This window comes from Nonomuraea glycinis, assembly GCF_014646515.1.
In the GTDB taxonomy this organism is placed as follows: Bacteria; Actinomycetota; Actinomycetes; order Streptosporangiales; family Streptosporangiaceae; genus Nonomuraea; species Nonomuraea glycinis.
The window spans coordinates 1-113,451 of record NZ_BMNK01000020.1 but is presented as its reverse complement, the minus strand read 5'-3'; the positions used below and the strand labels follow the sequence as shown (position 1 = coordinate 113,451).

Below are 113,451 nucleotides of genomic sequence, written 5' to 3'. Positions count from 1 at the left end.
GCTCCGACCCGCCGCGCCGATGCACGGTGACGCCGTACGACTCACCGTCCGACACGCCGACGATCTCGACCACGCCGGTGATCCCGCTCCCCCACTGCAGGGCCAGCACCCCGGTGTCCTCCGACCTGAGGGTGTCGTAGTGCCGGGTGGCCCGGGCCGCCCCGACCAGCCGCACCTCCGGCCCGAGCAGCGCCACCAGCAACTCCACCCCGTGCACGCCCATGGTCACCATGGTCCCGCCGCCCTCGGCGGGGGTGTCCTGCCAGGCGTTGTAGCCGGTCGCCCAGAGCCCCACGTCATGCCGTACGGTCGCGCGCACGGACAGCACGTCGCCCGGATCGACCCGCACCCCGGCGAAGGCCGGCGCGAACCTCAGCACCGAGGACGACATCACCCGCTCGTGGATCGGCAGCCGGTCGAGCCGCGCCAACTGCTCGCGCGTTGCGGCGGCGGGCTTGTTCACGAAACACGCCACCCCCGTCTTCAGCACCTCGCCCAGCGCCTCGGGCACCTGCGGATTGGGCACCGTCAGCACCACCCCGTCCGGCCCGCTGTCCAGCGCCCGCGCCAGACTGTCCACCACCCGCGCCTGCGGGAACTCCTCGGCGAACCGCCGCAACCGCTCCGGATCCCGCTCCCACACCACCAACTCGGCGTGCCGGGCCAGCGTCCGGGCGTCGGCGTAAGGATGGCTGGTGGCCAGACCGGCGAAAACGATGCGCACGGTGTCCTCCATTTCAGGTCAGCTGAGCAATCGCAGCCCATCATGGCAGCCCCGCCGAACCACCGTTCAGGTGACACTGAGTGCTCGGCCGGGTACGCTGAAGACGCCGCCTCCTATGGGGGGATTGGAAGTGAGCCCGGGTGGACCGCCGGACGACGGAAGCCCGGGCTTCGCGATGTCATCGCGCATCGATGCGCCGGACGAGCAGGTCTGCGTTGACCTGGCTCCAAAATCTGCAGTCTCCACGCTCCGCTCGGGACAAGGCGCCCGCGATGATGTCCGGAAGCCAGAGCAGAGGTTCCGTCAAGGGGTCGCGCCACGACAGGCGCAACTTCGGTGGCATCGAGTGGCGCCCTTGAAGGACGGCGACCAGTTCATGGTCTCGTAGGTCAAGCTCGCTGTGCCGGCGCTCGAAGATCACGTCGTGGACATGGTGGCCACCCATCTCCCAGAGCAAGTGTTCCATGCACTTACGACGCGCTCGTTCCTGACGTTTGGGGTCCAAGCCCGCGCCCACGACGACGATGCCCGTCGGGCGCAGTGCGGCCACTGCCTCGATGAGTTGTGCGCGACGCTTGTCGTTCTCGTCACGCCAATGCAGCCGCTTCTGCCGTCGCAGTAGCAGGGCCCGAAGGTCGTGACGGCACGCGTCAGCGTGGATCGGGCCTACGAATACCGCAGCCATGAGGTAGAGGCCCTGGGTGAGCAGCATCGATTCGTCGACGTAGGCGGAGAACGGGGGGTTCACGAGGAATCATGCTAGCCCCGCCGTTCACGTACAGTGATCGCCTCTTCACATTTCGTCCACCTCGGCGGAAGTGCGGCCGCCGGAGAGTCTGGCGTAGCCGGGGCCCCGGTCGAAGAAGCGGTCGGTGGTGGGGCGGAGATTGGCGCGGAGTTCGGCGGTGCCCTGTTCGTCGATGCGGTCGCCGTCCAGGACCACGCCGTAGTCGCCGAGGGCGCCCGCGATCGAGACCTTGCCGTCGCGGACGTCGGCCGCCACGGCGCGTGGGTCGCGGTCGTAGGGGGAGCCCCAGCCGCCGCCGCCCGTGGTGCGGATGCGGATCGTGTCGCCCGCCTGCACCGGGTGGTCGTCCACCAGCCCTTCCATCTCCTTGCCCGCGATCTCCACCCGGAACGGCCGGCCGGCGAGACCGCCGTTGACGCCCCAGCAGGACAGGATCGAGCGGTCGGCGATGGACATGTACGACGCGTCCCGCAGCATGCGGATGTGCTTGTCGTAGCCGAGGCCGCCCCTGAACATGCCGGGGCCGCCCGAGTCGCAGGCCAGCGCGAGCCGCTCCACCCGGAACGGCCAGCGGGCCTCGGCGAACTCGACCGGGATGTTGCGGGAGTCCGGCACCACGTGGATGGTGTCCTCGCCGTCGGCGTACCAGCGCCCGCCGGAGCCGCCGCCGAGAACCTCTCTCATCAGGTACGGCTGCCCGTCGGCGTCGACGCCGTGCACGCCGGTGTAGCGGATGGTCTCCTGGTCGGCGGGCATCCGGCCGCCCGTGGCCTTGGCCAGCACGCCGGCCAGGACGCCCAGCAGGCGCAGGATGACGAAGGTGCGGGCGTTGGTGGGGGCGGGGAAGATCGGGGTGAGCAGAGTCCCCTTTTCCGGAAATATCATCTTGATGAGCGGCACGACGCCCTCGTTGACGTCGAGCTCGGCCATGCGCTCCGGGGTGTCGGCCAGGTTGCGCAGGATCGGCGCGAGCCACTTCTTCAGGAAGACGCCGTCGGCGTAGTCGCCCGCGTGGTTGATCGGCCCCTTGGCCTGCGGTGACGTGCCGGTGAAGTCGATCGTCAGCGGCGCGTGCTCCTGGCCGGCGTCTTCGTCGCCCTCCCGTCGCGAGCTCCTGCGCTCCGGGGCCGAGTGGTCGACGGTGAGCGTGATGCGCTGGGCGTGCAGGCGGGGCTCGTCGACGCCGTCATGCTCGGCGTAGTCCTCCCAGGTGTAGACGCCCTCGGGGATCTTGGCCAGCAGTTCCCTGCGGAACGTCTCGGTGGTCTTGTCGATGATCGCGTCGAAGCACTCCTCGACGGCGGCCCTGCCGTATCTGCCGAAGAGCTCGCTCAGGCGGCGGGCGCCCATCAGGCAGGCCGAGCACTCGGCGTCGAGGTCCCCGGCGAGCGAGTCCGGCATCCGGGAGTTGCGCGTCATGATGCGCAGCGCCGTCTCGTTCGGCACCCCCTGGTCCCACAGCTTGATCGGCGGGACCATCAGCCCCTCCTCGTACACCGACCGGGCGTGCGAGGGCATCGAGCCCGGCACCGACCCGCCGATGTCGTCGTGGTGGCCGAACGCCTGCACGAACGCCACCACCTCGCCCTGGTGGAAGACCGGGACGGTGACGCACAGGTCGGGCAGGTGGCCGATGCCGCCCTCGGACAGGTAGACGTCGTTGTGGAAGTAGACGTCACCCGGCTTCATCGTCTCGACGGGGAAGTCACGGACGATCGGCTGGACGAGCGCGCTGTAGGAGCGGCCGGTCAGCTTGCGCAGCCGTACGTCGTGGATGCCCGCGCGGAAGTCGTGCGCGTCGCGGATCATCGGCGAGCGGGCGGTGCGCGCGATGGCGGTCTCGACCTCCTTCTCCACCGAGGCGAGCGTCCCTTCGACGATCTCCACCAGAATCGGGTCCGCCGCACTCACCCCGCGCCCGTTCACGCTCTCCGCGCTCACGTCCGTGACCGCATACGGGTCTACATGACGGTCCTCGTCCAGGTCTACGTGCTGGTCCATGTCCTGGGCCGCATGCTGGTCCACGGCTGGGGCCGTGTGCTGGTCCATGTCCTGGGCCGCATGCTGGTCCACGGCTGGGGCCGCGTGCTGGTCCACGCCTGGGGCCGCGTGCTGGTCCATGTCCGCCTCAAAGGCCGCCGGCGGCTCGGGAGGTGCCGCTGAGCCGTTCACCGGAGTCTCACTGTTCACGCCGCACCTCCACATTGCCGTACTCGTCCACTGTCGCGGTGAAACCGGGGTGGATGGGGATGGTGGAGCCGTACTCCTCGATGATCGCGGGGCCCTCGACGACCGTGCCTGCCGCCAGCGCGGCGCGCTGGTGGATCGGCGTGTCGTGCCGCTCCTCGAAGTACACCTTCCTGCTCGCCGCCACCGGCTCGACCTTCTGGTACGGGTCGCGCCGGATGGCCGGCCGGGTGATCGGCCCGATGCCGGAGACCCGGAAGTTGACCCATTCGACGCCGTGTCGCTCGTCGTCGCGGTAGGCGTAGCCGTACAGCTTCTCGTGGGCGTCGTGGAAGCGGCTCGACACCTCCTCCCGCCAGCCCTCGTCGATCGGGCCGGCCGGGGCGGGGACGCGGACCTCGTACGCCTGCCCGTAGTAGCGCAGATCGGCGCTGCGGGCGTAGACCGGCTGGTCGAAGCCCTCGCGGTCGAGCGCCTCGGCCGCCTCCGCCTCCAAGTCGGCGAAGAGCCGCGCCGTCGTGGCCGGCTCCAGGTCGCGGGTGACGTGCGTACGGACGTAGTCGTTCTTGACGTCCACGGTGAGCAGCCCGAACGCCGACACGTTCCCCGGCTCGGGCGGGACGATCACCGCGGGCAGGCCGAGGATGTCGATGAGGCGGCAGGCCAGCAGCGGCCCCGAGCCGCCGAACGTCACCAGCGGGAAGTCCCGTACGTCCAGGCCGCGCTTGACGGTGAGCCGGCGGATCGCGTTGCTCTGGTTGAACGCGCTGATCTCCAGGATCCCCGTCGCGGTGCGCTCGGGGGTGAGCCCGAGCTTGTCCGCGAGCGCCTCGACGCCCATCCTGGCGGCGTCGAAGTCGAGCGGGATCTCACCGCCGAGCAGGTGCGGCGGGATGCGCCCGAGGTAGACGTGCGCGTCGGTGACGGTCACCTCGGTGCCACCCCTGCGGTAGCAGAGGGGGCCGGGCTCGGCGCCCGCCGAGCGGGGGCCGACCTTGAGCGTGCCCTCCGGCGAGATCCACGCGATCGAGCCGCCGCCCGCTCCCACGGTGACGATGTCGATCATCGGAATCTTGCACGGGTAGCGGCCGACCGCGCCCTCGGTGGTGATGGACGGCTCGCCGTCCATCACCACCGCCACGTCCGTGGAGGTGCCGCCGCCGTCCAGGGTGATCACCGACGGATGGCCGGCCGTGCCGGCGATCAGCGCCGCGCCGAGCGCGCCCGCCGCCGGCCCCGACAGCACGGTGGTGATGGGCTGGTTGACGACCTCACGGGCCGACAGCACGCCGCCATTGGACTTCATCACCGAGAACGGCCTGCCCAGGCGGCTCGACAGGTTGGCGATGTAGCGCCGCATGCCGGGCTTGACCGCCGCGTCGACCAGGGTGGTGACGGCGCGCTCGTACTCGCGGTATTCGCGCAGCACGTCGCTGGAGATCGAGACGACCGCCTCCGGGTGCTCGCGCGCCAGCACCTCCCGCATCCGCCGCTCGTGCTCCGGGTTGGCGTAGGCGTGCAGGAAGCAGACGCCGATCGTGTTGACGCCCCGGGTGCGGAACCAGCGGGCCACCTCGACCGCCTGCTCCTCGGCGAACGGCCGCACCTCGGCGCCCAGGTGGTCGAGCCTGCCGCCGACGGTCTTCACCAGGTGCACCGGGACGATGCGCGGCGGCTTGACCCAGAAGTAGGAGTTGCCGTAACCGTCGGGGACGCTCTGCCTGCCGATCTCCAGGATGTACTCGAAGCCCTCGGTGGTGATCAGGCCGAGGCCGGCGACGCGCTCTTCGAGCAGTTGGTTCGTGGCCACGGTGGTGCCGTGCACGATCGAGGACACCTCGTGCTCGCCCAGCTTGCCCAGGCCGGTGACGAACCCGTCGGCCGGGTTGGCGGGCGTGGACGGGGTCTTGGTCGTGACGATCTCACCGGTCTGCTCGTCCACGGCCACCACATCGGTGAACGTGCCGCCGGTGTCGACTCCAATACGGACGCTTCCCATGGCTCCTCAGCTTCGGCGACGGCCGAGCACTTCGTGGATGACCTTCGGTGCGTTCTCGGTGCCGACGTAGGCCGCGAGCCGCACCACCATCTCCTGAGATTTGGCCAGCTCGGCCTCCACTCTGGCCTTACCCGACTGGCCGGCCTGCACGCCGAAGTAGGCGCCGATGATGGTGCCGACCACCCCGGCCACTCCGGCGAACAGCGCGGCGAACTCCCCGGTGGCGAACACGGCGGCGCCGAACGCGACAAGCACGGCGATGATGCCCGTCACCACCACGAGGAAGCCGTAACGCCATCTGGCCGCATCGGCCTGCGCGGCCGTGATGTCATCCGGCGTCATCATGGCGTCGAGTGTGGGCGGTTTGTCGGTGACCACAGATTCCTCCTGTTGTTTCAGAGGAGAAATCTCCCATGAGGTCATAGAACTAGCCAAGCGATAAGGTGGCACCCCGTGACCGATCTGTCTGCCTTGTCTCCTGTGCCGTCCGGGTCTCGCGCCGCCGTGCTGAAGTTCTACTTCGGCCCCATGGACTGCGGGAAGTCCACGCTGGCGCTGCAGATGAACTACAACCACAGCCGCCAGGGCAGGCGCGGCCTGGTGCTGACCAAACATGACAGATCGGGCGGCCCGAGGGTCACCAGCAGGATAGGGCTCGGCCGGGAGGCCGTCGAGGTGATCGACGATCTGAATCTGGTGGAGCTGGTACGCGAGCACGACCGGATCGACTACCTCATCTGTGACGAGGCGTGCTTCTACACCGTGGCGCAGATCGAGCAGCTCGCCGACCTGGTGGACCTGCACGGCGTCGACGTCTACGCCTTCGGGCTCGCCTCGGACTTCCGGTCGGTGATGTTCCCGGCGGCGCAGCGGCTGTTCGAGCTCGCCGACGAGGTGTGCCGGCTGCAGGTCGAGGTGCTGTGCTGGTGCGGGCGGCCGGGGCTGCTGAACGGCCGGATCGTCGGCGGGCGACTGGTGCGGACCGGTGAGCAGGTGGTCATCGGCGACACCGACGCCTCCCCTGTCCGCTACCAGGTGCTCTGCCGCCGCCACCACCGCTCGGGGCTGCTCGGCGAGGGCATGCCCGCTCAGACCGCGCAGTAGCCGTCGTCGCACCCGTCGGCGGGGGCGGCGAGCTGGGTGATCGGCTTCTGGCCGGTGCGCTCGGCGACCTCGTCGATCGCGGCCTCGAACGTCTCCACCGGCTGCGCGCCCGACACCGCGAACTGGCCCTCGAACAGGAACAGCGGCACCCCGGTGATGCCCAGCGAGCGCGCCCTGGCGATCTGCTCGGCCACCTGCTCGGCGCCCTCGCCCGTGTCGCGTACGCCCACCTCGGTGGCGAGCCCGGCCAGCACCTCGGGGTCGCCGACGTCCAGCCCGTCGGTGAAGTGCGCGCGGAACAGCCGCTCGGCCATCTCCGTGCCGAGCCCTTGCCCGACGGCCACCTCGACCAGCCGGTGCGCCCGCAGCGTGTTGACGCTCAGCGCCCGGTCGTAGCGCAGCTCCAGGCCCTCCTCGGCGCCCAGGCCGATGACCCTGTCGGCCATCTGCCCGGCGTCGCCGCCGAACTTGCGCTTCAGCATCGTGAGCACCGGCTCGGCCTCGGCGGGGGCGCTGGGATCGAGCTGGAAGGGGCGCATCGTCACATCGATCGTGCCGCCCTTGGCGCGGAACGCCTCCGCCGCCTTGGCGAAGCGGACATGGCCGATATAGCACCAGGGGCAGACAACGTCGGAGAAGATCTCAACTTTCACGCTCGATGACAACCCGCGCCGCGTCTCCGGCATTCCTCTCACATGGGTACGGTCGGGCCGGTCAGCCGGCGGCGAGTTCCTCCAGGCGGTAGGGGAGGTAGGCCGAGCCGTCCACCAGGGCCGACACCCCGCGCCACCAGCCGAACCACTCGGCGCTGCGCCACATCCAGTCCACCCGCTCGATCGCGGCCACCACGTCGCCGACGTCCGCCCATCGCTCGCCCAGTTGCCCGGCGGTCGCGCCGTGGCGCAGCGCCCAGTCCCGCAGGATCCGGGCCGCCGCCGCCTCCACCGGCTCGGTGTACGGGTCGGGCTCGTCACCCGGCAGGCGGTGCGGGCCCAGCCCGGCGGCCACGCCCCAGCTCCACTGCGCCTCGGCCGGGCGGGAGTAGCGCAACGAATGGAAGTCCAGGTTGGAGCCGAGGTCGTCGTCGGCCCGCTGGGTGACCACCGCGTCGAGCCGCCCGCCGGCGTCGAAGTGCACGACCAGCCGCTGGCCCGGCAGCACGCCCTGAGGCAGGTGGAAGCGGTCCTCCGCCTGCCAGGAGTTGAGGTCCACCTGGGCGACCGGCCGGCCCCACAGCTCGTCGGCGGCGTCGTCGGACACCCAGGCGGCCAGCATCTCCAACGCGGTCAGGTCCGTCCACGGCTCGATCGCGACCGCCGTGCGCAGCACCTCGTCGGGCGCGGACAGCTTGCCGCCCCTGGGCCGCGTCCACCACTCGGCGCCCAGGTCCCGGGTGCCGACGAGCAGCGCGGCGATGGCGGCGAGCTCGGCCGACCGCCGGGTGAGGGAGGCGCCCAGCGCCAGGCCGACGCAGCGGTCGGCACGCTCGTCGCCGACGACCGGACGCGCGTCGGCGATCAGCACGCCGGCGGTCGGGCGCTCCTCTCCGAGCAGGTCCCGGACGACTCGCCTGGCCTCGGTTCGGGCGTCTTCAGCATGTGCCTGCCGCATATGGTCACGCTACGCCGGGAGATCCTTTTCCGCGAGAGCCCGCCTCCACCGAGCGGCCCCGACGAGAGCGCGCCCGCTCTAGCGTCGGCCGCGGCCCAGCAGCCAGCCCACGGCGGCGCCGGTGAGCGCCACGCCCGCGCCCATGCCGAACGCGGCCAGCAGCACCCACGGCGGCGTCTCGGTGCGCTGCTTCGCCGGCCGCTCGTAGACGGCCGGGCGGGCAAGCGCCGCCTCCTCCTGCCCGTGGGAGGCCACTTGCCCGGCCCACTGCTCGCGGGGCGCCGCTTGCCCTGCCCACTGCTCGTGGGAGGCCGTTTCGCGGACCCGTGGGTGAGGGCCGGCCGCTGCGGGGGCCGGCAGGTGAGGGCCGTCTTCGGTGAGTGCCCCGGCGGGGGCGCGGAGGTGGTCCTCGACGGCCGCGAAGAACTCGCCGGCCGTCTTCCTGGCCACCGAGCCGAGCATGCGCTGCCCCACTCCGCCGATCATGCCGCCGATCACCGCGTCGGCGGCGTAGTCGACCCGGGTCCCGCTGTCGGTCTCGCTCAGCCGTACCAGCACGGTGGCGTCCACCGTGCCCGGCGCGCCCTGTCCCCGGGCCTTGAGCACGAAGCTCTCCGGGGCGGACGGCTCGGCCAGCGCCACCTCGCCCTGGTAGACGCCCTTCAGGGAGGCGATCCCGGCGTTGACCGTCATCCGGTAGGTGTCCGGTCCGCACTCCTCCAGGCGCTCACAGCCGGGGATGGTGCGCACCAGCACCGCCGGATCCTGGAGCGCGGCCCATACGCGGTCTCTTTCGATGCCGATCACGGCACTGCCTGCGACTTTCACACTGACACTCTAGAAAGCGATCTCCCGCCGGGATAAGGGCAACACCTGCCCAACCGATTATCGATCCGGCACGAGGACTGGCAGGATGGGGCGGCATTGTGCCGGGGTGACGACGGGGGCGGCAGAGGTGCGCGAGGCGAGAACGGCCGCGGGAGCGGCCGTGGTGACGGTGTTCCTGCTGGCAGGGGCCTGTTCTCCGGGGTCGACGTCGCGGGTCACCGCCGCCGAGTCCGCTCCGGCGCCCACCCCGGCCACCACCTCCCCCACACCCCAGCACCCACCGGGCGCGGTGCCGCGTGAGGGCGAGATGAGCGACGTACGCACCCCGGGCGCGGTGCCGCGGGAGGGGGAGGTGGGCAGGGTGCGGGCCTTGGGCGGGTTGCCGCCGGTGGTCAGCTCGATCCCCACCGAACGCAAGGTGGTCTTCCTGACCATCGACGACGGCTGGGAGCAGGATCCCGGCTTCGTCCTGCAGATCCGTGACCAGCGCATCCCGATCACCGCGTTCGCGATGCGGGACGCGGTGGAGGCCAGGGGCGTCCCCGATCCGGCCGGCGGGCAAGGCCGCTACACAGGTGCCGGTAAGTGGGGATATTTCCGGTCGCTCCAGGACGTGGGCGTGCCCATCGAGAACCACACCTTGACCCACCCCGACCTCCTCCGGCTCAGCAGGGCCGCCCAGCGGCAGGAGATCTGCGGCGCCTCCAAGCTGATCGCCGAGCGGACCGGCGCCAGGCCCACCCTGTTCAGGCCGCCGTTCGGCAGCTACAACACCGACACGCTGCGGGCGGCCAAGAGCTGCGGCCTGACCTCGGTGCTGCTCTGGACCGCCTCCGTCCAGCCGGGCGGCAAGATCGCCTATCAGACACCGGACAAGAAGCTGCACCCCGGTGACATCCTCCTCCTGCACTTCCGACCCAATCTGGACCGGGACTTCCGCATCCTGATCAGGAAGATCAAGCGCCGGGGCTTCGAGCTGGGCAACCTCCAGGCGTACCTGGAAGCCGCCACCTCCCCGCGCAAGTAGCCACCGTCCGCCTCGCGGCGTAGGTGGCGGTCAGCCGCGCGGGTGACGCGCCGGACACCTGGTGAGGGGCATCGTTGAGCCTCGTGTGACCAAGGTCGCATGGCATTGCTCTACAGCTTGTAGTACTACTGCAAGTAGATGTACTACAGCCTGTAGAGCTCACGGTCCGGTGAGGGGAACATGGACGCGCTTGATCTTGCACGGTGGCAGTTCGGGGTGACCACCGTTTATCACTTCCTGTTTGTGCCGTTGACGATTGGTCTGGGCGTCTTCGTGGCAGGACTGCAGACCGCTTGGCACCGTACGGGGAAGGAGCACTACCTCCGGCTGACGAAGTTCTTCGGCAAGCTCTTCCTGATCAACTTCGCGATGGGGGTGGTCACCGGCATCGTGCAGGAGTTCCAGTTCGGCATGAACTGGTCGGAGTACTCCACGTTCGTGGGTGACGTGTTCGGCGCGCCGCTGGCCATGGAGGCGCTGCTGGCGTTCTTCATGGAGTCCACCTTCCTCGGACTGTGGATCTTCGGCTGGGGCCGGCTGCCGAAGAGGGTGCACCTGGCGTGCATCTGGGCCGCCGCGATCGGCTCGAACCTGTCCGCCTACTTCATCCTGGCTGCCAACGCGTGGATGAAGCACCCGGTCGGCTACGAGGTCGTCGACGGCAAGGCGCGGATGACCGACCTGTGGGCGGTGCTGACCAACTCGACCGCCCTGGCCCAGGTGCCGCACGTGATCGGCTCGGCGTTCGTGGTGGCGGGCGGGTTCATCCTGGCGGTGTGCGGCTACTGGCTGCTGCGCACGCACGCCGAGATGTGGCGCGGCGCCGCGCGGGCGGCGCTGGTGATGACCGCCATCGCGGGCGTGGTCGTCGCCGGGACCGGCGACATGTCCGCCAAACTCCTGTACGAGCAGCAGCCGATGAAGCTGGCCTCCGCCGAGGGACTCGAACGCGACACGGCGGGCGCGGCGCTGACGGTGGCGCCCGGCATCGAGATCCCCAAGGTGCTCAGCTTCCTGTCCACCAACGACCCCGACGCCACCGTGCAGGGCACCGAGGACCTGCAGGCGCGCTTCGAGGAGCGGTTCGGCCCCGGCGACTACCGGCCGAACCAGGCGATCACGTTCTGGTCGTTCCGCGTCATGATCGTGTTCGGCCTGGCCACGGTGGGCCTGTCGGTGCTCGGCCTGTGGCTGACCCGGCGCCGCCGGCCGATGCCCCGCTGGCTGTCCCGGCTGCTGGTGCTGGCCCTGCCCGCGCCGCTGATCGCGGTGACCGCCGGCTGGCTGCTGAGCGAGATGGGCCGCCAGCCCTGGGTGGTGGCGGGCGAACTGCTCACCGCGGCCGGCGTCTCCCCCGGGGTGAGCCTGACCGAGGTGGCCATCTCATTGACGATCTTCACCCTGCTGTACGGCTCGCTCGCGGTGGCGGAGGCCGTACTGCTGACCAGGCATGTACGCAAGGGCCTCGACGAGCCCGAGCCCGTCCGCGCGGCCGAGAAACTCGAACCGTCGCTCATGTATTGAGGTGCAGACAGTCATGAGGTGCAGACAATGATCGACCTGTGGTTCGTCATCATCGCCTTCCTGTGGACCGGTTACTTCGTCCTTGAGGGCTTCGACTTCGGCGTGGGGCTGCTGGCGCCGTTCGTCAGCGCGGACGGCGAGGAGCAGCGGCAGAGCCTGGAGACGATCGGCCCGGTCTGGGACGGCAACGAGGTCTGGCTGATCACCGCCGTGGGCGCCATGTTCGCCGCCTTCCCGGCCTGGTACGCGGGCATGTTCAGCGGCTTCTACCTGCCCGTCGTGCTGGTCCTGGTCGGGTTGATCGTGCGCGGCGTCGGCCTGGAGTGGCGCGGCAAGGTGGCCAACCCCGCCTGGTGCGACCTGGGGATCGTGATCGGCAGCGCGCTGCCCGCGTTCGTCTGGGGCACGATCTTCGCTGACCTGCTGTTCGGCAGCGCCGAGGCGGCACTGCTCGGTGGCGCGTTCACGCTCGCGGTGTGCCTGCTGCACGGCGCGGTGTTCCTGGCACTGCGCACCGAGGGTCCGGTACGGCGGCGCGCCAGGACGGCCGCGCTGGCCGCGAGCGTCGTGGTGCTCCCGGTGGCCGTGGTGGCGCTGTCGAGCATGGGCTCACTGCCGGCGCTGGCCGCCATGGGCGTGCTGGCGGCGGCCACCGTACTGGTCTTTCTGCGCAAGGAGGGCTGGGCTTTCACCGCCATGACCGTGGCCATTGTGCTGGTCTCGGTGGCGGTCTTCAGTCAGCTCAGGGGCGCGCCCCTGCCCGGCCTGACGCTGGCCGAGGCGGCCTCCGGCCCCTACACGCTGACCATGCTGACCTGGATCGGGCTGATCGCGCTGCCGTTCGTGCTCGGCTATCAGGGGTGGACGTACTGGGTGTTCAGGAAGCGGGTTCAGGTGGCGGTCCGTTCGTGACGGCATGATCTTCGTGGCGCCCTGGCCGCCGCGGCCACGCTGCTCCGGGCCGCGGCGGCCGGCGGACACCGGCGGTTGACGTTCACCGGTGCTCCCATTTGCACCGAATGACCGTGAACCGCCCGCGGTCAGCCGGCGGCGGCCGGGGTGGGGGTGACGCGGTGGTCCTTCAGGTGCAGGTCGCCCTTGAGCGGCCCCTGCAACTGCTTGAGCACCTTGAGGTCGCCCAGCACCGTCCACAGCGGGCCGACCAGGTGCGGCTTGTACTCGGGCGCCTGGTCCATCCAGGCGTTCTTCCCTTCCTCGCTGGTGAAGGTGTTCACGAAGAACTCCCCCGCGTCGGTCTTGCAGTAGCCGGTACGCAGGTCGCTCGCGTCGACCTGCATCCGGGGTTCGCAGCCCACCTGGGAGGAGAGATCCTCCACGGTGAGAGGCACCGCGGGAGCCTGGTTGCTCCCTGCGGCGACATTCTCGTCGCCACCCGGCGCACAAGCAGCGACGAGCCCGACCAGCAGCGCGAAAGCGGTCAGACGTGAATAAGTCGTCATGTGCGGAGGTACGCAGGCTTCGCCGCCACGGTTCAGCGCAAAATGACACAACCGTGTTCGGCCAGCCGGCGCAGCACCGGAGGGTCGCCGTCGAGCTTGTTCCAGCGCAGGTCGAGCCGGTCCAGCGCGGGCAGCTCGGCCGGCAACTCACGCAGGCGGTTGTTGCGCAGGTCCAGGTGGCTGAGCCGGGGCAGCCGCGCCAGCCAGCCCGGCAGTGAGCTCAGCAGGTTGTCGCGCAGATCCAGCACTCGCAGCTCGCCCAGGGCCGCCATCGAGCCGGGCAGCTCCGTCAGCCGGTTGCCCCGCAGGTGCAGCTCGCGCAGGCGGCCCAGCGCGCCGATGGAGTCGGGCAGCGCCGTCAGCCGGTTGTTGTAGAGCCGCAGCTCCATCAGAGACGCCATCCGGCCCAGGCTCGCGGGCAGCCGGGTGAGGCGGTTGTCGGTCAGGTTGAGATAGGCGAGCCGGTCCAGCCTGCCGAGCGCCTCGGGGACCTCGGTGAGGCCGTTGTCACTGGCGTACAGATAGTCGGTGAGGGGCAGGTCCGCCAGCTCGGGCGGGAGCGCGGTGAGCCGGTTGTGGCCCAGGTCGAGCATGCGCAGCGCGCCGAGCCCGCCGATGGCGGCGGGCACCTCGGTCAGGGCGTTCTCGGCGAGGTTGAGCGATCGTAGACCGGTCAGCTTCCACAACCCGCCGGGCACCTCGGTCAGCCCGTTGCGGCCGGCCGACAGGTGCCGCAGCGAGTGCGGGAGCCCGTCGGGCAGCGCCCGGACGGCGTTGCCGTACAGGAAGAGCGTTTCCAGGTGCGGCGGGCAGGACGGGAAGGCCGTCAGGTCGTTGCCGTCCAGGTGCAGCGCCCGCAGCGCGTCGAGGCCGGAGAGGTCGGGCAGCGCGCGCAGGCGGTTGCCGTCGAGCCTGAGCTCCTCCAGCGACGGCAGCCGCGCCACCCAGCCGGGCAGCTCGGTGAGCTCGTTCCAGGCCAGGTCGATCAGGCGGGTCCGGGCCAGCTCGCTCGCCGTGCCCGGCATCGAGGTCAGGCCCGCGCCCGGCGCCCGTAGTTCGGTGTCCATGGACCGAGATCATCCACCACGGAGGTCGAACAGCTCCGACGGGGAGATCGGCATCCGGTCGATCTCGATGCCCTCGGCGTCCTCCAGGGCCGAGGCGATCACCGCCGAGACGGGGATCACCCCGGCCTCGCCCGCACCCTTGATGCCCAGCGGGTTCAGCGGGGACGGCGTCTCCAGGTGGCCGGTCTCGATGCGCGGGACCTCGGTGGCGTACGGCATGAGGAAGTCCATGAAGGAGGCGTTCTGCAACTGCCCGTCCGCGTCGTACGCCATCCGCTCGTACAGGGCGCCGCCGATGCCCTGCGCCACTCCCCCGTGAATCTGCCCCTCCACGATCATCGGGTTGATCAGCTTGCCGCAGTCGTGCACGACGACGTAACGCACCACCTTGATCTCGGCGGTCAGCGGGTCGGTCTCCACGATGGCCGCGTGCATGCCGGCGGCGAAGGTGGACCTGATCGGCGAGTAGTAGCCGCGCCCTTCCAGCCCCGGCTCCTCCCCCTCGGCGACCGGCGGCCGGTCCGGCGAGGCCGTCCCGGCGAACTGGGTGGCCTTGGCCGTCTCCTCGTCGAAGGCGTAGCGCAGCGGGTTGGCCAGCACCGCGACCGTGGACAGCGGGATCGAGGCGGACGGCGAGCCCGCCACGTGCACCAGCCCTTCGCTGATGGTCAGGTCAGCCGGGTCGGCCTCGAGCGCGTCCCCGGCGATGCGCAGCGCCTTCTCCCGCACCTTGGCGCAGGCCAGCGCGATCGCGTTGCCGCTCATCACGGCCGCGCGGGAGGCGAAGGTGCCCACCGCGTAGCCGAAGCGGCGGGTGTCGCCGGTGACGACCGAGACCCTTTCGATCGGCACGCCGAGCCGGTCGGCGGCGATCTGCGCGAACACGGTCTCGTGTCCCTGCCCCTGCGAGGTGAGCCCGGTCGAGACGTGCACCCGCCCGTCGGAGGTGATCTGCACATGCCCGCCCTCGTACGGCCCGACACCGGTCCCCTCGACGTAGCAGCCGATGCCGATGCCCCGGCCGGGCGCGGGCCGGAAGTCGTCCCAGCCGATGAGCTCCTTCACCATGCGCAGCATCCGCGGGTAGTCGCCGCTGTCGTAGATGAGCGGCCGCCCGTCCTGGAAGATCATCCCCTGGTCGTACGGGAACTCGTCCGGCTGGATGAAGTTGACCTCCCGCACCTGGGTGCGGTCCTTGCCCAGATAGCGCGCGATCTTGTCCATGGTCCGCTCCATGCAGAACACGCCCTGCGGCCGTCCCGCGCCCCGGTAGGGCGTGACCTGCACGGTGTTGGTGTAGACGGCGCTGAACTCCACCCGGTACGCCCCGATCCGGTAGGGACCGAGCAGCTGGGTGGCGGTGATGATCGGCACGATGATCCCGTACGGCGTGTAGGCGCCGTGGTCGTGCAGGATCGTCACGTCCAGCCCGAGCACCCGCCCGTCGTCGTCGAAGCCCACCCGCACGTGCTGCACCTGGCCGCGCTCGTGCGCGGCGGCGATGAAGTGCTCGCGCCGGTCCTCGGTCCACTTCAGCTCCCGGCCGAGCAGCATGGCCGCCCACGGCACCAGGATCTCCTCCGGCCACGGGTGCACGATCTTCACGCCGAACCCGCCGCCCACGTCGGGGGCGATCACCTCGACGTGCGGCAGCGGCAGGCCGAGCGCGGCGGCGATGGCCATGCGGACGCTGGTGGAGGTCTGGGTGCTGGAGTAGACGCGCAGGTCGGTGCCGTCCCAGCGGGCGTAGACGCCACGGCCTTCGAGCGGCGTGCTGGCGCTGCGCTCGATGTCCAGCCGGAAGGCCAGCGTGTGCGGGGCGGCCTCGATGGCCTCCGCCGCGCCGCGCCCGGCCGCCGACAGGACCTCCTGGACCAGGTGCGCCCCCACGTTCCCGGGCACGTCGTCGTGCACCAGCGCGGCCCCGTGCGCCGCCTCCTCCAGCCCGACGACCGCCTTGAGCGGCTCGTAGTCCACCTCGATCAGCGCGCAGACGTCCTCGGCGAGATAGCGGTCGGTGGCCACCACCATGACGACGGGCTCGCCCACATGCCTGACCACGTCCCTGGCCAGCGGATAGGCGGTGCGCCCGTGGGTGAGGGCCGGATGCGGGATCAGCAGCGGCAGCGGGCGGCCGACCCGCTCCGGCAGGTCCTCCCAGGTGTAGATGGCCACCAGCCCGTCCACGTCCAGCGCCGGTGCCACGTCGATGTCCCGGATGCGGGCGTGCGCGTGCGGCGAGCGTACGAACGCGACCGCGAGCGCGCCGGAGCCCAGGTCGTCCAGGTAGCGGCCGTGCCCGGCGAGCAGCCGGGGGTCCTCGCGGCGTTGTACCGGCTCCCCGAACAGCTTGGTGGTCACGGGCCTCGCCTCCTGGTGGTCACGCCTCTTCGGCGAGCAGCTCGGCCGCCCGATGGACGGCCTTCGCGATGTTCTGGTAGCCGGTGCAGCGGCACAGGTTGCCGGAGATGCCCTCCAGCACCTCCTCGTCCGTGGGCGCCGGGTTCTCCCGCAGCAGCGCGGTCACCGTGCACAGGAAGCCCGGGGTGCAGAAGCCGCACTGCAGCGCGTGGCACTCGGCGAAGGCCCGCTGCACGGGCGAGAGCCCCTCCGGCCCGGCCAGCCCCTCCACGGTGGTGATCTCGCGCCCGTCCACGGTCACCGCGAACGTCAGGCACGAGCGCACCGGCTGCCCGTCGAGCAGCACCGTGCAGCAGCCGCACACGCCGTGCTCGCAGCCCACGTGGGTGCCGGTCAGGCCTACGTCGTGGCGCAGGCAGTCGGACAGCAGCCTGCGGCCCGGCACGGTGACCCGGCGGGCGGTGCCGTTCACCGTCAGGGTGATCTCGTGCTCGGCCGTCATGCCGCCGCCTCTCTCGCCGCTTCCCGCAACGCCTGCTCGGCCAGCACACCCACCAGGTGCAGGCGGTAGACGGGCGAGGCGTGCACGTCGCCCTCCGGGTCGGTCCGCTCGCGCACCGCCGCGGCCACCGCCGGCCAGTCGACGCTCACGGCCGGCCGCCGCTCGCACACGCCGCTCACGTCCACCACGACCGGCACCGGCCCGACGCCGATGCACGCCACCCGGGCGGCGTCGATGTGCAGGTCCTCATCCAGCCGCACCACGGCGCAGACGCCGGCCAGCGCGTAGTCGCCGTGCCGCCGGGCCACCTCACGGAACGCCGTCCCGGTCCGCGCGCCCAGCGCCGGGAAGTGTGCGGACACGGCCAGCTCGCCGGGCCGCGCCGCCGACTCCATCGGCCCGGTGAAGAACTCGCGGGCCGGCACGTCCCGCACCGCCGTCCCCGCCGGCAACGCCACCACCCCGCCGCCGCCGTCCCTCGGCACGCCGTCTCTTTGCACGCCGTCCCTTCGTACGCCGCCCCTCGGCACGCCGTCCTTTTGCACGCCGTCCCTTCGTACGCTGTCCGTCGGCACGCCGTCCCCGCCCACGCTCGCCAGCCGTACCGAACCATCCAGTACGGCGAGCACCGCCGGCAGCTCGGCGGCCGGGTCGGCGTGCACGAGACTGCCCACGACCGTGCCCCGGTTGCGGATCACCGGGTGGGCGACCAGCCGCAGCGCCTGGGCGAGCAGCGGATGCGCGCCACACCGCGCCACCTCCGAGTGCCGGGCCAGCGCGCCCACGGTGACACCCGCCGGCGTCTCCCGCACCACGGCGAGAGCCGCCAGCCGGTTGATGTCGACCAGGTGCGCGGGCGCCGCCAGCCGCATGTTGAGCATCGGGATCAGGCTCTGCCCACCGGCGAGCACCTTGCCGTGCGCCCCGACGGCGGCCAGTGTCTCCAGGGCCTCCCCGAGGTCGCGGGGGCCGTGGTACTCGAACGGCGGCGGCTTCACCCGGCGTCACTCCTGATCGCCTCGGGGGTCCGCCTCGCGATCACGCGCAGCAGGTGCCACCCGCCGACCACCACGATGGTGCCCAGCGCGATGCCCTCCAGCCTGAAGTCGTCACTGATCAAGTGCTTCACCGGTCCGATCGCCAGGATGATGCCCGCACCGATCGGGACCATGTTGACCGGATCGGCGAAATCCACCCGGTTCTCGATCCAGATCTTCGCACCGAGCAGCCCGATCATGCCGTACAGGATGACCGTGACGCCGCCCAGCACGCCGGACGGCGTGGCCGACACCAGCGCGCCGAACTTGGGGATCAGCCCGAACCCGATCGCGATGACGCCCGCGATGTAGTAGGCGGCCGTGGAGTAGACCTTGGTGGCGGCCATGACGCCGATGTTCTCGGCGTAGGTGGTGGTGGGCGAGCCGCCGACCGCGCTGGTCACCACGGTGGCGATGCCGTCGGCGGCGACGGCGCGGCCTACGTAGGGGTCGACGTCGGTCCCGGTCATCTCGCCGACGGCCTTGACGTGGCCGATGTTCTCGGCGACCAGCGCGATGACGGCGGGCAGCACGAGCAGCACCGCCGAGAACTCGAAGTCCGGCCAGTGCGTGTCGGGCCAGCCGAACCACGGGGCGGACTCGACCTTGCTGAGGTCCACCCGGAAGTGCGCCGCGACCTGGACGGCCCCGTCGTCGTAGGCGGGCACCATGCCGAAGAGCCGGTCGGCGCCCCAGGAGAGCACGAACCCGACCGCCAGCCCGATGAGGATGCCGATCCGGCCGACGAACCCCTTGAACGCCACCACGAGCACGAACGTCACCAGCATCGTGACCAGCGCCATCCACTGGTCCTGCGGCCAGTAGACGTCCGCCACCACGTACGCCAGGCCGAACCCGATGAGCATGACCACCGCGCCGGTCACCACCGGCGGGAAGATCCGGTTGATCACGTCCGCGCCCAGGAAGTGCACCGCCAGGCCGACCAGCGCCAGCACGAACCCGACGACCAGGATCGCCCCGGTCACGATCGCGTCCGCGCCGGCCGTGTCGCCGCCGAACAGCGCCCTGATGGCCAGCACACCGCCCACGAAGGACGCGCTGGTGCCCAGGTAGCTGGGCACCTTCCCCTTGACGATCAGCAGGAACAGGATCGTCGCGACCCCCGACATCATGATCGCGACATTGGGGTCGAGCCCCATCACCAGCGGGAAGACGAACGTCGCCCCGAACATCGCCACCACATGCTGAGCCCCGAACCCCACCATCCGGGGCCAGCTCAACCGCTCATCAGGCCGTACGACCTCGCCGGGGGCCAGGTGTTTGCCGTCGCCGTGTTTGGTCCATCCAAAGGCCATTGTGAGCCCCTCTTCGCCCGGACCGGGTGCTTGCGTTGCGGGCAGATTAGGCCCACTGGCGAGCGTGTACACGGGCATGATCTGCCAAATCTGGCCCGCTGACCAGAGCTCTTCTCGCGCACACCTTCCCCGAAGGCTCGGTGATCACCCGAGGGGGCGGTTCCGGTGCGGCGGGGCGGCAGGGACAGCGCCGTCCCTGCCGCCCGATCCGACAAACTACATATTTCAGGCAGGTAATGTAGACAAGATATTCTGTGCCTTCGCGACAAGGGAGCACGTTCATGTCCGCAAGGGGTGAGGCCACTCCGCCCCCATCGCCCATGCCGTCGTACACGGCCGCACCTCCGTCGGCTGCCACGGCAAGCCCGGCCATCCCCGCCCCGACACCCAACGAGGCGCCTGCGGCGTCACCGGCTCCTTCTGCTTCCACCTCCCCGTCGCCGACCTCGCCCGGTCTCACACCCCCGGGCATGCCGAACATCGACGTCCTGAGGAGTGATTTCACCAAGGCGGCCGACGGATTCGCCGACGAGCACGACGGCCTGGCGAAAGATGCCCGTTGGATTCTCGACGCCATCGCCGCGCTGGGCGACTTCGCCGGCACAGATGAGACGGCGAACACGTTCAGGCAGGGCTATTCCACCGCATTGAAGTCAACCACCACCTATGTCGGCGCGCTACGCGACAGATATCCGGAAATCGCCGAACGGCTGGCCGGGATGAAGACCGGCTTCGACGTCGCGAACTGGGCCAACATCCAATCCCTGCCGAAAGTGTCCGACCTGCCCGATTTCTCGGCGCCGGACAAAAAGCCCAACCCCTGACGTTCTTTGGAGACCTGATGACCACACCGGACGGCGGCGCTCCCTTCCTCGACGAGGAGATGAACCGCTTTCTCGGCCAGTTCCAAGCCACTACCCGGCCGCTGGAAGAGCTGCGGGAAGGCCTCGGCGCCGTGCGCGGCCGGGGCACGGCGGCCCATGGCCAGGTGGAGGCGGAGGTGCTGGCGAGCGGCGCGCTCGGCAGCCTGCGGATCGACCCGCGGGCCATGCGCCTCGGCGCGGACGCTCTGGCGGAGGCGGTGCTCGCCGCCGCGAGCAACGCCGGCGCGGACCTGGCCACCCAGCTGACCGGGATGCTGACGAACGGCCTGAACCCGTTCGCCGACGAGGTCAGGCGTGCCGGCCAGGAGTGGTGACCTACCTCGCGCCCATGGTCCAGGCGTCAGTACCCGCGCAAGCGCCTGAACTGGTCCTGGCCTGCGGCGACACCCAGCTTGGCGAGCATCTGCTCCCACGTGGGCAACAGGCTGGCCGGATCGTCGATCACGTCGCCGGGCCTGTTGAGCGCGTTCCCCGTCATGGTGAAGATGGAGGATCCGACGAGAAACATGGTGGCGTTCTGCGCCGCCTTGTTCTTCGGCAGCAGGTTCGCGGCCTTGCCGAAGTTGGCCGGGTCCACATGGTAGAAGACCATGGCCGCCGCGAAATTCTTCACCATGTACGCGCCGCGGTCGCCCCACGATCCCAGGTCCTCGCCCCTCGCCACCTTGACCCCGTCAACGATCACCTGGTCGAGGGCCGTATAAGTGAGACTGCCTCCCACGGCGCCGAGCAGCCGCTTCCCGACGGCATGGTCGTACATCTTGAGCAGCAGTCGCGCCTGCGACCTGCGTACCGCCCAGTTGATCAACACCTGGACCTTCTTGTCGACCGCCGGCCAGCAGAAGAACATGAGCAGCTCGAGCCATTGGGTCAAGGCCATCGTCCGGAGCGTGTGCTGCGTCTCCTCCAGCATCTCGGCGTAGTCGTCGACCGCGTCGGCCAGCCCGCGGACGTAGGCGGAGACGAGCGGCGGAAACGGCGCGACCTCGTCCTTGAAGTACGTCTTGAAGGCATCGATGCCCGCGCCGGAGCTGGGCGGCCGCCACAGCCTGCCCGCGATCTCCGCCACGTCCTCCAGGCTGATGTCCACCCGCCGGGCCAGCTGCCGCAGCAGCTGCGCGGCCTCGCGCGCCTTGGCCGGGTCGCCGTCGGGGTAGGCGACCTGCAGCATCTGCAGGACCACGGCGCCGACACCGGCGGCGGACAGCAAGATCCCTCCCGCCGGGAGGGCCTTCGGGAGGAATTTGGGGGACGGACTCACGTTGCAGACCCTTTCTCCACCACCGGATGATTTCCGCGCGTCGAATTGCCCGATCATCCCACGATTTGCCACGTGAGGCGGTTCATTTGCAACGTGAGACGGTTCAGGCGACGTGAATGGTGAAGCCGTCCCCGCTGACCACCTGACCGGTGCGGATCTTGGCCCGCTTTCTGAGCTCCACCTCGCCGTCCACCAGCACCATGCCCTCGGCGATCAGATGCTTGGCCAGGCCCCCCGTCTCGGTGACCCCGCAGTATTTCAGCAGGTCGCACAGCGGGATGTAGTCGGAGCGCAGCTCGAAGTCCAGGTCCACGGGGACCAAGCCTAGATGCCGCGCATCCTCAGCACGTGCAGGGCCAGAGTCAGGTTCAGGCGCAGGTGCGGGTCGTCGGTGAAGTTGCCGAGGAGCCGTTCCAGCTTGCCGATCCGGTAGCGCAGCGTGTTGTAGTGGAAGTGCAGCCGCCTGGCCGTTTCCGCGACATTCAGGTTGGTCTCCAGCAGCACTTGGAGAGTGCGCCGCAGGTCGGCGTTCTCGGCGTCGGCGTCGGCGGCCAGCGGGCCCAGGGTCTCGCGGACGAAGGCGTGCAGCTCCTCGGTGTCGTTCACCAGCGACAGCAGCCGGTAGACGCCGAGCTGGTCGAAGTGCGCGACCGCCCCCCTGCCGTGCAGCTGGCGGCCGACCCGGGCCGCCTTGAGCGCCTGGGAGTAGGCCTCCGGCAGCGTCTCCGCGCCCTGGCAGGGGCGGGAGGTGCCCGTCGAGAACGTGGCGGGCGGCACGTCGGCGAAGGCGGCGGCGGCGTCCTTGGCCACCCGGTCGGCGTCCACGGCGGCGTCCAGCACCGCCACCACCTCGTGCGAGAAGCCCGCGACCGCGCCGCGCTGATCGTGCCGGCGCATCGTGGCGGTCCAGCAGGTGACCAGGCGATCCTGGGCGGTGCGCTCGTCGCCCTCCGGGTCGAGCTCGGCCACCAGCACGGTGACCGGCCGCTCCAGGTCCCAGCCGAACGCCCTGGCCCTGGCCGTGACCCGCTCCGCCGACCCGGCCCGGCCGGTGAGCACGTCACGCAGGAAGTCCGCCCGGTATTTGCTCTCCACCGCGTTGACCGCCTCCTGCCGGGTGACGGCGAGCGCGGCGACGGTGGCGGCACGCTCCAGGATGCTCAGGTCGCTGTCCTGGATCACGCCGGCCGGGCTGTAGGCGACGATCCGCCCGTGATGGTGCCCGCCCGCGATCACCGGCACCGAGGCCATCGTCCCGCCGCGCGCCCGCGCGCCCGGACCGGCGGAGGTGGACGTCGGCGGCAGCCGGACGGCCGAACCGGTCGCCCCGGCGGGCGGCAGCGGCGGACCCTCCCGGACGATCGACTCGCGTAACGACGCGACCTGGTCGGGCGGCCCGGCGACGGCCAGGATCCGCCCGCCGCCGTCCACCGCCGCGACCGACACGTCGAGCAGCAGGGCGACCTCGGCGGTGACCTCGTCCAGCCCGCCTCCGGCCAGCACCACCTGGACCAGCGCCCGGTGCGCCTCCTCCGCGCGGACCAGCGCGGCCGCCTGCCGGTTGAGGATGTCGGTCAGCACCTGGTTGAGAATGTCGTCGAAGCCGACGTCGTTCGGCAGCAGGATGAGCGGGAAGCCGAGCCGATCGGCCTGCTCGATCATCTCCTCCGGCAGCTCGTCCACGTAGCGGCCGAGCTTGATGCCCAGCGCGGCCAGCCCGCGCTCGTCCAGGTCCGCCACCAGGCGGCCGAGCGACTGCGGGGTGTTGCGCAGCGGGTAACCGGTGGTGAGCAGCAACTCGTGCGGCTTCACCCAGGCCAGGATGTCGGGCACCTCCATGACGTTGAGGCGCTGCACGATGCGGCCCAGGCCGCTCTCCCCCGCGAGCAGCCGCGCCCCGGCGAGCGTCGACACGCCCAGCACCTCCCCCACGGACACGCCATGGATGATCGTTCCGGTGCTGGCGAGGCGGACTGGGGGCTCCATGGGGCGATTGTTCCCTGGGATCGGTCTGTCAGGAAGAGCCAACCTTCCCGCCGACTGTTGGCAAATTTCTCCGTACGGGGGGTTGCCGGGACCGTTCTACGGTCAGGTCAGGGTCCGTAGGGAGGTCGGGTGACGGTCGGTACACACGCTCGGCGGGTTCGCGTCCATGTCACGGGCGCCGCCAGCACGGCGGTACGTCCCGTCCTGGAGTCGCCCCGGCGTCCCGCCCGGGTGCTCGCCGCGTTCTCCGCCGGGATATACCTCGAGGTCAGGACCGAGCTGGAGCCGTCGGTGATCGCCGTCATCAGCGGCGAGGGCATCCGGCTGCCCAACTCGCTGCTGCTCGCCGCCGAGCTGCCGCGCGTCACGGTGGGTGACGAGGCGTTCGCCGGGGACGGGTCGGTGGAGGTGGGGCGGCTGAGCCTGCGGGTGCGCCGCTGGTGGGATCCCGCGCCCGCGCTGGGCGAGGTCGATCCGCGCACGCTCGCGTCGCTGTGCCTGACCGGCGAGGCCCAGGGCGCGCCTGGACTGGCGGGGCACGACGCGGTCGAGCTGCTGGCCGCCAGTTGCGCCTCAGGCTGGCTGCTGGGCGCGGTGACGGCGGCGGAGCGGCTGGTGGGCCTCGGTCCCGGCCTCACCCCGAGCGGGGACGACGTGCTGGCCGGACTGCTGGTGACGCTCCGGCACCTGGGCACCGCGACCGGGGTCGAGCGGGCGGTACGGCTCGGCGGCTGGCTGGCGGCGGCCGTCACCTTCGACGCCCGCACCCGTACGACGCCGCTCTCGGCGACGCTGCTGCACTGCGCCGCCCGGGGGGAGGCGTGCCCCGAGGTGATCGCCGTACTGCGCGGCCTCGCCGGGCGCCAGCCCCTCGAACCCGCGCTACGACGCCTGCACAGCCTCGGCCACACCTCCGGCGCCGACCTCGCCCAGGGCATCGCCATCGGCCTCGACGCGGTCCTCGCCCTGGGAGACCCCCGATGAACGACCCGAACGCGACGCCCGACGCCGTGTTCGTTCGGCGGGGGGCCTACTACGACTCGGTGACGCTCATGCGGGTGAGCGGCGCTCTGGCGGACTTGCCCGGCACGCAGGTGGCCATCGTGGCCATGGCCACGGAGCTCAACCTCGATCTCGCCCGCGACCTGGGCTTCGAGGTGCCCGAGGCCGGGCCGGGCGATCTGCTGGTGGCGCTGCGCGGCGCGGACGTCGACGCGGCGGTGGCCGAGCTGGACAGCCGGCTGCGGGCGCAGGCGGTGCAGGGGGGCCAGGCGGCCGAGCAGCCGCCGCTCACCACCCGCTCGGCGGCGGCCCGGTCGGCCGCGGATCTGGTGCTGGTGTCGGTGCCGGGCGAGCACGCCTTCGGTGAGGCGCTGGACGCCATCGAGGCCGGACTGCCTGTGATGATCTTCAGTGACGGGGTGCCCGTCGAGCAGGAGCGCCTGCTGAAGGAGCGGGCCGACGAGCGCGGCCTGCTGGTCATGGGCCCCGACTGCGGCACGGCCGTCATCGGCGGCGTCGGCCTCGGCTTCGCCAACGTGCTGAGGCCCGGCCCGGTCGGCGTGGTCGCCGCCTCCGGCACCGGCGCGCAGCAGGTCACCTGCCTGCTCGACCTGGCCGGGGTGGGCGTCAGCCAGGTGCTCGGCGTCGGGGGAAGGGACCTGTCCGCGCCGATCGGCGGCCGCTCCACGCTGCGGGCGCTGCGGATGCTCGACGACGATCCGGCCACCGAGCTCATCATCCTCATCTCCAAGCCGCCCGCCCCGGGCGTGGCGGACGCCGTACAGAAAGTCATCGCGACGCTGCGCACGCCGGTCGTGACGGCGCTGCTCGGGCAGGGCGGGGACCTGACCGCGGCGACGGAGACGGCCCTACACGCCCTCGACCTACCGGTCCCCCGCTGGCCGCGCTACCCCGCCGACACGTCAGCCGGACCGGGTGGGCCGGGTAGGTCGGTGGGGGGTGGGCTTGTGGGGGTTTATTCGGGGGGGACGTTGTGTGCCGAGGCGGCGTTGGTCGCCGGGCGGGGTGAGTTCACCGACTACGGCGACGATGCCTACACCCGGGGCCGCGCGCACCCGATGATCGATCCGACGCTCCGGCTGGAGGCGCTGCGCCGGGTGCGGCCGGGCGACGTGGTGCTCATGGACGTGGTGCTCGGCCACGGCGCGGACCCCGATCCGGCCGCCGGGCTGGCCCCCGTCATCGCGAGCGTCCCGGCGCCCGTCGTGGTCGCGCTCATCGGCACCGAGGCCGATCCGCAGGGCCTGCGGGAGCAGCGCGCCGCGCTCTGCCGGGCGGGCGCCACCGTCTTCGCCTCCAACGCCCAGGCCGCCCGCCACGCCGCGAGCCTGCTCGGTCATCCCGGAGGTCACGTACAAGGAGAGGATCGATGACGCTGCTCGACGGCCCGCCCCGGGTGATCACAGCCGGCGCGAGCCTTCTGGCGGAGTCGCTGCGCGAGCAGGCGGCCGACGTCACCGCCGTGGCCTGGCGGCCGCCCCTGGCGGGCACGGCCGGCGCCCTGGCCAGGATCCTCGCCGACCCGCGCAGGCACGCGGCCAACGAGCTCGCCGTCCACCGGCTCACCACCGCCCGCCCGTACCTCGTGGGAGTGCGCCGGGCCTCGGAGGTGCTGCGGCTGCCGGCGGGGATGTTCCTGCACGCCGGCCCGCCCATCACCTGGCAGCGGGCCTCGGGCCCGATGCGGGGGGCGCTGATCGGCGCGATGCTGCTGGAGGGGTACGCCCGCGACGAGCGCGAGGCCACCGCCGCCCTGTCCGCCGGCCAGGTCAGGCTGGAGCCCTGCCATCAGCACGCGACCGTGGGGCCGATGGCGGGCGTGGTGAGTCCGTCGATGTGGATGTTCGAGGTACGCGACGCCGAACACGGCGGGACCGCCTACTGCTCGCTCAACGAGGGCCTGGGCAAGGTGCTGCGCTATGGCGCGTTCGGCCCCGAGGTGCTGGACCGGCTGCGCTGGATGGACGACGTGCTGGGACCGGTGCTGTCGGCGGCGGTCGAGCTGGCCGGGCCGATCGACCTGCGGTCGCTGATCGCGCAGGCGCTGCAGATGGGCGACGAACTGCACAATCGCAATCGGGCGGCGACCTCGCTGCTGCTGCGCGAGCTCGCCCCCGCCGTGGCCGACGCCGCGCCGGCCACCGCCTCCGAGGTGCTGCGCTTCATCGCCGGCAACGACCACTTCTTCCTGAACGCGGGCATGGCGGCGGCCAAGGTGAGCACCGACGCGGCCCGCGACATCCCGGGGTCGTCGCTGGTCGTCGCGATGGCGCGCAACGGCACCGACTTCGGCGTGCAGGTCTCGGGGCTCGGCTCGCGGTGGTTCACCGGCCCGGCGGGCGTGCCGGACGGGCTCTATCTGGGCGCGTACGGTCCGGCGGACGCCAATCCGGACATCGGCGACTCCACCATCACCGAGACGTCGGGGCTGGGCGGGTTCGCGATGGCGGCGGCCCCGGCCATCGTGCGGTTCGTGGGCGGCGAGGTGGCGGACGCGGTGGCGGCGACCCGGTCGATGTACGAGATCACGGTGGCCGAGCACCCCGCCTACCAGATTCCCGGGCTGGGCTTCCGTGGCACGCCGGTGGGGATCGACGTGACGCTGGTCGCCAGGACCGGCGTGCTGCCGGTGGTCAACACCGGGATCGCCGGACGGGTGGCGGGCACCGGGCAGGTCGGCGCCGGTCTGGTGAGCCCGCCCGCCGAGGCGTTCACCAGCGCCCTCGCGGCCCTGGCCGACGCAGCAGCGGATCCCTTCGCGGACGGACCCACGTCGGCTCTTCGGTAAAGAGCCTTCAGCTTTCCCTCCGAGTGTTGCGCCTATATCGTGGCGAACCTCGTAATCTGGAGCCGCCACGCAGGGGCGAAGAGACTGAAGGTGGGGGCGGACATGGCAGCGGACCGCGGCGTCGAAGGCGGCGCTCCGCAGAGCCAGGGCCGCCTGATCGGCAGGCGCTACCGCCTGATGTCGCCGGTCGGCAGGGGCGGCATGGGCATGGTCTGGCACGCCCACGACGTCCTGCTGGCCCGCGACGTGGCGGTCAAGGAGCTCATCCTGCCGTTCGGGCTCGACCAGGCGGGCAAGCAGGTGGCTTACCGGCGGATGCTGCGTGAGGCCAGGTCCGCCGCGCGGCTGACCCATCCGGGCATCGTCACCGTGCACGACGTGGTCGAGGAGGACGGCCGGCCCTGGATCGTCATGGAGCTGGTCCGGGCCTGGTCCCTGGAGCAGGCGGTGCGGCAGAGCGGCCCGCTGCCGGTGATCCAGGCCGCGGAGATCGGCATCCGGGTGCTGGACGCGGTCCGGCACGCGCACGCCGCCGGCATCCTGCACCGCGACATCAAGCCGGGCAACGTGCTGCTCACCTCCGACCGGGTGGTGCTGACGGACTTCGGCATCGCCGCGATCGAGGGCGATGTGACGATCACGCAGACCGGGCTGCTCATGGGCTCGCCGGCCTACGTCCCGCCGGAGCGGCTGTCCGGGCAGCAGCTCACCCAGGCGGCCGACCTGTGGTCGTTCGGGGCGACGCTGTACGCCGCGGTCGAGGGACGCCCGCCGTACGAGGGGCCGGACGCGATCGCGGTGCTCGGCGCGGTGCTCACCCAGGCGCCGAACCCGATCCAGCACGCGGGCGCGCTGGGGCCCGTCATCGAGGGCCTGCTCCGCAAGAACCCGGCGGAGCGGCTCACCGCCGAGCAGGTCGGGGAGATGCTGGAGCGGGTGCTGAGCGCGCACGGCGCGGTGCGGCCGCGCACCCAGCAGCCGCCGCAGCAGCCTCTGCCGCCGCAGCCCGACCTCACCCCGGCCCGGGGCATGGACTCCTCGTCCGGTCCGCTGCCTTCGCGGATCGTGGAGACACCCTCAGGCCCGGTACGCGTGCCGTACGACCCGAACAGCCCGTCCGGCGGCTACTCCAGGCCGTTCGACGGGGGGTCGAGCCCCTCGGGCAGCCACCGCACCGAGCAGTTGCCGCCGTCGCCACGTCCGGACAGGTTCGACGCGTTCACCAGCGCCTCGGGCGCGCAGCGGATGCCACAGGACATCTCCGGCCCGCACAGCACCTCGGGGGCGCACCCCCTCCCGGAGGAGCCGTTCGTGTCGCGCGGCCTGCTGGACAGCTCGTCGAACCCGCAGCCGCCGCTCAGCGCGCCGCCGGACCCCTACGCCGGCCCGCACGGCCCCTTAGCCGCTCCGGACGAGCGCTCGGCGCCGCCGATCCTCCCGCTGACCAGTGACAGCCGGACCGCGGGCCGCCCCACGCCCTGGCCGCTCGCCTCGGCCGACGACCTGCGCGACCAGTCTCGCGGCCTGGCGCGGGAGTCCGCGCACCGCAGCCTGGCGACCATGCCGGGCGTGGCGCACCGCAACACCACGAGCAGGCGCAGGCCCGAGGACACGGGCAACGCGTGGGTGCGGGACGGGCGGCCGACGCCGCTGCTGATCGTCATCGCCGTCGCGTCCGTGCTCACCGTGGTGGCCGTGCTGATGTTCATCGCCTCCGGCAGCGGCGACTCGCAGGCCCCGCTGGAGGTCACCTCCGCGCCCTCGGCCAGTGCGCTCGTCACCGAGCCCGAGGCCTCGCCGGTGCCCGACGGCTATCGGGAGCAGACACCCGCCGGGTTCAAGGTCGGCGTGCCTCCGGACTGGAAGCTGGCCTCGTCGGAAGGCGAGGCCACCTTCTCAGGCCCGAAGGACTCCAGCGCGCGCATCGTGGTCGAGGACGTGACGTCGCAGGCCGACGGCGGCCTGGCGGAGCTGAGCCGCGCGGAGGCCGACGGCGGCGTGGACGGCTACATCCAGGTGCAGCTCCAGGCGGTGCGCTACCGGGACTGGAAGGCGGCCGACTGGGAGTACACCTACACGACCAAGAACGGCGTCCCCATGCACGCGCTGTCCAGGTACGTCACGATCGACGACAGCACCGCCTACAAGATCACCTTTGAGATGCCGGAGCTCACCTGGGACGACCAGGCCAAGACCCGCAAGGTGTTCCTAGACACCTTCCGTCAGACCGCCTGACGCGCCCGCAGGCGTCAGGGCCGTCCCGCCGAGCGCGCGGTCGAGGAAGTCGCGGACCGTCTCGGCCAGCTCGACTCTGTGGTCGGACAGGGCATGGTCGGTCGCCCATTCGTGATGCTCCAGCCGGGCCGCGGCGTAGGCGCCCACCAGCGGCCGGTGATGCACCTCGGCGGGCGTGACAGGGTCCAGCCCGCCGCCGATGAGCAGCACGGGCCGGTCGGCGAACGACGGCGCCAAGGCCGCCAGGCTCCACCGTTCCCCCGCCGCCTCCATCTCGCCGACCAGCTCCTCGCCGCTGGTCCCGCGCAGCGGGAGCAACTCGCCGTCGAAGATCTCGACGTACGCGCGCCGCCCGGCGGGGCCGAGCCCGCGGGTGACCGTACCGAAGTCGAAGCCGGAAACCGAGACGGTGGCGGCGATGCCCGGATCGCCGGCGGCGGTCATCAGGGCCGCGAAGCCGCCGAAGCTGTGCCCGACGACCGCCAGCCGTCCGGGGTCGAGCCGGTGGGCGGCCGCGAACGCCTCCTCCCGCACCGCGCGCACCACGCGGCCGGCGTCCTCAAGCGCGTTCGCCCACGACCAATGGCCGCCGACGCCCCAGGAGCCGCGATAGTGGAAGACCAAGGCGGCATATCCGGCCCGGCGCAGCGACTGCGCGAGGTCGAAGTTGCGCTCGTTGCCCGGAAAGCCGTGCAACAGAACGGCCACGGGGTGCGGGCCCTCCCCTTCAGGCAGGTGCAGAACGCCGAGCAGCGCGACCTCGTCGCTGTCGAACGTCACCGCGGGTGTGGCGGCTCTCATGTCGATCTCCCTTCAGTCAAGCGGGAACGTTAACACCTCGCCGCACCGGTGGACCGCGACGGACCCCGGCTCGCGGCGATCTTCGGCGGACCGGCCGCGTCGTTTCCGGCGGGCCGCGCGCACGCTCCTTCAGACCGTCTTTCCGCCGGTCGCCGGGGTGCTGTACGTTTTTCCGCATGGAGTTGGGGAGCATCTACTTCTATCCGGTGAAGTCGACGAGCGGGCACGAGGTCGGCGAGGCCGAGGTACAACCCTGGGGCCTGGCCGGCGACCGGCGTTACCTCGTCGTCGACGAGCGCGGCCGGCCGATGAGCGCTCGTGAGCACCCGATCATGCTGGCCTGCGTGGCCGAGCCCGACGGTGACACCATCACGCTCACCGGCCCGCACGCCGCCGCGCTGCGCGTCACCCCCACCTCCCGCCGGTTCACGGCCGATGTCTGGGGCACGCCCGTGGAGGTCACCGACTGCGGTGACGACGCCGCCGCCTGGATGTCCGCGCTGATCGGGCGGACCGGCAGGCTGGCCTGGCTGGACGATCCGACCCGCCGGCCGGTCAACCCCGCCTATGGCCTGCCGCAGGACCGGGTCAGCCTGGCCGACGGCTACCCACTGCTGCTGACCTCGACGGCGTCGCTGGCCCAGCTCGACACGTGGGTGGCGCGGACGGCCGACGAGCTCGGCGAGCCGCCGCCCGCGCCGCTGTCGATGCGCAGGTTCCGGCCGAGCGTCGTGGTGGACGGCGCGGACGCCCCGTTCTCCGAGGACGCGTGGCAGCGGCTGCGGATCGGCGAGGTGGACTTCCGGGTGGCCAAGCTGTGCGACCGGTGCGTGCTGACCACCGTGGATCCGGAGACGACGGCCAAGGGCAAGGAGCCGATCCGGACGCTCGCCAGGCACCGCAGGTGGGACGGCAAGACCTGGTTCGGCGTCAACCTCATCCCCGACGGCACGGGCCGGATCGCCAAGGGTGACCTGGTGACCGTACTCTGACCGGATAAGGATATCTGTCCCCTTTGGGGGGTCTTGAGGATTATGCGAGACTTCACGGGTGTCCAGCACCCCCACGAAGTCCGCCGTCTCCTCCCCTGACCGCATCCGTGGCATTCAGCGGCGTACGTTGGGCGTTCTGTCGGGCGCGCAGATCGTCGGCGGAGTGGGAGTCGCCGTCGGGCTGGCCCTCAGCTCGGTGGTCGTGGACGAGCTGTCGGGCTCGACGGTGATCAGCGGGTTCGCCGGAACCGCCACCGTGCTCGGCGCCGCGCTGCTGGCGCTGCCCATCGCCAAGGTCGCGGGGCGGGGCGGGCGCCGGGTGGGCCTGGCCCTGGCCTACCTGGCGGCGCTGCTGGGCTGCCTGATCTCGGTCACGGCCATCGGCCTGGCGAACTGGCCGCTGCTGCTGGCCGGGCTGGTCCTGGTGGGCGGCGGCAGCGCCGGCAACCTGGCCGCCCGCTACTCCGCCACCGACCTGTCCCCGCCCGGCCACGCCGCCAGGCACCTGTCCCTGGTCGTCTGGGCCGCCACGATCGGCTCGGTCGCCGGCCCCATGCTGGCCGAGCCCGCCGACCGGATCGGCCTGGACGCCGGACTCGCGGGCAAGGCGGGACCGTTCGCGTTCTCCGCGCTCGCCTTCGCCGGAGCGCTGGTGATCATCCTGTCCGGCCTGCGCCCCGACCCGCTCAAGCTGGCCCGCGAACTGGACGGCACGCCGCCCGCCGCCAAGGGCGGGAACCGGACGATCAGAACCGGCTGGCTGAGCCTGCGGGCCGCCCCGATGGCGCGCACGGCTCTGGTGATGATCGCGGTCAGCCACACCGCGATGGTGTCGATCATGTCGATGACCCCGGTGCAGCTCCACCACGACGGCTCCTCCCTGCAGGTCATCGGCCTCGTGATCAGCCTGCACATCAGCGGCATGTACGTGCTGTCGCCGGTGGTGGGCTGGCTGGCGGACAAGGCGGGCCGGGTGCCGGTGCTGCTGGCCGGCATGGGCCTGCTGCTGGCCTCCGCCGCGCTGGCGGGCACGGCCGGGCACCGCCTCTGGCAGGTGAGCGTGGCGCTGTTCCTGCTCGGCCTGGGCTGGTCGTGCGGTCTGGTGGCCGGCTCGGCGCTGGTCAGCGAGTCGGTGCCGCTCGAAGGGCGGACGGCGGTGCAGGGGCTGTCGGACCTGCTGATGAACGTCTGCGGCGCCACCGGCACGATCATCGCCGGCGCGATCGTGGGCGGCCTGTCCTACGGCGTGCTCGGCCTGGTGGTCGGCGTGATGGTGACAGCGGCGGGACTCTGGCTCGCCATCACCTGGCGCCGACGCAGCACCTGACTCACTTGACGTCGGCGTAGCAGCTGACTCACTTGACGTCGGCGTAGCAGCTGACTCACTTGACGTCGGCGTAGCAGCTGACTCACTTGACGTCGGCGTAGCAGCTGACTCACTTGGCGTCGGCGTAGCAGCTGACCGCGACCGCTTCCATCGGGAACCGGACCGGGGTCCGGCTCCCGAACAGCAGCCTGCTGGCCTCGGCGGCCGCCGCCGAGACCCCGGCCATCACCTCTTCGGCCTGGTCCAGCGGGCAGTGCACCATGACCTCGTCATGCTGGAAGAACACCAGCCTGGCGGGGTCGGGCAGCCGGCCGCGCAGCACCGCCATGAGGGACAGCGCCCATTCGGCGGCCGTGGCCTGCACCACGAAGTTGCGGGTGAACCGCCCCCGGTCGCGGGCCGCCTTGGCGCCCTCCGGACCGGACACGAGCTCCTTCCACCGCCCGGACGGCGGCGGGCTGGTGCGGCCGAGCCAGGAGCGGACCAGCCGCCCCTCCTCGCCCTCCTTGGCCGCGTCCTCGACGAACCGGTAAGCCTGCGGGAAGCGCTGGCGCAGCATCGCGAGCAGCTTGGCGGCGTCGCCGCTGGTGCCGCCGTACATGGCGGACAGCATCGCGATCTTGGCGTTGTCGCGCTCGCCGCCGAACGACCTGGCCAGCGCCGAGTAGAGGTCGATCTCGCCGGCCGCGGCGGCCAGCCCCGCGTCACCGGCCATCGCGGCCAGCACCCGCGGCTCCAGCTGGGCGGCGTCGGCGACGATCAACGTCCACCCGTCGTCGGCCACCACCACGCGCCGCATCACCTTGGGGATCTGCAGCGCCCCGCCGCCGCTGGTGGCCCAGCGCCCGGACACCACGCCGCCCACCACGTACTCGGCGCGGAAGCGGCCGTCGCGCACCCACTGATCCGCCCAGGTCCAGCCGTGGAAGCTGTACAGCCGGGCCAGCTCCTTGTACGCGAGCAGCGGCCCGACCGCCGGGTGGTCGAGCTTCTTGAGCTCCCAGGACCGGGTGGTCTTCAACGCCACCCCGGCGCTCTTGAACGCCTTGACGAGCTGCTGCACCGAGTCGGGGTTGACCGGATGGCCGAACGCGGCCGACACCTCGTCGGCCAGCGCCTGCAGCTTGGCCGGCCGCATGCCGTGCACCGGGCGCGGGCCGAGCAGGTCGGTGAGCAGGGCGTCGTGCAGGTCCGCGCGCCACGGCATGCCGTCGTGGCCCATCTCGGCGGCGATCAGCGCGCCCGCCGACTCGGCCGCCACGAGCAGCCGGAACCGCCCCGGATCGGGCAGCGCCTCGATCCGCCGGAGTTGGTCGGCCAGCACCTCGGCGACCGCCTCGGCGCCCAGCGGCTCGGGCGCGAACAGCGTGCCGGGCTCGTCGGGCCGCTCGTCCGGCACGGGCAGGCCGTGCAGCCGGGCGTGGGCGGCCCTGGCCGAGCGGGGCTCGCCGTACCGGCCCTGGTGGGCGAGCAACAGGCCCTCGGTGAGGGCGAGGTCGTGGCAGCGTCCCACCCGCAGGCCGGCGCGCAGCAGGCCCGGGTAGCTCTCGCGGGTGTCGCCCCACACCCACCGCGGCCGCGCGGCCTCGTGGCCGCGCATCGCCGCCGCCAGGTCGCCGGGCTGCTCGGCCGTCCCCCCGACCGGGAGGATCGTCTGTCCTGCCAGGACCGTGTACACGTCTCCCAGACTGTCAGGTGACTACGACAAATCCGTCAAATCGATCACCACCTCGTCCTCGACGGGCGGCTCCAGCTCCTGCTGCAGGCAGCCGGTGGCGGCCAGGCAGCGCACGGTGAGCCGGTCGGGAGTGACCGACAGGTGCAGGAACTGCTTGAAGAACGGCGGGGTGTCCCAGTCCGACAGCTCGGACAGGTAGTGCTGGAACACCGTACCCACCGGCAGCCGGAACGGCCACGGCCAGGAGCCGAGCAGCCGCGCCGCCCACCTCATCCGCGCCGTCACCTTCACCGGCCGGTCAATGGGCCGGACCGGGGTGTTCTTGATCTGCTCGGCCATGATGCAGGCCGCCTCGTCGGGCGTGAGGCCGATCCACTTCATCCGCAGCCGCTTGGCGTACAGGTGACTGTAGAACGACAGCGAGTCCCCGCGCAGCGGATAGCTCCGGTAGTCGTCCTCGTGCACGCCACCCACGTCCACGCGGCGGATGGTGTGGGTGGCGTGCATGAAGGCGCCGCCGCCGCCCGAGACGATGTAGTGGATCACCCGGTCGCCGACCTTGACGGGGTAGCGCTGGTAGTTGTGCACGTCTCCGCCGATGGCCGCGACGTAGCGGTGCCGGGGATCGCGGACGATGTCGTCGATGGTGCCGCCCTCCTCCAGCTTGGACGGCTTGTACTCGTTGCGGGTGTAGATCGGCTTGCCGGTGACCAGGATCTTCGGGCGGGGGTCGAGCGACACCCGGCGCAGCCACGCGGTCTGCTCGCGGTCGATCGCCCCCTTGATGCCGGTGTCGACGCCCACGACGAGCAGGCTCGGGCTCTCGATCACCCAGTAAGGTCCCGGCTGCGCGGCCTGCCCGGCCGCCTGCTGCGACGGCCTGCTCCTGAGCTCGCGGGCCTCGGCGAGCACCCGCTCGTCGATGGTCTCCGGCCGCCGCCACAGTAACCCGCGCGGTCCCCGGTCCGGTCGGGGCTTGAGCGGCGGCGCGTCACAGAACACCCGCATGAACCCGCCCAGCCCGTCGTACCAGTCGTGGTTGCCGGGGATGGCGTAGATCGGCGCGTCGTAGTCCTGGTACGGCCGGAAGAACTTGTCGCCGTACTCGTTGCCCGATCCCGCCGGATAGAGCACGTCGCTGGCGATCACCGCGAAGGCCGTGCCCTGGCCCGCCTTCAGCATCCCCGGCACGACGGCGTACTGCGAGGCGTCTCCCTCGCCGGTGTCGCCCAGCAGCAGGAAGTCGAAGCTCTCCCCGACGTCCGGCCTGATCCGGAACTCGGCGTCGGCCTCGCGCTCCCGTTGCGAGGCGACCCACCGCGCGCGTACCTCCCCCGACGGGTCGCCGAACAGTCCGGCGAGCACCTCGTTCCTGGAGCGCCACAGTGTGCGCACGTTCAGCCAGCTGAATCCCTGCTTGTCCGGCCGGAGCCGGGTGAACGTGCCGATCTGCGCGCAAGTCCATCCGGCGCCCTCTTCGGACACCCGGGATGATGCCCGCTTCCCCCGCTCTGCCGCGATTTCCTCCATGACCACATCTTTGCCATCTCGCACCAGAAGCGCACCCTGAAACGGAGAGTGCCGTCATCAGCACGGATGGTGTAGCCTCGACGGCCCGAGCAAGCGGTTGTGGTCCGCCAGGGAGGCTTCCATGCCCCGCAACGGTTCCGATGACGCGCTGCGGCGAAGCTCCACGGCGGTGACGGCCGTCGAGGGCCTGCTCGCCTACGCGCAGACCCAGCGTCGCTGGGGACGGGGCGCGATCAGGAGCGTCGACCGGGCGATCGCCATGAGCCGCGCCCTTGTCGCCGAGGCCCCCGAGCACACGCCGCTGCTGGCCCGCGCGCTGCGCACCGCGGCCCGCCTGCACCTGCGGCGCGGACGCCCCGGCGAGGCCCTCCCCCTGGCCGAGGAGGCGGCCGGCCTCGCCCGGCGGTCGGGCGGCGCCGCGCTGGTGCCGTACCTGCGCTGCCTGGCGGAGGTCTATCAGTCCCTGCACCGGTACGGCGACGCCGTCGCCCTGATGTCCGAGGCCGACGACCTCCCTCCCCCGCCGTGACCCCGCGCCCGGAGCGCTCCCGGCTTCGGGACACCCGCGGGAGATCAGGACCCCGGCCGGTCGCCCTCAGGAGATCAGGACGCCGGGGTTCAGGATGCCGGAGGGGTCCACCTCGTGTTTGACCGCGCGCAGGATCGCCGTGCCCAGCGGGCCGATCTCAGTGGCGTAGGCGTCGCGGTGGTCGCGGCCGACGCCGTGGTGGTGCGAGATGGTGCCGCCGGCCTCGATGATCGCCTGGCTGGCCGCCGCCTTCGCGCGCTCCCACTGGGCCAGCGGGTCGGCGTCCTGCGCGGTCACCACGGTGAAGTACAGCGACGCGCCGGTCTCGTACACGTGCGAGATGTGACACATGACCAGCGGCGAGCCGAGCGAACCGAGCATCGCCAGCCGGACCGCGTCGTACAGCCGGGGCAGGCCCGCCCAGAAGCACGCGGTCTCCAGCGTCTCGACGGTGGCCCCGGCGGCCAGCAGCGAGTCGCGCAGGTAGGGGGCCGAGAAGCGGCCGCGCACCCAGGCCTCGCCGGGCTCGGTGCCGAGCGGCTCGCCGCCGAGGCCGGACAGGACGGCGGAAGCGGCGGCGCGGCGCTCGGCCACCCGCGCGCCCTCGTAGCCGGTGATCACCAGGCAGCCGGAGTCGCCGCCGCCGATGGCGTCCGGGCGGGCCAGTCCGATCATGGTCTCGGTCTCGTCGGACAGGCGCAGGACGGTGGGCAACGGGCCGTCCTGGGCGAGGGCGCGCAGCGCGGCGGCGCCCGCCTGGAAGCCGGGCAGCCGCCAGCCTTCGTACAGGCGCTCGGCGGGCAGCCGGCGGACCCGCAGGCGGAGCCCGGTGATGACGCCGAAGGCGCCTTCCGAGCCGAGAACGAGCTGGCGCAGGTCGGGGCCGGCGGCGGACTTGGGCGCCCGGCCCAGGTCCAGGGTGCCGGCCGGGGTCGCCACGGTGAGCCCGGCGACCATGTCGTCGAAGCGGCCGTAACCGGCCGAGGCCTGGCCGCTGGACCGGGCCGCCGCGAAGCCGCCGAGGGTGGCGTACTCGAAGGACTGCGGGAAGTGGCCGAGGGTGAGGCCGTGCGCGGCGAGCAGGCGCTCGGCCTCGGGTGCGCGCACGCCCGGCTCGAAGGTGGCGATCATCGAGGTGGTGTCCACGTCGACGAGCCGGTCCAGCCGGCTCAGATCCAGGCAGACGACACCGGTGAAGCCGGTACGGGACGCCGCCAGGCCGCCGACGACCGAGGTGCCGCCGCCGAAGGGGACGACGGCGATCCGCTCGGCCGCGCACAGCCGCAGCAGGTGCGTCACCTCCTCGTGGCCGCCGGGCAGCACGACGGCGTCCGGCGCGTCCGTGCCGTCGCCCGCGCGGATCCGCATCAGGTCGGGGGTGGACTTGCCGCGGGTGTGCCGGACCCGCGCTTCATCAGAAGTCAGGACATGTTCGGCGCCGACCAGGTCCGCGAGCGCCCGCACCTGCCGGGGCTCCAGCGTGAGCGGCGTGAGCCGTACCGACTCCAGGGTGGCGGGGGGCGCGGCCGGCGCGCGGACACCGAGCAGGTCGTGCAGCAGAGCGCGGATCTGCGCGGGGAGCTCGCGGGCCTGGGCGGGGTCGCCCCAGCCCGACCAGAGCATCGGTTCGGAAGGCACGCATACACTGTGACACATGCCGTCGATTCGTCACAATGAGGGTGTGCTCGACGCCGCCCGGGACTGCGTGCTCGCCTACGGGGTGCGGCGCACCACGCTCACCGATGTGGCTCGCCGGGCGGGGGTGTCCCGGATGACGCTCTACCGCCACTGGACGGACGTGCGCGCGCTGGTCGGCGACCTGATGACCCGCGAGTGGGTCGCGATCATCAGCGGGCTCGACCTGTCGGATCCGGTGCCCGCCGTGGTGACGGGGGTGCGCCGGATGCGCGAGCACCCGCTCTGGCGCAAGATCGTGGCGGCCGATCCCGAGATGCTGCTGCCCTATCTGCTCGACCGGCGGGGGGCCAGCCAGGAGGCGGTGCTGGACCTTTTGGAGCCCGCGCTGGGAGACCCGCGCAAGGCCAGGGCGGTGCTGCTGATCGCCCAGTCGTTCCTGGTGTCGGCGCCGACCATGCTCGGCCCGCTGACACTGGACGATCTCGACACCGAGCTCACCGCGATCCTGGAGGCCTACCTTGGATAGCTCGCCGCAGGACAGCTCGCTGAACGCCGCCAGAAGGACCAGGGAGCTGGCGCGGGCCGCGGTGGAGACGGCCGACGTGCTCGTGGTGGGGCTGGGGGCGACGGGCGCGGGCGCGGCGCTGGACGCCGCCGCGCGCGGGCTGAACGTGGTCGCGATCGACGCCCACGACCTGGCGTTCGGCACGTCGAGGTGGAGCTCCAAGATGATCCACGGCGGCCTGCGCTACCTCGCCAAGGGCCAGGTGGGCGTGGCCTACGAGAGCGCGCTGGAGCGCGGCCACCTGCTCACCCGCACCGCGCCGCACCTGGTCAGCGCCTTCCCCTACCTGCTGCCGCTCACGCCGGCCGTCTCCGGCGGCCAGGCGGCCCTGGTGATGACCGGCTACCGGCTCGGCGACGGCCTGCGGGCCGCCGCGCGCACCCCGCGCCGCCTGCTGCCCGGCCCCTCCGCCCTCACCGCGACGCGGGCGCGCGAGCTGGCGCCCGCCCTCATCCGGTACGGCCTGCGCGGCGGACTGCTGTCCTGGGACGGGCGGCTGCTGGACGACGCCCGCCTGGTCGTGGCCCTGGCCAGGACGGCGGCCGGGCACGGCGCCCGGATCCTGACCCGCTGCCGCGCCCTGGAGCTGTCACCGGCGGGAGCCCGGGTGCGTGACGAGTTGACGGGCGAGGAGTTCACCGTCCGCGCCAGGGCGGTGGTCAACGCGACGGGCGTCTGGGCGGGGACGCTGGACCCCGGCGTCCGGCTGCGCCCCTCGCGCGGCACGCACCTCGTGCTGCGGCCGGACGCGCTGCCGGGGCTGCGCGCCGGGCTGCACGTGCCCATTCCCGGGGAGAGCAACAGGTTCGCGCTCGTGCTGCCCCAGCCGGACGGGCGGGTCTACGTGGGACTCACGGACGTCGCCGTGGACGGGCCGGTCCCCGATGTGCCGCAGGCGCCGGAGGAGGACATCAGGACGCTCCTGGACGTGCTGAACACGGTCCTTGCGACCGAACTGCCGCGCACGGCCGTGGCGGGGGCCTACGCGGGCCTCAGGCCGCTCCTGGCCGCCGACGGGCGCTCCGCGGACCTCTCGCGCAGGCACGCCGTCCTGGCGCGTGACGGGATCGTCACGGTGGTGGGCGGCAAGCTCACCACCTACCGGCGGATGGCCGAGGACGCCGTGGACCGGGCGGTCGCGGTGCGCGGCCTGCGCGCGGGGCCGAGCCGTACCGCCGCGCTCCCGCTCGTGGGAGCCGGGCCCGTGCCCGCCGGCGCGCACCCCAGGCTGGTGCGCCGCTACGGCGCCGAGGCCCCTGCCGTGCAGCGGCTGGTGACGGCGCACCCCGAGCCGGTCGGGCTCGGCCTGACCCTGGGCGACCTGATCTGGTCGGTCCGGCACGAGGGCGCGCTGGACGCGGCGATCTGCTCGACCGCAGGACCAGGATCGGCCTGGTCGCCGAGGATCGGGAGCGGGCGGCGTGGGCCGCACTTGGTGCATTCCGCTGAAACAGCACCTTTCCGTTAGGTTAGTCTTACCTAATAAGCGGAAGGGGGCCGGTGTGGCGAAGGGCTGTGAGCATGCGGAGGGCTGCCACACAGGTGGCATACCCACCCTGGCGAGCGCCACGGTGGGCGCCCGGCTCTGGCTGCTCATCGAACACGAGGGCCCGTGGCCGTCACATCTGGAAACCTCCGAGCTTCCTGAGAACGTCGCCAAACTGGTCGCGCGGGCGCTCGAACGCGGCATCCGTCCCCAGCTGATCCGCCGTCCTGGAAAGCGCACCCGCCCGAGACAGCAGGGCATCCGTGTGCTACTGGGGTACGCCGTGGGCGAGCGTCCATGGCTGGCGAGCGGCGTCGTCGCAGGTCCTGACGATCTTGACCTGGACTCGCTGGTGGCCGGAGTGGTCCCCGAGTCCTGCATACTTGAAGACGAGCCGGTATTTCTGGTCTGCACACACGCCAAGCGCAATGTGTGCTGCGCCCGCATTGGATTGCCCCTGGCTCGTTCGCTGGCAGATTTTTTGCCGGACAGAGTATGGGAAACGTCACACGTTGGCGGCGATCGGTACGCCGCCAACCTCGTGTGCTTGCCACACGGAATTTTCTACGGCAGCATGTCTCAGGCCGCTGCGATCGCAGCGGCTGACGCGTACCGGTCGGGCGAGATCATTCTCGACCGTTACCGGGGACGCGCAGGCATCCCTGAGCCATTGCAAGCCGTCGAGCATTTCGCCCGAACCCATACGGGAGAGTGCTCTGTCGGCGCAGTGGCCGTGGAATCCTCAAGGTCGGACGGCGACGTCACCGAAGCCATCGTGCGCTGCGGAGACGTCCGGTTCCAGGTTGTGATCGAGCCATCGGCGTTCCAAGCGCCGTGTGGCACGGCTTGCGCCGAGAAGATCACCACCTACCGGCTGGTTTCGCTGGACAGGCTCACCCCTGTGCGGTACGCCACGGCTGCCCTCAGCTGACCAAGGGAACATCACGGTCCTGGATTGCGTTGGAACAGATAAGCCAAGCGTCCAATGCGGCTTCAATTACCGAAATACCTCTCACGAAGGTGGTTTTCTCATGTCTCAGGTACGTCGGCAGCTCGCCCGCCCGCGCCCCAGCTGGGGTTGGCAGGATGATGCCGCGTGCCGGGGTGAGGACCTCGTGCTCTTCTTCGGCCCTGACGGAGAGCGTCAGCCCGAGCGCGATGTGCGCGAGCGCAAGGCCAAGGCGATCTGCGGCGGTTGCCCCGTCCGCAACGAGTGCCTTGACTACGCTCTGTCCCGTCCGGAGAAGTACGGCACGTGGGGTGGCCTCAACGAGGACGAGCGCGCCTCCGAGCGTCGTCGTCGCATGCGCCGCGCGGCCAGCGCCGGCATCTCCGCCGCCTGACCCCCGGCCTCAGCAGCCGCAGAGCCTCGCGTGATCCCGCAGTTGTCCCGATGATCCGGAGTCTGGCCAGCCAAGCCCAGACTCCGGCGAACCCGGTCGGGGCAACTGCTTGATCAGGCGGACCTCAGCCCCCGCACCGAAAAGCCGCCGTCCGATTTCGGACGGCGGCTTTCGCATGCCCGCTCTCAGCGGGCCTGGCTCTGACTCATCCCCCTAGACGAGCAGGTCGTCGAACTCCCCGTCCTTGGCTCCCAGGACGAACGCGGTGATCTCGTCCTGCGTGTAGACCAGTGCGGGGCCGTCGGGGAAGCGGGAATTACGCATCGCCACCTCGCCGGTCGGCAGGGGCGCCACCTCGACACAGTTGCCGTTGGGATTGCTCCGCGCGCTCTTTCGCCAGACGACGGGCAGGCGACGAGCGGGCGTTCCATTCCGGAACTCAGGCATGAGCGCGACTCCTTGGCCTTACGGATGCACGTGCATCCGTGCTTACGGCCCGAGGATACGGTGACGCGCTGATCGGCATATACGGGTTGACCAAAATTCCCCTATGCCGTGGATCACAGAGTTCGGGGGGATTTACCCGTTGAGCAGGCCCTTCAGGAAGCGCCTGGTCTGGTCCGGCTGCTCCGCCTGGACGCTCAGCCGGTCCATCACGCGGATGTAATGCTCGGTTTCGGCTGTTTTATCCAGATAAATGGCACTGGTGAGCTGCTCCATGTACACCACGTCGGGCAGCTCGCGCTCGGGAAAGCGCAGAATGCTGAACGGCCCGCCCGCCGGCGCGTGCCCACCCCGCTCGAACGGCATGATCTGCACGGTCACGTTGGGCTCGGCCATCATCGCCAGCAGGTGCTCGATCTGCTCCCGCATGACGTCGGGCCCGCCGAGCATCCGCCGCACCACCGCCTCGTCGATGATCGCCCACAGCGTGAGCGGGTCCTCCCACGACAGCCGCCACTGCCGGGTGGTACGCAGCCGGACCCGGCGCTCCATCTCGGGCTCGGGCGCCCTCTCGTGGGCCAGCTCGATCACGGCCCGGGCATAGCGGGGCGTCTGGAGCAGGCCGGGGATGAACTGGTTCTCGTACGTACGGATGATCGAGGCGGCGCCTTCGAGCCCGATGTACACCTCGAACCAGCCGGGCAGCAGGTCGGCGTACTTGTGCCACCAGCCCGGGGCGTTGGCCTGCCTGGCCAGGGCGAGCAGCGGCGCCTGCTCGCCTGGGTCGGTGACGCCGTAGAGCGACAGCAGGTCGGCCACGTCGCGCTCCTTGAAGCTGACCTGACCGAGCTCCAGTCTGCTGATCTTGGCGTGCGAGGCGCGGATGGAGTAGCCGGCGTCCTCGCGGGAGATGCCGCGCTTGGTGCGGAGCCTGCGCAGTTGCGTGCCGAGCATGATCCGGAGCACGGTCGGGCTGCCCGGCGCGTGCGTCAACAGGGATGCACTTCGCACACTTTCGGCGCGTTGTCGGCCCAACGTCATCTCTCCCCTATCATCTGCACGTGCAAATGCGTTTTGCATCCGTAAACTCGGAAAAGTCTTGCATCGTCAAGCAGTGCCCGTAAAGATGGGCTCTTGGATCACCAGACCGCGTTTCGGGGGCCACATGACGACTTTCGACGCCCGGCCGGAGGCCGCCAGCGGCACCCGGCCACCGGGATGGCTTTCGGCCATCCTGGTCGACGGTCGCCCCAGTGATTGTGACGCGCTTTTCACGTTCCAGGATCTCACTGCTTTCGAGCCTGGGTGCGTCGCCGTGGCCAGACGGTTCGTCGGTCAGACGCTCGGCTCGTGGGGAGCCGAGCGGGCCGCGTTCGACACCCAACTGGTGGTCTCCGAGCTGGTCACCAACGCGATGCGCCACGGGGGCGGGGCGATCCAGCTGCGGCTGCTCCGCCACGACGCCGAGTTCGCCTGCGTGGTCGCCGACCACAACCATGCGGCTCCGGTCGCCGCCGTGACCGACGTCTTCGCCGAGTACGGCCGAGGGCTCCGGCTGGTGGACGCGCTGTGCACCGGCTGGGGCTGGCTCACCCCCAGCGGCCCGCGCAAACTCGTCTGGGCCGTGCTGCGGGGCTAGCCCTTGGGCCGGTTCCGGGCCAGCACGTTCAGTACGTCGCCGTCGGTGAGCTGGTCGAACTGCTCGTACCACTGGCCGACCGCCCTGAAGTGGGCGGGCACGCAGAGCACCACCACCTCGTCCGCCTCCTGCCCGATCGCCGCCACGGTGTCGGCGGCGCCGACCGGCACCGCCAGCGTCACCCGCGCGGGCCCGGCGGCGGCGACCGTCCGCAGCGCCGCCCGCGCGGTCGCGCCGGTGGCGAGACCGTCGTCGACCACGATCACCTCGCGGCCCGCCAGGGCGGGCAGCGGCCGCTCACCCCGGTAGACCCTGACCCGCCGGGCCAGCTCCCGCCGCTCGGCCGCCACCACGCGGGCCAGTGCCTCGGGGGTCAGACCGAGCCGGGCCAGCAGGCGCAGGTCGAACACCGGCTCGCCACCCTCGGCTATCGCGCCGACGCCCAGCTCGGGCTGCGGCGGATAGCCGATCTTCCGGGTGACGAGCACGTCGAGCGCGACGCCGAGCCTGCGTGCCACCGGCTCGGCCACCTCCACCCCGCCACGCGGCAGCGCGAGCACCACCGGGTCGCGGATGGCGAGCAGCCGCTCGGCGAGCAGCTCACCGGCCTCCACACGGTCGACGAACACGCGCTCCATACCCTGGTCGTACCCGCTGACCCACGCTTCGCACGACCGCGCGACGCTACGGACGTGGCGACGCTACGGACGGACGACGCTACGGACGGTTGCGGCCCGCGCGGCGCATCTCCTTGTGGATGATCTTCCACTTGCTCTGCAGGTCCTTGCGCAACCGCGCGTCCGTGCGCGCGGCCATCCAGGCGGCCTCCCGCTGGAGCTTGCGCCAGCTCTGCAGCCGCCGCTCGGGCAGCTCCCCGCTCGCCACCGCCTCCTGTACGGCGCAGCCGGGCTCGCTGTCGTGCCCGCAGTCGTCGAACCGGCAGCCGCCGGCCAGCTCCTCGATGTCGGCGAAGACCAGGTCGACGCCCTGACTCATCTCGTAGAGCCCGACCCGGCGGATGCCGGGCGTGTCGATGATGAGCCCGCCGTCGGGCAGCGGGATGAGCTCCCGGTGCACGGTGGTGTGTCGGCCCCGCCCGTCGCCCGCGCGCACCTGCTGGGTCTCCATCACGCCGTCACCCGCCAGGGCGTTGACGAGGGTGGACTTGCCGGCGCCCGACGGGCCCAGCACGACGGCCGTACGGGCGCCCTCCAGGTAGCCGCGCGCCAGCTCGACGCCGTCGCCCAGCAGCGAGGACACCGCGTGCACGTCCACTCCCGGCGCGGCGGTGCGCACGTCGGCGAGCAGCTCGTCCAGGCCCTGCTCGAACAGGTCGGACTTGGTGACCAGGACGACCGGCGTGCCGCCGGACTCCCAAGCCAGCGCCACCAGCCGCTCGATGCGGCCCAGGTCGGCGTAGTCGTTGGAGTGCATGGACGGCTCGGCGACGAAGACGACGTCGACGTTGGCGGCGAGCACCTGGCCCTGGCCGTCGCCCGACAGGCCGCCCCGCGAGTCGCGGCTCACGCCGCCACGGACGAACGCGGTGTGCCGGGGCAGCACCAGGTCGAGCTCGTAGCGGCCCTCGGGCAGCTCGGACAGCGCGGCCCAGTCGCCCACGCACGGCAGTGCGACGGGGTCGTCGGCCGACGCCCGGCGCACCCTGGCGCCGTACTTGACCCGGTGCCTGCCGTCGGCGGCGATGACTTCGGCGGCCCCGCGGTCGACCCGTGAGACGCGGCCGGGGACGGTGCCGTCAGGCAGCTCGGCGGCGCGAGACGCGGTCCAGCCGAGCAGAGAAAGATCGAAAAGCAACGGAATGACACCCTTGGGTTGAGAAGGAACCCGGGTGGTCTAGGCGAGCACCCGGAGGCTGATGGACGGCATGACGAACAGCACAGTCCGCATGGTCCCCACCTCCTCGCTCAATCGCCGGTCGTTGGAGTGACTCTACGCATCCGCCCGCGGAGGACGCAATCGAATTTCCGGTCAATGATCCCCGATCGATTGAACCCGACAGGTATGCCGGCCGTACTTCCTCCCGACGGACTCGAGAAAGGGGAATGATGCGACTGAGCACGTATCCCCCACCCTCGGCCGAGGGAGCAGCCCCCATGGGCAAACCGCGGTTACGCCAGTGGCTGAGACGCGTACGCCCTGACCCCGACGTGATCGTGTCCGAGCTCTATCAGCAGTATCATCGGCCTTTGCTGGCCTTCGTGATCCGGCTGACCGCGGGCGACAGGCAGTGGGCAGAGGACGTCGTACAAGAGACCATGATCCGGGCCTGGCGCAGCGCCGAGCGGCTCGACCCGGAGGCGACCTCGCTCATGCCCTGGCTCGCGACGGTGGCCAGACGTATTGTGATCGATGACCGACGGCGACGGGAGGTCCGGCCCCAGGAGCTGGGCGACGGGCCGCTGGCGACATTGCCCGTGCCCGATGAAATGGAGGGCCTCCTGCATCAGGTGGTCGTGTCCGAAGCGCTCAAGGCGTTGTCACCGGCCCATCGCGAGATCCTCAACGAGACGATCCTGCGCGACCGGTCGGTCAACGACGCCGCCAAGGTGCTCGGCATTCCCGTGGGCACCGTGAAGTCCCGGGTCTACTACGCGGTCCGCGCCCTGCGGGTCGCTCTGGAGGAGAGGGGGGTGACGGCTTGAACTCGCGAGTGGAGCACACCGACGTGGGCGCCTATGCCCTGGGCTTGCTGGACGAAGACGACCGGCTGGCGTTCGAAGCGCACCTCCTCCGCTGCCGGTCCTGCGAGGTGGAGCTGACGGAGCTGTCCGGCGTGGCCCACGCGCTGACCGGGCTCGGGCCCGTGGAGGACGCTCCCCCTCTCCGGGGGCGGCGGCCGCCCGAAGTGATCGACATGCTGCGCCGCAAGCAGGCCGCCGACCGGCGCACCCGCAGAAGCACGTTCGTGATCGGCGTGGCGGCCTCCGTCACCCTGGTGCTGGGCGGCCTCACGATCGGCGCCCAGTTCGGCGGGGAGAGCACGCCGCCGGCCGCGCACACCGCGCAACTCGGGCCCGCCGAGCAGTTCTACGCCATGGGCACGCCGCTGCCCGGCGTCGGCGCCGACGGGGTGAGCGGCGGGCTGGTGCTGGAGTCCAAGGGCTGGGGCACGCACGCGGCGATCCAGCTGTCGGGCGTCAAAGGGCCGCTGGAGTGCGAGCTGGTGGCCGTGGGCAAGAACGGCGAACGCCGCGTCATGATGGGCTGGGCGGTGCCGTCCCCCGGTTACGGTGTCCCGGGCTCCCCCGACCCCCTCTACATGCACGGCGCCGCCGCCCTTCCGGTGGAGAAGATCGACCACTTCGAGGTCCTCACCACGGCGGGCCGCAAGATCCTCACCGTCGAGGTCTGACCTCCACCGCTGGGCAGGGCACCCAGTGATATCGCCGCTGCCTAACCATGATGAGTGTGTGCGGCTTCGAGATCGGACCGGTGTGCGAGGGCCCACAGTCCCAGGGCGCGCACCTGCTCCAGGAAGGAGCGGCCCAGGTCGGTGAGCGCGTAGTCGACACGTGGCGACACGCTCCAATGGGGTGTGCGGCTGATCAGCCCGTCCTCTTCGAGGGCGCGCAGCGTACGGGTGAGCATGCGGCGGCTGAGGCCCTCCACGGATCGGTCCAGCTCGTTGAAGCCGTGCGCGCCGTGCGCCAGGACCGACAGGATCACGACGCTCCACTTGTCTCCCACCCGGCGCAAGACGCTGGTCACGGGGCAGTTCTCGTGATCGGCCACCGTGACGGGGACGGTGATGGCGGCAGTGGACATAGATGTGCCTTCTTTCGGACCTTGTGCCTGCTGGCCAATGATCAGGGTACGCACCTCGACCTAAGGAGGACTTATCGTGATCGTGGTCAGCGGAGCGTCCGGCAAACTCGGACGCCGCACTGTCGAGCACCTTCTCCAGCGGGTGGACGCCGCCCGTGTGGTGGCGTTGTCCCGTACCCCTGAGGCCGTCGCCGACCTCGGCGTGGCCGCCCGTTACGCCGATTTCGACGATGCGGCGAGTCTGCCCAGCGCGTTCGAGGGGGCGGAGCGGCTGCTGATGATCAGCATGGGCTCGCTCAGCGGGGCGCCTCCCGGGCACGTCAACGCCATCGAGGCAGCGGCCAAGGCCGGGGTGGGTCACGTGATCTACACGTCGTTCGCCAGGGCTGGCGAGCCAGGCCAGCCGCAGGCGCTCATCCAGAACCACAAAGAGACCGAGCGACTATTGACCGATTCGGGGCTGACGTTCACGGCGCTGCGGTTCAACCAGTGGCCGGAGATGTGGAACCTCGTCGGCGTGCCCGCCATCGCCGTCGCCACCGGCGTCCTGCCCAGCAACGCGGGTGACGGCCGGGTGGGGCACATCACCCGCGACGACAGCGCCGCCGTGGCCGCGGCCGTACTGGCCGAGGGCGGCTACGAGGGGCAACTCCTCGAGGTCACGGGCCCCGAGGCGGTGACGGACACGGATGTGGCCGACGCGCTCGCCCAGGTCACCGGCCGTCCGGTCCGCTGCGAGCCGGTATCGGACGCCGACCTGGCCGCGACGCTGTCCGCACGCGGACTCCCCGAGATGTACGTCCAGGGATGGACGGGTCTGGGGACGTACAAGCGCGACGGCTGGTTCGACGTGACCACGCACGTGGTCGAACGCCTCACCGGCCGCACACCCACATCGATCGCCGACTACTTCGCAGCCCACCCCGAGGCACTGCGCTGAACGACAGGACCGGCCCCATGATCACATCTGTGACCATGGGGCCGGTCCTTCTTTGATCTACTTGGCCGGCGGTGTCACTTCTGTGCGGCGGGGCGTCGGCGTGCTCGCCGGCTTACAGGCCGGGGGCGGGGAACTGCGCGGTGAGCTCGCTCACCTCGTGGTGGACGCGCGCGATGACGTCCTCGGCGTCGCCCTTGGACAGGGCGGTGACCACCTCGTCCATCCAGGCGCCGATCTGCCGCATCTCGGCCTCCCGCATGCCCCGCGAGGTGACCGACGGCGTGCCGATGCGGATGCCCGACGGGTCGAAGGGCTTGCGGGTGTCGAACGGGACGGTGTTGTAGTTGGTCTCCAAGCCGGCCCGGTCGAGCGCCTTGGCGGCGGGCTTGCCGCCGATGCCCTTGGGCGTGAGGTCGAGCAGGATCAGGTGGTTGTCGGTGCCACCGGAGACCAGGTCGAAGCCGCGCGCGGCGAGCTCCTCCGCCAGCGCCTTGGCGTTGGCGACCACCTGGTGGGCGTAGGCCTTGAACTCGTCGGTCGAGGCCTCGCGCAGCGCCACGGCGATGGCGGCGGTGGTGTGGTTGTGCGGGCCGCCCTGCAGGCCCGGGAAGACGGCCTTGTTGAGCGCGGTGGCGTGCTCGTCGCTGGTGGCCATGAGCATGGCGCCGCGCGGGCCGCGCAGCGTCTTGTGGGTGGTGGTGGAGATGACGTCGGCGTGGCCGACGGGCGAGGGGTGCGCGCCGCCCGCGACGAGGCCGGCGATGTGCGCGATGTCGGCGGCCAGTACGGCGCCCACCTCGCGGGCGATGGCCGCGAAGCCCTCGAAGTCGATGGTGCGCGGGATGGCGGTGCCGCCGCAGAAGATGAGCTTGGGCCGGTGCTCCAGGGCCAGCTCCCTGACCTGGTCGAGGTCGATGCGGCCGGTGTCCTGGCGGACGCCGTAGCGGACCGGGTTGAACCACTTGCCGGTGGCCGAGACCGACCAGCCGTGCGTGAGGTGGCCGCCGAACGGCAGGCCCATGCCCAGCACGGTGTCGCCCGGCTGCAGGAACGCCATGTAGATCGCCAGGTTGGCGGGCGAGCCGGAGTAGGGCTGGACGTTGGCGTGGTTGACGCCGAACAGCGACTTGGCCCGGTCGATGGCCACGGTCTCGATCTGGTCGATGACCTGCTGGCCCTCGTAGTAGCGCTTGCCCGCGTAGCCCTCGGAGTATTTGTTGGTCAGGACCGTGCCGGTGGCCTCCAGCACGGCCTTGGAAACGTAGTTCTCCGAGGCGATCAGCTTGACGGTGTCGGCCTGGCGGCGCTCCTCCGCCTGGATGAGCTCGGCGATCTGCGGGTCGACGCTAGCGAGAGAACTCATGACTCTCCTGTCACATTGACATCTTGCGAAGACCCAGGCGCACGGCCTCCGCTCCTTCCGCTCCCCGGTGGTCGATCCCACCCAATGCGCCAGTCGCGTCATCTTTGACGATATCGGAGGTGGACGGCCCCTCCCGCACGGCGATCGGCCGGGAGCCGCTATCGGGCGCGGCCGACGCCGCCGGACAGGCGGTCCACCTCGGCGTTGAGAAGCGCTCCGATCAGCACGGCCAGCGCGGTGATGTAGAGCCACAGCAGCACCGCGATGGGCGCGGCCAGCGAGCCGTAGACGGAGACGGGCGAGAACCAGGCGGCCAGCACGGCCCGCAGCACGGCGGCGCCGACGATCCACAGGAACAGCGCCAGGATGGCCCCCGGCAGCTCCCGCCACCACGTCGTCCGCACCGGCACGCTCACGTGGTAGAGGACGGTCAGGAAGAGCACCGAGCCGACGATCACCACCGGCCAGTAGAGCAGCTCGATGAGGCCGCCGTACTGTCCCGGCACCGCGCCCTTGAGCAGGGTGGGGCCGATGACCAGGATGGGCATCACGATGATGCCGATGACCAGGCCGACCACGTAGAGGCCGAAGGACATCAGCCGGGTGCGGATGATGCCGCGCTCCTCGCCCAGGCCGTAGGCGACGGAGATGAGGTCGACGTAGACGTACAGGGCGCGCGAGCCCGACCAGAGCGACAGCAGGAAGCCGAGCGAGATGATCGACACCTTGCCCGCGTCGTCCCGCAGCACGTCACTGAGGAGCGGCCGGACCACACTCGTGATCGTGTCCTCGGTGAACAGCAGGCCGGCCCGGTCGATGACCCAGGCCTCGATCTCCCGCACCTGCTGGCCGCCGATCCAGGTGCCGATCTTGGCCAGCACGCCGATCAGCCCCAGCACGAACGGCGGCAGCGACAGCAGCGCGAAGAACGCCGCCTCGCCGGCCAGACCGGTCACCCGGTAGGTCACGCCGGCATTCGTGGTCGCGCGCACGAGCGCCCACGAGGTCGTGCCGTTTACCCAGCTCAACCCGGCACGGGCAGTAGAGGCGAGCCGCCTCTTGGACCGGCTAGGCGCATCCGTGGACGTCATCGCACCCAACGCTTTTTCGCGGTTAGTCGTCAGTTCAGCTTACGTCCCGGACGTCCTGCTCTGGTCGTTGTCGACGATGCGTGCGCCGAGCGGTAGCAGCGACACCGGGATCATCTTGATGTTGGCCACGGCCAGCGGGATGCCGATGATCGAGATGAACAGCGGGATGGACGTGACCACATGCCCGATGGCCAACCAGATCCCGGCGACGAGGAACCAGATGATGTTGCCCAGCAGGGAGAACACCCCGGCGTCGGGGTCGCGCTCCACGGTCCTGCCGAACGGCCACAGCGCGTAGGCGGCGATCCGGAACGAGGCCAGGCCGAACGGGATGGTGACGATGAGGATGCAGCAGATGATCCCGGCCAGGGCGTATCCCACGGCCAGCCAGAAGCCGGCGAAGACGAGCCAGATGATGTTGAGAATGGTGCGCATGCTTACAGCATGTCACCGCAGGGGCCCCCGGCTCATCAGGGATCACCCCGATTGTGGCTCTCGTCCCTTTCCGGGTGGCCCGGCGAAGGCCTGCGCGATCCGCATCCACGCCCGCGCCGTCTCGCCGGTGATCCGCAGGGCGGTGTCGGCGACGTGGATCCGCTGCGTGACGGCGAGGCAGAAGTCGAGCATCGGGCCGCGCACCACGTCCGCGGCGTCCGGCGGGCCCGCCGTCCACTCGCCGCCGCCGGGCAGCGCCAGCTCGGCCCGCACCGGCCGCTCCGGCACCGGCAGCCCGCGTACGGTGAAGGAGTAGGGCAGCGCCATGCACCCGATCCGCGCGACGTGCCGCAGCCGGTCGGTGGGCTCCCTGGTGGCGCCGGTCGCGTCGGCGATGTCCTGGCCGTGCGCCCAGGTCTCCATCAGCCGGGCGGTGACGAAGGAGGCCGCCGACATCTCGATGCCGTACCACGGCAGGCGGCGGCGCGGCTCGATCGGGGCGAGCGTGCCGATGAGGCGTTCGCGTGAGGCGCCGAACCAGGCGCGCAGTTCGGCGGGCGACCTCCCGCGCTCGCGTACGGCCAGGTCGTCCACCGAGGTGCCGGTGTCGAACAGGTCGGCGAGCAGGGCCTGGAAGGCGGCCGGGTCGGCGGCCGCCGTGCACGCGGCGTCGTCGAACCAGGCCAGGTGGCTCACCTGGTCGCGGACGGCCCATCCCTCGGCGGGCGTGAGCTGCTCCCAGTCCGGTGGCCGCAGCCCGTCCAGGAGGGTTTCCAGGCTCGCGGTTTCGGCGCGCAGGTCGTCGAGCAACTCCGCCATGAGATCCACGACCGAAAGCCTAACCCGAGCCTTGTTCTGGGCGGATAATGCAGGTGTGATCTGCGAGAAGTGCAAGGAACGACGGCACGAGCAGTGCCGGGGCGGCTCCTGGTGCGACTGCCAGCACCAGCCCCCGAAGAAGGCCGAGGATTCGCCGCTGGCCTGGCCTCGCCAAGGGTGATCACGTCCAGACTGTGGACCCGGTCTTGGACATAGCGGTTGGCCAGAGTATCTTTCTAAGCATGCCAGCGGACCCCATGCTCGTCGGTCGACGCCACGTCGACCTTCTGCGTGTCCGCAGTGCCATCTGTTGCGACGCCCGTTAACTGCCGATTTTTTACGACTGAGCGCGTCGCATCTCTCCATTTGTCCCCTGCACTCGATGACGAGGCAGGAGGAACGCTGGGCGCGCCCATAACCAGAAGGACGCGCAATGAGCACCCCTGCCAGCCGGCATCACAAGCGCCCGCGCGGCGAAGGCCAGTGGGCTCTCGGTTATCGGGAGCCACTCAACAAGAACGAAGAGCTCAAGAAGAACGACGACGGCCTCAACGTCCGTCAGCGGATCATCGACATCTACTCCAAGCGGGGTTTCGACTCGATCGACCCTGCCGACCTACGCGGCCGGATGCGCTGGTACGGCCTCTACACCCAGCGCAGGCCAGGCATCGACGGCGGCAAGACGGCGATCCTGGAGCCGGAGGAGCTCGACGACCGCTACTTCATGATGCGGGTGCGCATCGACGGCGGGCAGCTCGACCTCCGCCAGCTGCGCACGATCGCCGGCATCTCCAAGGACTACGCCAGGGGCACCGCCGACCTGACCGACCGGCACAACGTGCAGGTGCACTGGGTGGAGATCGAGTCGGTGCCCGACATCTGGGAGCGGCTGGAGGCGGTGGGCCTGTCGACCACCGAGGCGTGCGGTGACGTCCCGCGCACCATCCTCGGCTGCCCGGTGGCCGGGATCGACGTCGAGGAGGTCTTCGACGCCACCAGCGAGATCGACGCCATCAAGCCGTACATCGGCGACCCCGCCTTCTCCAACCTGCCGCGCAAGTACAAGACGGCGCTCAGCGGCTGCTCGGCGCACTGCACCGTGCACGAGATCAACGACATCGCGTTCGTGGGCGTGGTCAACGAGCAGGGCGAGCAGGGCTATGACCTGTGGGTCGGCGGCGGCCTGTCCACCAACCCGATGCTGGCCCAGCGCCTGGGCGTGTTCGTCCGGCGCGACCAGGTGGGCGAGGTCTGGGCCGGCGTGACCGGCATCTTCCGCGACTACGGCTACCGGCGGCTGCGCAGCAGGGCCCGGCTGAAGTTCCTGGTCAACGACTGGGGCGCGGAGAAGTTCCGCCAGGTGCTGGAGACCGAATACCTCGCCGAGCCGCTGCCCGACGGTCCCGCCCCGCAGGCGCCGGACGTCGGCCGCCGCGACCACGTCGGCGTCTTCCCGCAGAAGGACGGCAACTTCTACGTGGGCTTCGCCCCCCGCGTCGGCCGCCTGGACGCCGACAAGCTGTTCGCCATCGCCGACATCGCCGAGCGGCACGGCTCCAGCCGGGTCCGCACCACGCTCGAGCAGAAGATGATCATCCTGGACATCGCGCCCGACCAGGTGGACTCGCTGGTGGCCGAGCTGGAGGCGATCGACCTCCAGGTGCGCCCGTCCACGTTCCGCCGTCAGACGATGGCCTGCACCGGCATCGAATACTGCAAGCTCGCCATGATCGAGACCAAGGGCCTGGCCTCCGACCTCATCGACGAGCTGGAGAAGCGGCTGCCGACGTTCGACCAGCCGCTCACCATCAACGTCAACGGCTGCCCCAACTCCTGCGCCCGCATCCAGACCGCCGACATCGGCCTGAAGGGCCAGCTCATGCTGGACGAGAACGGCCAGCAGGTCGGCGGCTTCCAGATCCACCTGGGCGGCGCGCTCGGCGTCGGCTCCGGCTTCGGCCGGAAGGTGCGCGGCCTCAAGACCACCGCCAAGGCACTGCCTGACTACGTGGAGCGGGTCGTCACCAACTTCGACACCCAGAAGAAAGAGGGCGAGAGCTTCGCCGACTGGGTGCAGCGCGCGGACGATGCGGACCTGAAATGAGCCGGGCCGTCCCCTTCCACTGCCCCTACTGCGGGGACGAGGACCTGGAGCCTTACGAGGAAGCGACCGACGCCCCCAGGTCCCATGGCACCGGGTCCGGCTGGTACTGCCGGTCATGCTCCCGCGCTTTCAAGCTGAAATTTCTCGGAATCGGAGTGAACATATGACGCTCGTCGACATCGAGGCCGGGTTGGGGCAGCAGCGGAGCACGCTCGACCTGCAGGACATCGTCGAGTCCGCCGCGATCTTCCTGGAGGACGCCTCCGCCCGCGAGATCATCCGCTGGGCCGCGGCCACGTTCGGGGACCGGCTCTGCCTGACCTCCTCGATGAGCGATGCCCTGCTCATCGACCTGGTCAGCCGGGTCAAGCCGGGTGTGGACGTGCTGTTCATCGACACCGGCTACCACTTCGCCGAGACGATCGGCACCCGCGACGCGGTCCAGCAGGTCTATGACGTCAACGTGATCAACATCAAGTCGTCGCGCACGGTCCAGGAGCAGGACCGCGACCTCGGTCCCCGCCTGTTCGGCCGCAACCCCGACCTGTGCTGCTACCTGCGCAAGGTGGAGCCGCTCAACCGCGCCCTGGAGCCCTACCTGGCGTGGATCTCCGGCATCCGCCGCGACGAGGCGACCAGCCGTACCGGCACCAAGGTCGTCGAGTGGGACGCCAAGCGGCAGATGGTCAAGGTCAACCCGATCGCCAAGTGGACCCAGGAAGACGTCGACAACTACATGGCCGACAACGGGGTGCTGATCAACCCGTTGCACTACGACAACTACCCGTCGATCGGCTGCGCCCCGTGCACCCGCCAGGTCGCCGAAGGCGAGGACCCGCGCAGCGGCCGCTGGGCCGGGCTGGGGAAGGTCGAATGCGGCATTCACCTGTAACTCCCAGCCGGTGGCCCGTCCCGTTGGCAGACGGGACGGGCCAGAGCGGCGTTCCGCTGGTGGCGGTGGCGCACGGGTCGCGTGATCCGCGCGCCGCCGCGACGGTGGAGGCGCTGCTGGACGAGGTACGGCGGGCGCGGCCGGGGGTTCCGGTGCGCACCGCCTACCTCGACCATTCGACCCCGACGCTCGCACAGGCGCTGCACGGCCTGCGGGAGGCCGTGGTGCTGCCGTTGCTGCTGACGGAGGCGTACCACAGCCGGGTGGACCTGCCCGCGGCGCTCAACGAGGCCAGGGCGCGTGAGCCGCGGCTGCGCGTGCGTTACGGCACGACGCTCGGGCCGCACCCGCTGCTGTCGGCGACGCTGGAGCGGCGCCTGGCCGAGGCGGGCGTGCCGACCGGCGATCCGGACACGGCGGTGGTGCTGGTGTCGGCCGGTTCGAGTGACGCCCGCGCGAACGCGGTCATCGCCCGGATGGCCCGGTCGTGGAGCCCTGGCTGGTGGGCCGTGACGCCCGCCTACGCCTCCGCCGTGGACCCGTCGCCCGAGCGGGCGGTCGCCCACCTCAGGCAGGCGGGCGCGCCGCGCGTGGTGGTCGCCCCCTACCTGCTGGCGCCGGGCTACTTCGCCGACAAGGTACGGCGCACCACCCTGGCAGCCGGCGCGGACGTGGTCGCCGACGTGCTGGGCCCGGCGCCGGAGCTCGCCCAGGTGCTCCTGGAGCGCTACGAAGCGGCCCTGCGGAGCCCTGCCGACGTGGTGGCGTCATAACTGGCCGGTGCCACGACTCAGCGTCGTGACCGGCCGGTGTCGCGGCTCAGTGGCCGTCGGAGCGAGGTCGCGGCCGTCAGGGCGACGGCGGCGCGGTGCGGTGCGGGAGACGGTCAGCGGCCGATGGAGCGGCCGGTGTCGCGCCAGTCGTCGCCGTGCAGCTCCCGCCAGTGCTCGCGCCAGGCAGCCCAGCGTCGCTTGAGCGGCTTGGCGCGGGAGTCGCCGAGCACCTTGACGTCGCCCATCACCGCGTAGGCGCGCACCCTGATCACCGGCGCGCTGGTGCCGGGCGGCGCTTCCTGTACGTCGACGCGCTTGTCGCCCATGATGGCCATGCCGTCGAGGTCGACGTTGACGCCGTCGGGGACGATGATCTTGACGTCGCCCATCACGGAGACGGCCAGGATCTCGACCGTGTCGGTGCGTACCTCTGCCTCGCGCAGGTCCAGCAGCACGTCGCCCATCACGGCCACCGCGCCGAGCTCCTGGTCGATCCGCCAGGTGCCGCGCCGCTTGGTGTCGCCCATGACGCCGACGAACCACCGGCGCTTGCCGCCCTCGGGCCGCGGCGCCGGGGTGCGAACCGGTGCGCCCTCCGGCAGATCCTGGGTGAGCAGGGCCAGCTCGGCGTGGGTGGTGGCGGTGTAGGCCGCCTCGGTGCGGTCGGTCAGCTCGGCGAGCGTCAGCCTGCCTTCGACCGAAGCCTCGCGGAGCTGCTCCACGACGGCTTCCCGCTCAGCGTCGGAGGCTCTAACCTCCCCAGGGTCACTCATACTCGCAACATATCGCGTTTATTCCCGAACAAGGTCCTCCTATGGGAGGAATCACCATCAATCGAACGTATTGAACCCTTATCGACGTTCGCCGCGTATCAGCAGTCAGGGCCCGGCCTGGTCCCGCGGCGCGGCTGGGCCAGGCTAGGGTCCTTTTATGCATGAGGAACAGCTCTACCTTGCGGCGTTGAACGGCGAGTCGGAGAAGGTGAGCGAGCTGCTCGCCCAGGGCGCCGACCCCAACCTCGCCAGCGAGGCAGGCGAGGACACCGGCGACGGCGGCCTGCCGCTGTGCGCGGCCGCCGCCACCGACCGGGTCGAGGTCGCCCAGGCCCTCCTGGCCGCCGGGGCCGAGGTGGACGGCAGGGAGGCCGGCGGCTGGACCGCGCTGCTCTGGGCCGCCTCCAACGGCAACGCCGACACCGCCAGGCTCCTGCTCGAAGCCGGAGCCGACGTCGACGCCGCCAACGAGGGCGGCGACACGCCCCTGACGCTGGCCGCCCGACGCGGCGCGCTCGGCGTCGTACGCGAGCTGCTGGCGGCCGACGCGGACGCGCAGAAGTACGACGGCGACGGCGACACGCCGCTCGACATCGCCGCCGACTGGGTCGGCGTGCACCTGGAGAGCGCGCTGCTCGACCAGGTCGAGCAGGACGGCTGGGAGTACGTCGTCGCCCGCCAGTTCGCCAAGGACGGCACCGAGCTGGTCACCGTGGCGGGCCGCTCCCCCGACGGCGCGCAGACGGAGCAGGTGCAGGCCCAGCGCGGCCACGCGGCGATCACGACCCTGCTGGAGGAGGCCACCGACGTCTTCACGCCGGTCGACCAGCTCGTGGCCCGCGCCCTGGCGCACCGCGACATCGACGAGGACGCCGAGACGTGGTGGGTGGTGGCCGACACGCTGATCAAGCGGTCCGACGACGAGACCTACGAGGCGCTGGCCCGGCTGTGCCTCAGCGAGGACGCCAGGGAGCGCGAGTTCGGGGTGGACGCGATCGCCCAGTTCGGCGTCACCGAGGACGACAAGCCCTATCGTGAGCGCACGCTCCCGCTGCTGCAGAAGATGACCACCACCGAGAGCAACCCGCAGGTGCTGCGCTCGGTGCTGTCCGCGCTCGGCCACCAAGGCGACCCGCGCGCCCTGCCGCAGGTGCTGGACCTCATCGGCCGCGAGGGGCACAAGCGGACGATGACCGACCCGATCGCGCTGGCGGACGTGCTGCCGCCGGACCACGCCGAAGGCCTGGCCCTGCTGATCGCGATGACGCGCGAGGAGGAGGACGAGGTCCGCGACTGGGCCACGGCCGGCCTGGCCGGGCTGGACGCCGACACCCCGGAGATCAGGCAGGCCCTCGCCGAGCGCCTGGACGACAGCGACCTGCGGACGGTCGCCGAGGCCACCCGTGGTCTGGCCTCCCGGGGCGACACCCGCGCCGAGCTCGGCGTCAAGCGGGTCCTGGCCGAGTCCGACGACGAGTACGCCAGAGACCTGGTCACCGAGGACGAGACCCAGCCCGAGGCCTGACGAGGCGGGAGCCGGTCCCCGGCGGCGGCGTCAGGGACCGGAGAGCGCGGGTGCGGTGGCGAGGACGTCGCGCGCCAGGGCGACATCGCCCGCCAGGGTGGCCTCGAAGGTCTCGGCGTCCCCTCGGCCGCCCAGCAGGAAGCAGAAGGCCACCACGTCCGCCGTGATGCGGGCGTCCGGCTCGCCGGCGGCGGCGCCGTCCTCGGCGCCGAGCGCGAGGTGCCAGGCGCCGCCGCCCGGGCCGGTGAGCTCCAGCCCGAGCGTCCGGCCCGACGCGTCGTGCCCCGACAGCAGCATCGTCCACGGCAGGAGCCTGGCGCACATGTCCGCCGTCGGGTGGATGTGCTCGGGGAGCGGCAGCGGCAGGGTGATGCGGGCGACCCGGGCCGCGTCGTCGGTGTGCACCCACGTCTCCAGGGCCCTGGCCAGGATGTGGTCCGACACGGGGGCGTTCAGGCCGTCGAGGGCGGCGGGCTCGGCTGCGGGCAGGTTCGCCAGGTGGCGGCACAGGGCGTCGGCCTGGGCCCGCCAGTCCCTGCGGGTCTGCTCGGGGCTGCGGGCCCGCTCGTAGGACTGCACGTCGGCCGTACGGGCGGCGGAGTCGGCGGTGGTGAGCTCGGGGCCGAGCACGGGCGCGCCGACCGAGGCCGCGAGCAGGCCGTCCTTGGCCGCCAGGTGGGCGACGAGCTCCTGCAGCGTCCAGCCTTCGACGATGACGCGCGACCAGTCGTCCTCGACGGCCGCGGCCAGCAGCGCGTCCATGGCGGCGACCCGGCCCGCGTACGGGCGCGCCCAGTCGGCCGTGGGGGCCGCCGGCCTGCGCCGTGCCCGCGCCCCGGCCAGCAGTTGCGGCCGCAGCGACCGCTTGGGCTCCTCGGGGTCCTCCAGCAGCGCGTCCACGTACAGACGCTCGAGCGGGTCCATCACACCTCTTCCTGTGCCAGCGCGTCGGCCAGCCTGCGCAGCGCGAGCCGGATGCGCGACTTGGCCGTGCCCTCGGGCACGCCTAACTCCTCGCCCACCTGGCGGTAGGTCCTGCCGCCGAAGTAAGCCAGCTCGACGACCTCGCGCAGCCCGCCGGGCAGCGCCTCGACGGCCTGGCGGACCCGGTGGGCCTCGTCGGCGGCGAGCACCGTGTCCTCCAGCCTGTCAGGTTCGCGCTCGAAGAGCCGGGGGCCCAGCACCGAGACCCGCCGGCGCTCCTCCACCCGGACGTGGTCGACGGCGCGGCGGTGCGCGATGGTGGCGAGCCAGGCCCGCAACGTGCCCCGTTCCGGGTCGTAGGCCAGGGGGCGCTCCCAGAAGACCAGGAACACCTCCTGCGTGATGTCCTCGGCGATCACCCGGTCCCTGGTGACCCGCAGGGACAGACCGAAGATCAGCGAGGCGAGCCGATCGTAGATCTCCCCGAGCGCGGCCTCGTCGCCGCCGACCACCCGCTGGTGCAGCAGACGGTCGTCGTACGGCGCCTCCACTGGCACCACACTCCCGTGACACGTACCTGGGCGGCGAGTGTGCCGCGAACCGAGCATGTCATTATTCGCCGGAAAAGGGCAGACGGATGCCGGTGCACGGCTACGTTGCCGAACCGAGATAATGTCAGAAGTCCGCTACCAGAAGGAGAATTCCCATGGCCACGACTCGCACCGCGACCACGCAGTGGAAGGGCGCCCTGCTCGACGGTTCGGGCACGGTTTCGCTCGACAGTTCCGGTGTCGGCACCTTCGAGGTCTCCTGGCCGTCCAGGGCCGAAGCCGCCAATGGCAAGACCTCGCCCGAGGAGCTCATCGCGGCCGCCCACTCCTCGTGCTTCTCCATGGCGCTCTCGCACGGTCTGGCCGGCGCGGGCACCCCGCCCGAGTCGCTGCAGACCAGCGCGGACGTCACGTTCCAGCCGGGTGAGGGCATCACCGGCATCGTGATCACCGTCAAGGGGCAGGTGCCCGGTCTCACCGCCGAGCAGTTCCAGAGCGCCGCGGAAGATGCGAAGGCCAACTGCCCGGTCAGCAAGGCCCTGTCGGGCACGACGATCACGCTGAAGGCCGAACTGCTCTAGTAAGGCCCCGATCGCATGCGACAATCAAGTCACATGCGCGAAGTCTGGCCGGGCGAACCCTATCCACTCGGCGGCACCTGGGACGGCGTTGGCACCAGTTTTTCGGTGTTCTCCGAGGTGGCCGAGCGAGTTGAGCTGTGCCTTTTCCACGATGACGGCTCGGAGGAACGGGTCGATCTTCCTGAGGTGGATGGGTTCGTCTGGCATGGCTACCTGCCCGGCATCATGCCGGGCCAGCGCTACGGCTATCGCGTACACGGTCCGCACAACCCGGCGCTCGGGCAGCGGGCCAACGCCTCCAAGCTGCTCCTCGACCCTTACGCCAAGGCCATCGACGGTGAGCTGACCTGGAACGAGGCGCTGTTCCCCTACCACTTCACCGATCCGTCGCAGCTCAACACCACCGACAGCGCCCCCTACATGCCGAAGAACGTGGTGATCAATCCGTTCTTCGACTGGGGCAACGACCGGTCGCCGCGCACCCCGTACCACGAGAGTGTCATCTACGAGGCGCACGTGCGGGGGCTGACCATGCGTCATCCCGGCGTGCCCGAGGAGTTGCGGGGCACCTACGCGGGGGTGGGGCATCCGGCGATCATCGACCATCTGCTCTCGCTCGGGGTGACGGCGGTCGAGTTGATGCCGGTGCACCACTACATGCCCGAGCACTTCCTGGTGGCGCGGGGGCTGACCAACTACTGGGGCTACAACACGATGGCCTACCTGGCCCCGCACGGCGGCTACTCCGGCGCCGGGACGCGCGGCGAGCAGGTGCCCGAGTTCAAGGCCATGGTGAAGGCGCTGCACGAGGCGGGCATCGAGGTGATCCTCGACGTCGTCTACAACCACACCGCCGAGGGTGACCACATGGGGCCGACGCTCGGCTTCAGGGGCATCGACAACGCCGCCTACTACCGGCTGCACGACAACGACCGGCGCTACTACCTCGACTACACCGGCTGCGGCAACTCGCTCAACGTCCGCTCGCCGCACGCGCTGCAGCTCATCATGGACTCGCTGCGTTACTGGGTGCTGGAGATGCACGTCGACGGGTTCCGCTTCGACCTGGCGTCGGCGCTGGCCCGGGAGTTGCACGATGTCGACCGGCTGAGCGCCTTCTTCGACCTCATCCAGCAGGATCCGGTGATCTCGCAGGTCAAGCTGATCGCGGAGCCGTGGGACGTGGGGCCCGGCGGTTACCAGGTCGGAAATTTCCCGCCTTTGTGGACGGAGTGGAACGGGAAATACCGCGACACCGTACGAGATTTCTGGCGGGGGACGCATTCCGCGCTGCCGGAGTTCGCCTCGCGGCTGACCGGCTCGGCCGACCTCTACGAGACCTCCGGCCGCCGGCCCGTGGCCTCGATCAACTTCGTGACCTGTCACGACGGCTTCACCCTCACCGACCTCGTGTCCTACGACCGCAAGCACAACGAGGCCAACGCCGAGGACAACCGCGACGGCACCAACGACAACCGCTCCTGGAACTGCGGCGCCGAGGGCCCGGTGGAGGATCCGGAGATCGTCCGGCTCCGGCAGCGCCAGCGGCGCAACTTCCTGGCCACGCTCTTCCTGTCGCAGGGCGTCCCGATGCTCTCCCACGGCGACGAGCTCGGCCGCACCCAGCGGGGCAACAACAACGCCTACTGCCAGGACAACGAGATCGCCTGGATCGACTGGTCGCACCTGCACACCGAGTCCGACCTGCTGGCGTTCGTCCGCCTGCTGTCGAAGTTGCGGCGCGAGCACCCGGTCTTCCAGCGCCGCCGTTTCTTCCACGGCCGCCATCCCGACAACGGCAAGCGCGACCTGGTCTGGCTCACCCCCGGCGGCACCGAGATGACCGCGAGCGACTGGCACGTCAGCTACGCCAAGTCGCTGATGGTCTATCTGAACGGCGAGGCGATCACCGAGCCGGGGCCGCGCGGCGAGCGCATCACGGACGACTCGTTCCTGCTGCTGATCAACGCCCACCACGAGGACATGACGTTCACCCTGCCCGGCGGGGCGTTCGGCGGGAGCTGGCTGCCCGTGCTCGACACCAACGACGAGAGCTGCGACAACCTCTACGTCGACGACGCCTGGCAGCCCGGCGACCTGGTCGCCGTCACCTCCCGCTCGCTGCAGGTGCTGCGCCAGCCCCGGGCCCAGTAGGTCGTCGCGGCAACTTGTCGGAGGCGTGTGCCAAGGTAGAGGGGTGCGCCGGATCCATCCCGACATCGAAGACAATCCTGACATCGAGCGGGCTTATGCCTACCCGGTGGACAGGCCGTGGCTGCGCCTCAACATGGTGGCCAGCATCGACGGCGGCGCCTGGCTGGACGGGTTGTCCGGCGGGCTCTCCAGCAAGGGCGACAAGCGCGTCTTCGGGGTCCTGCGCGGGCTCGCCGACGTCATCATGGCGGGCGCCGCGACCGTCAGAGCCGAGCGGTACGCCGCGGTCAACCCGCGCGAGTCGTGGCGCGAGATCCGGGCGAGCAGGCCGGCGGCCCCGCCGCTCGCGGTCGTCAGCCGGGGCCTCGACCTCGACCTGACCGGCCCGCTGTTCACCGGCGGCAGCCGGACCATCATCGTGACCTGTGCGAGCGCCCCCGCCGCCCGGCTCAAGGCGGCGGCCGAGGTGGCCGACGTGATCGTGGCCGGCGACGAGGGCGTGGACCTGCGGGCGGCGGTGGCGGAGCTGCACGAGCGTGGCCTGAGCCGGATCCTGTGCGAGGGCGGACCGCGGATCAACGCCCAGCTCGCGGCGGCCGGGCTGGTCGACGAGCTGTGCCTGTCGGTCAGCCCGATGCTGCTCGGCGGCGGCGCGGCGCGCATCCTCGACGGGGAGCCGTCGCAGGTCAAGCTGGAGCTGAGGCAGGTGCTGGAGGAGGAGGGGGTCCTCTTCTGCCGCTACACGAGGGAGCCGACCTGATGACAGACCCGACCACGCCACCGGCGACAGCGCCTGACGCGCCAGCCGCAGGGCCGGTGACCGGGCAAGGCGAAGCAGCGCCGGGGGCAGGAGCGGACGCGGCGGCGGTCAGGGGGCCGGACACGAGGCCTGACACGAAGGCGGCCGATGTGGATGTCCCTGTCGAGTCGCCTGTCGAGGCCGTCGCGGAGTCGGCGGGCGGTCGGGGGAAGCGGAAGCCCAAGGAGCCCGAGCCGATCCCGGATCTCGATCTTCCGGTGCGGCCGCCGGTGGCGCCGATGCTGGCCAAGCCGATCAAGGCGATGCCCAAGCAGGACGGCGACCTGTTCTACGAGCCGAAGTGGGACGGGTTCCGGTGCATCGTGTTCCGGGACGGGGACGAGGTGTATCTCGGCAGCCGTAACGAGCGGCCGTTCACGCGCTACTTCCCCGAGCTGGTCGAGGCCGTCAAGCAGGAGCTGCCGGACAAGTGCGTGGTCGACGGTGAGATCGTGCTGCCGCAGGGATCACAGCTCGACTTCGAGGCGTTGCAGCAGCGCATCCACCCGGCGGCCTCCCGGGTGAAGATGCTCGCGGAGCGGACCCCGGCCTCCTTCGTGGCCTTCGATCTGCTGGCGATCGGGGACGAGTCGCTGATGGAGGCGCCGTTCAGGGAGCGCCGGGCGCGCCTGGTGGAGATCTTCCCGGAGAAGGGCAGGTCCATCCGCCTCACGCCGGTGACGGTCAATGACGAGCAGGCCGCCGAGTGGTTCGAGATGTTCGAGGGGGCCGGGCTCGACGGCATCATCGTCAAGCCGGGCGACCAGCCCTACCTCCCGGACAAGCGGACGATGTTCAAGGTCAAGCACGAGCGCACCGCCGACGTGGTGGTCGCCGGTTACCGCGAGCACAAGAGCGGTCCCATCGTGGGCTCGATCCTGCTCGGCCTCTACGGCGACGACGGAAGGCTGCACCATGTGGGGGTGGCGGCCTCGTTCCCGATGGCGCGCCGGGCCGAGCTGGTGGAGGAGCTCAAGCCGTACATCGCCGGCCTGGGTGAGCATCCGTGGGGGCACTGGGCCGAGCAGGCGGCGGCCGGCGTGGGCCAGCCCGCGCCCAGCCCCGCCTCGGGCGGTCAGCGGGTGCCGGGGGCGATCTCACGCTGGAACGCCAAGAAGGACCTGTCGTTCATCCCGCTCCGGCCGGAGCTGGTGATCGAGGTGGCCTACGACCAGATGGAGGGCGACCGGTTCCGGCACACCGCCCAGTGGCGGCGCTGGCGCCCCGACCGCACCCCGCTCTCGTGCACGTACGAGCAACTGGAGCGGCCGGTGTCGTACAACCTTGACGATATTCTTGCCCGATAGCGCGCATAGCGATATATCTCGACATATGAGCACCGGAGATGAGCTAAAGGCGGCGGTGTCCGCTCGCCGCGACCTCGGCCCGGACTTCGAGGACGCCATCGTCGAGTCGTTTCTCGACAAGATGGGCAAAGAAGTCGACAGGCGGGTGGACGAGCGCCTCGCCGCGGCTCCGCAAGCCAAGGACATGGCCAAGCAGGACCGGATGAGGGACGGTCAGCGGCTCGCGCTGGCGATCGTCTCGCTGGCCCTGGGCACGGTCGCCACAATTTTGATCACCTTGTTCAGCGATGGCGGCAGCGCCGCGTACATCCCCGTCTGGATCGGCATCGTGCTGGTCAACGCGGTGTTCAACAGCAACCACAAGCCCAGCTGAGCCGGCGGCCCGGACTGTTCGGGTGGCGGCTGTTCGGGTGGCGGCCGGGCGGGTGGCCGGTGGGTGGTGGCTGATTGGGCGGGTGGCGGCCGGGCGGCTCAGGTGGTGAAGGTCAGGGATGTGTTGTGGCCGCCGAAGCCGAAGGCGTTGGTCATCGCCGCTGTCCACCTGCCCTGGCGCGGGGCTCCGGTGACGATGTCGAGTTTGATCTGGGGGTCGAGGCGGTCCAGGTTGCGGGTGGCGGGGATGTGGCCGTCGCGGAGCGCGAGGATGGCGGCGATCGCGCCGACCGCTCCCGCGGCACCGCACAGGTGGCCGGTCATCGACTTGGTCGCGGTGACGGCGGGATGCGTGCCCAGCGCCTCGGCGATCGAAGCGCTCTCCGTCACATCGCCGGTCGGGGTGGAGGTGGCGTGCGCGTTCACATGACCGATGTCGAGCGGGCCCAGGTCGGCCGCCGCCAGGGCCAGGCGCATCGCGCGGACCTGCCCATCCACGTCGGCGGCCGTGATGTGGCGGGCGTCGGAGGTGGTGCCCGCGCCGGCCAGCGTGGCGTGGGCCCGAGCGCCACGAGCCGCGGCGAACCCGGCGCGCTCCAGCACCACCACCCCGGCCCCCTCCCCCAGCACGAACCCGTCCCGCCCGGCGTCGAACGGCCTGGACGCCTCCTGCGGCGCGTCATTACGTGTGGACAGCGCCTTGATCTGGGCGAACCCGGCAAGGGCCAGCGGATGTACGCACGCCTCGGCGCCACCGGCGATCACCACGTCGGCGCGGCCAAGGCGGATCAGGTCCAGGCCCATGGCGATCGCCTCGGCCCCGGAGGCACAGGCGCTCACCGGCGTGTGGGCACCGCCACGAGCCCCGAACTCGATGCTGATCACGCCTGCGGCGCCGTTCGGCATCAGCATGGGGATGGTGTACGGCGAGACCCGGCGCGGGCCTGACGCCTCAATAAGATCATCCTGGTCGAGCGTGGTCCGCATGCCGCCGACGCCCGTACCGATGACCACCGCCAGGCGTTCGGGCTCCACCTCAGGGGCTCCGGCGTCGGCCCACGCCTCCCGGGCGGCGACGAGTGCGGCCTGCTGGAAGCGGTCCAGCCGCCTGGCCCCTACCCTGCCCAGCACCTCCGCCGGGTCCACCAGCATCTGGCCGGCGATCCGGACGGGCAGGTCCTCGGCCCAGTCCTGTTCGAGCATCGCGACCCCGGAGCGCCCCGCGAGCATGCCCGCCCAGGTGGCGGCCACGTCGCCGCCCAGTGGCGTGGTGGCCCCCAGACCCGTGACCGTGGCCCCCGCCTTCGTCCCGCCCGCCATCGACGTCCCCCTTCGTCACTGCATCCAGACCCCACGCCAGTAAGGCGCAACTCCACGCTCCCAGGGCTGGACGGCATGGACAGGGGATCTGATCAACGAAAAACTGCCGAAAGATTTGTCGCGGATGTCATAACTTGATCAGATATGGGCGAAACAGTGACAACGCCCGCCACCGTTCAGCCTGGGTCAGGTGAGCCAGATGAGGCCGGCGAAGCGGCCTGGGGACTGGCGGCGGTGGGAGTAGAGCTCGTCGGATTCCAGTGTGCAGCGGGCGTCGTGCCGGACGTCTGGTACGCCCGCCGCCCGGAGTTGGGCCTCGATGCCGGCGCGCAGGTCCAGGGCCGGAGTGTTCCAGGAGGTCGTGGAGGAGGTTTCCGGGATCTTGGCGGCCACGTGGGCGCGTAGCTCGGCGGGGACCTCGTAGCAGCGGCCGCAGGCTCCGGGGCCGATCAGCGCGGCCATCCGGTGCGGGTCCGCCCCCTTGTCGGCCATCGCGGCGACCAGTGCCGCCGCGACCCCGGCCTCTGTGCCTGGGCGGCCTGAGTGGGCGGCGCCGACCATGCGGGCGACCGGGTCGGCCACCAGCACCGCTGGGCAGTCCGCGCCGAGGGAGGCCAGCGCCAGGCCGGGCTCGGTGGTGTAGACGCCGTCGACCGGGGGCGCGTCCTCTCCGAAAGGCTCGCTCACATAGGCCACCTCGGCGCCGTGCACCTGGCGCATGAACACGATGGCCCGCACGCCGAGCTCCGCCGCCACGCCCGCCCGGTTCGCCCGTACGGCGGCGGGGTCGTCGCCGGTGAGCCCGCCGAGGTTGCGCGTGCCGTAGGGCGGCTCGCTGACGCCTCCATGACGATCGGTGACGGCGACGTGGACTCCCGGAACCAGCTCCATCCCTCGATCTTATGACCGCCCGCCACCCTGCCCTCGCCCCGCGTCCACCCCGCCGCTGAACTCACCGCGCCGGATCGCCCCCGCCCCCAAAGCCGGTCGAAAGGGTGTCCGGCCCTGTGACCAGGTGATCCTCGGTCATACGGGGCGGGGGGTCTTGCTCGGGTGGTCGATGGAGGAAGCTGGTGGTGGCCGGCGGCGAGCCGCGGGCGGTGGGCGTACACGATGGGATGCACAGCGAGGAGAATCGCGATGACCAGCCTTGCCGATCTGCACGCGCTCATGGCGCGGCTCGGTCACCCGGTGCTGCAGGCGCCGCCCGTCTCCGGGGCGCGCTTCGCCGACGGAGCGGCGTACCGCTTCGAGATTCCCAGTGTGGAGGGGCCGGAGGTGCTGGCGGCGGTGGTCGAGGAGGCGGATCGGCTCGGCGTGCCGGTGCACCGTACGTCGCAGGGCAGCGGGGTGATGATGCTGTCGGACGAGGAGATCTCCGCGATGGCGGAGCTGGGGGCCGAGCGGGGCATCGAGGTCAATCTGTTCCTGGGGCCGCGTGCCGCGTGGGACACCGGCGGTCAGGCGAAGGTGACGCAGGCCGTCGGCGCGGCGGCGCGCGGGAACGCCATGGTGGCGGCGTGCGTGGCGGACGCGCTGCGGGCCTGTGAGCTGGGCATCCGCAGCCTGCTCGTGGGGGATCTGGGCGCGTTGGAGGTGCTGCGGCGACTCAAGGCCGACGGCACGTTGCCGGCGGGCCTGGTGCTGAAGACCTCGGTGCTGGTGCCGCTCACCAACGGTCCCACCGCGGCCGTCTTCGAGCGGCTCGGCGCGAGCACGCTCAACGTCGGCACCGACCTGACGGTGCCGCAGCTCGCGGAGGTGCGGGCCGCGACGAGCCTGCCGATCGACCTCTATCTGGAGGTTCCGGATGATCAAGGCGGGTTCGTACGGTTCTACGAGGCGGTGGAGATCGTCCGGGCGGCGGCGCCGGTCTACCTGAAGATGGGGCTGCGCAACGCGCCGAACATCTACCCGTCGGGCGGGCATTTGGGCGTGATCCCGAAGGAGCTGGGACGGGAGCGGGTACGCCGGGCGGCGCTGGTGCGGCGGCTGATGGAGCAGCTCGACCCCGGCCTGACCGAGCCGCCGTCCGGCCGTCCCACCGATCTGGGCGTGCCCGTGGTGTGACTGGCCGAGCTAATCAAGCAAGCATATGCTTGGGCACGTGGCAGACTATCGGAACCTGATCGGCGGCGAACTGGTCCCCGCGACCGGCGGCGCGACGATGGACTCGGTGAACCCGGCGACCGGCGAGGTGTGGACGCGGGTGCCGGCGAGCGGGCGGCCCGACGCCGAGGCCGCCGTCGAGGCCGCGCGGCGGGCGTTCCCCGGCTGGGCGGCGATGCCCGCGCTGGGCCGGGCGCGCTTCCTGCGCAAGGTGGCTCAGGTGTTCGCGGCGCACGCCGAGGAGCTCGCCAGGCTGGAGACCAGGGACAACGGCCGGATCCTGCGCGACACCCTGCACAAGGACCTGCCCGGCATGACCTTCCTCTGGGAGCTGGCGGCGGGCCAGTGCCTGGAGGCGGTCAAGGGCGACACGGTGATCCTGGGGCCGAACCAGCTCGGCCTGACGCGGCGGGAGCCGTACGGGGTGGCCGTCTGTGTCATTCCGTGGAACTCGCCCATCTCGACGTTCTCCGCCAAGGCCGCCTACGCGCTGGCGGCGGGCAACACGGTGATCGTCAAGCCCGCGGAGCAGGCGAGCGCGTCGGTGCTGCGGCTGGGCGAGCTGCTGGCCGAGGTGCTCCCGCCCGGGGTGCTGAACATCGTCAGCGGGCTGGGCGAGGAGGTGGGCGACGCGCTCGTACGGCATCGCGGCGTCGGCAAGGTCAGCTTCACCGGCTCGACGGCGACCGGGCAGGCGATCACCCGGGCCTCGGCGGACGCCCTCAAACCTCTCACGTTCGAACTAGGCGGCAAATCGCCAAATATCGTGTTTTCGGATGCCGATCTGGATGCCGCCGCCCAAGGCGTCACCGTCAACTCCGTCTACACCGGGAACGCGGGCCAGGTATGCGTGGCCGGTTCGCGGATCCTGATCCACCGCTCCGTCTGGGACGACCTGCTGGCCCGGATCGAGCGGATCGCCGGGGACCTGGTGCTGGCCGACCCCTTGGACCTGGCGACCACGATGGGCCCGATCGTCTCGGCCGAGCAGTTCGAGCGCGTCACGTCCTACCTGGACATCGCCGAGAAGGAGGGCGCCGAGCTGGTCTTCGGCGGCAGGACGGGCGCCGAGGTGGTGCCGGGCCTGCCCGGCGGTTACTGGGTCTCCCCCACGCTCTACACCGCGACGGACAACTCGCTGCGCGTCTGCCAGGAGGAGATCTTCGGGCCGGTGGCGGTGGCGATCCCGTTCGAGGAGGACGAGGAGGCGCTGGCGATCGCCAACGACTCCTCCTACGGTCTGGCCGCCGGGGTGTGGACGCGCGATCTGGGGCGTGCGCACCGGTTCGTACGGGATCTGGAGAGCGGCACGGTGTGGGTGAACACCTTCCGCCAGATGCCTCCCGGCCTGCCGTTCGGCGGGGTCAAGGACAGTGGGTACGGCCACGACGCCGTCCTCGAATACACGCGGGAAAAGGCAGCCATTATCAGCATTTAGTCAGATAGATTTCCCGTCATGAGCGAGGGGATCACCGATCAGCGAGACCTACCCGAGGCAGCGGCCCAGTCCCGTGCCTCCGTGCTGCGCAGCCGTGCCGAATCGTACATCGCGCTGAGCCGCCATGACGCGGCGATCGCGGACTTGACCGAGTCGATCGCTCTCGTACCGGACAACGCCAGAGCTTGGCGGCTGCGCGGGGAGAGTCATCGGATCATCGACAGGTACGACGCCGCGATCGCCGACTTCGGCGAGTCGCTCAAACTGGAGCCGGACAGCTCCTACGCCCTCGGCTCACGCGGCCAGGCCTACGCCGCGCTCGGCCGCCTGGAGGAGGCGATGGCCGACTTCGAGCACGCGCTGACCCTGTCGCCGGAGTCGCTGTGGATCCTGGAGGCCAAGGCCGACGCCCTGGTGGACCTGGACCGGCTGGACGAGGCGCTGGACCTGCACGCCGGGATCATCGCCCTGAACGAGGACCTGTCCTACTCCTGGCTGGCCCGCGGCGACCTCTACCAGCGCATGGGCCTGTACACCGAGGCCATCGCCGACTACTCCAGCGCGCTGGAGGCCGATCCGGAGTATGTGCGGGCGTACAGCAGGCGGGGCGAGGCGTACCGCATGATCGACCGCTACGAGGACGCGCTGCAGGACCTCAACCGGGCGGTCGAGCTGGACCCGGACAACGATCGCGCGCTGGGCAGCCGGGGCGCGGTGCTGAGTGAGATGGGCGACAACGAGGCGGCGCTGAAGGACCTGAACCGGGCCATCGAGCTGGACGCGGACTACGTCTGGGCCTACCGGGTGCGGGGCGAGATCTTCCAGGAGCTGGACCGGCACGAGGAGGCGGTGTCCGACTTCAGCCGCGCACTGAACCTGGAGTTCGGCGACGAGTGAGCACCCGTGCCGGCGGCGAACCGCCGGCACGGGCTTGCCGAACCTCTGCCGGGACCGAGTTCGCCGGCACGGGCTTCGGCGGGATCCGTGCCCGGCGCCGAGTCGCCGGGCACGGGCGCTCAGAGAGCGAGCAGGACCTTAGTCGGCAATGCGCTGTCCGACAGCGGTCTGATCGCGATGCGGAGCAGGGCGAGCGCGTTGTCGTCGCCCGCGATGCGGTTGGCGCTGAGCCCGTCGCAGGACTGGCAGTGGTGGATGATCAGCCACTCGCCGTCCTGCCGGACGGAGACGCTCAGCGCCGCCATCCGGCCCCGGCAGCTCGCCCGCCGGTCGCCGGGCACCCGGTGATCGACGTGCAGGCTGGTCAGGCAGTGCGGGCAGTGGTTGCGGTGGGCCGTGCCCGGCGCGAACACCGGCACGTCCAACCGGCAGCCGACGCAGCGGAACGCGTCGCCAGGCTCACCGTGCCTGACGTCCTTGCGCCGCTGCGGCCTACGGCCGCCGGATTTCCCTCGTCCGTGGCCGCCCATCACAGATCGCCGAACGTTTCGAGCGGGAACGGCGGCTGAGCGAGCGGGCGTACGGCCATCCGCATGAGGATGAGCTGGTTGTCGTCCGCGCAGATCGGGTTGGACGTCAGCTCCGCGCAGCGGGTGCAGCGATGGATGATCATCCAGTCGCCGGTCCGCAGTACCGCGATCGAGATCGGCACCATCCGCGCCCCGCACTCCGACGGCCCGCCCTCGACGCGGTCGAGAACGTGCAGGGAGTGCAGACAGCTCGGACAGTGGTTGCGACGCGAACCGTCGGCGGCGACGGCCGCCACGGTCAGGCCGCAGCGTACGCATGGAAAGGTGTTGGTCAGTGCGGAACGGGTCTTGTGGGTGGACACCCTGGGTACTCCTTGCCGGAATGGTGATGGGAAAAGCAGCAAGGAAGCGCCGTGCGGGCCTCGCCGACCCACGCTCGCGCGCGGGTGGATGCGGTACGGCGCGTGCTTGGGCACGACGGCCGTACGGCCGGTCAGAGGTGGCGTGTCAGCGACAGAATCGGACCACGGTACGACGAGGCGCGCTTGGCGCGGGCCGAGGCATTGACTCCCCACCTTCCAGGGCGCGAAAGCCCTGAGACGTATCCGACGAACTCCGGTGAGCGTATTCGCCCCGTCCCCCAGATCGCCATCGATTTATCGGCTGCCGGCGCGCGCACGACCTGCTCGGCGGTGACGCACGGCGCGCGACCGGCAGCGTCTGCCGCTCAGCCGGCGCGAGACCGGCTCATGCGCTCAGCCGGCGCGCGACCGGCTCATGCGGCACACTCACTCCGTGTCGTCGCGCGCCTTGCTCGGCTGGACCCGCTTGGGCTCGCCGGGCATTTTCGGATAGTTGGGCGGATAGGGCATGTCTCCGCGCTCGTCCTTGTCGTAGCGCTCGAGCAGTGCCTCGATCGAGCACGGGTGGTCGTCGATGGCGGCGTGCACGTCGCCCAGCTCGGCGAAGCGGGGCGGCACGGTGCGGATGTCGAAGTCACGCGGGTCGGCGTCGGCCAGCTCGTCCCAGGTGAGCGGCGTGGAGACGGGCCCGTGGGGCTGCGCCCTGACGGAGTAGGCGCTGGCGATGGTCCGGTCGCGAGCGTTCTGGTTGAAGTCGATGAAGACGCGCTCGCCGCGCTCCTCCTTCCACCAGGCCGTGGTCACCAGGGCGGGATCGCGCTCCTCCACCGCCCTGGCCAGCGCGATCCCCGCATGCCGCACCTCGACGAAGTCCCAGCGTGGCTCGATGCGCACCGCGATGTGCACGCCCCGGTTGCCGGAGGTCTTCACGAACCCGGTCATGCCGAACTCCGCCAGCACCTCCCGCGCCAGGAACGCCGCCCTGCGCGTCGCCTCGAACTCCAGCCCCGGCTGCGGATCGAGGTCGAGCCGCAACTCGTCCGGATGCTCCACGTCGGCCGCGCGCACCTGCCACGGATGGAAGTCGATGGTCCCCAGATTGGCGCAGTAGGCGATGGCGGCCACCTCGGTCACCCTCAGCGAGTCGGCCTTGCGGCCGCTGGGGAAGGTCACGGTGACGGTCTCCAGCCAGTCGGGGCGCTTGGCCGGCATCCGCTTCTGGTAGATCGCCTCGCTCTGCACTCCGTCGGGGTGCCGCTTGAGATTGGTCGGCCGGTCCTTCAGCGCCCGCAGCGCGCCCTCGCCCACGCTCACGTAATATTCGACCAGCTCGCGCTTCGTGGCGCCGATCTGCGGAAAGTAGACCTTGTCAGGGTTGGTGACCTTGACGGTCCGCTCCCCCACCTCAAGCTCGATGTACGGCGAAGCCATGGCACGAACCTACCTTCCAGCGCGAAGAGCTCAACGGTCAGCGGGCGCCGTCGTGGTGACTCCCATGACTTCACGAAGCGTAGGGCAGGGCTACGACAAGAACGGGGGCCCGTCCCGGAGCCTCCTCAGTGGCGGGACCGAGGGCTCGACGGGACGGGCTTCTCGAGACCATTCGCACACCGTTCCGGGCGCTGGCGCGCCACCCGGCCGGCCTGTTGATCACCGGCGGCTCCAGCACGGGCGTGGGCTGTACCGCTCAGGCGATCACGCGAGTGATCTCACCCCTTGCAGGAGGCGATGACACCCCCTTGCCTACAAAGACGCAATTTCATCCCAGAAAGGATGCTTCCCCCTGTGGAGATCTCTTTTTGCCGCATCTCGTACGCTGGAGGCATGGACAAGGTGGTCAAGAGCGAGGACGAGTGGCGAGTGCAGTTGTCGCCCGAGGAGTTTCACGTGCTCAGGCAGGCGGGCACCGAAAAGCCCTTCACGGGCGAGTACGTGGACACCAAGACGGAGGGCGTCTACACGTGCCGCGCCTGCGGGGCCGAACTGTTCCGGTCCGACACGAAGTTCGAGTCGCACTGCGGGTGGCCGAGCTTCTTCCAGCCATCGGAGTCGGACGCGGTGACGTTGATCGAGGACCGCAGCCTCGGGATGGCGCGTACCGAGGTGAGGTGCGCCCGGTGTGACTCCCATCTGGGGCATGTGTTCCACGGGGAGGGGTATGCGACGCCGACGGATGATCGCTACTGCATCAACTCGGTGTCACTGAGGCTCGACCCCTCGCAGTGATCACCCGGCGACCGTGCGTATCGCGCGCCGCGTAGGGATAATGGCCGATTGTGATGCGTGTCCATCTTCGTCATCGCTGGGTGACGATCGAGACGATCGGCCGTGTCGTCACCCAGCGGTGTGAGGTGTGCCTGAAGACCCGGGTGCGGGTGCGGTAGCGAGTCAGTTCGGGGCGGGATGGGTGACCCGGCAGGTGCTGTCGGAGGGGCCGAGGATGTTGGCCAGCACCGGGTTGCCGTTCTCCCCGAACCTGGCTTGGACGAACACCACCGGGTCCTTGACCCCGTTCGCCTTGAGGTACGCCAGGCCGCGCTCGCACAGGGTGAGAGCGTGGGATGAGTTCCCCGCCGTTTCCGATAAATCAGTATAAATGCGCAAATATCGGCCTATGGTGCGAATGTCTTTGATGCGGCCGGTCGCCTCGTCGGCGGCGCCCCACTGGTCGCGGAAGTACTCCACAGCCTCCTGGTCGGTGTGCCGGGAAGGGCCGTCGGCCTTGTACCCGGAGACGTCACCCGGATCCGCGTCCACCCGCCCGGGACCGTCCCGCCCGCTCACGTCCCCCGGAACAGCGGCCGGCGCCTGGTCACCGTCGAGCCCGGAATCACCCACCGCGCCGGAATCAGCCGTCTTGGCGCCCGCCCCGGAATCCGAGGCCGGGGCGCCCGAAGCCGCCGCTCGCCCCGTCGCGCTCTGCCCGTCCCCGGCCTTCTTCGACGCGCTCCCGGGACTGCCGCTCGCCACCGTCCCGGACCTCGGCGCCGCCCGCGTGACCTCCCTGGACGAAACCGCCCCACCGCCCGAGCCACCTCCACCCGGAGCCCGGCCATCCCCACCGTCGGTGGTAGTGGTGGAAACCGCGAGCAGACCCCCGAGCGTGCCGCTCACCCCGGCCACACCCACGACCCCGGCCGCGAGCGCGATCACCCCCGCCGACGCCCCCGCCAGCCACACCCCGCGTGACCTCACTCGCCGCCGCCGCACCCCCCGTCGCCCAGCGGCATGCCTCCCGGCCCTACGCCGCCCACCCCCATCGGGCCGCACCGTCAGACGGGCCGCAACCACGTCATCGTCGCACTGTGATGCCGGGCGAGCCGGGGCCACGACCTCATCGCCCTGCCCGGTCCCACCCTCATCGGACGGCAGCCCCGCGCCAGCGTCCGCGTCGCGCCGCCCCGCCGCCTCCGGCGCGCCGCCCTCCCGCTGTCCGCCGACCGGCCGGGCGCTCTGTTGTTCGTACGGCCGTCGTCCCGCGCGTTCCCGCATGGGGGTGCCCCCTTGGACCGTGCCAAGCGTGGATCCCGTGCCCGCCCCGTACCGAGCACAGAATTTCCCTGATTGTGACAAACAGGGAAGATCAAGTCCGAGGGATCCACAACTTGGGTCTCGTTCCGTCCGACGGCCTTGACGGAACGCGCGGCCGGGAGCCGTCAGGGCAGGTCGGCGATGAGCTCCCGGACGGGCTTGCGGACGCCGGTGTAGAAGGGGATCTCCAGCCGCGTGTGCCGCCGCGCCTCGGCGGCGCGCAGGGTGCGCATCAGGTCGACGATCCGGTGCAGCTCATCGGCCTCGAACGCGAGCATCCACTCATAGTCGTTGAGCGCGAAGCAGGCGACGGTGTTGGCGCGCACGTCAGGGTAGTCGCGGGCCATCTTGCCGTGCTCGGCCAGCATCGCGCGGCGCTCGGCGTCGTCGAGGAGATACCACTCCAGGGAGCGTACGAAGGGGTAGACGCTCACGTAGGCCCGGGGCTCCTCCTCGGCCAGGAAGGCCGGGATGTGGGACTTGTTGAACTCGGCGGGCCGGTGCAGCGCCATCGCCGACCAGACGGGCACGCTGTGCCGGCCCAGCTCGGTGCGGCGCAGCCGGGAGTAGACGTCCTGGAGGCCCTCCGCGGTGGGCGCGTGCCACCAGAACATGTAGTCGGCGTCGGCCTTGAACCCGGCCACGTCGTAGAGGCCCCGGGTGACCACGTCCTTGCCCGCCGCCTGCTCCAAAAGCTCCTCGACCTCCGCGGAGACCGTGTCGCGGTTGCCGGGGACCGGATCGGTGGCCTTGAACACCGACCACATGGTGTAGCGGATCACCTGGTTGAGATCGCGGGCCTTCGGCCGCGCAGCGCCCTCTGTCATGCTCTCATTCTCCTGCCTGTGCGAGGTGGTCCAGAATCCGGGAGGCGGCCGTGCGCGCGGTGGCGACGCAGGCGGGGATGCCGATCCCGTCGTAGGCGGCGCCGCACACCGCCAGCGCGGGCTGCCCGGCCACCGCGGCGTGCACCTTGGCCACCAGGTCGAGGTGGCCCACGTTGTACTGCGGCAGCCCGCCTCCCCAGCGGGTGACGCGGGAGTCGAGGGGCAGTGCCCGCACGCCCATCACCTCGCCCATCTCCGCCATCGCGACCGACACCAGCTCGGCGTCGTCGCGCTGCAGCAGGTGCTCCTCGCCGATCCGGCCGATCGAGCAGCGCAGGATCAGCAGGTCCCGGCTCAGGTGCGGCCACTTGACCGAGCTGAACGTGACGGCCTTGACGGCCCGGCCGTCGACGGCGGGGACGAGGTAGCCGCTGCCGGTGGGCGGCTCGGGGAAGGCGCCCCGCGGGTAGGCGAGGGTGACGACGGCCATGCTGGCGTACTCGATCCTGGCCAGCTCGATCGCCGCCTTGGGGGCTTCCGCCTTGAGCAGCCTGGCCGCCGCCGGTCCCGGCACGGCGACGATCACCGCGTCGGCCTCGATCGTCTCGGGCCGGGGCACGGGCCCGGTGACGATCCGCCAGCCGGTCTCGGTCCTGTGCAGCTCGCGGGCGGTGACGCCGGTCCTGACGTCGGCTCCCGAGGCCTTGGCGACCGCCTCGGGCAGGCTGCCGATGCCGTTCCTGAGCGTGGTGAAGACGGGGCCCGCGCCCTTGGGCGCGTCGCCGACGATCTGCCGGGCGGCGGTGAGCAGGGAGCGCTCGGCGCGGGCGGCGGCGGCCACCCTCGGCATCGTCGCCTCCAGCGACAGCCGCTCGGCGCGGCCCGCGTAGACGCCGCCGAGCAGCGGCTCCACCAGCCTCTCGACCACCTCGCCGCCCATCCTGGCGCGGATGTAGGCGGCGACGGAGACGTCGGTGCGCACCAGCGTGGCCGGCAGGATCTGGTCGAGCGGCACCCGTGCCAGCCCGCCGGGTGACAGGATGCCGGACTTCGCCAGGGCGATCAGGTCGCCCGGCACGCCCATGAACTGCCCTTTGGGCAGCGCGCGCAGCGTGCCTCTGGTGTAGACGGAAGAGCGGGTGGTGCCCGGGGTCATCAGGTCGTCGCCGAGCCCGACCGCCCTGGCGAGCTCCTTGCCCTCCGGGCGCCTGGCCAGCATCGCCTCCGCGCCCGCGTCGACGCCGATGCCGGCCACTTCGGAGGCGTACAGCTTGCCGCCGATGCGCGCGGCGCCTTCGAGCACCGTCACCTTGATCCGCTCGCCCGCGCCCTGTCTGAGGTGCCACGCGGCGGCGAGGCCGGAGATCCCGCCTCCGATGACGACCACGTGTGCCCGGTTGCCTTCCACGCTCCCTGACGCTACCGCGTCAAGGGTCCGGTCGCCGATCCGGGCGTGACCGTACCGTGACGCCCGCCTGCAAACCGGCGCGTACCCGCGTCCGTGTTAACGGTCATGAGGAGACACCAGATCGGCGTGGCGTTGACCGCCGCGTGCGCGGCCCTGTTCCTGGCCGGCTGTTCGGGAGGCGCGGGGAGTACGGCCTCGGACAGCGCGCCGGCGCAGGCGCTCGCCCCCGCGAGGGAGTCGGCGGCCGGGAGCGAGCCCGAGGCGGCCGACCAGGCCATGCCCAAGCCGCAGCGCCAGGCGAACGAGAACCTCGCCTCGAACGTGCAGGTGGTCCAGCAGGAACGGAAGGTCATCTACACCGCGAGCATGACCGTGCGCGCCAAGGACGTCCCGGCCGCCGCCCTGCAGGCCAAGCAGGTCGTCGTCGCCGCGGGCGGCCACCTGGCCAAGGAGGAGAGCACCTCGGCCGAGCGGACCAGGGCCTCCGCCCTCCTGGAGTTCAAGATCCCGCCGGCGCGCTACCCCGAGGTGCTGGGCTCGCTGGGCAAGGACCTGGGCAAGCAGCTCCGGCTCGAACAGGGCACCCAGGACGTCACGCTGCAGGTCGCGGACGTCGACAGCCGGCTGAAGTCCGCGCAGCAGGCCCTGGACTCGCTGCGCGTGCTGCTGAAGAAGGCCGACACCATCGGCCAGGTGCTGCAGGTGGAGCGGGAGATCGCCGGCCGTGAGGCCGACCTGGAGTCGCTGCAGGCGCAGCAGAAGGAGCTCGCCGGCCAGGTCGGCATGGCCACGCTCACGCTGCGGCTGGTCGGCCCGACCGCCGTGGTGCCGGACTCCTCGCAGGAGCCCGCCGGGTTCCTCGGCGGCCTCAAGTCGGGCTGGGACTCGCTGGTGGCCTTCCTGAAGGTCCTGCTCACGGTGCTCGGCACGGTCCTGCCGTGGCTGATCGTGGTGGCCCCGGTGACGGTGCTCGTGATCGTCCTGCTGCGCCGCCGCCGTCCCCGCCCGCAGCCCGCCGTACCCGCCGCCGAGACCCAGGCGTCGTGACCGACCCGCACAGACCAACCGCGAAGAATCACCTACGGCCACACCCGGCCGGCCCTCGTGAAGGACCGTGTACGGCCCAGGCCTCACATCGGGCACGGGCCGCGCCGCCGGCTCAGGCTTCGTGGACCAGGTCGGTCAGGCGCTTGAGCTGGTCGGGGTCCGTCGAGGGCAGCACGCCGTGGCCGAGGTTGAACACGTGCCCCTCGGCGGCCTCGCCCCGGCGCAGCACCTCGCGGGCCTTGCGCTCCACGACCTCCCAGGGGGCCGCCAGGATGGCCGGGTCCAGGTTGCCCTGCAGCGCCTTGCCGGGGCCCACCCGGCGGGCGGCCTCGTCCAGCGGCACCCGCCAGTCCACGCCCACGACGTCGGCCCCGGCCTCGCCGAGCACGCCGAGCAGCTCGCCGGTGCCGACGCCGAAGTGGATGCGCGGCACGTCCAGGTCGGCCAGGCCGTCGAAGATGCGGCGGGTGTGCGGCAGCACGAACTCGCGGTAGTCGTCCTCCGGCACCGCCCCCACCCAGGAGTCGAACAGCTGGATCGCCGAGGCGCCCGCCCTGATCTGGATGCGCAGGTGCTCCAGCACGATGTCGCCGAGCCGCTCCATGAGGGCATGCCACAGCCGGGGCTCGCCGTACATCATGGCCTTGGTGCGGTCGTGGTTCTTGGACGGGCCGCCCTCGATGAGGTAGGAGCCGAGGGTGAACGGCGCGCCCGCGAAGCCGATCAGCGGCGTGCCCCCGAGCTCGCCGGTCAGCGCCTGGATGGCCTCGGTGACGTAGGACACGTCGGCGGGCTCCAGCGGGCGCAGCACGTCGAGGCCCTGGGCGTCGCGGATCGGGTCCGCCACGACGGGGCCGACCCCCGGCTTGATGTCGAGGTCGACGCCGATGGCCTTGAGCGGCACGACGATGTCGCTGAAGAAGATGGCCGCGTCGACGCCGTAACGGCGGACCGGCTGCAGGGTGATCTCGACGATGAGGTCGGGCGTGCTGCACGCGGTGAGCATCGGCACACCCTCGCGGACCTTCAGGTATTCGGGCAGCGAGCGCCCGGCCTGGCGCATGTACCACACGGGGGTGTGCGGAACGGGCCGGCGACGGCAGGCGCGCAGGAAGGCGGAGTCATCGAGGTTCACCTCTCAAGGGTGCCATGACCGGGTGCCGGTCCCGACACGAGAGCGCGGTGTCGGAAATTCCGCCTGGGAACGACAAATTCATGATCAGATAGCAGGATGGATGTTCACCGGCCGGCTCGGCATCGGGGCCCCGTACGGGTCGACCACACCCCACGGGCGACCAGAAAGCCGGTTTCGAGTACGCAAAAAGTTCGCCAAGCCACCGCGCGGCATCGATTCAGCATCCACTTTGGGGACACGCCGAGCGCGTTGCACGGAAATGTCAGCGGCTCGTGCCAACGTCGATCCCACGACCCGAAGAAAGGCCCCGGATCGATGACTGGTGCGATGACCGCGTTGTGGAGTTCTCCGGAGCACCGTGATGAGCACAGGAGTGAGCGCTGTGCTTCCTGCGCGGGTGAGCGGCTGTTCGAGCAGCCGGCGTGCCTCGACGGCCATGAGCCGGGCGAGTGCCCCGAGTGGGCCTGCGTCGAGTGCGGGCACACGATCTTCCTCGGTCTGGCCGAGTGCGCGCGGCCGGTCCGCCTGCTGGTGACGGCAGCGGTTTGATCGCCGAGAATGAGCACCCCCGTGGTCCCTTTCCGTCCAACTTCGACCTACTCTTCGACTATGACCCTCGGTGACCAGCCGCCGGCCCCGGCCGCGTTCAGGCGCGCGGTCGAGAGCCTGCGCATCGCTGAGATCCGCCCGGAGATCGAGTTCGAGGACCTGCCCGCTCCGCAGCGGCTCGCCCCCCACTCGGCGGCCATCGGCGCGTCGGTCTACCGCGACGACGACGAGCTCGCGGTCGGCCGGCTCATCCTGCTCTACGACCCCGACGGTCAGCGCGGCTGGGAGGGGCCCTTCAGGCTGGTGGCCTATGTCCGGGCCGACATGGAGCCGGAGATCACCTCCGACCCGCTGCTCGGGCCGGTGGCGTGGAGCTGGCTGACCGAGGCGCTCGAGACGCACCACGCCGACTACTCCGCCGCTGGCGGTACCGTGACTAGAGCGGTTTCCGAGGGTTTCGGCAACAAGGCCGAAGATCCGGTCACCACCGAGCTTGAGCTGCGCGCCTCCTGGTCCCCCGCCGAGGAGGACCTGTCCGGCCATGTCGCCGCCTGGTGCGACCTCATGTGCGTGGCGGCCGGGATCCCGCCGCTGCCGCCCGACGTGGCCGCCATGCCCCGCCGACGCGAAGATCCGGAGAGTGACCGAACGACGTGAGGCCACAAGTCAACACAGCAACGGTGTCATGAGGGCGGCCACTCATGACTGAAGAACGCACCGTGGTCCCGCTGCTCGAACCACGCGAGGGCATTCCACCCGTCGTCGCCGACGCTGACTCCTTGGCGCGTGTCGTCGAGGCCTATGCCGCGGGCACCGGACCGGTGGCCGTCGACGCCGAGCGCGCCTCCGGCTACCGCTACGGCAACCGCGCCTATCTGGTCCAGCTGCGCCGCGCCGGAGCCGGCACCGCGTTGATCGACCCCATCGCCTGCCCCGACCTGTCGGCGCTGGACGCGGCCGTGGCCGAGGCGGAGATCGTGCTGCACGCCGCCTCGCAGGACCTGCCGTGCCTGATGGAGATCGGGTTCAGGCCGCGCGCCATGTTCGACACCGAGCTCGCGGGCCGGCTGCTCGGCTACGAGCGGGTGGGGCTGGGCACCATGGTCGAGACCGTGCTCGGCCTGCGGCTGGAGAAGGGGCACTCGGCCGCCGACTGGTCCACCAGGCCGCTGCCGGAGGCGTGGCTGCGCTACGCCGCGCTGGATGTAGAGGTGCTGGTCGAGCTGCGCGACGTGCTGCACGCGGAGCTGACGGAGAGCGGCAAGCTGGCGTGGGCGCACGAGGAGTTCGGCGCCGTGCTCAACAGCGCGCCGCCGGCGCCCCGGTCCGACCCGTGGCGGCGCACGTCGGGCATTCACAAGGTACGCAGCGTCCGGGCGCTGGCGATCGTGCGTGAGCTGTGGACGATGCGCGACACGATCGCCCGCGAGAACGACCTGGCCCCCGGCAGGGTGCTGCCGGACGCCGCGATCGTCGCCGCCGCCCTGCAGGGTCCGCGCACGAGGAAGGCGCTCACCGAGATCTCGGCCTTCACCGGGCGCAGCGCGCGCCGGCACATCAACGACTGGCTGGCCGCGGTCAACAGGGGCCGCACCCTGTCCGACGCCCAGTTGCCGCAGCCGAGCACGACGGGCGACGGCCCGCCGCCGGCCAACCGCTGGGCCGACCGCGATCCCGCCGCCGCCAAGCGGCTGGCCTCGGCCCGTGCCGTGGTGGTCGCGCTGGCCGAGGAGCACCACATGCCCACGGAGAACCTGCTGCAGCCCGACGCGGTGCGCAGGCTCACCTGGGAGCCGCCGGAGGAGATCACCGAGGAGAGCGTGACCGCCAGGCTGCGCAAGCTCGGCGCCCGCGAATGGCAGCTCTCCCTGACCGCCCGCCCGCTCACCGAGGCGCTGGCCAGGACCGAAGGCTAGAGACGGCGGGGCGGCCCACTTGACGCCTCCGGCGGCTCAGCCGTACCGTTCGGGAAAGCGCTTTCCCTGAAAGGACACCCATGAGCGTGCGCACCATCGGCGTCGTGATGAACGGCGTCACCGGACGGATGGGCTATCGCCAGCACCTGGTCCGCTCGGTTCTGGCGATCAACGAGCAGGGCGGGGTGACGCTTTCCGACGGCAGCCGGGTCAAGCTCAGGCCGGTCCTGGTCGGCCGCAACGCCGACAAGCTGGCCGCTCTCGCCGACGGGCACGGCATCGCCGACCACACCACCGACCTGGACGCCGCCCTGGCCGACGAGGACAACCTGATCTACTTCGACGCCCAGGTGACCTCGGCCAGGGTGAAGGCCGTGCTCAAGGCCATCGAGGCCGGCAAGCACATCTACGCCGAGAAGCCCACCGCCGAGTCGGTGCGGGAGGCGATCGCCCTGTCCGAGGCCGCGACCGCCAAGGGCGTGAAGAACGGGGTCGTACAGGACAAGCTGTTCCTGCCTGGCCTGCTGAAGCTCAAGCGGCTCATCGACGGCGGCTTCTTCGGCCGGATTTTGTCGGTGCGCGGCGAGTTCGGCTACTGGGTGTTCGAGGGCGACTGGCAGGAGGCGCAGCGCCCGTCGTGGAACTACCGGGCCGAGGACGGCGGCGGCATCGTGCTCGACATGTTCCCGCACTGGCACTACGTGCTGGAGAACCTGTTCGGCCGGGTCGAGTCCGTCTACGCCAGGGCGACCACGCACCTGCCCGAGCGGGTGGACGAGCAGGGCCGGACCTACCGGGCGACCGCGGACGACGCCGCGTACGGCGTCTTCGAGCTGGCGGGCGGGGTCATCGCCCAGATCAACTCGTCCTGGACGGTCCGGGTGAACCGCGACGAGCTGGTGGAGTTCCAGGTGGACGGCACGCACGGCAGCGCCGTCGCGGGTCTGCGCGACTGCCGCGTCCAGTCGCGCGCCACCACCCCCAAGCCGGTCTGGAACCCCGACCTGCCCGCCACCGCGCGTTTCCGTGACGGCTGGCAGGAGGTGCCCGACAACGCCGAGTTCGACAACGGGTTCAAGATCCAGTGGGAGCTGTTCATCAGGCACGTCCTGGAGGACGCCCCCTTCCCGTACGACTTCGCCGCCGGCGCGCGCGGCGTGCAGCTCGCCGAGCTGGGCCTGCGCTCCTCGGCCGAGGGCCGCAGGATCGAGGTGCCCGGCCTGTGAACATCGACCTGCCCGGTGGCGCCTACACCCTGCGCGAGCCGGTGACCTGGCCATCCGTCGAGGGTCCCGCCACCAGCCGGGTGGTGTACGCCGCCGCGCACGTGGTGGCCGACCCGCTCGGCGACAACACGCCCGGCTCCCCCGCCGCCGTCGACTGGGACGCCACCCTGCGCTTCCGCCGCCACCTGTGGTCGTACGGACTGCGCGTGGCCGACGCCATGGACACCGCCCAGCGCAACATGGGCCTGGACTGGGCGGCCACCCGCGAGCTCATCAGGCGCAGCGCCGCCGAGGCCCGCGCGTTCGGCGACCCGGCCGAGCTGGTCGCCTGCGGCGCCGGCACCGACCACGCGCCGGAGGCCGCCGACCTGGACGCCATCACGGCCGCGTACGCCGAGCAGCTGGAGACCGTCCAGTCGACCGGCGCCGGGATCATCATCATGGCCTCACGCCAGCTCGCCAGGGTGGCGCGCGGGCCGAAGGACTATCACCAGGTGTACGGCAAGCTGTTCGGGCTCGCCGACCGGCCGGTGATCCTGCACTGGCTCGGCGAGATGTTCGATCCGCAGCTCGCCGGCTACTGGGGCTCGCGTGCGGTGCCGGCCGCCACCGAGGCGTTCCTGGAGCTGATCCACGCGCACGCCCCGCTGGTGGACGGGGTGAAGGTGTCGCTGCTGGACGAGGAGCACGAGGTCGGGCTGCGTGCCGCGCTGCCGGCGGGCGTCCGGCTCTACACCGGCGACGACTTCAACTACCCGTCGCTGATCAGGTCGGGCTCGCACGCGCTGCTGGGCATCTTCGACGCCATCGCCCCCGCCGCCGCGGCGGCCCTGCGGGCGCTGGACTCGGCCGAGGCCGCCGGCGACGAGGCGGATCGTGACCGCCTGCTCGCCGCCTATGACGAGATCCTGGCCCCGACCGTGCCGCTGTCCCGGAAGATCTTCGAGACACCGACGTACAACTACAAGACCGGGATCGTCTTCCTGGCCTGGCTGAACGGCCACCAGGACGCGTTCGCCATGGTCAACGGCGCCCAGTCGGCGCGCTCGCTGACCCATCTGGCCGAGGTGTTCCGGCTGGCCGACCAGGCGGGGCTGCTGGCGGACCAGGAGCTGGCCGTACACCGGATGAAGGCGCTGCTGGCGGTGCACGGCCGGTGAGCGAGGAAACCATCGGATCTACGGAGGAGCTGCTGTGAGCCTCTCGCTGAACCAGCGGACGACCCAGCGGTGGTCGGTGCCCGAGGCCGTGGCCGGGTGCCTCCGGCACGGTCTGGAGGCGATCGGCCTGTGGCGGGAGGAGGTGGCCGAGCACGGGCTCGCGCGCAGCGCCAAGCTGGTGCGGGACGCCGGGCTGCGGGTGTCGTCCCTGTGCCGGGGCGGCTTCCTCACGGCGGGCGGGCTGCCCGGTGAGGAGGGGCGGCGTGCGTTCGCCGCCGCGCTCGACGACAACAAGCGGGCCGTGGACGAGGCCGCCGAGCTGGGAGCCGCCTGCCTGGTGATGGTCGTGGGCGGCCTGCCGGGGGTCAAGCCGGGTGAGCCGCTGCCCGGCGCTTTCTCCCGCGACGTGGCGGGCGCCCGGCGGCAGGTGGCCGACGCGCTGGGCGTGCTCGCGCCGTACGCCGGGGAGCGGGGCGTGAAGCTGGCCCTGGAGCCGCTGCACCCGATCTACTGCCCTGACCGGGCGGTGCTGTCCACCCTGGGCCAGGCGCTGGACCTGGCTCTGGCCCACCCGCGTGCGCAGGTGGGCGTGGTGGTGGACACCTTCCACGTGTGGTGGGACCCGGCCCTGCTGGAGCAGATCGCCAGGGCGGGCGACCGGATCGCCTCCTACCAGGTGTGCGACTACCTGCATCCGCTGCCGGCGGACGTGCTGCTCGGGCGGGGCATGATGGGCGACGGGGTGATCGGCTTCCCGCCGATCACCAGGGCGGTGGCCGAGGCCGGCTACACCGGCGACGTGGAGGTGGAGATCTTCAACGCCGACATCTGGGCGGCCGACCCCGACGAGGTGGTGGCGACGATGAAGGACCGCTACGCGACCGTGGTGACGGCCACCCCGTGAACGGCCCCTCCTACACGACCGTGGTGACGGCCATCCCGTGAACGGCCGCTCCTACACGGGCGTGGTGACGGCCGCCTCTTGAGGCTCGGCGATCGTCACGGTCCCCGCCGCGCCGTTCACCGTGACCTGCTGACCGGTGGTGATGCGGTGGGTGGCGTCGGGGACGCCGACCACGGCGGGGATGCCGTACTCCCGCGCCACCACCGCGCCGTGCGACATGGAGCCGCCCATCTCCATCACCAGGCCGCCGGCCGTGAGGAACAGCGGCGTCCAGCCGGGGTCGGTGGACGGGCAGATGAGGATCTCGCCCGGCTCCAGGTGGGCGCCGACCGGGTCGAGCACCACCCGCGCGGTGCCGGTCACCGTGCCGGCCGAGGCGGCGGTGCCGACCAGGGCGCCGTCCGCCGCGACCGTCGCCAGCGCCTCGGGCTCGGTGCCGTCGGACAGCAGCACCCTCGGCACGTGCCTGCGGCGCGCCTCCCGCTCGTAGGCCGCCCGCCGCTCGGCCACCAGCTCGCGCAGGTCACCGCCGGTCAGCGCGGACTCGACTTCCGGTGGGGTCAGGAAGAACACGTCGGCCGCCGTGTCGAGCACGCTCGTCGTCACCAGGTGCTCGCCCACGACGAGCAGGCTGCGCCGTACTTCCGCCAGGGCTTTCACCAGGTAGAACTTGGGCAGCTCGCGCAGGCCCACCACCTGCCTGGTGCGGCGCAGGCCGAAGCGGACCACCGCGGCCCGTAGCCGGCCACGGCGGCGGGCGGCGGCCACGAGCCGGGCCGTCTCGGCTTCGGCCTCGGCCGCGCCCCTGGCGAACAGCGCCTCGGGGGCGAGGTCGGCGCCGCCGTCCATGCGCAGGTAGTTGGCCAGCACGCCGAGGATGTGCGCCGGGTCCTCCGACCAGCGCGGCACGCCCAGGTCGATCTCGGCGACGCCGCGGTGACCGTACACGCGCAGGAAGGCGGCGATCTCGCGCTGGGCCTTCGGCGGGAGCTCGCCCGCACGGTACAGGCGGACCAGCTCGCTCACCGGCTCCCGCCGGAACGGCTCGGGCTCGATGCGGGTGGACAGCGCCCAGAGTTCCAGGTCCATCTCGGTGGTCGGGTTGTGGGGGACGCTGCGCAGCACGTCCTGCATCTCACCCAGGGGTACGCCGGACAGCTTCGAGGCCAGCCCGTACAGCCCGTATCCGGTGATCACGATCGGCATGATGGAGATCATCATCGGGAAGACGCCGGAAAGCACGCGCTCGGCGTGGGCCAGCCGTTCGGCGGGGGTGGCCGTGTCGGGCACGCGGAGCCGCCGGTCGAGTTCCTCGCCCACCCGCCGGGTGTACGCGAGGGCCCGTTCGGGGTTGATCAGCGCCTGGCGTACCCGGGTGGGGGCGTGCAGCCGGCCGGCGAACCGGAACGCGGCGCGGGCGATCGGGCGGCGCGAGGTGTGGATCACCGACAGTCTGGGGTCGTCGGCGAGGCTCTCCAGCACGGCGCCGGAGCGGGCCTCCCCGACCGAGAGCACCTTCGGCAGGATGAACCGGCCGGGGCGGCTGCGCACGGCGGTGGTGAGATCGAGCCAGAGCCGCTGACCCGACACCGCCAGCACAGCCGGCCCATCGCGCCGGTCAGCGGGGGCGGCGGGACTGGGGGCGAACAGGCTCGCCGCGCCACTGGCCACCAGTTTGAGCGCGGCGATTCCCATGGGGGTGAGCGGGCCCATGACGCCCTGGACCACGTTGACGGAGAAGTACAGCCGCAGGCCCTGCTCGCGCGGCTCCGGCAGGGGGTAGAGCGTGGTGATCGGCCGGGACTGGGTGAGCCACAGTTTCCCGTCCGCGTCGATCGCCCACTCGGTGTCCTGCGGGGCGCCGTAGTGCTCCTCGACGCGGGCGCCGAGCGCGGCCAACTCACGCACCCGCACGTCGTCCAGGCAGAACCCGTCCTGCCCATCCCCGCCGTGCTCGGTATCACCCTGCCCGATATCACCCTGCCCGACATCGCCCTGCCCGGTGGGGACGTGCTCGGTGCCGCCGCCCTTCAGTGGGCGGATCGCCATGCGTTTGTCGCCCTGGTGTCGCTGGAGGATGTCGGCGCCGGCCGTGTCCACCACGAACCGGTCCGGGTTGACCGCGCCGGACACCACGGCCTCGCCCAGTCCGGGTGCGGCGTCGATGACCGCCTCGCGCCGCCTGCCCGTCACCGGGTTGGCGGTGAACATCACGCCGGCCACCTGCGCGTCCACCATGACCTGCACGACGACGGCGAGCCGCACACGGGCGTGGTCGATGCCGTTGGACTCGCGGTAGGCGACGGCGCGGTCGGTCCACAGCGAGGCCCAGCAGCGGCGCACCGCGTCCAGCACGGCCTGCGGCCCGATCACGTTGAGGTAGGTGTCCTGCTGCCCGGCGAAGCTCGCGAAGGGCAGGTCCTCGGCGGTGGCCGAGGAGCGGACCGCCACCGCCGTCTCCTCACCGAGCCGTCCGTACGCCTCCCGTACGGCCTGCTCCACGGCCGGCGGCACCGGGGTCTCCAGCAGCCGGGCCCTGGCCGCCCCCGCCAGTCCTTCGCCACCCGCCGCGACGATCGCGTCCAGGCCGGCCGCCTCGGCGGCCTCCTGGTAGGCCCGGGTGGTCAGCACCCAGCCCGGCGGCACCGGCAGGCCGGCCCGGGTGAGCTCGCCGAGATTGGCGGCCTTGCCACCCACCTCGTCGAGCATCCCTCCGTCGATGTGGGAGAAGTCCAGGGCCGTCTTCATCGCGTGTCCTCCCGGCGTTCAGCTCTTCTCCACGAGTCTCACGCCTACAGCGAAAAAATTCAACAGCTGATGATATATCGATCTGCTCAGAAGGTCAGCGGGACCCCGTCCAGGCCCCAGCCGGGGTCCACCGCGATGCCCAGCTCCGCCAGCGCCGTCGGGGCCACGTCCACCAGCCTCGCCTCGCCCAGAGACCTGCCGCCCAGGTCGGCGCCCAATCGGTTGGCGATGACGAAGACCGTGCGCTCCTGCTCCGAGGTTCCGCCGTGCCCGCCCTCGTCGACGTGGCCGTGGTCGGTGGTGACCAGCACGGTCCAGCGCTCGTCGGCGTAGGACGGGCGGGCGCGCACCGCGTCGAGGAAACGGCCCAGGAAGATGTCCTGGACGAGCAGGGCCTCGGCGTACTCGGGGCAGAGCGGGCCGAGGTCGTGGGCCACCTCGTCGGTGTCGCCCAGGTAGACGAACGTGAGGTCGGGGTTGGAGGCGGCCAGGTGGCGCTCGGCCTCGGCGGCGATCTGCCGGTCGGCGGCGGCGAAGGTCAGGGCGTACCCGTCGAGCACGACCTTGGTGTCGATGCCGTCGCCGAACGCGCCGTGCTCGTCCAGCGCCGCCCAGGAGAACAGCGCGGAGGTGGTCAGCTCGGGCCGCACCGCCTTGGCCCGACTCAAGAAGTCCGGATATTTCGTGAACTGGGCACGGGCGAAGCCGTTGTCCACCACCCCGTGCTTGTCCGGCCACACCCCGGACGCGATCGACGACCATCCGGGCCCGGAATCGGTCCGCGCCCGGATCACCCGCCGCCCGGCCGCGTCCAGGTGCGCCTCGGCGAGTTCGGGGACGACCTCACCGGGCGATTCGGTACGGGGGGCGTCGGACTCCCCGTACGGGAGACTGGCGGTGCCGTACACGCCGGTGGACATCAGCGCGGTCAGGACGGGCGGCCGGAGGGCGAGGAGGCGGTCGAAGCGCAGGCCGTCCATGCCGACGACGAGCACCTTGCTGTGAAGAGGGGAGGACATTCCCCCATCTAAGCGCTGAAGCGCCGCACCCACTCGGCGGCCCCCGGCAGAATCTCCTCAACCGGCGCCACCTGGGGATACCAGGTGCGCTCCCACTCCAGCGACACCCATCCGTCGTAGCCGGCCGCGCGCAGCAGCTCGCCCGCCTCGTCCAGCGGCACGGAGCCGGACCACATCGGCACCGGCGTCGTGTCCTCGGCCGAGACGGCGTCCTTGACCTGGACGTAGGCCAGGTAGGGGGCCAGGGCGGCGAGCGTGTCGGCGGGGGCCTCGCCGTGCCGCCACGGGTGCAGCAGGTCCCACATCGCGCCGGCCGTCTCCGGAGTGCCCGCCTGGGCGAGCAGCTCGGCCAGGGCGGCGCCGGTGGCCATCTGGTCGTGCGTCTCCACCAGGACACGTACGCCGAGGTCGGCCGCCGTACCGGAGACCGCCTTGAGCCTGCCCGCGCCGACGGCCGGGTCGCCGCCGCGCGGGAACACCCGCACGCCGGGCGCGCCGAGGTCTGCGGCGAGCGCCAGGTCGGCGAGCAGCGCCTCGACGACGGGCTCGTCGTCCCCCGGCCGGCACACGCCGACATATCCGGCCAGCGCCGCGATCTCCAGGCCCGCCCGCTCGACCCGGCGCCGGACCGACAGGCGCTGGTCGCAGTCGAGGCCGGCGTGCACCCCGGTGTCGGGATGCAGCCGTAGCTCAAGTCCCTGGCAGTGGTGCCGGACCGCCGCCTCGATCGCCTCGTCGAGCCCCGCACCGGGCATCCCCAGCGTGCTGACCGCCAGCCTCATCCAGCTCTCCCCACCATCACGTCGGCATCACCGCAGGTCACCACGTCCCATGAAGCACCGCCTGATCCACGGCCACGCACATCGAAAATCACCGCAGGTCCGCCACGCCCCCATGGAGCACCACCTGGCCTGCCACCTGATCCACGGTCACGCACGCAGGTCCGCCACGCTCGCACGGAGCACCACCTGGCCGGGCACCTGGTCCACGGTCACGGACTCCCCCGCGGACAGCGCCAGCTCCAGGGCGCGTGCGCCCATGTCCTTCAGCGGCAGCCGTACGGTCGTCAGAGCCGGGACCAGGTCGCGCAGGGTGGCGATGTCGTCGAAACCGGCCACGGACACGTCCTGCGGCACCCGGATCCCCTGCTCGCGGTAGGCAGCGAGCGCGCCCACCGCCATGACGTCGTTGACCGCGAACACGCAGGTCGCCGCGCCGGTCCGCCGGGCCGCGGCGTAGCCGCCGTCGCGGTCGAACGGCCCTGGGACGACCAGCGGCTCCGGCAGGCCGAGCTCCTTGACCGCCGTGACGAACCCGGCGCACCGGTCGGCGGCCGTCATCAGATGCGGCGGCCCGGCCAGCACGGCGAAGCGGGTGTGGCCGAGGCCGGCCAGCGAGCGGGCCAGCGCGGCGGCGCCCTCATAGTTGGCGGGGGCCACGGTGTCGACGCCGAGCAGGTCCTGGCCCACCACGGCCACCCGCCCGCCACCGGCCTGGTATTTCGCCAGCTCGGCGGCGAGTCGCGCGGTGACCTGCTGGTCGGTGACCCGGGAGCCGGCGAGCAGCACGGCGCGGACCCGCTGGGCGTGCAGCGTCGCCACGTAGGCGATCTCCTGCTCGGGGTCGCGGTGGGTGGTGCCCACCATCACGAGCAGGCCCTCACCGGCGGCGGCCCCGATCGCGCCGTCGGCCAGCGCGGCGAAGTAGGGGTCGGTCAGGTCGTGGACGACGATGCCGATGACGTTGCTCGCGCCGCGCGCCAGCGTCTGGGCGGCGCTGTTGGGACGGTAGCCCAGCTCGTCGGCGGCCCGTTCGACGCGCGCCCGCAGCGCCGACCCCACCTGGCGGGTGCTGCCGTTCAGCACCCGCGAGGCGGTCGCGAGCGAGACGCCTGCCTGTCGGGCGACGTCTTCCAGCGTGACCACGAGACCTCCCGGAAAGCGGTTTCCCAGTGTGTCAGATCGACACCTGGGTCCGCATCCTTACATGTCTCAGGCCCAGGGGAACAGGATGTCGAGCAGTCCCTTCGATTCCTCCGGCTTCGGCGCGAGGTCCGGGGTCGTCGGCGCGATGGTCGGCTGATTCACGGACTGGTCACCGAGCGAGTCCTCGGTCTTGCGATTCTTGGGCTGCGGCTTGGTGGTGTCGGCGTTGAGGTCCGGGATCTCGTCGTCAGGCGCCTGGGTGGCCCTGCTGGTCGGCCGGGCCGTCGCCTTCGGCGACCGGGTGGCGGTGGGCGCGGGCTCCTGGGCGGCGGTCCGCGTGGGGCGTACCCTGGCCGGCGCCTTGGTGGAGGCCTCGGTCGCGGAGGCCGTCGGCTCGGGCGGGGAGGTGTCCTCGGCCTCCTCGACGGGGGCGTCCAGCTCGTCCTTGGGCGTCGCGGCGGGCGCGTTGAGCTCGCCGACGGTGGCGCAGCGGCCACCGGCGCACGGGTCGTCGGAGGACGTACCGGTGAGCATCCAGCCCGCGCCACCCCCGAGCAGCACCACGGCGGCGGCCGCCACCAGCAGGAGCCTGGTACGGCGGCGCACCTCCTTGTCGCTCCTGCCGTGCCCGTCGTCGGCGTTCTCGGTCCAGCCGGAGCCGAGGAAGCCGCGCTTGGGGGGGTCGTCATCGTTGCCGAGCGAGCTCTCGTAGCTCTTGTCGAGCGGGAGGTAGGTGACATCGGCTCCCTCGTCGAGGCGGTGCGCACCGCTCGGGGAGTCACCCGTGTAAAGAGGACCGCTCGGCGCGTCACCCGTGTAGTGCGCGCCGCTGGGCGAGTCGCCCAGGTAGTGCGCACCGCTCGGGGAGTCACCCAGGTAGTGCGCGCCGCTCGCGGAGTCGCCCAAGTAGTGGGCGCCGCTCGGGGAGTCACCCGTGTAGCGGGCGTCACCGGAGACGTCGCTCAGGTAGTGGGCGCCACTGGGCGAGTCGCCCGAGTAGAGGGCGTCGGCCTGCCCCTCCACGAGATAGGCGCTGCCCGTCTCATCCTTGACATAGCCGCCCTGGCCGTCCAGGTAGATGGGCTCGCCCGTGGTGACGTACGGCTCACCGTCGGCCGACACACCTTTGGCGGGCGGCAAAATGTAGGTCTCGTTGCCCGAGACCTGGATGGCCGGCTGCTCGTCCGTGTCGTCGGTGCTCCAGCGCGGGGACAGCACGTCGCCGGTCAAATCGGGGTTCGACGACCTCCCCTGTCCATCCTCATATGACCTGTCGTTCTCGTCGCGAGCCACGCTGTACCTCTCTAGTACGGATACGGACCGCTACCTTTCCTAACAGAATCGACCCCATCTTGTCCGGATATTTCACATGTTTCGCTAAAGTTACTCTGCGTCACATAGGCCCCAAGAGTCGTTTGAGCCCTGTTTTGCGGGGGTATGACGGCCGATCGGCCGTCAGGCGAGGATTCCGTCGAGCAGGGCGTCAAGCGCGGATCTGACCCGCTCGATCCCCACGCCGCACTCGCGCACCCGGTAGGCCAGCAGCGGCGCGGCCAGCGGCGCCAGCAGCGCGTCAGCCACGCAGGCGGCGTCCAGCTCCGGCCGCAGCCGCCCGACCAGCATGGTCAGATGGGCGTGGTAGGCGTCATAGGCGCCGCCGAAGCGGGCGAACGTGCCGCTGGTCTCCGCCATCAGCAGCAGGTCGAGTTGCGCCATGGTCCGGTCGGTGAGCGCGTGCAGGAACGCGCGGATCCGGAGCGCGGGCTCGGCGCCCGGCCCCAGCGGCGGCGGCCCTTCGATGAACGCCGACTGGAACGCGCGCTCCCGCTCGTCGATGAGCGCGTAGGCCAGCCCGGACCGGTCGCCGAACCGGCGGTAGAGCGTGCCCACCCCCACCCCGGCGGCGGCGGCCACCTCGGCCATTGACAGCCCCTGAACGCCATGGAGCGCCACGATGCCGGCCGCCGCGTCGAGAATCTTCGCGCGGTTGCGGCTGGCGTCGCTGCGCTCGCGTCCCACACCTTCCATCCTTGCATACGGAATCCGTTCCGCTTATAGTCTGAAGCGGAATGCATTCCACTTAAAGGAGGACACATGGCCAAGGTCGCACTGGTCACCGGGGGCAGCAGGGGCATCGGCGCGGCCATCGCGCGGCGTCTGGCGGCGGACGGGTTCGACGTGGCGATCACCTACGCCGTCGCGGCCGACCGGGCCGCCACGGTGGTGAAGGAGATCGAGGCGACGGGGCGGCGCGGGCTGAGCATGCGGGCCCAGATGGCGGACGCCGCCGAGGTGGCCGGTGCGGTCGAGCGTACGGCCGCCGCCCTGGGCGGACTGGACGTCGTGGTGAGCAACGCGGGCATCGCCCCGTACGGGCCGCTGGAGGAGGTGACACTCGACGAGATCGACCGCACACTGGCCGTACACGCCCGTGCTTCGTTCGTGCTGGCGCAGGCCGCGGCGCGGCGCCTGAGCGACGGCGGCCGGATCATCACGATCGGCAGCAGCCTGGCCGAGCGGGTGCCCTACCCGGGCTGGACCCTCTACGCGATGAGCAAGTCGGCGCTGATCGGCCTGACCAAGGGACTGGCCCGCGACCTCGGGCCGCGTGGCATCACCGCCAACCTGGTGCAGCCCGGCTCGACCGACACCGAGATGAACCCGGCCGACGGGCCGGAGGCGGACGAGGAGCGCCGTTTCACCGCATTGGGCCGCTACTGCTCGCCTGACGACATCGCCGCGACCGTGGCCCATCTCGCGGGCGAGGGCGGACGCGCCGTCACCGGCGCGTGCATCGCGGTGGACGCGGGTGTCACCGCCTGAGTCACAGACAGAGAGCGGGTGTCACCGCCCGCGTCACAGACAGGGAGCGGGTGTCACCGCCTGCGTCACAGGCAGGGGTTGGTGGTGGTGTCGACGACCTTGTCCTTGAGCGAGTCCGGGATCGTGGACAGCACCCGGACGCCGGGCCAGTCAGCGCCGATGACCAGCTGGATCACCGGGCCGGTGAGCCGTGGGCCGCCGGGCTTGCCCGCGGTCTTGCCCTTGTAGGTGTCGGTGGTCAGCGGCTTGACCTTGCCCATCACCGGGGTGCGCTTGTCCTTCGACAGCCGGGCGGCCACGGCCTCACCGTAGGCGGGACCGGTCGCGGCGTCCTTCTTGGCGAAGCGGATCGAGGTGGCCGCAGCCGGCGCGGCGTTGCCGACGTGGGTCACCACGAACCCCTGGGCCGCCAGTTCGTCGGCCACCGTGGTGGCCTTGCCCACCTCGCCGGTGGCGTTCAGCACCTGAACGCGTACCTGCTCGTTCTTGACCTTCTGCACGGGGGCGGTCCCCGGGCTAGCGGCGACGGTGACCTCGACGTCGTCGCGGACCCGGGCGAAGAAGTCGTTCGCCGCGGGCTGCCTGAACTGCACCCGGTTCTTGTCGGCCGGGTAGGGCTCGGTGGGGACGGTGATGCCCTTGAGCTCCTTGGCGGTCAGCCCGCGGACGCTGTTGGCGATCTCCAGCTGCCGGCCGAACGAGAGCCCGGTGTCGACGGTCACCGCGCCGGCGGCGGCCCGCAGGAACGCGTCGAGCTTGCCGGGGTTGGTGAGCAGGCCGCCGTCGGTGACCTTCTCCAGCACCTTGGTGAGGAAGACCTGCTGGCGCTGGATGCGGCTGAGGTCGCTGCCGTCGCCGAGGGCGTAGCGGGTACGCACATAGCCGAGCGCCTGCTCGCCCTTCACGACGTGCTTGCCCGGGCCGAGCACGAACTTCGCCTTGGGGTCGTTGACCGCCTTGGGCAGGCAGATCTCGATGCCGCCGATCGCGTCGATGATGCCCTTGAAGCCGGTGAAGTCCACCTTCACGGAGTGGTTGATGCGAATGTCGGTGAGCGATTCCAGCGTCTTGATCGTGCAGGACTCACCGCCGTCGTTGAAGGCGGAGTTGATCTGGCCCACGCCGGCGGGCTTGACGGTGCCGTTCGGCAGGTCGCACTCGGGGATCAGGACCATGGAGTCGCGCGGGAAGCTGATCATGGTCACCTTGTCCCGGTCCGGGGAGATGTGCAACAGCAGGATCGTGTCGGTGCGCTCGCCCAGCCCCTGCGACAGCGCGCCGTACTTCTTGTTGTCGCCCTCGCGGGAGTCCGATCCGACGAGCAGCACGTTGAGCGCGCCGGTCTCGCGCGGGCGCTCCCCGCTCACCACGATCTCCTTACGCTTGATGAGGCTGTCCAGGCTGCGGTAATAGCCGTAGCCGGACAGGCTGACCACCACCAGCACGACGGTCAGGACCACGCTCACCCAGCCGAGCGGTGTCAGCCGCCGCACGGGTGGCCGATGCCTGCTCGATCGATGGCCCCGCTCGGTCGCCGGAGCGGTACGAGAGTCCTGAACGTCGATATCCCGGTACCCGCCCACGAAGTGCCCTTCACGCAATGATCAGGTCGGGCAGCATATCGCCTCTGCCAAATGACAGCGCGTCTTACTTGATCCCGATTGATCCCGTAAGTGGCTAGGGTACGTAGGTCCATCGCACCCGGCTCAGGAGTCACACCCCTCATGGCGCATGTCGACCCGCTACGGGAGGACGACCCGGGAAGGGTGGCCGCGTACCGGTTGCTCGGCCGGCTCGGCTCCGGAGGTCAGGGAACCGTCTTCCTGGGCGAAACGCCTGACGGCAGGCGGGTCGCCGTCAAGGTGCTGCATGACAGCGCCGGGTTCGACGACAGGCTGGCCAAGGAGATCGCCGCCGCCGGGCAGGTGGCGCCCTTCTGCATCGCCCAGGTGCTGGACGCCTCTCCGGGGCGGCCGGCGTACATCGTGACCGAGTACGTCGAAGGGCCGTCCCTGCAGCAGGCCGGCCGGCACGCCGGCGCCGACCTGCAACGGCTGGCCGTCGCCACCGCCACCGCGCTGGCCGCCGTCCACGAGGCGGGCGTCGTGCACCGCGACTTCAAACCGGCCAACGTGCTGCTCGGCCCCGGCGGTCCGCGCGTCATCGACTTCGGCATCGCCCGCGCGGCCGGCGCCGCCGCCACGGTCAGCACCGGCATCGTCGGCACACCCGCGTACATGGCGCCGGAACAGCTGGCCGGGCAGCCGGTCGGACCGCCGGCCGACGTGTTCGCCTGGGCGTCGGTCATCGTCTGGGCGGCCACGGGCGGGCCGCCGTTCGGCCAGGACACGCTGCCCGCGGTCATCAACCGCGTCCTGCACAACGAACCCCAGCTCGGCGACCTCGCCCAGCCGCTGCGCTCCCTCGTGTACGACTGCCTGGCCAAGGATCCGAGGGCCCGACCGACCATGCGGGACGTACTGCTGCGCCTCCTGGGCGGAAGGCAGACCCACGACGGCCCGCACGCCGCGACGGGCGGCGGAGGCCCGATGGGCGGGGGCGGGCCGAACGGTCCTTACCCACCACAGGGTCCGATGGGGGCAGGCGGGCCGCATGGCCCGTACCCACCGCACGGCGCGGTGGGGGTGGCGCGGGGGCGTAAGGGGGGCGTCGCCGCGGTGGCGGCGGGGGTGGCGGTCGCCGCTGTGATCGGCGGTGTCGCCTGGGTCGTGCCGTGGCCCGGACTGTCAGGACAAGGGCCGCTCGCGGCGCCCTCCACCGGCCCGCCCACGGCCACCGGCTCGCCGGCCGAATCCTCTCCCCAGCCCACCGCCTCCGCCCGGCGCAAGAAATCTCCGACGGCCGCTCCCCGGCGCACGGCCACGGGCAGGCCCACCCGTCCGAGTGCCACGAGCAAGCCCACCCCTGCGAGGACGGCCAAGCCGTCGGCCTCCTCACAGCGGTCGCCGAGCGCCACTCCTCAGCGGACCAGGAAGCCGGTCTCGGCGAGGGTCAGCATCCTGGACATCAAGTTGAGCGGCGGCCCCGGGCAGGCCGGGGCGGGCGGCTGTCTCATGCCGCCGGTGCACTTCCAGACCAGCGTGGAGTCGAGCCGCCAGGGGGTGTGGATCTCGTACGCGTGGCAGGTCGACGGCCGGACCGTGGAGAGCGGCCGGTCGTGGGTGCCGGAGGACGACTACACGGCGTTCGTCACCGCCCAGCAGTACATGCTGAAAACCGGCGGCCACACCGTCAGCCTCCGGATCACCTCCCCCAGCAGCGCGAGCAAGAGCGTCTCCATCGACGTCTGCTCCGTGGACTACTGATGATGCCGCCCGCCATCGGCCCCTACCGGTTGATCAGGCAGCTCGGTGAGGGCGGCCAGGGAGTCGTCTACCTGGGGACCGCCCCCGACGGCACGCTGGTCGCCGTCAAGGCGCTGCGGGAGGGGGTCGCCGGTGACGGCCGCTTCGCCAAGGAGATCGCCGCCGCCCGCCGGGTGGAGCCGTTCTGTGTCGCCCAGGTGCTGGACGCCTCGCTGGGCGGCCGGCCGTACATCGTGACCGAGTACGTCGAGGGGCCGTCCCTGCAGCAGGCCGGCCGGCACGCCGGCGCGGACCTGCAACGGCTGGCCGTCGCCACCGCCACCGCGCTGGCCGCCATCCACCGGGCGGGCGTCGTGCACCGCGACTTCAAGCCCGCGAACGTGCTGCTGGGCCGGGACGGGCCGCGCGTCATCGACTTCGGCATCGCCCGCGCCATGGACGACGCGCTCACCGCCACCAGCAGCGTCATCGGGACGCCCGCGTACATGGCCCCGGAGCAACTGGCCGGGCAGCCGGTCGGACCGCCGACCGACGTGTTCGCCTGGGCCTGCGTCATGGTCTACGCGGCCGCCGGCGCACCGCCGTTCGGCAACGACTCGCTGCCGGCGGTGATCACGAGGATCCAGTACGCCGAGCCCTGGCTCGGCGAGGTGCCGGAGCCGCTGCGTTCGATCCTGTCCGCCTGCCTGGCCAAGGATCCCGCCGCCCGTCCCACCATGCAGGACGTCCTCTTCCAGCTCATCAGCGGCCGAGCCGCCGCCCCCACCTCCGCTCCTCTCCACAGGTACGGAGCCGCCCGGCCCAGCCCATCCGGCCCAGCACCCAGCCCAAGCGCGTACGGACCCCCCTCCGGCCCAAGCGGGCCCGCACCCGACGGAACCCACCCCACTGGGTACGGACCCGCACCCAGCGAAACCCACCCAAGCAGCTACGGACCCCCACCCGGCAACGCCCATCCCCATGCACCCCGCACAGCCCCTCCCCATGGTTACGGATCAGGGTCGGCTCACCCGCACGGGTACAGCCCCGCACGCGCGGCCTCGCGTAACCGGGGCGGTCTGGCGTTGCTGGCCGGCGGAACGGCGCTGGTCGTGACCGGCGCGGTGGTCGCCGCCTGGGTGTGGCTGCCCATGCCCTTCGGGCGGCCCACCACCGTGACCCTGGACACGAGCCTGTCCCCCACGACCACCACCAAGACATCCGGGGCGACCACCCCGAAGCGGTCTCCCAAGCACCGATCTCCACAGCCCACCAGGACCGCGACCACCACCCCGCCGGGTTCGCGCCCCACGAAGGCACGTCCCACGACCGCCGCTCCCACGAAGGCACGTCCCACGACCGCCGCCCCCACGACCACCCGCCCCCGGACCACGAAACCGGCCGCGACCGCCGGGGGTGGGGTGACCTCGGTGGCCTTCTCCGTCGAGGGCATCCGGGTGGGCGACTGCTGGCGCTCCGACGCGAATCTCTACGCCAAGGTCACCGCCACCGGCTCCTACAGCTACCGCTGGCTGCTCAACGGCCGTAACCAGGGCCGGCAGGCGGGCGGCCCCTCGTCGAAGCCCCTGCTCCCCAGCATCGCCTGGGACGAGTCGGGAGGTACGCACCGCGTGGTCTTCGAGGTCGTGAGCCCCACAAGCAGTCAGAAGAGCATCACGATGAAGATCTGCGCACCCGGCAAGGGCTGGGGATACCCGTACGAGGACAGTTAGGGCTCCATGCGAACTCGGTGAATCCCAGGTGTCACCGACCGTGGTGACGCCATCATGACTTACATGGTCATGACCAAGATCGCACCCCCTCCCGGTGCGCAGGCGGTGGCGGGGTTGCGGGCGCGTGCCCGGACCGCGCGCCGGATCGCCCTCATCGCGCTGACCGGCTCGATCGCGCTGCTCTGCGCCGCGCAGCTGCTCGCCGAGCGCGCGGCCGGGACGCCGGCGGCCCTGCCGCTGGCGGTGCTGGCCCTGGCGCTCTTCCTCGGCGCGCTGCCCACCCTGGCGATCACCCAGGCGGTCTGGGGCGCGCGGGCGCGCGAGACCCGCCGCCGCGAGTTCGCGCTGTACGCGGCCTCGCCCGCCTCGCCGCTGCGCCCGCTGAGCCGGCCGGCGATGGCCTGCGGGTGGGCGCTGGTGGTGCTGCTCGGCGGCGCGCTGCCGCCTCTGTTCGCCGACGCCGGCCAGCCCACCGTCGCCACGGCGCTGGCCCGCGCGATCACCGTGGCCTGCGCGGTGGCCTGTTCAGGCGCGGGGGCATGTCTCTGCCTGTGGTGGGCACGTGCCGCGCGGGGGATGCCGCCGCGCGCCGGCCGATCGGGAGGGTCACCCGGAGATCCGTGGGATCCCGGCCCGGGCGCGCACCGGCGGCGGGGCGCGGTGCTCTGGGCGGGTGCGGCCGTGGCCGTCGCGGCCCTGCTGGGAGCCCGCGCCCACTTCTGGACCCCGCCCACCCTCCTCATCTACGCCCTGCTCGTCGCGACGTTCGCGTGCATGGTGGTTACTGACGAGTAGCATAGGGCTCGCAAGCCTTCCAGCAACGAGGAGCGAATCCGTGCCTTCCTCTCGTGACGTCGTGTTCGTCGACGGCGTGCGCACGCCTTTCGGCAGGTCAGGGCCGAAGGGGCTCTATGCGGAGACCCGCGCCGACGACCTGGTCGTCCGCGTCATCCGCGAGCTCATCAGGCGTAACCCCCAACTGCCACCCGAGCGCGTGGACGAGGTCGCGATCGCCGCGACCACCCAGATCGGCGACCAGGGCCTCACCATCGGCCGCTCGGCCGCGGTGCTGGCCGGGCTGCCCAAGTCCGTGCCCGGCTACGCCATCGACCGCATGTGCGCCGGGGCGATGACCGCGGTGACCACGGTCGCCGGCGGCATCGCGTTCGGCGCCTACGACGTGGCCATCGCGGGCGGCGTCGAGCACATGGGCCGCCACCCCATGGGCGAGGGCGTCGACCCCAACCCGCGGTTCCTGTCGGAGAAGCTCGTCGACCCGAGCGCGCTGGTCATGGGCATGACGGCCGAGAACCTGCACGACCGCTACCCGTCGATCACCAAGGAGCGCGCCGACGTCTACGCGGCGCTGTCGCAGGAGAAGGTGGCCAAGGCCTACGCCGACGGCAAGATCCAGCCGGACCTGGTGCCGACGGCGATCAGGACGGCCGAGAAGGGCTGGGGCCTGGCGGTGCAGGACGAGGCGCCGCGTCCCGGCACCACGGTGGAGACGCTGGGCGGGCTGAAGACCCCGTTCCGGCCGCACGGCAACGTCACCGCGGGCAACTCCTCCGGCATCAACGACGGCGCGACCGGCTGCCTCGTCGCCGCCGCCGACGTGGCCGGCGAGCTGGGCCTCACGCCGAAGATGCGGCTCGTCTCCTACGCCTTCGCGGGTGTGGACCCCGAGGTCATGGGCGTCGGCCCGATCCCGTCCACCGAGCGGGCGCTGCGCCTGGCCGGGCTGTCCATCTCCGACATCGGCCTGTTCGAGATCAACGAGGCGTTCGCCGTACAGGTGCTGGCCTTCCTGGAGCACTTCGGGATCGCCGACGACGACCCGCGGGTGAACCCCTACGGCGGCGCGATCGCCTTCGGCCACCCGCTGGCCTCCTCCGGCGTGCGGCTGATGACGCAGCTCGCCCGCCAGCTGGGCGAGCGCCCCGACGTTCGCTACGGCATCACCACCATGTGCGTCGGCATGGGCATGGGCGGCACCGTGATCTGGGAGAACCTGGCATGAGCAACCTCGAGACCTGGCGTTCGCTGCTGAGCGAGCGCAACGCGGCCGAAGTGGTCACCAAGGCCCTGGTCCGCGACGTGGAGCTGCCCGGTGGCGCGGGCACGATGGCGCTGATCACGCTCGACAACGGCTTCGACCACACCAAGCCGAACACCTTCGGCCCGCACGGGCTGTTCGCGTTGAACGGCGCGCTGTCCGAGATCGCCGCCCGCACCGACCTGGCGGCGGTCGGCGTCATCGGCAAGCCGTTCATCTTCGCCGTCGGCGCCGACCTCACCGGCGCGGCGAAGCTGGCCACGCGCGAGGAGGCGCTGGCGATCGGCGCGCTGGGCCACCACGTCTTCCGCCGCCTGGGCGAGCTCGCCGTCCCCTCGTTCGCGTTCGTCAACGGCGCGGCCATGGGCGGCGGCCTGGAGATCGCGCTGCACTGCACCTACCGGACGATCTCCGCCGGCGTCCCGGCGGTGGCGCTGCCCGAGTGCTTCCTCGGCCTGGTGCCGGGCTGGGGCGGCACGCAGTTGCTGCCCCGCCTCATCGGCCCGGCGAACGCCATCAAGCTCGTCATCGACAACCCGCTCGCGCAGAACCGCATGCTCAAGGGCGCTCAGGCGTTCGAGCTCGGCGTCGCCGACGCGATGTTCGAGCCCGCCGACTTCCTGGAGGAGTCGCTGCGCTGGGCGGCCCGCGTGCTGCAGGGCGAGGAGACGGTCACCCGTCCTGACCACACGGCCACGGACTGGGACAAGGTGATCGGCGACGCGCGCTTCCTGGTCGACCTGAAGCTGCACGGCGCCTCCCCCGCGCCCTACCGGGCGCTCGACCTCATCGCGCTGGCTCGTACGGCCGGTCGCGACGAGGGCTTCGCCGCCGAGGACGAGGCGCTGGCCGACCTGCTGCTGGGCGACGAGCTGCGGGCCGGGCTCTACTCCTTCGACCTGGTGCAGAAGCGGGCCAAGCGGCCGACCGGCGCCCCGGACGCGGCACTGGCGCGCAAGGTGACCAAGGTCGGCGTGGTGGGCGCGGGCCTGATGGCCTCGCAGATGGCGCTGCTGTTCGCGCGCCGCCTGGAGGTGCCGGTCGTGCTGACCGACCTCGACCAGGCCCGGCTCGACAAGGGCGTGGCGTACGCGCACGCCGAGATCGGCAAACTGCTGGCCAAGGGGCGCGTCTCCGCCGACCAGGCCAACCGGCTCACCGCCCTGATCACCGGCTCGCTCACCAAGGACGCCTTCGCCGACGCCGACTTCGTGATCGAGGCCGTGTTCGAGGACCTGGCCGTCAAGAAGCAGGTGTTCGCCGAGGTGGAGGCCGTGGTGTCCGACACCTGCGTGCTGGCCACCAACACCTCCTCGCTGTCGCTGACCGAGATGGGCGAGCGGCTCGCGCACCCGGAGCGGCTGGTCGGCTTCCACTTCTTCAACCCGGTCGCGGTGATGCCGCTGCTGGAGATCGGCAGGGGGGCCGCGACGGACGACGCCACGCTGGCCACCGCGTTCGCCGTGGGCAGGACGTTGCGCAAGTCGGCGGTGCTGGTCAAGGACGCCCCCGCGTTCGTGGTCAACCGGCTGCTGACCCGGTTCATGGGCGAGGTGATCACCGCCGTGGACGAGGGCACGCCGCTGGAGGTGGCCGAGCACGCGTTGGACGAGCTGGGCCTGCCGATCACTCCCTTCGCGCTGCTGCAGCTCGTCGGCCCGGCCGTCGGCCTGCACGTGGCCGAGACGCTGCACGAGGCCTTCCCGGACCGGTTCCGCGTCTCCGCCAACCTGACCAGGCTGGTCGAGTCCGGCAAGCCGGGCGTCTACCTGCCGGACTTCTCCCTCGATCCGGAGGCGGTGGCCCTGTTCACCGGCGGCTCCTCCCCCTCGACGGCCGAGCAGCTGCGCCGCCGGGTGCTGGCGGCGCTGGCCGAGGAGATCCACCTCATGCTGGACGAGGGCGTGGTCACTGCGCCGCAGGACATCGACCTGTGCATGATCCTCGGCGCCGGCTGGCCGTTCCACCTCGGCGGGATCACCCCGTACCTGGATAGGAACGGCTATTCCGCCTCCCGCTTCCTGCCGCCCGGGGTGGCCTCGCTGCCGGCTTGACCACCTCTTGAGGAGACCCGCCCGCGGGTCTCCTCACCTGCGCTCGCCCCGCGTCGTAGCCTCTGGTGCCGTGCTACGAGGAAAGCGGACCACGATGATGACGGCCGTCGCGCTGTGCGGAGCCCTGCTGGCGACGGCGGCCGCGTCTCCGGCGCTCGCCGAGCGCGACCCCCGATCGACCCTGAGGATCCTGGTCGCGGTGAAGCAGGACGAGACCAAGTCGGTGAAGCAGGACGAGACCAAGGCGGTGAAGCAGCGCGAGACGAAGGCGGTCACGCTCACCTGCGAGCGCGCCGGTGGCGACCATCCCGAGCCGCGCGCCGCCTGCCGCCTGCTGCGGCGGGTCCACGGCGATCCGGCCCGGCTCAACGTGACGCCCGACGCGGCGTGCACGCGCGAGCTGCGCCCGCACGCCGTGGTGGTGGCGGGCATGTGGCGCGGCAAGCCGGTCTCCTTCGGCCGCGTGTACGGCAACGCCTGCCTGCTCCGGGCCGCGGGCGGGGCGGTCTTCGCCCTCTGAGAAGGCGTCAGGGCTTGGGCGACAGCGGCTGGTCGCCGGCGACCGTGCTGTGCCGGTAGCCGTAGAAGAAGTAGAGCAAGCCGCCCACGACCATCCAGATCAGGAACCTCAGCCAGGTCTCGACCGGCAGGTTGAGCATCAGGTAGAAGCAGGCGAGCACGGCCAGGACGGGCAGCACCGGCACCATCGGCACCCTGAACGCCCGGTGCAGGTCCGGCCGGGTGCGGCGCAGGATGATGACGCCCGCCGAGACCACGACGAACGCGAAGAGTGTGCCGATGTTCACCAGCTCGGCCAGCGCGCTCAGCGAGATGAGCCCGGCCAGCACGGCCGCGACGAGGCCGACGATCGCGGTGAGCACGGCGGGCGTGCCGGTCCTGGGGTGGACCTTGGCCAGCTTGCGCGGCAGCAGCCCGTCGCGGCACATGGCGAACAGCACCCGGGTCTGCCCGAGCATGAGGATCATCACCACGGTCGTCAGGCCGGCGATGGCGCCGACGCTGATCAGGGCCGCCGCCCAGTGCTGGCCGACCGAGGTGAACGCGTCGGCCAGCGGGGCGCTGGAGCTCAGCTCGGTGTACTTCTGCATGCCGACCACGACCAGCGAGACCGCGACGTACAGGATCGTGCAGATCACCAGGGAGCCGATGATGCCGCGCGGCATGTCGCGCTGCGGCTTGATGGTCTCCTCCGCGGCGGTGGCGACGATGTCGAAGCCGATGAAGGCGAAGAACACGATCGCGGCGGCGGAGAAGATGCCGAGCACGCCGAACGCGACGGGGGTGATGCCGAACAGGACCTGGATCAGCGGCGCCTTCAGCCCGCTGGACGCCTCTGTGGGGATCGACCCGGGGATGAACGGGGAGTAGTTGGCGACGTTGATGAAGAACAGCCCCGCCACGATGACCAGCATGATGACCGTGAGCTTGATGGCGACGATGATCAGGTTGACCCGGGAGGACAGCTTGATGCCCGCGATCAGGACCCCGGTGAGGATCAGCACGATGATCACGGCGGGCACGTTCACCACCGGATCGTCGCCCGCCATCCAGCTGGGCAGGAACAGGCCCATCGAGTTCAGCAGCGAGCTGAAGTAGCCGGACCAGCCGACGGCGACCACGGCGGAGGCCAGCGCCATCTCCAGCATCAGGTCCCAGCCGATGATCCAGGCGGGGAACTCGCCCAGCGTGGCGAAGGAGAAGGTGTAAGCGGAGCCCGCCACCGGGATGGTGGAGGCGAACTCGGCGTAGCACAGGGCCGCCAGCCCGCAGACGACCGCCGCGACGATGAAGGAGAGCGCCACCGCCGGACCGGCCAGCTCCTTCGCCACCTGGCCGGTCAGCACGAAGATGCCGGTGCCCACGATCACGCCGATGCCGAAGACGGTCAGGTCGACGGCGGTCAGCCGCTTACGCAGCTGGTGCTCGGGGGCCTCGGTGTCGCGCATCGACTGCTCGACGCTCTTGGTGCGAAAGATGTCCACCCTCCGGCCCTTTCCCATGCGGAGGGTGATCATGCACAGATCAAAAACCTTCAGACCCGCTTGCTATGACGGACTTGACACCTGCGGGCTCCGCTTGGCGACCGCCTCGGTGATCTGACGGGCCAGGCCCTGGCCGGTCAGCCCGATCCGGCCGAGGATCACCGCCCGCTTGGCGTGGTCCAGGAACTCCTGGGGGATGCCGTACGAACGCACCGGCACGTCACAGTCGGCGTCGCGCAGCAGGCGCGAGACGGCGTCGCCCACGGCGCCGACGCGCCCGTTGTCCTCGACGACGGCGACCAGCCGGTGCGTCCTGGCGGCGTCGGCGAGCGCCTCGTCGAGCGGCTTGACCCAGCGCGGGTCGACGACCGTCGTGGTGATGCCCTGGGCGTCGAGCAGGACGGCGGCCTCCATGCAGACCTGCGCCATCGGGCCCACGCCGACCAGGAGCACGTCGGGGTCGTCGGCGCCGGGCGCCCGCAGCACGTCCATCTCGCCCAGCCGGTCGACCCGTTCGACGCTCTCCGCGACCGGGCCCTTGGGCCAGCGCAGCACGGTCGGCCCGTCGGAGACGGCCACCGCCTCGCCGAGCAGCTCGATCAGGCGCTCCCCGTCCCGCGGCACGGCGATCTTGAGGCCGGGCACCACCTGGAGGAGCGACAGGTCCCACATGCCGTTGTGGCTGGCGCCGTCGTCGCCGGTGACGCCGGCCCGGTCGAGCACCACGGTGACGGGCAGCTTGTGCAGGGCCACGTCCATGAGGAGCTGGTCGAAGGCGCGGTTGAGGAAGGTGGCGTAGACGGCCACGACCGGATGCATGCCGCCGAGCGCCAGGCCGGCGGCGCTGGTGAGGGCGTGCTGCTCGGCGATGCCGACGTCGTAGATGCGCTCGGGGTAAGCCTCGGCGAAGGCGTTCAGGCCGGTGGGGTGGAGCATCGCCGCGGTGATCGCGACCAGGTCCTGACGCTCCCCGCCGAGCCGGACCAGCTCCTCGCTGAACACGTTGGTCCAGATGCGGCCCTTGGGCTTCTCGGCGCCGGTGGCGCGGTCGAAGGCGCCGGGCGAGTGGAACTGGTCCTCGTCGTGGTTCTCCGCCGGGCTGTAGCCGCGGCCCTTCTGGGTGAGCGCGTGCACGATCACCGGCCCGCGGAAGTCGCGGGCCTTGCGCAGCGCCGCCTCCATGGCCTGCTCGTCGTGGCCGTCGATCGGGCCGACGTATTTCAGGCCGAGGTCCTCGAACATGGCCTGCGGGGCGACGACGTCCTTGATGCCCTTCTTGAGGCCGTGCAGGGCGTCGTAGAGGACGGGCACGTTGCCGATCTTGCCCTTGACGTACTCCAGCGCGTCCTCGTAGCGGCGGTCGACCCGCAGCGACGACAGGTGCGAGGCGAGCCCGCCGATCGTCGGCGAGTAGGAGCGGCCGTTGTCGTTGACCACGATGACGACCCGCAGGTCCTTGGCGCCGGCGATGTTGTTGAGCGCCTCCCAGGCCATGCCGCCGGTGAGCGCGCCGTCGCCGATCACCGCGACGACCGTGCGGTCGCGCTCGCCGCGCAGCTTGAACGCCTTGGCCAGGCCGTCGGCGTAGGACAGCGCGGTGGAGGCGTGGGAGTTCTCCACGTGGTCGTGCTCGGACTCGGCCTGGCTCGGGTAGCCCGACAGGCCGCCCTCCTGCTTGAGCGCGCCGAAGCCGGCGGCCCGCCCGGTGAGCAGCTTGTGGACGTACGCCTGGTGACCGGTGTCCCAGATGACGGGGTCGCGGGGCGAGTCGAAGACGCGGTGCACGGCGATGGTCAGCTCGACCACGCCGAGATTGGGGCCGAGGTGGCCGCCGAACTTGGCGCACGCGTCGACGAGCAGGTCGCGGACCTCACCCGCCAGCTGTGGCAGCTCCTCGGCAGTGAGCCGTTTGACGTCCTGCGGTCCCTTGACCGAGCCCAGCAACCCGCTCACGGATTCGGCTCCCCTCTGCTCTTGTTCGCCGACGGGGACGAGTCTAGTTCGCGGACGCCCCGCTGGGCCCATCAAGGTAAATCCGCACACGTTTGTCCGATCTTGACCTAGTCTTTCCCTCACTATGAACACTCTCCCCCTGAAAAAATTGACGTCACTCCTGGCCGCCGGCGTGGTCCTCTCGCTGGCCGGCGCGGGGACGGCGGCGGCCGAGGCGACGCCCGCCAACGCCGGACAGCAGATCGCACAGCCGGCCCAGCAAGCGCAGAAGACCGCGCCGCCGCGCGGAAAGGCCGCGGCGACGGCCAACCCGCTCTACCGGACCGGACGCCTGGCCGGCTCCAACTGCTCCCCGGGCAGCCTGCCCAGGGGCAGCACGTCCGCGTACAAGCGCTTCCTCACCCGCGTGACCAACTGCCTGAACAGGTCCTGGGCTTCGCAGTTCCGCAAGGCCGGGCTGAGCTTCAGCAAGCCCAGGCTGCGGATCATCACCAGGAAGGTCAACACCCCCTGCGGCCGATGGAGCCCGGGCGCCGACGGCATCTACTGCTCCGGCAACCGCACCATGTACATGCTGATCACCAAGCAGAACCTGCGTAACCCGTACGCGCTCGGCATCACCCGCCTGATGGCCCACGAGTACGGCCACCACGTGCAGCAGGTCTCCGGCATCTGGAACTACTACACGGTCGCCAGCAACCGCGCCGGCGGCTCCGCCCGGCTCCTGCTCTCGCGCCGGTCCGAACTGCAGGCCGAGTGCTTCTCCGCGGTCTTCATGAACACCGTCCGCGACAGCCTCCCGGTGCCCCCCGACGAGTGGAACCGCACCGTGGACTGGTTCCGCCAGAACGGCCACAAGGCTTGGTCGCGCAACGACCACGGCAAGGGCCCGACGCAGGCCCGCTGGATGACGCGTGGCTTCAACTCCGGCTCCGTCGGCGCCTGCAACACCTGGTCCGTCTCCTCCAGGCAGGTCGCCTAGCGGTCACCCCCGGCCGCCTCTCCACCAGGGGCGGCCGGGCTGAATGCCAAGGTTGCGTAAACAAACAACCATAAAGTGGTCTAAGATCCGCGATCGTGCGTATTCCCCTTATTGCAGCGTCTATCTGCATGGTCGCGGGTCTGGCGTTATCAGGTACGGCTAGCGCCGAGACGACCTCCCCCGCGGCGGCCACGGGGCTGCCCGCCGTACTGACCAAGAACAAGATCTATCGGTCGGGCACCCCCTCCCCCCAGTCATGCGCCATCCCCGAGATCCGCACGGGCAGCGCCGCCTCCGTGAAGGTGTTCCACCGGGCGATGGCCGCGTGCGCCAACCGGTTCTGGGCCGCCCGGTTCAGGGCGATCGGCCTGCGCTACACCCCGCCGAAACTGGCCATCACGACCGGCAGCAACTCGGTGTGCGGCAGAATCACCTCCAACGGCGCCCAGTACTGCCCGCAGCAGCGCACCATCGCCATCCGGATCATGAAGAGGGACCTGCGCGACCCGTTCAAGATGAACATCGCGCACTCCGTCGCCCATGAGTGGGGCCACCACGTTCAAGAGCTCACCGGCATCCTGGACGCGCAGAACAGGCTCTTCTGGCGGGCGAGCAGGACGGGGCGCACCACGCTGAGCCACCGCCTGGAGATGCAGGCCGAATGCTTCGCCGGCGTCTTCTACCGGGCCACGCTCGACTCCGTCGACCCCGGTATCACCTGGAGCCAGTGGATCAACGCGGTCCGTCAGGCGGGCGAGAGCAAGGTCCACGGCAAACCGCGCAACCTCGCCTACTGGCAGGACCGCGGCTTCGACGGGGCCTCCGCCCGCTACTGCAACACCTGGACCGCTCCGGGCGGCAGGGTGACCTGAGCTGAGCGGGTGGCCTGAGCGGGGTCGGCTAGGTGCCGGCCCTGGCCAGCACCTCCAGCGGATCGGCGAGCACGTGGGCGAAGGCCAGCTCGGCCGCGCCCACGAGGGTCGCGTCGTCCGCCAGCGCCGAGGTGCGCAGCCGCAGCCGCTCCCGCTGGGGGGCCATGGCGTGCAGCGCCAGCCTGCTGCGCACCTGGGCCGCCGAACCGAGATAGATCTCCCGCAGGATGCCCCCGAAGATCACCATCTCCGGGTTGAAGATGTTGATCAGGTTGGCGACGCCCAGGCCGAGCCAGTCGCCGACCCTCTTGAGCGCCTCCTGCGCCACGATGTCGCCCCGGTCTGCCGCCTCGACCACGGCCCGGACCGCTTCCCGGCCGCGCTGGTCGGCGGGGAAGCGGCCGGCGGACTCCAGCAGCGCCCGCTCCCCCACCTCGGCCTCCAGGCAGCCGCGGGAGCCGCAGCCGCAGGCCCTGCCGCCGGGGTTGACCACCATGTGGCCCACCTCGCCGCCGTAGCCGTCGTGGCCGCCGAGCAGATGGTTGCCGGCGATGATGCCCCCGCCGATGCCGACGTCGCCGTGCAGGTAGATGAGGTCCTTGACGGCCACGCCGACGCCCCGGCTGTGCTCGGCGAGCGCCGCCAGGTTGGCGTCGTTGCCGACGCTCACCGGCAGGCCGAGGCCGAGCCTGCGGCCCAGCTCCTCGCCGAACGGCACGTCCTCCGTCAGCAGGTTGGGGCCGAACCTGATCACGCCGTCGCCCTTGCGCACCCCGCCGGACACCGCCGCCGCGACGCCCACGCAGACGGTGTCGTCCCTGGTCCTGCGCCGCATCTGCCGGGCGAACCCGGCCAGCGTGCCGGTCAGCTCGCCCACCACGAACGGGCCGCGCCGGCGCACCGTCTCCTTGCGATCAAGGATCACGCCGCCCAGCCCGACCCGCGCCACCGCCAGCCGGTCCGGCCCCACGTCGAACGCGAAGACGTACACGCGCGAGGACTCCGGCCGCACCACGAGCGACGGGCGCCCGGCGCGGCCGGTCTCGCGCGGCAGCTCCTCGCGCACCAGCCCGGCCGCGGTGAGGTCGGAGGTGAGGGCCATGATGGTGCTGCGGTTGAGGCCCATCTTGGCGGTGAGCTCGGCGCGCGAGATCGGCCCGCCCAGGTGGACATGGCGAAGCAGCGCGCCGAGGTTGTGGCGCCTGATGTCCTCCTGGGAGGGCCCGGCACGCATGGTCTGAGGTTCCTTGTACGGGTGGAAGTCGCTGATCACCTTAGACCAGCGGCGGCCGCCCGTTTGCGCGCCAGCGCGTCCACGCCCGCTGCCAGCAACAGCACGCTACCGGTGACCAGGTACTTCACGCTCGATCCGTACCCCATCAGGGCCATGCCGTTCTCGATCACCGCGACGACGGCGCCGCCGAGGATCGCGTCGAGCACCCGCCCCTTGCCGCCGAACAGGCTCGTGCCGCCGATCACGGCCGCGCCCACCGCGTACAGCAGCACCGAGCTGCCGCCGGTGTTCGGGTCGACGGAGCTGGCCCTGGAGGCGGCCACGATGCCGCCGACCGCCGCCATCGAGGAGCAGATGACGAAGGCGCTGACCTTGATCCGGTCGACCGCGATGCCGGCCCTGCGGGCCGCCTCCGCGTTCCCGCCGACGGCGTAGAGGTGCCGCCCGAACGCGGTACGGCGCAGCACGAACGTCCAGACGATCAGCAGCACCAGGATCACCGGGACCACGATCGGCACGCCGGTCAGTGAGGTGAGCAGCGCGTTGCGGCTGCGCTCCAGGTTGAGCACGTACACCGCGACGCCCGCGATGACCGCCAGCGAGCCCACCCGGGCCAGGATCAGCGACAGCGGGTCGGCGGCCAGCCCGCGCTGCGCGCGCTTCCTGGCCCGCAGGAACTGCACCGCCGCGTAGACGCCCACGCCCACCGCGTACGTCGCCCAGCCGAGCCACGGCGGCAGGTTCCGGGTCGCGATCGCGACGATCACTTCATCCCGGATCGAGATGTTCGTGCCCTCGTCCACCAGCACCAGGACGAGCCCCTGGAAGGCGAGGAAGGCCGCCAGCGTCACCACGAACGACGGGATGCCCACCTTGGCCACGAGCCCGCCGAGCATCAGGCCGATGAGCACGCCGGTGATGATCGCGGCCACCACGCCGATGTACCACGGCAGGCCCATGTTGGTGAGCGTCACCGCCAGCACCGCCGCGCACACGCCGCTGGCGAAACCGGCCGACAGGTCGATCTCGCCGAGGAGGAGCACGAACACCAGGCCCATCGCGATCAGCGTGACCGCGGCGCCCTGGGTGAACAGGTTGGCGAAGTTGATCGCCGTGAGGAACGCGGGCCGCGCGATGGCGAAGACCGTACAGAGCACGACCAGGCCGAGCACGGCGGGCAGCGCGCCCATGTCGCCGCCGCGCACCCGCTCCACGTACGCGCGCACGCTGTGCCCGATCGACGGCGAGTTCGCCGCGGTGGCGACCACCTCGCCGGGCAGTTCTTTGACCTTGTTCATGGCATGATCCCCAGGTCTCCGCTACGGCCGGACGTGATCAGTTCGACGACCTGCGCGTGGGTCACGTCGGCGGTCTTGACCCGGGCGGCCATCCTGCCGAGGTAGAGCGCCGCGATCCGGTCGGAGACGGCGAAAACATCGTTCATGTTGTGTGAGATGAGGACGACGGCCAGGCCCTTGTCGGCCAGCCTGCGCACCAGTTCGAGCACCTGGGCCGTCTGGGCGACGCCGAGCGCGGCGGTCGGCTCGTCGAGGATGACGACCTTGCTGTTCCACAGCACGGCCTTGGCGATGGCGACGGTCTGCCGCTGCCCACCGGACAGGCTCGAGACCTGCTGCCTGATGGACTTCACAGTGCGTACGGACAGGCCGCTGAGCGTCTCCTGGGCCATCTCCTCCATCGAGGCCTCGTCGAGCACCAGGCCCCTGCGGCGTTCGCGGCCGAGGAACATGTTCTGGACGATGTCCAGGTTGTCGCAGAGCGCGAGGTCCTGGTAGACGATCTCGATGCCGAGCGTGCCCGCGTCGCGGGGACCGTGCACCTGGACCGGCTTCCCGTCGAAGAGGATGTCGCCGGAGTCGATCGGATAGATACCGCCGACGCACTTGACCAGCGTCGACTTGCCGGCGCCATTGTCGCCGACCAGCGCTGTCACCTCGCCCGCGTGGGCGGAGAAGGCGACGTCGTGCAGGACCTGCACGGGGCCGAAGCTCTTGTCGATCCCGCGCACTTCGAGCAGGGGGGTCGTCATGGGTCTCCCTTGGGAGGGGTACGGCCCGCGCCCGAGCGCGGACCGTACCCTGTGCCGGTTGATCTACTTACTGAATTCCTGCTTCCGTGCACTTCTCGGCGAAGTCATCGGTGCACAGTTCTTCCTTGGTGACGAAACCGTCGGCCACAACGTCCTTGACGTTGTCGATGAAGATGGCCTGCGGGTCCAGCAGCTCCGCCGGGACGTCCTGACCGGTCTCCGTGTCCTTGACGCTGCCGCTGGCCGTGGGCTTCTCGCCCTTGGCCAGGGCCACCGCCAGCTTGGCGGCCGCGTCGGCCTCCTTCTTGACGGCCTTGTACACGGTCATGCACTGGTCGCCCGCCAGGATGTTCTGCAGGCCCTGCACGGTGGCGTCCTGGCCGGTGACCGGCACCTTGCCGTTGAGCTTGTTCTTCTTCAGCATGGTGATGGCGGCGTTGCCGAGACCGTCGTTGGCCGCCAGCACGCCGGCGATCTTCGGCTCCTTGGTCAGCATCTGCTCGAAGAGCGTGCCGGCCTGAGCGTTGTCCCAGTCGGGCACGGACTGCTCCGGACCCTTGACGTACTCGCCCGCGTCGAACTTGGGCTTGAGCACGCCGTCGTAGCCGGCCTTGAACAGGGTCGCGTTGTTGTCGGTCGGCGAGCCGTTCAGGTAGGCCACGATGGGCTTGTCGGCCTTCTTGTCCGACAGACACTTGGTCAGGCCCTCACCCTGTAGGGTGCCGACCTTGGTGTTGTCGAAGCTGACGTAGTAGGCGGCGCCGCCGCCCAGGGTCAGCCGGTCGTAGTCGATCGTGGCCACGCCCTGCGACTTGGCCTTGTCGATGACCGTCTTGCCGGTGCCGCTGTCCAGGTTGACGATCATCAGCACGGTAGCGCCGTTGGTGATCATCTGGTCGGCGATGGTCTGGAACGCCGTCTTGTCGTTCTGCGCGTTCTGGATGTCGTATGCCACACCCGCGGCCTTGAACGCCTCTTCGAGGTACTTGCGGTCCGCCGTCTCCCACCGAGCGGAGGACTTGCTGTCGGGCAGGATGACGCCGATCTTGCCCGCTGCTTGCTGAGAGGCCTCGGCCGCTGGAGCCGAGCTGGAGGTCGAGGTGGTGGTCGAGCCGCCGTCGCCCCCGCAGGCGGTAAGACCGAGTGCGAGCGCGGCCGCCGAAGCGGTCAGGCTGAGGATCCCCTTGCGCATATGCAGGGTCCTTTCTTCCGGAGGGGCCCGGATGAATGTTGTTTGCGGCAACGTATTCCGGTGACCGCCTGCTTAGGAAGACCCTCGGAGGGGGGAGTTTGTTGTTCCCGGTAACAATCCTGAAACGCCGCCTCCACCTTCCCGACACCCGGGGGACTCCCCGCCTTCCCGCACCCTTGCCGGTATACGTTTTCCGCTGACCATCCGTTTCAGGGTCGTCACCACGGAGACCGGCCGGCTGTGCGCCCTAGGAGCTGTTTAGGGTTCGGATCTTGGTGGGATTCGGTGGTGGGCTGGCCGTGGCTGGTAG

106 protein-coding genes, 1 pseudogene and 1 riboswitch (1 of these 108 only partly in view) are annotated in these 113,451 nt (G+C 71.2%); of the genes and pseudogenes, 52 read left to right on the top strand and 55 right to left on the bottom strand.

Annotated elements, in window-relative coordinates:
• The 3 genes from IEY87_RS39005 to IEY87_RS38995 form a co-directional block, all read right to left on the bottom strand.
• Positions 1-724 carry the 5' portion of a Gfo/Idh/MocA family protein gene (locus IEY87_RS39005; protein ID WP_189143885.1) on the bottom strand. 161 nt of this gene lie to the left of the window's left edge, so the window shows 724 of its 885 coding nt (coding positions 1-724); its start codon is at positions 722-724; the stop codon falls past the left edge of the window.
• A 178-nt stretch (positions 725-902) separates the two neighbouring features.
• Positions 903-1,472 carry a hypothetical protein gene (locus IEY87_RS39000; RefSeq protein ID WP_189143884.1) on the bottom strand — a complete coding sequence of 190 codons (570 nt, stop codon included), beginning with the start codon at positions 1,470-1,472 and terminating at the stop codon, positions 903-905.
• A 45-nt stretch (positions 1,473-1,517) separates the two neighbouring features.
• Positions 1,518-3,413, bottom strand: a complete 1,896-nt coding sequence (locus IEY87_RS38995) for a hydantoinase B/oxoprolinase family protein (protein ID WP_225278103.1) — start codon at positions 3,411-3,413, stop codon at positions 1,518-1,520.
• Between the two features lie 24 nt (positions 3,414-3,437).
• Between IEY87_RS38995 and IEY87_RS38990 the strand changes: the two genes are divergently transcribed.
• Positions 3,438-3,635, top strand: a complete 198-nt coding sequence (locus tag IEY87_RS38990) for a hypothetical protein (RefSeq protein WP_189143883.1) — start codon at positions 3,438-3,440, stop codon at positions 3,633-3,635.
• Positions 3,636-3,651: 16 nt separating this feature from the next.
• Here IEY87_RS38990 and IEY87_RS38985 read toward each other — a convergent pair whose 3' ends face one another.
• Both IEY87_RS38985 and IEY87_RS38980 read right to left on the bottom strand, forming a co-directional pair.
• On the bottom strand, positions 3,652-5,658 hold the full coding sequence (locus tag IEY87_RS38985; RefSeq protein WP_189143882.1) for a hydantoinase/oxoprolinase family protein: 2,007 nt from the start codon (positions 5,656-5,658) through the stop codon (positions 3,652-3,654).
• A gap of 6 nt (positions 5,659-5,664) precedes the next feature.
• On the bottom strand, positions 5,665-6,036 hold the full coding sequence (locus IEY87_RS38980) for a hypothetical protein (protein WP_189143881.1): 372 nt from the start codon (positions 6,034-6,036) through the stop codon (positions 5,665-5,667).
• 75 nt (positions 6,037-6,111) lie between these two features.
• Here IEY87_RS38980 and IEY87_RS38975 point away from each other — a divergent pair, with 75 nt between their 5' ends.
• Positions 6,112-6,762: a thymidine kinase gene (locus IEY87_RS38975; protein ID WP_189143880.1), complete on the top strand. Its 651-nt coding sequence runs from the start codon at positions 6,112-6,114 to the stop codon at positions 6,760-6,762.
• On the opposite strand, the gene IEY87_RS38970 is transcribed toward IEY87_RS38975, so the two are convergent.
• The 3 genes from IEY87_RS38970 to IEY87_RS38960 form a co-directional block, all read right to left on the bottom strand.
• A complete protein-coding gene (locus tag IEY87_RS38970; protein ID WP_225278102.1) occupies positions 6,747-7,415 on the bottom strand; it encodes a DsbA family oxidoreductase in 669 nt (222 codons plus the stop codon). The genes IEY87_RS38975 and IEY87_RS38970 overlap by 16 nt on opposite strands.
• Before the next feature lie 61 nt (positions 7,416-7,476).
• The gene (locus IEY87_RS38965) at positions 7,477-8,373 is read right to left on the bottom strand and encodes a hypothetical protein (protein WP_189143879.1); all 897 of its coding nucleotides are present in this window, start codon (positions 8,371-8,373) and stop codon (positions 7,477-7,479) included.
• Positions 8,374-8,451: 78 nt separating this feature from the next.
• Entirely contained in the window at positions 8,452-9,201 is a 750-nt protein-coding gene (locus IEY87_RS38960) for an SRPBCC family protein (protein WP_189143878.1), read from the bottom strand.
• Positions 9,202-9,307: 106 nt separating this feature from the next.
• On the opposite strand from IEY87_RS38960, the gene IEY87_RS38955 reads away from it, so the two are divergent.
• The 3 genes from IEY87_RS38955 (at position 9,308) to cydB (ending at position 12,664) form a co-directional block, all read left to right on the top strand.
• Positions 9,308-10,228, top strand: a complete 921-nt coding sequence (locus IEY87_RS38955) for a polysaccharide deacetylase family protein (RefSeq protein ID WP_225278101.1) — start codon at positions 9,308-9,310, stop codon at positions 10,226-10,228.
• A 180-nt stretch (positions 10,229-10,408) separates the two neighbouring features.
• Positions 10,409-11,752 (top strand): cytochrome ubiquinol oxidase subunit I, encoded by a 1,344-nt coding sequence (locus IEY87_RS38950; protein WP_189143877.1) that lies wholly within the window; start codon positions 10,409-10,411, stop codon positions 11,750-11,752.
• 27 nt (positions 11,753-11,779) lie between these two features.
• The gene (cydB, locus tag IEY87_RS38945; RefSeq protein WP_189143876.1) at positions 11,780-12,664 is read left to right on the top strand and encodes a cytochrome d ubiquinol oxidase subunit II; all 885 of its coding nucleotides are present in this window, start codon (positions 11,780-11,782) and stop codon (positions 12,662-12,664) included.
• 128 nt (positions 12,665-12,792) lie between these two features.
• On the opposite strand, the gene IEY87_RS38940 is transcribed toward cydB, so the two are convergent.
• The 6 genes from IEY87_RS38940 to IEY87_RS38910 are packed head-to-tail and all read right to left on the bottom strand — an operon-like array spanning position 12,793 to position 19,495.
• Entirely contained in the window at positions 12,793-13,212 is a 420-nt protein-coding gene (locus IEY87_RS38940) for a hypothetical protein (RefSeq protein ID WP_189143875.1), read from the bottom strand.
• A gap of 32 nt (positions 13,213-13,244) precedes the next feature.
• On the bottom strand, positions 13,245-14,279 hold the full coding sequence (locus tag IEY87_RS38935) for a leucine-rich repeat domain-containing protein (protein ID WP_189143874.1): 1,035 nt from the start codon (positions 14,277-14,279) through the stop codon (positions 13,245-13,247).
• Between the two features lie 9 nt (positions 14,280-14,288).
• A complete protein-coding gene (gene cutA / locus IEY87_RS38930; protein ID WP_189143873.1) occupies positions 14,289-16,640 on the bottom strand; it encodes an aerobic carbon-monoxide dehydrogenase large subunit in 2,352 nt (783 codons plus the stop codon).
• A 19-nt stretch (positions 16,641-16,659) separates the two neighbouring features.
• Positions 16,660-17,142, bottom strand: a complete 483-nt coding sequence (locus IEY87_RS38925) for a (2Fe-2S)-binding protein (RefSeq protein WP_189143872.1) — start codon at positions 17,140-17,142, stop codon at positions 16,660-16,662.
• Complete coding sequence (locus IEY87_RS46345; protein WP_225278100.1) at positions 17,139-18,140, bottom strand: FAD binding domain-containing protein; 1,002 nt, start codon at positions 18,138-18,140, stop codon at positions 17,139-17,141. The genes IEY87_RS38925 and IEY87_RS46345 overlap by 4 nt, the downstream gene beginning before the upstream one ends.
• Complete coding sequence (locus IEY87_RS38910; protein ID WP_189143871.1) at positions 18,137-19,495, bottom strand: uracil-xanthine permease family protein; 1,359 nt, start codon at positions 19,493-19,495, stop codon at positions 18,137-18,139. Before IEY87_RS38910 ends, IEY87_RS46345 begins: the two co-directional genes overlap by 4 nt.
• 470 nt (positions 19,496-19,965) lie before the next feature.
• Here IEY87_RS38910 and IEY87_RS38905 point away from each other — a divergent pair, with 470 nt between their 5' ends.
• Both IEY87_RS38905 and IEY87_RS38900 read left to right on the top strand, forming a co-directional pair.
• A complete protein-coding gene (locus IEY87_RS38905) occupies positions 19,966-20,319 on the top strand; it encodes a hypothetical protein (RefSeq protein ID WP_189143870.1) in 354 nt (117 codons plus the stop codon).
• A 17-nt stretch (positions 20,320-20,336) separates the two neighbouring features.
• Positions 20,337-20,693 (top strand): YbaB/EbfC family nucleoid-associated protein, encoded by a 357-nt coding sequence (locus IEY87_RS38900; RefSeq protein WP_189143869.1) that lies wholly within the window; start codon positions 20,337-20,339, stop codon positions 20,691-20,693.
• Positions 20,694-20,719: 26 nt separating this feature from the next.
• On the opposite strand, the gene IEY87_RS38895 is transcribed toward IEY87_RS38900, so the two are convergent.
• The 3 genes from IEY87_RS38895 to IEY87_RS38885 form a co-directional block, all read right to left on the bottom strand.
• Positions 20,720-21,589 (bottom strand): hypothetical protein, encoded by an 870-nt coding sequence (locus tag IEY87_RS38895; RefSeq protein ID WP_189143868.1) that lies wholly within the window; start codon positions 21,587-21,589, stop codon positions 20,720-20,722.
• 154 nt (positions 21,590-21,743) lie between these two features.
• The gene (locus tag IEY87_RS38890) at positions 21,744-21,953 is read right to left on the bottom strand and encodes an RNA-binding S4 domain-containing protein (RefSeq protein WP_189143867.1); all 210 of its coding nucleotides are present in this window, start codon (positions 21,951-21,953) and stop codon (positions 21,744-21,746) included.
• Between the two features lie 11 nt (positions 21,954-21,964).
• The gene (locus tag IEY87_RS38885) at positions 21,965-23,626 is read right to left on the bottom strand and encodes a PucR family transcriptional regulator (RefSeq protein WP_189143866.1); all 1,662 of its coding nucleotides are present in this window, start codon (positions 23,624-23,626) and stop codon (positions 21,965-21,967) included.
• Positions 23,627-23,755: 129 nt separating this feature from the next.
• Here IEY87_RS38885 and IEY87_RS38880 point away from each other — a divergent pair, with 129 nt between their 5' ends.
• The 4 genes from IEY87_RS38880 (at position 23,756) to IEY87_RS38865 (ending at position 29,672) form a co-directional block, all read left to right on the top strand.
• Positions 23,756-24,610 carry an oxamate carbamoyltransferase subunit AllH family protein gene (locus IEY87_RS38880; RefSeq protein WP_189143865.1) on the top strand — a complete coding sequence of 285 codons (855 nt, stop codon included), beginning with the start codon at positions 23,756-23,758 and terminating at the stop codon, positions 24,608-24,610.
• On the top strand, positions 24,607-26,022 hold the full coding sequence (locus IEY87_RS38875; protein WP_189143864.1) for an AllF/FdrA family protein: 1,416 nt from the start codon (positions 24,607-24,609) through the stop codon (positions 26,020-26,022). Before IEY87_RS38880 ends, IEY87_RS38875 begins: the two co-directional genes overlap by 4 nt.
• Complete coding sequence (locus IEY87_RS38870) at positions 26,019-27,437, top strand: YlbE family protein (protein ID WP_189143863.1); 1,419 nt, start codon at positions 26,019-26,021, stop codon at positions 27,435-27,437. The genes IEY87_RS38875 and IEY87_RS38870 overlap by 4 nt, the downstream gene beginning before the upstream one ends.
• A 102-nt stretch (positions 27,438-27,539) precedes the next feature.
• On the top strand, positions 27,540-29,672 hold the full coding sequence (locus IEY87_RS38865; RefSeq protein WP_189143862.1) for a serine/threonine-protein kinase: 2,133 nt from the start codon (positions 27,540-27,542) through the stop codon (positions 29,670-29,672).
• On the opposite strand, the gene IEY87_RS38860 is transcribed toward IEY87_RS38865, so the two are convergent.
• Positions 29,646-30,473, bottom strand: a complete 828-nt coding sequence (locus IEY87_RS38860; RefSeq protein ID WP_189143861.1) for an alpha/beta hydrolase family protein — start codon at positions 30,471-30,473, stop codon at positions 29,646-29,648. The two genes, IEY87_RS38865 and IEY87_RS38860, sit on opposite strands and share 27 nt — an antisense overlap.
• A 176-nt stretch (positions 30,474-30,649) precedes the next feature.
• Here IEY87_RS38860 and IEY87_RS38855 point away from each other — a divergent pair, with 176 nt between their 5' ends.
• A complete protein-coding gene (locus tag IEY87_RS38855) occupies positions 30,650-31,465 on the top strand; it encodes an MOSC domain-containing protein (protein ID WP_189143860.1) in 816 nt (271 codons plus the stop codon).
• 58 nt (positions 31,466-31,523) lie between these two features.
• Positions 31,524-32,792, top strand: a complete 1,269-nt coding sequence (locus IEY87_RS38850; RefSeq protein ID WP_225278099.1) for an MFS transporter — start codon at positions 31,524-31,526, stop codon at positions 32,790-32,792.
• A 109-nt stretch (positions 32,793-32,901) separates the two neighbouring features.
• Here IEY87_RS38850 and IEY87_RS38845 read toward each other — a convergent pair whose 3' ends face one another.
• Positions 32,902-34,470 carry a bifunctional 3'-5' exonuclease/DNA polymerase gene (locus tag IEY87_RS38845; RefSeq protein ID WP_189143859.1) on the bottom strand — a complete coding sequence of 523 codons (1,569 nt, stop codon included), beginning with the start codon at positions 34,468-34,470 and terminating at the stop codon, positions 32,902-32,904.
• Between the two features lie 21 nt (positions 34,471-34,491).
• On the bottom strand, positions 34,492-36,000 hold the full coding sequence (locus IEY87_RS38840) for a metallophosphoesterase family protein (protein ID WP_189143858.1): 1,509 nt from the start codon (positions 35,998-36,000) through the stop codon (positions 34,492-34,494).
• 121 nt (positions 36,001-36,121) lie between these two features.
• Between IEY87_RS38840 and IEY87_RS38835 the strand changes: the two genes are divergently transcribed.
• Complete coding sequence (locus IEY87_RS38835) at positions 36,122-36,529, top strand: tetratricopeptide repeat protein (protein ID WP_189143857.1); 408 nt, start codon at positions 36,122-36,124, stop codon at positions 36,527-36,529.
• 66 nt (positions 36,530-36,595) lie between these two features.
• On the opposite strand, the gene IEY87_RS38830 is transcribed toward IEY87_RS38835, so the two are convergent.
• Entirely contained in the window at positions 36,596-38,152 is a 1,557-nt protein-coding gene (locus IEY87_RS38830; protein ID WP_189143954.1) for an FAD-binding oxidoreductase, read from the bottom strand.
• A gap of 31 nt (positions 38,153-38,183) precedes the next feature.
• Here IEY87_RS38830 and IEY87_RS38825 point away from each other — a divergent pair, with 31 nt between their 5' ends.
• The 4 genes and pseudogenes from IEY87_RS38825 to IEY87_RS38810 all read left to right on the top strand — a co-directional run bounded on the left by IEY87_RS38825 (position 38,184) and on the right by IEY87_RS38810 (position 41,561).
• The gene (locus IEY87_RS38825) at positions 38,184-38,693 is read left to right on the top strand and encodes a TetR/AcrR family transcriptional regulator (RefSeq protein WP_189143856.1); all 510 of its coding nucleotides are present in this window, start codon (positions 38,184-38,186) and stop codon (positions 38,691-38,693) included.
• Positions 38,686-40,181 (top strand): annotated as a pseudogene (locus IEY87_RS38820) (glycerol-3-phosphate dehydrogenase/oxidase). The gene IEY87_RS38825 and the pseudogene IEY87_RS38820 overlap by 8 nt, the downstream one beginning before the upstream one ends.
• Before the next feature lie 53 nt (positions 40,182-40,234).
• A complete protein-coding gene (locus IEY87_RS38815) occupies positions 40,235-41,149 on the top strand; it encodes a sucrase ferredoxin (RefSeq protein ID WP_189143855.1) in 915 nt (304 codons plus the stop codon).
• 100 nt (positions 41,150-41,249) lie between these two features.
• Positions 41,250-41,561, top strand: a complete 312-nt coding sequence (locus tag IEY87_RS38810) for a WhiB family transcriptional regulator (protein WP_157245964.1) — start codon at positions 41,250-41,252, stop codon at positions 41,559-41,561.
• A gap of 213 nt (positions 41,562-41,774) precedes the next feature.
• Here the strand turns inward: IEY87_RS38810 and IEY87_RS38805 are convergent, their stop codons facing one another.
• On the bottom strand, positions 41,775-42,008 hold the full coding sequence (locus IEY87_RS38805; RefSeq protein ID WP_189143854.1) for a DUF397 domain-containing protein: 234 nt from the start codon (positions 42,006-42,008) through the stop codon (positions 41,775-41,777).
• Positions 42,009-42,140: 132 nt separating this feature from the next.
• A complete protein-coding gene (locus tag IEY87_RS38800) occupies positions 42,141-43,040 on the bottom strand; it encodes a Sco1979 family transcriptional regulator (RefSeq protein WP_372462290.1) in 900 nt (299 codons plus the stop codon).
• Between the two features lie 130 nt (positions 43,041-43,170).
• On the opposite strand from IEY87_RS38800, the gene IEY87_RS38795 reads away from it, so the two are divergent.
• A complete protein-coding gene (locus tag IEY87_RS38795; RefSeq protein ID WP_189143852.1) occupies positions 43,171-43,644 on the top strand; it encodes an ATP-binding protein in 474 nt (157 codons plus the stop codon).
• Here IEY87_RS38795 and IEY87_RS38790 read toward each other — a convergent pair.
• Both IEY87_RS38790 and rsgA read right to left on the bottom strand, forming a co-directional pair.
• On the bottom strand, positions 43,641-44,282 hold the full coding sequence (locus IEY87_RS38790; RefSeq protein ID WP_189143851.1) for a phosphoribosyltransferase: 642 nt from the start codon (positions 44,280-44,282) through the stop codon (positions 43,641-43,643). The two genes, IEY87_RS38795 and IEY87_RS38790, sit on opposite strands and share 4 nt — an antisense overlap.
• A 79-nt stretch (positions 44,283-44,361) precedes the next feature.
• On the bottom strand, positions 44,362-45,459 hold the full coding sequence (gene rsgA / locus IEY87_RS38785; RefSeq protein ID WP_189143850.1) for a ribosome small subunit-dependent GTPase A: 1,098 nt from the start codon (positions 45,457-45,459) through the stop codon (positions 44,362-44,364).
• Between the two features lie 299 nt (positions 45,460-45,758).
• Between rsgA and IEY87_RS38780 the strand changes: the two genes are divergently transcribed.
• Both IEY87_RS38780 and IEY87_RS38775 read left to right on the top strand, forming a co-directional pair.
• Positions 45,759-46,307, top strand: coding sequence for a sigma-70 family RNA polymerase sigma factor (locus tag IEY87_RS38780; protein ID WP_263653187.1), 549 nt, complete (start codon positions 45,759-45,761; stop codon positions 46,305-46,307).
• Complete coding sequence (locus IEY87_RS38775; RefSeq protein WP_189143849.1) at positions 46,304-47,017, top strand: anti-sigma factor family protein; 714 nt, start codon at positions 46,304-46,306, stop codon at positions 47,015-47,017. The genes IEY87_RS38780 and IEY87_RS38775 overlap by 4 nt, the downstream gene beginning before the upstream one ends.
• Positions 47,018-47,058: 41 nt before the next feature.
• Here IEY87_RS38775 and IEY87_RS38770 read toward each other — a convergent pair whose 3' ends face one another.
• Positions 47,059-47,430: a winged helix-turn-helix transcriptional regulator gene (locus IEY87_RS38770; protein WP_189143848.1), complete on the bottom strand. Its 372-nt coding sequence runs from the start codon at positions 47,428-47,430 to the stop codon at positions 47,059-47,061.
• A 76-nt stretch (positions 47,431-47,506) separates the two neighbouring features.
• On the opposite strand from IEY87_RS38770, the gene IEY87_RS38765 reads away from it, so the two are divergent.
• Positions 47,507-48,370: an NAD(P)H-binding protein gene (locus tag IEY87_RS38765; RefSeq protein WP_189143847.1), complete on the top strand. Its 864-nt coding sequence runs from the start codon at positions 47,507-47,509 to the stop codon at positions 48,368-48,370.
• 112 nt (positions 48,371-48,482) lie between these two features.
• Here the strand turns inward: IEY87_RS38765 and glyA are convergent, their stop codons facing one another.
• The 4 genes from glyA to IEY87_RS38745 form a co-directional block, all read right to left on the bottom strand.
• Positions 48,483-49,733, bottom strand: a complete 1,251-nt coding sequence (gene glyA / locus IEY87_RS38760) for a serine hydroxymethyltransferase (protein WP_189143846.1) — start codon at positions 49,731-49,733, stop codon at positions 48,483-48,485.
• A 24-nt stretch (positions 49,734-49,757) separates the two neighbouring features.
• Positions 49,758-49,840, bottom strand: a riboswitch (ZMP/ZTP riboswitch).
• 51 nt (positions 49,841-49,891) lie between these two features.
• Positions 49,892-50,761 carry a YihY/virulence factor BrkB family protein gene (locus IEY87_RS38755; protein WP_225278098.1) on the bottom strand — a complete coding sequence of 290 codons (870 nt, stop codon included), beginning with the start codon at positions 50,759-50,761 and terminating at the stop codon, positions 49,892-49,894.
• 102 nt (positions 50,762-50,863) lie between these two features.
• Complete coding sequence (locus IEY87_RS38750) at positions 50,864-51,259, bottom strand: YccF domain-containing protein (protein ID WP_189143844.1); 396 nt, start codon at positions 51,257-51,259, stop codon at positions 50,864-50,866.
• A gap of 42 nt (positions 51,260-51,301) precedes the next feature.
• Positions 51,302-52,078, bottom strand: coding sequence for a TIGR03084 family metal-binding protein (locus IEY87_RS38745; protein WP_189143952.1), 777 nt, complete (start codon positions 52,076-52,078; stop codon positions 51,302-51,304).
• Between the two features lie 242 nt (positions 52,079-52,320).
• Between IEY87_RS38745 and IEY87_RS47345 the strand changes: the two genes are divergently transcribed.
• From IEY87_RS47345 to IEY87_RS38730, 4 genes are all read left to right on the top strand, one after another.
• Complete coding sequence (locus IEY87_RS47345; RefSeq protein WP_354532976.1) at positions 52,321-52,404, top strand: putative leader peptide; 84 nt, start codon at positions 52,321-52,323, stop codon at positions 52,402-52,404.
• 107 nt (positions 52,405-52,511) lie between these two features.
• Positions 52,512-54,182, top strand: a complete 1,671-nt coding sequence (locus tag IEY87_RS38740; protein ID WP_189143843.1) for a nitrite/sulfite reductase — start codon at positions 52,512-52,514, stop codon at positions 54,180-54,182.
• Between the two features lie 163 nt (positions 54,183-54,345).
• Positions 54,346-55,074, top strand: coding sequence for a phosphoadenylyl-sulfate reductase (locus tag IEY87_RS38735; protein WP_189143842.1), 729 nt, complete (start codon positions 54,346-54,348; stop codon positions 55,072-55,074).
• Positions 55,075-55,097: 23 nt separating this feature from the next.
• Positions 55,098-55,847, top strand: a complete 750-nt coding sequence (locus tag IEY87_RS38730) for a sirohydrochlorin chelatase (protein WP_225278095.1) — start codon at positions 55,098-55,100, stop codon at positions 55,845-55,847.
• A 113-nt stretch (positions 55,848-55,960) separates the two neighbouring features.
• Here IEY87_RS38730 and IEY87_RS38725 read toward each other — a convergent pair whose 3' ends face one another.
• Positions 55,961-56,620: a DUF1707 SHOCT-like domain-containing protein gene (locus tag IEY87_RS38725; RefSeq protein WP_189143840.1), complete on the bottom strand. Its 660-nt coding sequence runs from the start codon at positions 56,618-56,620 to the stop codon at positions 55,961-55,963.
• A 157-nt stretch (positions 56,621-56,777) separates the two neighbouring features.
• Here IEY87_RS38725 and IEY87_RS38720 point away from each other — a divergent pair, with 157 nt between their 5' ends.
• On the top strand, positions 56,778-58,145 hold the full coding sequence (locus tag IEY87_RS38720; protein WP_225278094.1) for an ankyrin repeat domain-containing protein: 1,368 nt from the start codon (positions 56,778-56,780) through the stop codon (positions 58,143-58,145).
• A gap of 30 nt (positions 58,146-58,175) precedes the next feature.
• Here IEY87_RS38720 and IEY87_RS38715 read toward each other — a convergent pair whose 3' ends face one another.
• Both IEY87_RS38715 and IEY87_RS38710 read right to left on the bottom strand, forming a co-directional pair.
• Positions 58,176-59,069: a maleylpyruvate isomerase family mycothiol-dependent enzyme gene (locus tag IEY87_RS38715; RefSeq protein ID WP_189143839.1), complete on the bottom strand. Its 894-nt coding sequence runs from the start codon at positions 59,067-59,069 to the stop codon at positions 58,176-58,178.
• Positions 59,069-59,626 carry a sigma-70 family RNA polymerase sigma factor gene (locus IEY87_RS38710; RefSeq protein ID WP_225278093.1) on the bottom strand — a complete coding sequence of 186 codons (558 nt, stop codon included), beginning with the start codon at positions 59,624-59,626 and terminating at the stop codon, positions 59,069-59,071. The genes IEY87_RS38715 and IEY87_RS38710 overlap by 1 nt, the downstream gene beginning before the upstream one ends.
• A gap of 149 nt (positions 59,627-59,775) precedes the next feature.
• Between IEY87_RS38710 and IEY87_RS38705 the strand changes: the two genes are divergently transcribed.
• From IEY87_RS38705 to IEY87_RS38685, 5 genes are all read left to right on the top strand, one after another.
• On the top strand, positions 59,776-60,201 hold the full coding sequence (locus IEY87_RS38705; RefSeq protein WP_189143837.1) for an OsmC family protein: 426 nt from the start codon (positions 59,776-59,778) through the stop codon (positions 60,199-60,201).
• A 33-nt stretch (positions 60,202-60,234) separates the two neighbouring features.
• Positions 60,235-62,355, top strand: a complete 2,121-nt coding sequence (gene glgX, locus IEY87_RS38700; RefSeq protein WP_189143836.1) for a glycogen debranching protein GlgX — start codon at positions 60,235-60,237, stop codon at positions 62,353-62,355.
• 43 nt (positions 62,356-62,398) lie between these two features.
• A complete protein-coding gene (locus tag IEY87_RS38695) occupies positions 62,399-63,115 on the top strand; it encodes a pyrimidine reductase family protein (protein WP_189143835.1) in 717 nt (238 codons plus the stop codon).
• Positions 63,116-63,264: 149 nt separating this feature from the next.
• Positions 63,265-64,461 carry an ATP-dependent DNA ligase gene (locus IEY87_RS38690; protein WP_225278092.1) on the top strand — a complete coding sequence of 399 codons (1,197 nt, stop codon included), beginning with the start codon at positions 63,265-63,267 and terminating at the stop codon, positions 64,459-64,461.
• A gap of 25 nt (positions 64,462-64,486) precedes the next feature.
• The gene (locus IEY87_RS38685) at positions 64,487-64,834 is read left to right on the top strand and encodes a hypothetical protein (protein ID WP_189143834.1); all 348 of its coding nucleotides are present in this window, start codon (positions 64,487-64,489) and stop codon (positions 64,832-64,834) included.
• A 98-nt stretch (positions 64,835-64,932) separates the two neighbouring features.
• Here IEY87_RS38685 and IEY87_RS38680 read toward each other — a convergent pair whose 3' ends face one another.
• Positions 64,933-66,153 (bottom strand): beta-ketoacyl-[acyl-carrier-protein] synthase family protein, encoded by a 1,221-nt coding sequence (locus tag IEY87_RS38680; protein ID WP_189143833.1) that lies wholly within the window; start codon positions 66,151-66,153, stop codon positions 64,933-64,935.
• Between the two features lie 186 nt (positions 66,154-66,339).
• A complete protein-coding gene (gene pgeF / locus IEY87_RS38675; protein WP_189143832.1) occupies positions 66,340-67,044 on the bottom strand; it encodes a peptidoglycan editing factor PgeF in 705 nt (234 codons plus the stop codon).
• Between the two features lie 249 nt (positions 67,045-67,293).
• Between pgeF and IEY87_RS38670 the strand changes: the two genes are divergently transcribed.
• The 3 genes from IEY87_RS38670 to IEY87_RS38660 are packed head-to-tail and all read left to right on the top strand — an operon-like array spanning position 67,294 to position 70,597.
• Positions 67,294-68,223, top strand: coding sequence for a hypothetical protein (locus IEY87_RS38670; protein WP_189143831.1), 930 nt, complete (start codon positions 67,294-67,296; stop codon positions 68,221-68,223).
• 37 nt (positions 68,224-68,260) lie between these two features.
• Positions 68,261-69,700: an aldehyde dehydrogenase family protein gene (locus IEY87_RS38665; RefSeq protein ID WP_225278091.1), complete on the top strand. Its 1,440-nt coding sequence runs from the start codon at positions 68,261-68,263 to the stop codon at positions 69,698-69,700.
• Between the two features lie 18 nt (positions 69,701-69,718).
• Positions 69,719-70,597, top strand: coding sequence for a tetratricopeptide repeat protein (locus tag IEY87_RS38660; RefSeq protein ID WP_189143829.1), 879 nt, complete (start codon positions 69,719-69,721; stop codon positions 70,595-70,597).
• Between the two features lie 119 nt (positions 70,598-70,716).
• On the opposite strand, the gene IEY87_RS38655 is transcribed toward IEY87_RS38660, so the two are convergent.
• The 3 genes from IEY87_RS38655 to ligD form a co-directional block, all read right to left on the bottom strand.
• Positions 70,717-71,127, bottom strand: coding sequence for an RNHCP domain-containing protein (locus IEY87_RS38655; RefSeq protein ID WP_189143828.1), 411 nt, complete (start codon positions 71,125-71,127; stop codon positions 70,717-70,719).
• A complete protein-coding gene (locus tag IEY87_RS38650) occupies positions 71,127-71,489 on the bottom strand; it encodes an RNHCP domain-containing protein (RefSeq protein ID WP_189143827.1) in 363 nt (120 codons plus the stop codon). The genes IEY87_RS38655 and IEY87_RS38650 overlap by 1 nt, the downstream gene beginning before the upstream one ends.
• A gap of 426 nt (positions 71,490-71,915) precedes the next feature.
• Complete coding sequence (gene ligD / locus IEY87_RS38645) at positions 71,916-72,920, bottom strand: non-homologous end-joining DNA ligase (protein ID WP_189143826.1); 1,005 nt, start codon at positions 72,918-72,920, stop codon at positions 71,916-71,918.
• 393 nt (positions 72,921-73,313) lie between these two features.
• Between ligD and msrB the strand changes: the two genes are divergently transcribed.
• Positions 73,314-73,715 carry a peptide-methionine (R)-S-oxide reductase MsrB gene (gene msrB / locus IEY87_RS38640; protein ID WP_189143825.1) on the top strand — a complete coding sequence of 134 codons (402 nt, stop codon included), beginning with the start codon at positions 73,314-73,316 and terminating at the stop codon, positions 73,713-73,715.
• Positions 73,716-73,877: 162 nt separating this feature from the next.
• Here msrB and IEY87_RS38635 read toward each other — a convergent pair whose 3' ends face one another.
• The 3 genes from IEY87_RS38635 to hemG all read right to left on the bottom strand — a co-directional run bounded on the left by IEY87_RS38635 (position 73,878) and on the right by hemG (position 77,255).
• A complete protein-coding gene (locus IEY87_RS38635) occupies positions 73,878-74,684 on the bottom strand; it encodes a hypothetical protein (protein WP_189143824.1) in 807 nt (268 codons plus the stop codon).
• A gap of 461 nt (positions 74,685-75,145) precedes the next feature.
• Complete coding sequence (hemQ, locus tag IEY87_RS38630; RefSeq protein ID WP_189143823.1) at positions 75,146-75,847, bottom strand: hydrogen peroxide-dependent heme synthase; 702 nt, start codon at positions 75,845-75,847, stop codon at positions 75,146-75,148.
• Positions 75,848-75,851: 4 nt separating this feature from the next.
• Positions 75,852-77,255 carry a protoporphyrinogen oxidase gene (gene hemG, locus IEY87_RS38625; protein WP_189143822.1) on the bottom strand — a complete coding sequence of 468 codons (1,404 nt, stop codon included), beginning with the start codon at positions 77,253-77,255 and terminating at the stop codon, positions 75,852-75,854.
• Between the two features lie 105 nt (positions 77,256-77,360).
• Here hemG and IEY87_RS38620 point away from each other — a divergent pair, with 105 nt between their 5' ends.
• Positions 77,361-78,302, top strand: coding sequence for a DUF4349 domain-containing protein (locus tag IEY87_RS38620; RefSeq protein ID WP_189143821.1), 942 nt, complete (start codon positions 77,361-77,363; stop codon positions 78,300-78,302).
• A 112-nt stretch (positions 78,303-78,414) separates the two neighbouring features.
• On the opposite strand, the gene hemE is transcribed toward IEY87_RS38620, so the two are convergent.
• A complete protein-coding gene (gene hemE / locus IEY87_RS38615) occupies positions 78,415-79,413 on the bottom strand; it encodes a uroporphyrinogen decarboxylase (protein ID WP_263653196.1) in 999 nt (332 codons plus the stop codon).
• A 351-nt stretch (positions 79,414-79,764) separates the two neighbouring features.
• Between hemE and IEY87_RS38610 the strand changes: the two genes are divergently transcribed.
• The 6 genes from IEY87_RS38610 (at position 79,765) to IEY87_RS38585 (ending at position 85,192) form a co-directional block, all read left to right on the top strand.
• Entirely contained in the window at positions 79,765-79,986 is a 222-nt protein-coding gene (locus IEY87_RS38610) for a hypothetical protein (RefSeq protein WP_189143819.1), read from the top strand.
• A 60-nt stretch (positions 79,987-80,046) separates the two neighbouring features.
• Positions 80,047-80,643 carry a DUF3000 domain-containing protein gene (locus tag IEY87_RS38605; protein ID WP_189143818.1) on the top strand — a complete coding sequence of 199 codons (597 nt, stop codon included), beginning with the start codon at positions 80,047-80,049 and terminating at the stop codon, positions 80,641-80,643.
• Between the two features lie 44 nt (positions 80,644-80,687).
• Positions 80,688-81,902, top strand: coding sequence for a ribonuclease D (locus tag IEY87_RS38600; protein WP_189143817.1), 1,215 nt, complete (start codon positions 80,688-80,690; stop codon positions 81,900-81,902).
• 80 nt (positions 81,903-81,982) lie between these two features.
• Entirely contained in the window at positions 81,983-83,128 is a 1,146-nt protein-coding gene (locus tag IEY87_RS38595) for a Gfo/Idh/MocA family protein (protein ID WP_189143816.1), read from the top strand.
• Positions 83,125-84,288, top strand: coding sequence for a dihydrodipicolinate synthase family protein (locus IEY87_RS38590; RefSeq protein ID WP_189143815.1), 1,164 nt, complete (start codon positions 83,125-83,127; stop codon positions 84,286-84,288). The genes IEY87_RS38595 and IEY87_RS38590 overlap by 4 nt, the downstream gene beginning before the upstream one ends.
• A gap of 34 nt (positions 84,289-84,322) precedes the next feature.
• The gene (locus IEY87_RS38585; RefSeq protein ID WP_189143814.1) at positions 84,323-85,192 is read left to right on the top strand and encodes a sugar phosphate isomerase/epimerase family protein; all 870 of its coding nucleotides are present in this window, start codon (positions 84,323-84,325) and stop codon (positions 85,190-85,192) included.
• A gap of 51 nt (positions 85,193-85,243) precedes the next feature.
• On the opposite strand, the gene IEY87_RS38580 is transcribed toward IEY87_RS38585, so the two are convergent.
• The 6 genes from IEY87_RS38580 to IEY87_RS38555 form a co-directional block, all read right to left on the bottom strand.
• Positions 85,244-87,940: a PEP/pyruvate-binding domain-containing protein gene (locus IEY87_RS38580; protein WP_189143813.1), complete on the bottom strand. Its 2,697-nt coding sequence runs from the start codon at positions 87,938-87,940 to the stop codon at positions 85,244-85,246.
• Positions 87,941-88,026: 86 nt separating this feature from the next.
• Positions 88,027-88,959: an alkaline phosphatase family protein gene (locus IEY87_RS38575; protein WP_189143812.1), complete on the bottom strand. Its 933-nt coding sequence runs from the start codon at positions 88,957-88,959 to the stop codon at positions 88,027-88,029.
• 8 nt (positions 88,960-88,967) lie between these two features.
• Positions 88,968-89,741: a sugar phosphate isomerase/epimerase family protein gene (locus IEY87_RS38570; protein ID WP_189143811.1), complete on the bottom strand. Its 774-nt coding sequence runs from the start codon at positions 89,739-89,741 to the stop codon at positions 88,968-88,970.
• Between the two features lie 147 nt (positions 89,742-89,888).
• On the bottom strand, positions 89,889-90,884 hold the full coding sequence (locus IEY87_RS38565; RefSeq protein WP_189143810.1) for a LacI family DNA-binding transcriptional regulator: 996 nt from the start codon (positions 90,882-90,884) through the stop codon (positions 89,889-89,891).
• Positions 90,885-90,950: 66 nt separating this feature from the next.
• Entirely contained in the window at positions 90,951-92,114 is a 1,164-nt protein-coding gene (locus IEY87_RS38560) for a hypothetical protein (RefSeq protein ID WP_189143809.1), read from the bottom strand.
• A 225-nt stretch (positions 92,115-92,339) separates the two neighbouring features.
• The gene (locus tag IEY87_RS38555) at positions 92,340-92,903 is read right to left on the bottom strand and encodes a TetR/AcrR family transcriptional regulator (RefSeq protein ID WP_372462289.1); all 564 of its coding nucleotides are present in this window, start codon (positions 92,901-92,903) and stop codon (positions 92,340-92,342) included.
• Between the two features lie 75 nt (positions 92,904-92,978).
• Between IEY87_RS38555 and IEY87_RS38550 the strand changes: the two genes are divergently transcribed.
• Positions 92,979-93,707 (top strand): SDR family NAD(P)-dependent oxidoreductase, encoded by a 729-nt coding sequence (locus tag IEY87_RS38550; RefSeq protein ID WP_189143807.1) that lies wholly within the window; start codon positions 92,979-92,981, stop codon positions 93,705-93,707.
• Positions 93,708-93,772: 65 nt separating this feature from the next.
• Here IEY87_RS38550 and IEY87_RS38545 read toward each other — a convergent pair whose 3' ends face one another.
• Positions 93,773-95,200 (bottom strand): LCP family protein, encoded by a 1,428-nt coding sequence (locus IEY87_RS38545; protein ID WP_225278090.1) that lies wholly within the window; start codon positions 95,198-95,200, stop codon positions 93,773-93,775.
• A 231-nt stretch (positions 95,201-95,431) separates the two neighbouring features.
• On the opposite strand from IEY87_RS38545, the gene IEY87_RS38540 reads away from it, so the two are divergent.
• The 6 genes from IEY87_RS38540 to IEY87_RS38515 all read left to right on the top strand — a co-directional run bounded on the left by IEY87_RS38540 (position 95,432) and on the right by IEY87_RS38515 (position 103,375).
• Positions 95,432-97,033 carry a serine/threonine protein kinase gene (locus IEY87_RS38540; protein ID WP_189143806.1) on the top strand — a complete coding sequence of 534 codons (1,602 nt, stop codon included), beginning with the start codon at positions 95,432-95,434 and terminating at the stop codon, positions 97,031-97,033.
• A complete protein-coding gene (locus IEY87_RS38535) occupies positions 97,033-98,745 on the top strand; it encodes a serine/threonine-protein kinase (protein ID WP_189143805.1) in 1,713 nt (570 codons plus the stop codon). The genes IEY87_RS38540 and IEY87_RS38535 overlap by 1 nt, the downstream gene beginning before the upstream one ends.
• A gap of 54 nt (positions 98,746-98,799) precedes the next feature.
• Positions 98,800-99,540, top strand: coding sequence for a hypothetical protein (locus IEY87_RS38530; protein ID WP_189143804.1), 741 nt, complete (start codon positions 98,800-98,802; stop codon positions 99,538-99,540).
• A 40-nt stretch (positions 99,541-99,580) separates the two neighbouring features.
• Complete coding sequence (locus tag IEY87_RS38525; RefSeq protein WP_189143803.1) at positions 99,581-100,765, top strand: thiolase family protein; 1,185 nt, start codon at positions 99,581-99,583, stop codon at positions 100,763-100,765.
• Complete coding sequence (locus tag IEY87_RS38520; protein WP_189143802.1) at positions 100,762-102,855, top strand: 3-hydroxyacyl-CoA dehydrogenase NAD-binding domain-containing protein; 2,094 nt, start codon at positions 100,762-100,764, stop codon at positions 102,853-102,855. Before IEY87_RS38525 ends, IEY87_RS38520 begins: the two co-directional genes overlap by 4 nt.
• 70 nt (positions 102,856-102,925) lie before the next feature.
• Positions 102,926-103,375, top strand: a complete 450-nt coding sequence (locus IEY87_RS38515; RefSeq protein WP_189143801.1) for an SSI family serine proteinase inhibitor — start codon at positions 102,926-102,928, stop codon at positions 103,373-103,375.
• A gap of 7 nt (positions 103,376-103,382) precedes the next feature.
• Here the strand turns inward: IEY87_RS38515 and IEY87_RS38510 are convergent, their stop codons facing one another.
• Both IEY87_RS38510 and dxs read right to left on the bottom strand, forming a co-directional pair.
• A complete protein-coding gene (locus tag IEY87_RS38510) occupies positions 103,383-104,858 on the bottom strand; it encodes an amino acid permease (protein WP_308113011.1) in 1,476 nt (491 codons plus the stop codon).
• Positions 104,859-104,921: 63 nt separating this feature from the next.
• Positions 104,922-106,802 carry a 1-deoxy-D-xylulose-5-phosphate synthase gene (dxs, locus tag IEY87_RS38505; protein ID WP_225278120.1) on the bottom strand — a complete coding sequence of 627 codons (1,881 nt, stop codon included), beginning with the start codon at positions 106,800-106,802 and terminating at the stop codon, positions 104,922-104,924.
• 133 nt (positions 106,803-106,935) lie between these two features.
• Here dxs and IEY87_RS38500 point away from each other — a divergent pair, with 133 nt between their 5' ends.
• Both IEY87_RS38500 and IEY87_RS38495 read left to right on the top strand, forming a co-directional pair.
• Complete coding sequence (locus tag IEY87_RS38500; RefSeq protein ID WP_189143800.1) at positions 106,936-107,793, top strand: neutral zinc metallopeptidase; 858 nt, start codon at positions 106,936-106,938, stop codon at positions 107,791-107,793.
• A 128-nt stretch (positions 107,794-107,921) separates the two neighbouring features.
• Positions 107,922-108,665, top strand: a complete 744-nt coding sequence (locus IEY87_RS38495) for a neutral zinc metallopeptidase (protein ID WP_189143799.1) — start codon at positions 107,922-107,924, stop codon at positions 108,663-108,665.
• Positions 108,666-108,693: 28 nt separating this feature from the next.
• On the opposite strand, the gene IEY87_RS38490 is transcribed toward IEY87_RS38495, so the two are convergent.
• The 4 genes from IEY87_RS38490 to IEY87_RS38475 all read right to left on the bottom strand — a co-directional run bounded on the left by IEY87_RS38490 (position 108,694) and on the right by IEY87_RS38475 (position 113,141).
• Positions 108,694-109,899: an ROK family transcriptional regulator gene (locus tag IEY87_RS38490; RefSeq protein ID WP_189143798.1), complete on the bottom strand. Its 1,206-nt coding sequence runs from the start codon at positions 109,897-109,899 to the stop codon at positions 108,694-108,696.
• Between the two features lie 35 nt (positions 109,900-109,934).
• The gene (locus tag IEY87_RS38485) at positions 109,935-111,197 is read right to left on the bottom strand and encodes a sugar ABC transporter permease (RefSeq protein WP_189143797.1); all 1,263 of its coding nucleotides are present in this window, start codon (positions 111,195-111,197) and stop codon (positions 109,935-109,937) included.
• Positions 111,194-111,949: an ATP-binding cassette domain-containing protein gene (locus tag IEY87_RS38480; protein WP_189143796.1), complete on the bottom strand. Its 756-nt coding sequence runs from the start codon at positions 111,947-111,949 to the stop codon at positions 111,194-111,196. Before IEY87_RS38480 ends, IEY87_RS38485 begins: the two co-directional genes overlap by 4 nt.
• 67 nt (positions 111,950-112,016) lie before the next feature.
• A complete protein-coding gene (locus tag IEY87_RS38475; RefSeq protein WP_189143795.1) occupies positions 112,017-113,141 on the bottom strand; it encodes a sugar ABC transporter substrate-binding protein in 1,125 nt (374 codons plus the stop codon).
• Between the last annotated feature and the right edge of the window lie 310 nt (positions 113,142-113,451).

Coding starts and splice junctions, on each gene's coding strand:
- IEY87_RS38990 (WP_189143883.1), top strand. CDS start 3,438: ATGACGGTCCTCGTCCAGGTCTACGTGCTGGTCCATGTCCTGGGCCGC.
- IEY87_RS38985 (WP_189143882.1), bottom strand. CDS start 5,658: ATGGGAAGCGTCCGTATTGGAGTCGACACCGGCGGCACGTTCACCGAT.
- IEY87_RS38965 (WP_189143879.1), bottom strand. CDS start 8,373: ATGCGGCAGGCACATGCTGAAGACGCCCGAACCGAGGCCAGGCGAGTC.
- IEY87_RS38950 (WP_189143877.1), top strand. CDS start 10,409: ATGGACGCGCTTGATCTTGCACGGTGGCAGTTCGGGGTGACCACCGTT.
- cydB (WP_189143876.1), top strand. CDS start 11,780: ATGATCGACCTGTGGTTCGTCATCATCGCCTTCCTGTGGACCGGTTAC.
- IEY87_RS38940 (WP_189143875.1), bottom strand. CDS start 13,212: ATGACGACTTATTCACGTCTGACCGCTTTCGCGCTGCTGGTCGGGCTC.
- IEY87_RS38935 (WP_189143874.1), bottom strand. CDS start 14,279: ATGGACACCGAACTACGGGCGCCGGGCGCGGGCCTGACCTCGATGCCG.
- IEY87_RS38925 (WP_189143872.1), bottom strand. CDS start 17,142: ATGACGGCCGAGCACGAGATCACCCTGACGGTGAACGGCACCGCCCGC.
- IEY87_RS38910 (WP_189143871.1), bottom strand. CDS start 19,495: ATGGCCTTTGGATGGACCAAACACGGCGACGGCAAACACCTGGCCCCC.
- IEY87_RS38905 (WP_189143870.1), top strand. CDS start 19,966: ATGCCGAACATCGACGTCCTGAGGAGTGATTTCACCAAGGCGGCCGAC.
- IEY87_RS38900 (WP_189143869.1), top strand. CDS start 20,337: ATGACCACACCGGACGGCGGCGCTCCCTTCCTCGACGAGGAGATGAAC.
- IEY87_RS38885 (WP_189143866.1), bottom strand. CDS start 23,626: ATGGAGCCCCCAGTCCGCCTCGCCAGCACCGGAACGATCATCCATGGC.
- IEY87_RS38875 (WP_189143864.1), top strand. CDS start 24,607: ATGAACGACCCGAACGCGACGCCCGACGCCGTGTTCGTTCGGCGGGGG.
- IEY87_RS38870 (WP_189143863.1), top strand. CDS start 26,019: ATGACGCTGCTCGACGGCCCGCCCCGGGTGATCACAGCCGGCGCGAGC.
- IEY87_RS38865 (WP_189143862.1), top strand. CDS start 27,540: ATGGCAGCGGACCGCGGCGTCGAAGGCGGCGCTCCGCAGAGCCAGGGC.
- IEY87_RS38860 (WP_189143861.1), bottom strand. CDS start 30,473: ATGAGAGCCGCCACACCCGCGGTGACGTTCGACAGCGACGAGGTCGCG.
- IEY87_RS38855 (WP_189143860.1), top strand. CDS start 30,650: ATGGAGTTGGGGAGCATCTACTTCTATCCGGTGAAGTCGACGAGCGGG.
- IEY87_RS38840 (WP_189143858.1), bottom strand. CDS start 36,000: ATGGAGGAAATCGCGGCAGAGCGGGGGAAGCGGGCATCATCCCGGGTG.
- IEY87_RS38835 (WP_189143857.1), top strand. CDS start 36,122: ATGCCCCGCAACGGTTCCGATGACGCGCTGCGGCGAAGCTCCACGGCG.
- IEY87_RS38830 (WP_189143954.1), bottom strand. CDS start 38,152: ATGCTCTGGTCGGGCTGGGGCGACCCCGCCCAGGCCCGCGAGCTCCCC.
- IEY87_RS38825 (WP_189143856.1), top strand. CDS start 38,184: ATGCCGTCGATTCGTCACAATGAGGGTGTGCTCGACGCCGCCCGGGAC.
- IEY87_RS38810 (WP_157245964.1), top strand. CDS start 41,250: ATGTCTCAGGTACGTCGGCAGCTCGCCCGCCCGCGCCCCAGCTGGGGT.
- IEY87_RS38805 (WP_189143854.1), bottom strand. CDS start 42,008: ATGCCTGAGTTCCGGAATGGAACGCCCGCTCGTCGCCTGCCCGTCGTC.
- IEY87_RS38795 (WP_189143852.1), top strand. CDS start 43,171: ATGACGACTTTCGACGCCCGGCCGGAGGCCGCCAGCGGCACCCGGCCA.
- IEY87_RS38790 (WP_189143851.1), bottom strand. CDS start 44,282: ATGGAGCGCGTGTTCGTCGACCGTGTGGAGGCCGGTGAGCTGCTCGCC.
- IEY87_RS38780 (WP_263653187.1), top strand. CDS start 45,759: ATGGGCAAACCGCGGTTACGCCAGTGGCTGAGACGCGTACGCCCTGAC.
- IEY87_RS38770 (WP_189143848.1), bottom strand. CDS start 47,430: ATGTCCACTGCCGCCATCACCGTCCCCGTCACGGTGGCCGATCACGAG.
- glyA (WP_189143846.1), bottom strand. CDS start 49,733: ATGAGTTCTCTCGCTAGCGTCGACCCGCAGATCGCCGAGCTCATCCAG.
- IEY87_RS38750 (WP_189143844.1), bottom strand. CDS start 51,259: ATGCGCACCATTCTCAACATCATCTGGCTCGTCTTCGCCGGCTTCTGG.
- IEY87_RS38745 (WP_189143952.1), bottom strand. CDS start 52,078: ATGGCGGAGTTGCTCGACGACCTGCGCGCCGAAACCGCGAGCCTGGAA.
- IEY87_RS47345 (WP_354532976.1), top strand. CDS start 52,321: ATGCCAGCGGACCCCATGCTCGTCGGTCGACGCCACGTCGACCTTCTG.
- IEY87_RS38740 (WP_189143843.1), top strand. CDS start 52,512: ATGAGCACCCCTGCCAGCCGGCATCACAAGCGCCCGCGCGGCGAAGGC.
- IEY87_RS38735 (WP_189143842.1), top strand. CDS start 54,346: ATGACGCTCGTCGACATCGAGGCCGGGTTGGGGCAGCAGCGGAGCACG.
- IEY87_RS38725 (WP_189143840.1), bottom strand. CDS start 56,620: ATGAGTGACCCTGGGGAGGTTAGAGCCTCCGACGCTGAGCGGGAAGCC.
- IEY87_RS38720 (WP_225278094.1), top strand. CDS start 56,778: ATGCATGAGGAACAGCTCTACCTTGCGGCGTTGAACGGCGAGTCGGAG.
- IEY87_RS38715 (WP_189143839.1), bottom strand. CDS start 59,069: ATGGACCCGCTCGAGCGTCTGTACGTGGACGCGCTGCTGGAGGACCCC.
- IEY87_RS38705 (WP_189143837.1), top strand. CDS start 59,776: ATGGCCACGACTCGCACCGCGACCACGCAGTGGAAGGGCGCCCTGCTC.
- glgX (WP_189143836.1), top strand. CDS start 60,235: ATGCGCGAAGTCTGGCCGGGCGAACCCTATCCACTCGGCGGCACCTGG.
- IEY87_RS38685 (WP_189143834.1), top strand. CDS start 64,487: ATGAGCACCGGAGATGAGCTAAAGGCGGCGGTGTCCGCTCGCCGCGAC.
- IEY87_RS38680 (WP_189143833.1), bottom strand. CDS start 66,153: ATGGCGGGCGGGACGAAGGCGGGGGCCACGGTCACGGGTCTGGGGGCC.
- pgeF (WP_189143832.1), bottom strand. CDS start 67,044: ATGGAGCTGGTTCCGGGAGTCCACGTCGCCGTCACCGATCGTCATGGA.
- IEY87_RS38670 (WP_189143831.1), top strand. CDS start 67,294: ATGACCAGCCTTGCCGATCTGCACGCGCTCATGGCGCGGCTCGGTCAC.
- IEY87_RS38660 (WP_189143829.1), top strand. CDS start 69,719: ATGAGCGAGGGGATCACCGATCAGCGAGACCTACCCGAGGCAGCGGCC.
- IEY87_RS38655 (WP_189143828.1), bottom strand. CDS start 71,127: ATGGGCGGCCACGGACGAGGGAAATCCGGCGGCCGTAGGCCGCAGCGG.
- ligD (WP_189143826.1), bottom strand. CDS start 72,920: ATGGCTTCGCCGTACATCGAGCTTGAGGTGGGGGAGCGGACCGTCAAG.
- msrB (WP_189143825.1), top strand. CDS start 73,314: ATGGACAAGGTGGTCAAGAGCGAGGACGAGTGGCGAGTGCAGTTGTCG.
- hemQ (WP_189143823.1), bottom strand. CDS start 75,847: ATGACAGAGGGCGCTGCGCGGCCGAAGGCCCGCGATCTCAACCAGGTG.
- IEY87_RS38620 (WP_189143821.1), top strand. CDS start 77,361: ATGAGGAGACACCAGATCGGCGTGGCGTTGACCGCCGCGTGCGCGGCC.
- IEY87_RS38610 (WP_189143819.1), top strand. CDS start 79,765: ATGACCGCGTTGTGGAGTTCTCCGGAGCACCGTGATGAGCACAGGAGT.
- IEY87_RS38605 (WP_189143818.1), top strand. CDS start 80,047: ATGACCCTCGGTGACCAGCCGCCGGCCCCGGCCGCGTTCAGGCGCGCG.
- IEY87_RS38600 (WP_189143817.1), top strand. CDS start 80,688: ATGACTGAAGAACGCACCGTGGTCCCGCTGCTCGAACCACGCGAGGGC.
- IEY87_RS38595 (WP_189143816.1), top strand. CDS start 81,983: ATGAGCGTGCGCACCATCGGCGTCGTGATGAACGGCGTCACCGGACGG.
- IEY87_RS38580 (WP_189143813.1), bottom strand. CDS start 87,940: ATGAAGACGGCCCTGGACTTCTCCCACATCGACGGAGGGATGCTCGAC.
- IEY87_RS38575 (WP_189143812.1), bottom strand. CDS start 88,959: ATGTCCTCCCCTCTTCACAGCAAGGTGCTCGTCGTCGGCATGGACGGC.
- IEY87_RS38570 (WP_189143811.1), bottom strand. CDS start 89,741: ATGAGGCTGGCGGTCAGCACGCTGGGGATGCCCGGTGCGGGGCTCGAC.
- IEY87_RS38550 (WP_189143807.1), top strand. CDS start 92,979: ATGGCCAAGGTCGCACTGGTCACCGGGGGCAGCAGGGGCATCGGCGCG.
- IEY87_RS38540 (WP_189143806.1), top strand. CDS start 95,432: ATGGCGCATGTCGACCCGCTACGGGAGGACGACCCGGGAAGGGTGGCC.
- IEY87_RS38535 (WP_189143805.1), top strand. CDS start 97,033: ATGATGCCGCCCGCCATCGGCCCCTACCGGTTGATCAGGCAGCTCGGT.
- IEY87_RS38530 (WP_189143804.1), top strand. CDS start 98,800: ATGACTTACATGGTCATGACCAAGATCGCACCCCCTCCCGGTGCGCAG.
- IEY87_RS38520 (WP_189143802.1), top strand. CDS start 100,762: ATGAGCAACCTCGAGACCTGGCGTTCGCTGCTGAGCGAGCGCAACGCG.
- IEY87_RS38500 (WP_189143800.1), top strand. CDS start 106,936: ATGAACACTCTCCCCCTGAAAAAATTGACGTCACTCCTGGCCGCCGGC.
- IEY87_RS38495 (WP_189143799.1), top strand. CDS start 107,922: ATGGTCGCGGGTCTGGCGTTATCAGGTACGGCTAGCGCCGAGACGACC.
- IEY87_RS38490 (WP_189143798.1), bottom strand. CDS start 109,899: ATGCGTGCCGGGCCCTCCCAGGAGGACATCAGGCGCCACAACCTCGGC.
- IEY87_RS38485 (WP_189143797.1), bottom strand. CDS start 111,197: ATGAACAAGGTCAAAGAACTGCCCGGCGAGGTGGTCGCCACCGCGGCG.
- IEY87_RS38480 (WP_189143796.1), bottom strand. CDS start 111,949: ATGACGACCCCCCTGCTCGAAGTGCGCGGGATCGACAAGAGCTTCGGC.
- IEY87_RS38475 (WP_189143795.1), bottom strand. CDS start 113,141: ATGCGCAAGGGGATCCTCAGCCTGACCGCTTCGGCGGCCGCGCTCGCA.